Source organism: Nitratidesulfovibrio sp. SRB-5, assembly GCF_019931275.1.
Taxonomy (GTDB): domain Bacteria; phylum Desulfobacterota; class Desulfovibrionia; order Desulfovibrionales; family Desulfovibrionaceae; genus Cupidesulfovibrio.
Window position 1 is genome coordinate 1680326 of the sequence record NZ_JAIOTY010000001.1, and the last position, 113860, is coordinate 1794185.

Annotated in this window: 99 protein-coding genes, 1 tRNA gene and 1 other RNA gene (2 of these 101 cut by a window edge); 25 read left to right on the top strand and 76 right to left on the bottom strand. The window is 66.1% G+C overall.

Annotated elements, in window-relative coordinates; all coding sequences use genetic code 11:
- Positions 1-312 carry the 3' portion of a pseudouridine synthase gene (locus K6142_RS06860; protein WP_190243446.1) on the top strand. Its footprint begins 444 nt before the window's first position, so the window shows 312 of its 756 coding nt (coding positions 445-756); its start codon lies beyond the left edge, outside the window; it ends in the stop codon at positions 310-312.
- A gap of 302 nt (positions 313-614) precedes the next feature.
- Here the strand turns inward: K6142_RS06860 and lolA are convergent, their stop codons facing one another.
- From lolA to K6142_RS06880, 4 genes are all read right to left on the bottom strand, one after another.
- Complete coding sequence (lolA, locus tag K6142_RS06865) at positions 615-1316, bottom strand: outer membrane lipoprotein chaperone LolA (RefSeq protein ID WP_190243406.1); 702 nt, start codon at positions 1314-1316, stop codon at positions 615-617.
- A gap of 320 nt (positions 1317-1636) precedes the next feature.
- Entirely contained in the window at positions 1637-4381 is a 2745-nt protein-coding gene (locus tag K6142_RS06870) for a DNA translocase FtsK (RefSeq protein ID WP_411722699.1), read from the bottom strand.
- A 104-nt stretch (positions 4382-4485) separates the two neighbouring features.
- The gene (gene efp, locus K6142_RS06875) at positions 4486-5043 is read right to left on the bottom strand and encodes an elongation factor P (protein WP_190243405.1); all 558 of its coding nucleotides are present in this window, start codon (positions 5041-5043) and stop codon (positions 4486-4488) included.
- Between the two features lie 37 nt (positions 5044-5080).
- Entirely contained in the window at positions 5081-5560 is a 480-nt protein-coding gene (locus K6142_RS06880; protein WP_190243404.1) for a type II 3-dehydroquinate dehydratase, read from the bottom strand.
- 268 nt (positions 5561-5828) lie between these two features.
- Here K6142_RS06880 and yihA point away from each other — a divergent pair, with 268 nt between their 5' ends.
- Positions 5829-6593: a ribosome biogenesis GTP-binding protein YihA/YsxC gene (yihA, locus tag K6142_RS06885; protein ID WP_190243403.1), complete on the top strand. Its 765-nt coding sequence runs from the start codon at positions 5829-5831 to the stop codon at positions 6591-6593.
- Positions 6594-6792: 199 nt separating this feature from the next.
- Here yihA and K6142_RS06890 read toward each other — a convergent pair whose 3' ends face one another.
- Genes K6142_RS06890 through K6142_RS06900 form a run of 3 tightly spaced genes read right to left on the bottom strand, consistent with a single transcriptional unit; the run spans position 6793 to position 9315 of the window.
- The gene (locus tag K6142_RS06890; RefSeq protein ID WP_190243402.1) at positions 6793-7878 is read right to left on the bottom strand and encodes an LptF/LptG family permease; all 1086 of its coding nucleotides are present in this window, start codon (positions 7876-7878) and stop codon (positions 6793-6795) included.
- The gene (gene lptF, locus K6142_RS06895) at positions 7875-9038 is read right to left on the bottom strand and encodes an LPS export ABC transporter permease LptF (RefSeq protein ID WP_263284318.1); all 1164 of its coding nucleotides are present in this window, start codon (positions 9036-9038) and stop codon (positions 7875-7877) included. The genes K6142_RS06890 and lptF overlap by 4 nt, the downstream gene beginning before the upstream one ends.
- A gap of 28 nt (positions 9039-9066) precedes the next feature.
- Positions 9067-9315 carry a hypothetical protein gene (locus K6142_RS06900; protein WP_223290188.1) on the bottom strand — a complete coding sequence of 83 codons (249 nt, stop codon included), beginning with the start codon at positions 9313-9315 and terminating at the stop codon, positions 9067-9069.
- 225 nt (positions 9316-9540) lie between these two features.
- Between K6142_RS06900 and K6142_RS06905 the strand changes: the two genes are divergently transcribed.
- The 4 genes from K6142_RS06905 to K6142_RS06920 all read left to right on the top strand — a co-directional run bounded on the left by K6142_RS06905 (position 9541) and on the right by K6142_RS06920 (position 12887).
- On the top strand, positions 9541-10338 hold the full coding sequence (locus K6142_RS06905; RefSeq protein WP_190243401.1) for an undecaprenyl-diphosphate phosphatase: 798 nt from the start codon (positions 9541-9543) through the stop codon (positions 10336-10338).
- Positions 10339-10487: 149 nt separating this feature from the next.
- Positions 10488-10564: transfer RNA gene (locus tag K6142_RS06910), tRNA-Met, on the top strand.
- 316 nt (positions 10565-10880) lie between these two features.
- Positions 10881-12158: an Nramp family divalent metal transporter gene (locus K6142_RS06915; protein WP_223290187.1), complete on the top strand. Its 1278-nt coding sequence runs from the start codon at positions 10881-10883 to the stop codon at positions 12156-12158.
- A gap of 213 nt (positions 12159-12371) precedes the next feature.
- Positions 12372-12887, top strand: coding sequence for a hypothetical protein (locus tag K6142_RS06920; RefSeq protein ID WP_190243400.1), 516 nt, complete (start codon positions 12372-12374; stop codon positions 12885-12887).
- A gap of 478 nt (positions 12888-13365) precedes the next feature.
- On the opposite strand, the gene K6142_RS06925 is transcribed toward K6142_RS06920, so the two are convergent.
- From K6142_RS06925 to greA, 3 genes are all read right to left on the bottom strand, one after another.
- Positions 13366-14877 (bottom strand): L-lactate permease, encoded by a 1512-nt coding sequence (locus tag K6142_RS06925; RefSeq protein WP_190243442.1) that lies wholly within the window; start codon positions 14875-14877, stop codon positions 13366-13368.
- A 401-nt stretch (positions 14878-15278) separates the two neighbouring features.
- On the bottom strand, positions 15279-15962 hold the full coding sequence (gene phoU, locus K6142_RS06930; RefSeq protein ID WP_190243399.1) for a phosphate signaling complex protein PhoU: 684 nt from the start codon (positions 15960-15962) through the stop codon (positions 15279-15281).
- A 271-nt stretch (positions 15963-16233) separates the two neighbouring features.
- Positions 16234-16716, bottom strand: a complete 483-nt coding sequence (greA, locus tag K6142_RS06935) for a transcription elongation factor GreA (RefSeq protein WP_190243398.1) — start codon at positions 16714-16716, stop codon at positions 16234-16236.
- Between the two features lie 422 nt (positions 16717-17138).
- Here greA and K6142_RS06940 point away from each other — a divergent pair, with 422 nt between their 5' ends.
- On the top strand, positions 17139-17333 hold the full coding sequence (locus K6142_RS06940) for a hypothetical protein (protein ID WP_012611535.1): 195 nt from the start codon (positions 17139-17141) through the stop codon (positions 17331-17333).
- Between the two features lie 121 nt (positions 17334-17454).
- On the opposite strand, the gene K6142_RS06945 is transcribed toward K6142_RS06940, so the two are convergent.
- Positions 17455-17802, bottom strand: a complete 348-nt coding sequence (locus tag K6142_RS06945) for a hypothetical protein (protein ID WP_223380780.1) — start codon at positions 17800-17802, stop codon at positions 17455-17457.
- Between the two features lie 381 nt (positions 17803-18183).
- On the opposite strand from K6142_RS06945, the gene K6142_RS06950 reads away from it, so the two are divergent.
- Together K6142_RS06950 and ssrA are read left to right on the top strand one after the other, a co-directional pair.
- Positions 18184-18807, top strand: a complete 624-nt coding sequence (locus K6142_RS06950) for a hypothetical protein (protein WP_190243397.1) — start codon at positions 18184-18186, stop codon at positions 18805-18807.
- A 430-nt stretch (positions 18808-19237) separates the two neighbouring features.
- Positions 19238-19590: a transfer-messenger RNA gene (ssrA, locus tag K6142_RS06955) on the top strand.
- Between the two features lie 202 nt (positions 19591-19792).
- On the opposite strand, the gene K6142_RS06960 is transcribed toward ssrA, so the two are convergent.
- On the bottom strand, positions 19793-20572 hold the full coding sequence (locus tag K6142_RS06960; protein WP_190243396.1) for a substrate-binding periplasmic protein: 780 nt from the start codon (positions 20570-20572) through the stop codon (positions 19793-19795).
- Positions 20573-21316: 744 nt separating this feature from the next.
- Here K6142_RS06960 and K6142_RS06965 point away from each other — a divergent pair.
- Together K6142_RS06965 and blaOXA are read left to right on the top strand one after the other, a co-directional pair.
- The gene (locus K6142_RS06965) at positions 21317-22072 is read left to right on the top strand and encodes a substrate-binding periplasmic protein (RefSeq protein ID WP_223290185.1); all 756 of its coding nucleotides are present in this window, start codon (positions 21317-21319) and stop codon (positions 22070-22072) included.
- A gap of 234 nt (positions 22073-22306) precedes the next feature.
- A complete protein-coding gene (gene blaOXA / locus K6142_RS06970) occupies positions 22307-23152 on the top strand; it encodes a class D beta-lactamase (RefSeq protein WP_190243394.1) in 846 nt (281 codons plus the stop codon).
- Between the two features lie 265 nt (positions 23153-23417).
- Here blaOXA and K6142_RS06975 read toward each other — a convergent pair whose 3' ends face one another.
- From K6142_RS06975 to K6142_RS07010, 8 genes are all read right to left on the bottom strand, one after another.
- A complete protein-coding gene (locus tag K6142_RS06975; RefSeq protein ID WP_190243393.1) occupies positions 23418-24842 on the bottom strand; it encodes a hypothetical protein in 1425 nt (474 codons plus the stop codon).
- Positions 24843-25153: 311 nt separating this feature from the next.
- Positions 25154-25810, bottom strand: coding sequence for a carbonic anhydrase (locus K6142_RS06980; RefSeq protein ID WP_190243392.1), 657 nt, complete (start codon positions 25808-25810; stop codon positions 25154-25156).
- A 222-nt stretch (positions 25811-26032) separates the two neighbouring features.
- Positions 26033-28321 (bottom strand): hybrid sensor histidine kinase/response regulator, encoded by a 2289-nt coding sequence (locus K6142_RS06985; RefSeq protein ID WP_190243391.1) that lies wholly within the window; start codon positions 28319-28321, stop codon positions 26033-26035.
- A gap of 358 nt (positions 28322-28679) precedes the next feature.
- Positions 28680-30131, bottom strand: coding sequence for a cation diffusion facilitator family transporter (locus K6142_RS06990; RefSeq protein ID WP_190243390.1), 1452 nt, complete (start codon positions 30129-30131; stop codon positions 28680-28682).
- Between the two features lie 305 nt (positions 30132-30436).
- Positions 30437-30805 (bottom strand): DUF1653 domain-containing protein, encoded by a 369-nt coding sequence (locus K6142_RS06995; RefSeq protein ID WP_190243389.1) that lies wholly within the window; start codon positions 30803-30805, stop codon positions 30437-30439.
- A gap of 139 nt (positions 30806-30944) precedes the next feature.
- Positions 30945-31601 (bottom strand): lactate utilization protein C, encoded by a 657-nt coding sequence (locus K6142_RS07000; RefSeq protein ID WP_190243388.1) that lies wholly within the window; start codon positions 31599-31601, stop codon positions 30945-30947.
- Positions 31594-33021: a LutB/LldF family L-lactate oxidation iron-sulfur protein gene (locus K6142_RS07005; protein ID WP_190243387.1), complete on the bottom strand. Its 1428-nt coding sequence runs from the start codon at positions 33019-33021 to the stop codon at positions 31594-31596. The genes K6142_RS07000 and K6142_RS07005 overlap by 8 nt, the downstream gene beginning before the upstream one ends.
- Positions 33014-33775 carry a (Fe-S)-binding protein gene (locus tag K6142_RS07010; protein ID WP_190243386.1) on the bottom strand — a complete coding sequence of 254 codons (762 nt, stop codon included), beginning with the start codon at positions 33773-33775 and terminating at the stop codon, positions 33014-33016. The genes K6142_RS07005 and K6142_RS07010 overlap by 8 nt, the downstream gene beginning before the upstream one ends.
- A 426-nt stretch (positions 33776-34201) precedes the next feature.
- On the opposite strand from K6142_RS07010, the gene K6142_RS07015 reads away from it, so the two are divergent.
- Together K6142_RS07015 and K6142_RS07020 are read left to right on the top strand one after the other, a co-directional pair.
- Positions 34202-35005, top strand: a complete 804-nt coding sequence (locus tag K6142_RS07015; RefSeq protein WP_190243385.1) for an SDR family NAD(P)-dependent oxidoreductase — start codon at positions 34202-34204, stop codon at positions 35003-35005.
- Between the two features lie 160 nt (positions 35006-35165).
- On the top strand, positions 35166-35768 hold the full coding sequence (locus K6142_RS07020) for a MarC family protein (RefSeq protein ID WP_190243384.1): 603 nt from the start codon (positions 35166-35168) through the stop codon (positions 35766-35768).
- Between the two features lie 392 nt (positions 35769-36160).
- Here the strand turns inward: K6142_RS07020 and K6142_RS07025 are convergent, their stop codons facing one another.
- The 13 genes from K6142_RS07025 to K6142_RS07085 all read right to left on the bottom strand — a co-directional run bounded on the left by K6142_RS07025 (position 36161) and on the right by K6142_RS07085 (position 47085).
- Complete coding sequence (locus tag K6142_RS07025) at positions 36161-36901, bottom strand: outer membrane protein assembly factor BamD (protein WP_190243383.1); 741 nt, start codon at positions 36899-36901, stop codon at positions 36161-36163.
- Positions 36894-37817 (bottom strand): NAD(P)/FAD-dependent oxidoreductase, encoded by a 924-nt coding sequence (locus K6142_RS07030; protein WP_012611552.1) that lies wholly within the window; start codon positions 37815-37817, stop codon positions 36894-36896. Before K6142_RS07030 ends, K6142_RS07025 begins: the two co-directional genes overlap by 8 nt.
- 1 nt (position 37818) lies before the next feature.
- Positions 37819-38142 carry a thioredoxin gene (gene trxA, locus K6142_RS07035; RefSeq protein ID WP_007521809.1) on the bottom strand — a complete coding sequence of 108 codons (324 nt, stop codon included), beginning with the start codon at positions 38140-38142 and terminating at the stop codon, positions 37819-37821.
- A 233-nt stretch (positions 38143-38375) separates the two neighbouring features.
- Positions 38376-39638, bottom strand: coding sequence for a tRNA (adenosine(37)-N6)-threonylcarbamoyltransferase complex transferase subunit TsaD (gene tsaD, locus K6142_RS07040; RefSeq protein ID WP_190243382.1), 1263 nt, complete (start codon positions 39636-39638; stop codon positions 38376-38378).
- Positions 39639-39845: 207 nt separating this feature from the next.
- Complete coding sequence (gene fbp / locus K6142_RS07045) at positions 39846-40859, bottom strand: class 1 fructose-bisphosphatase (RefSeq protein WP_012611554.1); 1014 nt, start codon at positions 40857-40859, stop codon at positions 39846-39848.
- 151 nt (positions 40860-41010) lie between these two features.
- The gene (locus K6142_RS07050; protein ID WP_012611555.1) at positions 41011-41976 is read right to left on the bottom strand and encodes a hypothetical protein; all 966 of its coding nucleotides are present in this window, start codon (positions 41974-41976) and stop codon (positions 41011-41013) included.
- 141 nt (positions 41977-42117) lie between these two features.
- Entirely contained in the window at positions 42118-43083 is a 966-nt protein-coding gene (locus tag K6142_RS07055; RefSeq protein ID WP_190243381.1) for a tetratricopeptide repeat protein, read from the bottom strand.
- Positions 43067-43396 (bottom strand): FtsB family cell division protein, encoded by a 330-nt coding sequence (locus K6142_RS07060; protein WP_190243440.1) that lies wholly within the window; start codon positions 43394-43396, stop codon positions 43067-43069. The genes K6142_RS07055 and K6142_RS07060 overlap by 17 nt, the downstream gene beginning before the upstream one ends.
- Before the next feature lie 5 nt (positions 43397-43401).
- Positions 43402-43674, bottom strand: a complete 273-nt coding sequence (locus K6142_RS07065; protein WP_012611558.1) for a hypothetical protein — start codon at positions 43672-43674, stop codon at positions 43402-43404.
- Between the two features lie 35 nt (positions 43675-43709).
- Positions 43710-44267 (bottom strand): CDP-diacylglycerol--glycerol-3-phosphate 3-phosphatidyltransferase, encoded by a 558-nt coding sequence (gene pgsA / locus K6142_RS07070; protein ID WP_041727818.1) that lies wholly within the window; start codon positions 44265-44267, stop codon positions 43710-43712.
- Between the two features lie 223 nt (positions 44268-44490).
- Complete coding sequence (locus tag K6142_RS07075; protein WP_007521820.1) at positions 44491-45387, bottom strand: Mrp/NBP35 family ATP-binding protein; 897 nt, start codon at positions 45385-45387, stop codon at positions 44491-44493.
- 245 nt (positions 45388-45632) lie between these two features.
- Positions 45633-46220 carry a YqaA family protein gene (locus K6142_RS07080; protein WP_012611560.1) on the bottom strand — a complete coding sequence of 196 codons (588 nt, stop codon included), beginning with the start codon at positions 46218-46220 and terminating at the stop codon, positions 45633-45635.
- A gap of 217 nt (positions 46221-46437) precedes the next feature.
- A complete protein-coding gene (locus K6142_RS07085; protein ID WP_190243380.1) occupies positions 46438-47085 on the bottom strand; it encodes a protein-L-isoaspartate(D-aspartate) O-methyltransferase in 648 nt (215 codons plus the stop codon).
- A 552-nt stretch (positions 47086-47637) separates the two neighbouring features.
- On the opposite strand from K6142_RS07085, the gene K6142_RS07090 reads away from it, so the two are divergent.
- Together K6142_RS07090 and K6142_RS07095 are read left to right on the top strand one after the other, a co-directional pair.
- Positions 47638-48066, top strand: coding sequence for a CBS domain-containing protein (locus K6142_RS07090; protein WP_012611562.1), 429 nt, complete (start codon positions 47638-47640; stop codon positions 48064-48066).
- A gap of 75 nt (positions 48067-48141) precedes the next feature.
- Positions 48142-49452: a M23 family metallopeptidase gene (locus K6142_RS07095; protein ID WP_190243379.1), complete on the top strand. Its 1311-nt coding sequence runs from the start codon at positions 48142-48144 to the stop codon at positions 49450-49452.
- A gap of 282 nt (positions 49453-49734) precedes the next feature.
- Here the strand turns inward: K6142_RS07095 and K6142_RS07100 are convergent, their stop codons facing one another.
- The 4 genes from K6142_RS07100 to K6142_RS07115 all read right to left on the bottom strand — a co-directional run bounded on the left by K6142_RS07100 (position 49735) and on the right by K6142_RS07115 (position 59110).
- Positions 49735-50127 carry a DUF488 domain-containing protein gene (locus tag K6142_RS07100; RefSeq protein WP_190243378.1) on the bottom strand — a complete coding sequence of 131 codons (393 nt, stop codon included), beginning with the start codon at positions 50125-50127 and terminating at the stop codon, positions 49735-49737.
- A gap of 251 nt (positions 50128-50378) precedes the next feature.
- Entirely contained in the window at positions 50379-53957 is a 3579-nt protein-coding gene (locus K6142_RS07105; protein WP_190243377.1) for a PEP/pyruvate-binding domain-containing protein, read from the bottom strand.
- 268 nt (positions 53958-54225) lie between these two features.
- The gene (locus tag K6142_RS07110; protein ID WP_190243376.1) at positions 54226-57930 is read right to left on the bottom strand and encodes a pyruvate carboxylase; all 3705 of its coding nucleotides are present in this window, start codon (positions 57928-57930) and stop codon (positions 54226-54228) included.
- Between the two features lie 85 nt (positions 57931-58015).
- The gene (locus tag K6142_RS07115) at positions 58016-59110 is read right to left on the bottom strand and encodes a biotin--[acetyl-CoA-carboxylase] ligase (RefSeq protein WP_223290184.1); all 1095 of its coding nucleotides are present in this window, start codon (positions 59108-59110) and stop codon (positions 58016-58018) included.
- 172 nt (positions 59111-59282) lie between these two features.
- Between K6142_RS07115 and K6142_RS07120 the strand changes: the two genes are divergently transcribed.
- On the top strand, positions 59283-60698 hold the full coding sequence (locus tag K6142_RS07120) for an HD domain-containing protein (protein WP_190243374.1): 1416 nt from the start codon (positions 59283-59285) through the stop codon (positions 60696-60698).
- Between the two features lie 242 nt (positions 60699-60940).
- On the opposite strand, the gene K6142_RS07125 is transcribed toward K6142_RS07120, so the two are convergent.
- From K6142_RS07125 to K6142_RS07190, 14 genes are all read right to left on the bottom strand, one after another.
- A complete protein-coding gene (locus K6142_RS07125) occupies positions 60941-61861 on the bottom strand; it encodes a manganese-dependent inorganic pyrophosphatase (protein WP_190243373.1) in 921 nt (306 codons plus the stop codon).
- A 153-nt stretch (positions 61862-62014) separates the two neighbouring features.
- Positions 62015-62560, bottom strand: coding sequence for a hypothetical protein (locus tag K6142_RS07130; RefSeq protein ID WP_223290183.1), 546 nt, complete (start codon positions 62558-62560; stop codon positions 62015-62017).
- A 154-nt stretch (positions 62561-62714) separates the two neighbouring features.
- On the bottom strand, positions 62715-63179 hold the full coding sequence (locus K6142_RS07135; RefSeq protein ID WP_190243371.1) for a PTS sugar transporter subunit IIB: 465 nt from the start codon (positions 63177-63179) through the stop codon (positions 62715-62717).
- A 4-nt stretch (positions 63180-63183) separates the two neighbouring features.
- On the bottom strand, positions 63184-63702 hold the full coding sequence (locus K6142_RS07140) for a PTS sugar transporter subunit IIA (RefSeq protein WP_223290182.1): 519 nt from the start codon (positions 63700-63702) through the stop codon (positions 63184-63186).
- Between the two features lie 248 nt (positions 63703-63950).
- Positions 63951-64832 (bottom strand): RNase adapter RapZ, encoded by an 882-nt coding sequence (gene rapZ / locus K6142_RS07145; RefSeq protein WP_190243439.1) that lies wholly within the window; start codon positions 64830-64832, stop codon positions 63951-63953.
- Between the two features lie 388 nt (positions 64833-65220).
- Positions 65221-65670: a PTS sugar transporter subunit IIA gene (locus K6142_RS07150; RefSeq protein WP_190243370.1), complete on the bottom strand. Its 450-nt coding sequence runs from the start codon at positions 65668-65670 to the stop codon at positions 65221-65223.
- Between the two features lie 9 nt (positions 65671-65679).
- The gene (hpf, locus tag K6142_RS07155; RefSeq protein WP_012611575.1) at positions 65680-66225 is read right to left on the bottom strand and encodes a ribosome hibernation-promoting factor, HPF/YfiA family; all 546 of its coding nucleotides are present in this window, start codon (positions 66223-66225) and stop codon (positions 65680-65682) included.
- Positions 66226-66346: 121 nt separating this feature from the next.
- Positions 66347-67783: an RNA polymerase factor sigma-54 gene (gene rpoN, locus K6142_RS07160; protein WP_190243369.1), complete on the bottom strand. Its 1437-nt coding sequence runs from the start codon at positions 67781-67783 to the stop codon at positions 66347-66349.
- A gap of 395 nt (positions 67784-68178) precedes the next feature.
- Positions 68179-68904 (bottom strand): LPS export ABC transporter ATP-binding protein, encoded by a 726-nt coding sequence (gene lptB / locus K6142_RS07165; protein WP_012611577.1) that lies wholly within the window; start codon positions 68902-68904, stop codon positions 68179-68181.
- Positions 68901-69593 carry an LptA/OstA family protein gene (locus K6142_RS07170; RefSeq protein WP_190243368.1) on the bottom strand — a complete coding sequence of 231 codons (693 nt, stop codon included), beginning with the start codon at positions 69591-69593 and terminating at the stop codon, positions 68901-68903. The genes lptB and K6142_RS07170 overlap by 4 nt, the downstream gene beginning before the upstream one ends.
- Positions 69590-70399, bottom strand: a complete 810-nt coding sequence (lptC, locus tag K6142_RS07175) for an LPS export ABC transporter periplasmic protein LptC (protein ID WP_190243367.1) — start codon at positions 70397-70399, stop codon at positions 69590-69592. The genes K6142_RS07170 and lptC overlap by 4 nt, the downstream gene beginning before the upstream one ends.
- Positions 70396-70923: a KdsC family phosphatase gene (locus K6142_RS07180; protein WP_190243366.1), complete on the bottom strand. Its 528-nt coding sequence runs from the start codon at positions 70921-70923 to the stop codon at positions 70396-70398. Before K6142_RS07180 ends, lptC begins: the two co-directional genes overlap by 4 nt.
- Positions 70913-71725 (bottom strand): 3-deoxy-8-phosphooctulonate synthase, encoded by an 813-nt coding sequence (kdsA, locus tag K6142_RS07185; RefSeq protein WP_190243438.1) that lies wholly within the window; start codon positions 71723-71725, stop codon positions 70913-70915. Before kdsA ends, K6142_RS07180 begins: the two co-directional genes overlap by 11 nt.
- Before the next feature lie 616 nt (positions 71726-72341).
- On the bottom strand, positions 72342-73994 hold the full coding sequence (locus K6142_RS07190) for a CTP synthase (RefSeq protein ID WP_190243365.1): 1653 nt from the start codon (positions 73992-73994) through the stop codon (positions 72342-72344).
- A gap of 517 nt (positions 73995-74511) precedes the next feature.
- On the opposite strand from K6142_RS07190, the gene K6142_RS07195 reads away from it, so the two are divergent.
- From K6142_RS07195 to K6142_RS07205, 3 genes are all read left to right on the top strand, one after another.
- The gene (locus tag K6142_RS07195; protein ID WP_190243364.1) at positions 74512-75321 is read left to right on the top strand and encodes a phosphoribosylformylglycinamidine synthase subunit PurQ; all 810 of its coding nucleotides are present in this window, start codon (positions 74512-74514) and stop codon (positions 75319-75321) included.
- Between the two features lie 350 nt (positions 75322-75671).
- On the top strand, positions 75672-76070 hold the full coding sequence (locus K6142_RS07200; protein WP_190243363.1) for a hypothetical protein: 399 nt from the start codon (positions 75672-75674) through the stop codon (positions 76068-76070).
- A 241-nt stretch (positions 76071-76311) separates the two neighbouring features.
- Positions 76312-76749, top strand: coding sequence for a hypothetical protein (locus tag K6142_RS07205; RefSeq protein WP_190243362.1), 438 nt, complete (start codon positions 76312-76314; stop codon positions 76747-76749).
- A 90-nt stretch (positions 76750-76839) separates the two neighbouring features.
- Here K6142_RS07205 and K6142_RS07210 read toward each other — a convergent pair whose 3' ends face one another.
- The 4 genes from K6142_RS07210 to K6142_RS07225 all read right to left on the bottom strand — a co-directional run bounded on the left by K6142_RS07210 (position 76840) and on the right by K6142_RS07225 (position 80266).
- Entirely contained in the window at positions 76840-77118 is a 279-nt protein-coding gene (locus K6142_RS07210; RefSeq protein WP_012611587.1) for a hypothetical protein, read from the bottom strand.
- The gene (gene gpmI, locus K6142_RS07215) at positions 77119-78750 is read right to left on the bottom strand and encodes a 2,3-bisphosphoglycerate-independent phosphoglycerate mutase (RefSeq protein ID WP_190243437.1); all 1632 of its coding nucleotides are present in this window, start codon (positions 78748-78750) and stop codon (positions 77119-77121) included. It abuts the gene before it with no gap.
- A 47-nt stretch (positions 78751-78797) separates the two neighbouring features.
- Positions 78798-79385 (bottom strand): ribosome silencing factor, encoded by a 588-nt coding sequence (gene rsfS / locus K6142_RS16545; protein ID WP_263284240.1) that lies wholly within the window; start codon positions 79383-79385, stop codon positions 78798-78800.
- Positions 79386-79612: 227 nt separating this feature from the next.
- Positions 79613-80266, bottom strand: a complete 654-nt coding sequence (locus tag K6142_RS07225; RefSeq protein WP_190246009.1) for a nitroreductase family protein — start codon at positions 80264-80266, stop codon at positions 79613-79615.
- Between the two features lie 466 nt (positions 80267-80732).
- Here K6142_RS07225 and K6142_RS07230 point away from each other — a divergent pair, with 466 nt between their 5' ends.
- Complete coding sequence (locus K6142_RS07230; RefSeq protein ID WP_012611591.1) at positions 80733-82037, top strand: phenylacetate--CoA ligase family protein; 1305 nt, start codon at positions 80733-80735, stop codon at positions 82035-82037.
- 96 nt (positions 82038-82133) lie between these two features.
- Here K6142_RS07230 and K6142_RS07235 read toward each other — a convergent pair whose 3' ends face one another.
- From K6142_RS07235 to K6142_RS07245, 3 genes are all read right to left on the bottom strand, one after another.
- The gene (locus K6142_RS07235; protein ID WP_190246008.1) at positions 82134-82580 is read right to left on the bottom strand and encodes a hypothetical protein; all 447 of its coding nucleotides are present in this window, start codon (positions 82578-82580) and stop codon (positions 82134-82136) included.
- 552 nt (positions 82581-83132) lie between these two features.
- A complete protein-coding gene (locus tag K6142_RS07240) occupies positions 83133-83639 on the bottom strand; it encodes a 4Fe-4S dicluster domain-containing protein (RefSeq protein WP_012611594.1) in 507 nt (168 codons plus the stop codon).
- Positions 83640-83645: 6 nt separating this feature from the next.
- The gene (locus tag K6142_RS07245; protein ID WP_012611595.1) at positions 83646-84737 is read right to left on the bottom strand and encodes an FAD-dependent oxidoreductase; all 1092 of its coding nucleotides are present in this window, start codon (positions 84735-84737) and stop codon (positions 83646-83648) included.
- Between the two features lie 299 nt (positions 84738-85036).
- On the opposite strand from K6142_RS07245, the gene K6142_RS07250 reads away from it, so the two are divergent.
- Together K6142_RS07250 and K6142_RS07255 are read left to right on the top strand one after the other, a co-directional pair.
- Entirely contained in the window at positions 85037-85468 is a 432-nt protein-coding gene (locus K6142_RS07250; RefSeq protein WP_012611596.1) for an ACT domain-containing protein, read from the top strand.
- Positions 85469-85758: 290 nt separating this feature from the next.
- Positions 85759-87738 carry a molybdopterin-dependent oxidoreductase gene (locus tag K6142_RS07255; RefSeq protein ID WP_190245996.1) on the top strand — a complete coding sequence of 660 codons (1980 nt, stop codon included), beginning with the start codon at positions 85759-85761 and terminating at the stop codon, positions 87736-87738.
- A 232-nt stretch (positions 87739-87970) separates the two neighbouring features.
- Here the strand turns inward: K6142_RS07255 and K6142_RS07260 are convergent, their stop codons facing one another.
- The 6 genes from K6142_RS07260 to uvrB all read right to left on the bottom strand — a co-directional run bounded on the left by K6142_RS07260 (position 87971) and on the right by uvrB (position 97408).
- Positions 87971-89641, bottom strand: coding sequence for an NAD+ synthase (locus K6142_RS07260; RefSeq protein ID WP_190245995.1), 1671 nt, complete (start codon positions 89639-89641; stop codon positions 87971-87973).
- A 278-nt stretch (positions 89642-89919) separates the two neighbouring features.
- Complete coding sequence (gene dapB, locus K6142_RS07265) at positions 89920-90699, bottom strand: 4-hydroxy-tetrahydrodipicolinate reductase (protein WP_223380781.1); 780 nt, start codon at positions 90697-90699, stop codon at positions 89920-89922.
- Positions 90700-90780: 81 nt separating this feature from the next.
- Positions 90781-93231, bottom strand: a complete 2451-nt coding sequence (gene ligA, locus K6142_RS07270; RefSeq protein ID WP_190244362.1) for an NAD-dependent DNA ligase LigA — start codon at positions 93229-93231, stop codon at positions 90781-90783.
- Positions 93228-94088 (bottom strand): hypothetical protein, encoded by an 861-nt coding sequence (locus tag K6142_RS07275; protein ID WP_190244363.1) that lies wholly within the window; start codon positions 94086-94088, stop codon positions 93228-93230. Before K6142_RS07275 ends, ligA begins: the two co-directional genes overlap by 4 nt.
- Positions 94085-95125 carry a potassium channel family protein gene (locus tag K6142_RS07280; protein WP_190244364.1) on the bottom strand — a complete coding sequence of 347 codons (1041 nt, stop codon included), beginning with the start codon at positions 95123-95125 and terminating at the stop codon, positions 94085-94087. The genes K6142_RS07275 and K6142_RS07280 overlap by 4 nt, the downstream gene beginning before the upstream one ends.
- A gap of 240 nt (positions 95126-95365) precedes the next feature.
- Positions 95366-97408 carry an excinuclease ABC subunit UvrB gene (gene uvrB, locus K6142_RS07285; RefSeq protein ID WP_190244365.1) on the bottom strand — a complete coding sequence of 681 codons (2043 nt, stop codon included), beginning with the start codon at positions 97406-97408 and terminating at the stop codon, positions 95366-95368.
- 320 nt (positions 97409-97728) lie between these two features.
- Between uvrB and K6142_RS07290 the strand changes: the two genes are divergently transcribed.
- The gene (locus K6142_RS07290) at positions 97729-98250 is read left to right on the top strand and encodes a hypothetical protein (RefSeq protein WP_190244366.1); all 522 of its coding nucleotides are present in this window, start codon (positions 97729-97731) and stop codon (positions 98248-98250) included.
- A gap of 222 nt (positions 98251-98472) precedes the next feature.
- On the opposite strand, the gene aat is transcribed toward K6142_RS07290, so the two are convergent.
- The 4 genes from aat to K6142_RS07310 form a co-directional block, all read right to left on the bottom strand.
- Positions 98473-99282, bottom strand: coding sequence for a leucyl/phenylalanyl-tRNA--protein transferase (gene aat / locus K6142_RS07295; protein ID WP_411722700.1), 810 nt, complete (start codon positions 99280-99282; stop codon positions 98473-98475).
- 20 nt (positions 99283-99302) lie between these two features.
- Positions 99303-101750, bottom strand: coding sequence for an ATP-dependent Clp protease ATP-binding subunit ClpA (clpA, locus tag K6142_RS07300; RefSeq protein ID WP_190244368.1), 2448 nt, complete (start codon positions 101748-101750; stop codon positions 99303-99305).
- Between the two features lies 1 nt (position 101751).
- Positions 101752-102054 carry an ATP-dependent Clp protease adaptor ClpS gene (locus tag K6142_RS07305; protein ID WP_190244369.1) on the bottom strand — a complete coding sequence of 101 codons (303 nt, stop codon included), beginning with the start codon at positions 102052-102054 and terminating at the stop codon, positions 101752-101754.
- Between the two features lie 490 nt (positions 102055-102544).
- Positions 102545-103222, bottom strand: coding sequence for a class IV adenylate cyclase (locus K6142_RS07310; RefSeq protein ID WP_190244370.1), 678 nt, complete (start codon positions 103220-103222; stop codon positions 102545-102547).
- A 122-nt stretch (positions 103223-103344) separates the two neighbouring features.
- Here K6142_RS07310 and crcB point away from each other — a divergent pair, with 122 nt between their 5' ends.
- Positions 103345-103719 (top strand): fluoride efflux transporter CrcB, encoded by a 375-nt coding sequence (gene crcB, locus K6142_RS07315; RefSeq protein WP_190244371.1) that lies wholly within the window; start codon positions 103345-103347, stop codon positions 103717-103719.
- A gap of 110 nt (positions 103720-103829) precedes the next feature.
- Positions 103830-104225, top strand: a complete 396-nt coding sequence (locus tag K6142_RS07320; RefSeq protein ID WP_190244372.1) for a DUF190 domain-containing protein — start codon at positions 103830-103832, stop codon at positions 104223-104225.
- 62 nt (positions 104226-104287) lie between these two features.
- Here the strand turns inward: K6142_RS07320 and K6142_RS07325 are convergent, their stop codons facing one another.
- From K6142_RS07325 to K6142_RS07360, 8 genes are all read right to left on the bottom strand, one after another.
- Complete coding sequence (locus K6142_RS07325) at positions 104288-104824, bottom strand: GNAT family N-acetyltransferase (protein ID WP_190244373.1); 537 nt, start codon at positions 104822-104824, stop codon at positions 104288-104290.
- 159 nt (positions 104825-104983) lie between these two features.
- Entirely contained in the window at positions 104984-105661 is a 678-nt protein-coding gene (locus K6142_RS07330; RefSeq protein WP_190244374.1) for an NAD(P)/FAD-dependent oxidoreductase, read from the bottom strand.
- Between the two features lie 120 nt (positions 105662-105781).
- Positions 105782-106852, bottom strand: coding sequence for a chemotaxis response regulator protein-glutamate methylesterase (locus K6142_RS07335; RefSeq protein WP_190244375.1), 1071 nt, complete (start codon positions 106850-106852; stop codon positions 105782-105784).
- The gene (locus K6142_RS07340) at positions 106849-107739 is read right to left on the bottom strand and encodes a CheR family methyltransferase (protein WP_190244376.1); all 891 of its coding nucleotides are present in this window, start codon (positions 107737-107739) and stop codon (positions 106849-106851) included. The genes K6142_RS07335 and K6142_RS07340 overlap by 4 nt, the downstream gene beginning before the upstream one ends.
- A complete protein-coding gene (locus tag K6142_RS07345; protein ID WP_190244377.1) occupies positions 107736-109910 on the bottom strand; it encodes a chemotaxis protein CheA in 2175 nt (724 codons plus the stop codon). The genes K6142_RS07340 and K6142_RS07345 overlap by 4 nt, the downstream gene beginning before the upstream one ends.
- A 648-nt stretch (positions 109911-110558) precedes the next feature.
- Positions 110559-110921 (bottom strand): response regulator, encoded by a 363-nt coding sequence (locus K6142_RS07350; RefSeq protein WP_012611617.1) that lies wholly within the window; start codon positions 110919-110921, stop codon positions 110559-110561.
- Between the two features lie 203 nt (positions 110922-111124).
- Positions 111125-112951, bottom strand: a complete 1827-nt coding sequence (locus K6142_RS07355) for a methyl-accepting chemotaxis protein (RefSeq protein ID WP_190244378.1) — start codon at positions 112949-112951, stop codon at positions 111125-111127.
- Positions 112952-113323: 372 nt separating this feature from the next.
- Positions 113324-113860: the 3' portion of a methyl-accepting chemotaxis protein gene (locus K6142_RS07360; protein ID WP_190244379.1), read on the bottom strand. 1569 nt of this gene lie beyond the right edge of the window; only the last 537 of its 2106 coding nucleotides appear in the window; its start codon lies off the right edge, out of view; it ends in the stop codon at positions 113324-113326.

Consider the following 113860-nt stretch of genomic DNA (forward strand, 5'->3'; position numbering starts at 1 on the left):
GGCCACGTGACCGAATCCACCCTGGCCCCCATGCGCCAGGGCATGACCCTGGCCGAGGGCGAAAAGCTTGCGCCCGTGGAAGTGCGCCTGTTGCAGTCGGACCGCCAGGCCAGCCTTTTCGAGATGACCCTGCACCAGGGCGTGAACCGGCAGATTCGCCGGATGTGCCGCGACCTGGGGCTGACGGTGCTGCTGCTGCGGCGTGTACGGCAGGGGCCGCTGGAACTGGGCGAATTGCCCAAGGGCGCGGCCCGCCGCCTGACCCCGCACGAGGTGGCAGCCCTGCGCCGCGCCGCCGGTCTGGAAGGCTGACGTACACCGCGCGGGCACTACCCGCGTCAAAAGCCGCCTTGCTTCAGGTCAGGGGCCGAAGGGTATACCCCCTTTGGCAATGAGGGCTTTTTCCCTGCTCTTGCCGTACACGGCATACGTCAGGACCGGGTGTGTCCGCCCTATCGGCTACATGCAAACAACGCCTCTCGCACAGCCGCGAGAGGCGTTGTTGTTTTCTTGCAACTTCAAGTTGAACTTGAAGTGAAGTGATTGGCATGCCCTTCAGGGCGCGAGAGCTTGTGGCAGTTGCCATGTCTGACGCTGCCCGCAGCCAGCCCCCCCTAGTTGAACAGCTGCTTCTCGGGCGAGCCCTGTCTGGTGCGGTCTTCCACGTCCACGCCCTTTGGCGGGGCGAAACGGAAGGCGCTGTCCTGAACCCCGGCGTCGGTGGCCAGGCTGTTCAGGGTGATGTCGTTCTCGTTGCCGTAGAAGTCGATGATCTTGGCCCGGCGGATCAGGTTGGTGTTCGGGTCCACCCACAGGAAGGCCTCGGTCAGCTGCGGCGTCGGCTCCTTGGGATACATGTGCAGGCGGGCCATGCCGTTGTCGTCGGCCTCCTCGGCCACGTCGAAATCCTGCTCCAGCTTGGCCTGGCCGGTGATCACCTTGATGATGGACCGCGAGTCCTGCACCAGTTCCACCGGGTACTTGTAGGCCACCTCTTCGTCCGGCAGGTAGTTCCAGATTTCGTTGGCGGTCACCACCAGCAGCTCGGCGTGGGGAGCCTTGGTCTCCCAGCGCACCAGCAACGGCTTGCGGAATTGCAGGGTGCCCTGCCGGGTTTCCTTGGCACCGCTTTCGCGGTGCAGCAGCACCTGGGTGAAGTCCGCCTTGAGGGTGGTTGTGGCGTCGTAGCGCTGTTGCAGGCGGTTGGTCAGTTCACCGGCGGCACGGGCCGGGGCGGCGGACAGGGCCATGGCAGCGCACAGGGCGGCAAGGCCAAGCAGGCGGGAAAAGGCACGAAGGGAAAGGGGACGAATCACGGAATGCTCCTGTGGAGATTGCTGGCGGGATGGGCACGGGCCTGCCGTGCGGAGTGACAGGGGGGGACGACAGGGGCGGGCATTGGCCGAAGGCACATGATATGTCTCAACGGTGCCCCATTCCGCCTGATTTTGCCCGTCCGGTCCTCTCTGGTCGGGCTTGGCCGGATTTGGCCGGATTTGGACGGCCATGCTCGAACTCGGTCGGACCCGGGCCGTGCTGGGGCTGCGCTAGCAGGACTGGGCCAGCGCGTCAACTCGTGCGGCGGGTGCGGGGCGGCGGCGAAACACCACCCCACCCCGCGCCCTGCCCGCAATTGCTATCTGATGACCATGCGCGGCTTGCTGCCGTCGGATGGGCCGATGATGCCGTCGTGTTCCATTTGCTCCACGTAGCGCGCCGCCCGGTTGAACCCGATGCGGAAGCGCCGCTGGATCTGCGAGATGGAGGCCTTGCCCTGTCCGATGACGAATTCCACGGCCTCGGCGTACATGGGGTCGTCGGAAAGGTCGCCCCCGCCGTTGCCGTTGGCGCCGTCACCCGTGCCGTCGTTACCCCAGTCGGCAAAGTCCACCGTGTAGTTGGGGGCCTGCTGGCGCTTCCAGAACTCCACCACGGAGGCCACGTCGTCGTCGCCCACGAAGGCGCCGTGCAGCCGCTGCAACTTGCCGCCGCTGGGCTTGAAGAGCATGTCCCCCTTGCCCAGCAGGTGTTCGGCGCCCACGGTGTCGAGAATGGTGCGCGAATCGTGCTTGGAGGTGACCTGGAACGAGATGCGGCACGGGAAGTTGGCCTTGATGAGGCCGGTGACCACGTCCACGCTGGGGCGCTGGGTGGCCAGGATCATGTGGATGCCCGCCGCGCGCGCCAGTTGGGCCAGGCGCACGATGCTGGTTTCCACTTCCTTGGCGGCGGTCAGCATGAGGTCGGCCAGTTCGTCGATGACGATGACCAGGTACGGCATGCGTTCCAGATCCGCCAGTTCCGCCGGCAGGTTCGCGCCAAGGTCGGCCAGCTTCTGGTTGTACCCGGCGATGTTGCGCACGGCCAGGCGCGCCATGGCCTGATAGCGGCGGTCCATCTCCTGCACGGCCCAGTCCAGGGCGTTCTTGGCCAGGGCCATTTCCGTTACCACGGGGTGCACCAGATGCGGCAGGTCGGCGTACACGGCAAGCTCGATGCGCTTGGGGTCCACCAGCAGCATCTGCACGTCTTCCGGGCGTGCCTTGTACAGGAAGCTGAGCAGGATGGAGTTCAGGCACACGCTCTTGCCCGCGCCGGTGGCGCCCGCCACCAGCAGGTGGGGCATGCGGGCCAGGTCCGCCACGGTGGCGTTGCCCGCGATGTCCTTGCCGATGGCCATGGTGAGCATGGACGGGGCGGAACGGAAGGTCTCCGAGCCCAGCAGTTCCTTGAAGCACACGTTTTCGCGCGCCTCGTTGGGAATCTCGATGCCCACGGTGTCCGTGCCGGGGATGGGGGCCTGGATGCGCACGGCAATGGCCTTCAGCGCCAGCGCCAGGTCGTCGCTGAGGTTGGCGATGCGGCTCACCTTCACACCGGGGGCCGGGCGCACCTCGAACATGGTGACCACCGGGCCGGGGGTGATGCGGGTCAGTTCGCCCTGCACGCCGAAGTCGGCCAGGCAGGTGATGACGCTCTGCCCCTTGGCCTCCAGTATCTGGCGGGCGGGCTTGGTGTCGCCGCCCGCCACGGAGTGCAGCAGGTCCAGGCCGGGCAGCTTGCTGCGCGCCTTGCGGGGGCGCGCGGGTTTGGCGGGCGCGGTCCCCTGCCCTTCACGGGCCGGGTCGTCGCCGAAGGCGCCTTCCAGCCAGGTGGGGCCAGCCTCGCCCGCCGCGTAGTCCACGAGGTCGTCGGCAAGGCCGTCGGGCAGCCCGTGGGGGGCATCGCCCGCAAGGTCGTCCTCCAGCCCCATGGCTCCGGGGCCGAATTCGTTCCCGGCAAAGGGGTCGCCGACGCTGGCGGCTGCGTTGCCGCCGTCACGTCCGGTACGCACCGTGGCGCGACCGTTCGCACGGCCATTCGTCTGGGCGGCATCGTGCACGGCGTGGGCATAGGCGTCGTCGTCCTCCGGGTCCTGGGGCACGTAAGGCGCGGGCACGGGCGTGGGCCCGTCGTCGCCGGGGCGGTACGGACGGGGTGTGCCCTGCACGCCGCGCCCGGCGGGCAGCGGCGCGGGGGTGACGTCCACCACCTGGCCCTGTTTGGGCCCGCGCTTGCGGTTCCACAGGAACTGGAACACGCCCAGGCCCGGCAGCTTCAGCCAGCGCGAAGCGCGCGCGGTGCTGGCTGCGGGGTCTGCGGGATTGGGCAGGCGCTCGTCGCCCCCCACGATCACCGGGCGGGCCGCGGCGGATTCCACCGCGTTGCGCGGCGCGGAAATTTCCAGCTTCGGGGCGGGCTTTGCCCTGGGCGTCAACCCTTCACGCAATCCTTCAAGGATGCGGCGGCCCATGGCCGACCAGGACAGCGCCAGCACCAGCTGGGCCGAGATCAGGAACAGGAACAGCCACACCAGCGCCGAGCCGCGCGGGCTGAAATAGCGTGCCGCGAAGTTGTGCAGGATGACGCCAAAGAAGCCGCCTCCGCCCACGTCGCCGATGGACAGGTTCCATCCCGCGCCCATGGTGGCCACGCAGGCGCCCAGCAGGATCAGCCCCAGCCAGCGCCACCACGGCACGTCGAAGGGAATGACCACGTAGCGCGCGCCGATGCCCATGAACCCGAAAGGCCACAGGAAGGCGGAAAAACCGAAGAGATCCACCAGGATGCCGCCGATGTACGAGCCGAACAGCCCCGCGCTGTTGCGCACCTGCGTGGCATTGCTGACCACGTGGTTCAGGCTGGGGTCGCGGGCGTCGAAGGTGGCAAGGCTGAGCAGCAGCAGCAGCCCCCAGAAGATGAGGAAGAGCCCGAAAAGTTCGCGGGCCAGTTTGTTGCCGTCCGTGGCGGCACCCTCCTGATGTCGCGGCCTGATTGTCGCGGAATGCGTATTGGCGCGGGGCGGCCCGCAAGAAAAGGGATATGACCGTATCGGCCATATCCCTTACCGTACTCGTGGGTTTCCGTCCACACGGCCCCGCCGCACCGGACTGGCGACCATGGCCGCCACCCGCCTCGGGCTGGGGGGCCGTGCGCGAAATCGGGCTATTCGCGGCCCAGGTAGTCGCGGGTGCGGGTATCGACCTTCACGCGGTCGCCGATGTTCACGAAGATGGGCACGCCGATGACGATGCCGGTTTCCAGCGTGGCGGGCTTGGTCACGTTGCTCACGGTGTCGCCCTTGGCGCCGGGCTCGGTGTCGGTCACTTCCAGCACCAGGGACACGGGCAGGTCGATGTCCAGCGGCTTGCCGTTGTACAGCAGCACGCGCACCTGCTGGGCCTCCTTGAGGAAGCCGGCCTTGCCGTCGGTGGTATCTTCCGCGATGTGCAGCTGTTCGTAGGTGGTAAGGTCCATGAACACGAGGTCATCGCCTTCACGGTACAGGTACTGCATTTCGCGGGTTTCCATGTCGGGTCGGCCCACCTTTTCGCCGGAGCGGAAGGTGTTGTCCATCATGCGGTCGTTCAGCAGGTTGCGCAGCTTGGTGCGCACCATGGCACCGCCCTTGCCGGGCTTGAAATGCTGGAACTCGACGATTTCGAAGGGCGTGCCGTCGATTTCGATCTTGAGACCCTTCCTGAAATCGGTGGTTGAATACATGAAGCCTCCGGAGTGATGTTCGTGGGGATATGCGGAACTACACCGTTGTGACGGCGGGCTGCCGGGCATCCAGATGCAGCACCAGCGCCTGCACGGCGAGCGCGTAGCTGGTAATGCCGAAGCCCGCCACCACGCCGATGACGTGGCGGCCGATGTAGCTCTTCTGGCGCAGCGGTTCGGACCGCGCCAGCACGTTGCTGAGGTGCACCTCGACGCAGGGCAGCCCGATCCAGGCCAGGCAGTCGGCCAGGGCAAGGCTGGTGTGGGTGTAGGCGCCCGCGTTCAGCACCACGCCGTCCACGCCGTCGCGCCGGGCCTGTTCCAGCCGGTCGATGAGCGCGCCTTCGCCGTTGGACTGGAAAAACTCCAGTTCCACACCGCTGGCGCCAGCGCCCAGGACCTGACCGACCAGGCCGGGCACGGCATCCATGCCCACGCTGCCGTAAATGTCGGGCTGGCGCACGCCCAGAGCGCCCAGATTGGGGCCGTTCAGCACCAGTATGCGGTAGCGGGCCATGCGGCGTCCTTTGTGCGGTTGGCGGCGCGGGGCCGGTTGTTGGGAGCGTGGCCGGTTGCGGCGGAACGGGGATGGGCCGGACTGGACACCATGCGCCCGCATCGGGTAACAGGATATTTTTTCCCAACGGCGTCCTGTTGTCAACAATGAAGCCGCGCCGGACTTCATGCCCGGCGGCCGTTTTCGTTCCGCCCAACAGGCAGCCCGTCATGCCGCCCCATCGGGCCTACCCCCAGCCATACGGCGCTCTGCGCCACCGGATACGATCATGCAACCAGTGCTTGAACTTGAAGCCACCGTCTACACCCTGGAACAGATGCGCGCCTTCGACGCGCCGCAGATAGCCCTTGCCGGGCGCTCCAACGTGGGCAAATCCTCGCTCGTCAACGCCCTGGCCCGCCGCAAGGCGCTGGCCAAGATCAGCGCCACCCCCGGCAAGACGCGTTCCATCAACTATTACCGCGTGAAGCCCGACGGCTTCTACGTGGTGGACCTGCCCGGCTACGGCTACGCCAAGTGCAGCAAGGAAGAACGCCAGAAGTGGGCGGAACTCATCGAGCGCTACCTGAGCACCTGCCCTACCCTGAAGGCCCTGACCGTGCTGCTGGACAGCCGTCTGGACCCGCAGCAGCTGGACCTGGACCTGACCTCGTTCGCCCGCAAGAGCGGCATCACCCTGCTGCCTGTGCTGACCAAGGCCGACAAATGCTCCCAGCGCGAGCGCGCCGAGCGCCAGCGCCAGTGGCGCGACATCCTGGGGGGCATTGCCCCGCTGGTGGTGTCCGCCAAGACGGGCATGGGCGTTGACAACCTGTGGGCATCGCTGCGCAAGGTGGTCACCGTGGGTGAGGTGCGGGGTTCCGCCCTGCTGGATCCCTTTGGCAGTGCCAAGCGCGACGTGCCGCTGGCGGACGCCGTGCCCCGGGATGGCTCGAAGGGTGGCCCCAAGGCTGATTCCCGGGGTACCCCTGACGCAACTTCGGAAGGTCCGGCCCCGAGCCCTGATTCCGAACCCGGCGCAAACGGAGCATAAGCCGCCGATCGGCGCTGGCTGCCCTGCCGTGCCGCACCCGCTCTGCACCCGGTCCGCACCCGGTCTGCACCCGATACGGGCCTGTTCCGGGCCTGTTCCGTTCAGGCCTGACCGTCCGCATCCCTCTTTGAAAGAAACGTCGCCCCGGCATGCCATGCATGCCGGGGCGACGTTCGTTGATGCGTTTTTCCGAACCGGATCAATCTGCCTTGAAGCGCGGCTTCAGCACCCATGCCAGCCGGAGCAGGGCCACGGCCAGAATCAGCGCGTTGGAGCCCCACGCGGCCAGCGGGGGCGAGACAATGCCCTTCTGGCCCAGCGTGCCGCCCACGGTGAACATGGTGTAGAACAGAAAGGTGATGATCAGCGACAGGCCGATGCCCAGGTAGATGTTGTCGCGCCAGGTCACGATGGCGGCGGCCACGGTCGCCATGACCACCAGCGAGGCGGCGTAGGCCAGCTTCATGTGCCAGGCGGTGCGCACGCCTTCGACGTTGGAGCCGGAAGCCGACAGCCGGTCGATGGCGTCGCCCAGCTGCCACAGGGGCAGGCGCGAGGGGTCGGCATTGCGCGCGGTGATCAGGAAGGCCTGCACGTCCTGCCGCAGCGGCAGGGTCAGGCTGTCGTGGCGGGTGCTGAGGTACCCGGATGGATCGAATTCGGTCACGCCGCGCAGTTCCCACTGCCGCTGCCCCGCCGTGAACGTTGCGGCGCGCACCACGCGCAGGATGGACAGCCCGTCGTCGGAAAGTTCGTAGGCGGCAAGGCCGCGCCCCGTGCCCTGTGCGGGCACCACCTCGGCCAGGCTGACCACGTAGGCCCCGTCGGTGAACCACACGTTGCGCAGCGTGGCCGTGGCCTCGGTCTTGCCGCGCACGTCCTCGTTCCAGATGCGCGCGGCCTCCACCTCGCCGGAAACGCCCAGCACCTGAGAAAAACCCAGTTGCAGCCCGCCCCACACCAGGCCGCACAGCACCAGGACACGGGCAATCCGCCCCATGGAGATGCCCCCGGCCTGCAGGGCGATGAGTTCGCGCCCGCGCGACATCAGGCAGAGCTGGGACAAGGTGGCCAGCAGGAACACGGCGGGCAGGATCTGCGAGATGATCAGCGGCGTCTTGGCCACGAAGTACCAGGCCGCCACTTTGAAGCTTACCCCGGCTTCAAGAAAGTCGTCCAGCCGGTCGAACAGGTCGGACAGGATGTACAGGCCGGTGCCGATGGCCAGGGTGGGCAGGATCAGCATCAGATTGTTGCGGAACAGGTAGCGGGCCAGCAGGCTCATGCTGCCTCCTTGCGGCGCAGCCGGGCCAGGCGACTGTGCGAGAACAGCCCGGACAGGGACGGGGCGCGCTCGCGCGCGGCCAGCCGCAACCCCCACAGCCCAGCGCCCAGAAAGAGCACGTTGGGCGTCCACAGGCCCACTTCCGGCGCAATGGTGCCCGCTTCGCCGGTGGTCAGCCCGAACGAGAGCAGGCTGTAGTAGACCAGGAACATCAGCAGGGCCAGCACCACGCCGAACTGGCGGTGCAGCCCCTCGAAGGCGCAGGCCAGCGGCATGGCGAACAGCCCCAGCACCAGGCAGGCCGCGGGAAACACCCAGCGCTTGTGCACTTCAACGGCCACCTTGCGCAGCAGCTTGTCGTCCACGTTGCCCTTGCCGTCGTCCAGCGGCAGCGCGCGCAGCTGTTCCCAGGAAAGCTCCTTGGGCTTGACCCTGCCGAGGTCCAGCCCCTTGAACATCAACCCCAGGTCGATGCGCACCACGTACTCCCCAAAGCCCAGCACGGAAACCTGCTGCCCTTCGGTCTTGTACAGGCGGCCATTTTGCAGGCGGAACAGCAGTTCGCCGCGCGCCTCGTCCGTGGCGATGGCCCCGGTGGGGGCCAGGATGGTCAGGGTGGAGTCCTCGCGCGAGCGGTCTTCGACGATGACCTGCGACAGCCTGTTGTCCGCGGGGTCCACCTGTCGGGCGAACAGGGTCAGCCCCGGAATGTCCTTGTTGAACACCCCGGGCTGCACCACCACGCGGGCGCGGCTGTTGGCGATGTCCATGACCGTGGCGCGAAAGTTGGCCATGCCCCAGGCCAGCCCCTGCAACGAAATGCCCAGGGTCAGCAGGGTGCACAGCACGCAGAACAGCAACGGCGCGGCCAGCATCTGGTACAGGCTGACGCCGCCCGCCTTGAGGGCGACGAGTTCGCGGTCGGTGCTCATGCGCAGAAAGGTCAGGAACACGCTGAGCATGCACGCCACCGGCACCACCAGCAGCATGAAGAACGGGGTCAGGTAGACGAACAGCAGCACCGCGTCGGCAAGGCCGAGGTCCAGCCCCAGAAAGAGTTCGCGCAGTTGCAGGCCCCGGCCTATGAGAACCAGGGTGAGCAGCGAGCCCAGGCAGAGCAGGAACAGGTGCAGCAGTTCGCCGAACAGCTGGCGCTGCAGCAGGGTATTGAGACGGAGGGGCAGAGGGCTATTCCTGTGGTTGGTCGGTGTGGCAGCCGCGGAACAGGTCGAGCAGCATTTCGGTTTCCATGGGGCCGAGGTTGAACCGGGCGCCCGCCTCGTCCATGAGATCGGCCAGGGGGCGGGACGGTTGCTCGGCCCGGTGTTCCGCCACCCAGGCGGCGGCGCGCTTCACCAGTTCGCTATGCGGAATGACGGTGGTCATGCTCCCCCCCATTGCGGGCTTGCGGAACGACGTGGTTGCGATGGCGGCCATGGCCGCTGCCCGAAGGCTTGCGGCCATTCGCGCGGCGTGGAATCTACATCAACCACGACGGGGTTGCAACTCGGGGCCCCATGCGGTATCCCCGCGCAATCCGGCGTATGGGCCTTGCGCGATCCTGCGTGACCACACTGGTCACGTCCTGCCGTTCCCCGGCCCACGCGCGGCCGCCTTCTCCCTCCACCCCAGCCGCACGGCCGCCAAGGCCGAATACCATCCATGCACGACATCTTCTCCGCCGTCCTGCTCGGCATCGTCGAAGGGTTGACAGAATTCCTGCCCGTGTCTTCAACCGGGCACCTGATCATCACGGGCGACCTGCTGGGCTTTACCGGACCCAAGGCGGCCACCTTCGAGGTGGTCATCCAGCTCGGGGCCATACTGGCCGTGGTGGTGCTGTACTGGGACCGCTTCTGGGGCCTGCTGCGGCCAAAGCCGCACGTGCGCTTTGCCGGGATGCGCGGCATCGTGATGCTGGGCATCACCTCGCTGCCCGCCAGCCTGCTGGGTCTGGCGACGCATCATTACATCAAGGAAAACCTGTTCAGCCCGGCCACGGTGGCCCTGGCACTGGGCGTGGGCGCCGTGGCCATGCTGCTGGTGGAACGGCGCACGCATCGCCCCGTGTACATGGGCCTGGACGACATGACCCCCACGCTGGCGCTGGGCATCGGGCTGTTCCAGTGCCTGGCCCTGTGGCCTGGCTTTTCGCGCTCTGCCGCCACCATCATGGGCGGCATGCTGCTGGGCGCGCGGCGCGGCCTGGCCGCCGAATATTCGTTCATCGCGGCGGTGCCCATCATGTTCGCGGCAACGGGCTATGATCTGCTGAAGAGCCATGCCCTGTTCACCATGGCCGACCTGCCCTTCTTCGCCACCGGTTTCGTTGTGTCGTTCCTGTCCGCGTGGGTTGCCGTGAAGGTGTTCATCGGCCTCATGGGCCGGGTGACCCTGGTGCCCTTTGCCTGGTACCGGCTGGCCGTGGCCCCGCTGGTGTTCTGGTTCATGGTCAACTGACGCCGCGTGATGCGGACGCGACGCCGTGCCGGGCGTGGGTTGCGCGGACTTTTTCAAAAAGCCGCCAAAAAACGCTTGCCAAGGCACCCCGTGTCCGGTAGAGAAACCATCCGTCGCAACGGGAACGAGCCCCGAGCGGCATTGGACTTGGCAAGGTAGCTCAGTTGGTTAGAGCATGCGGTTCATACCCGCAGTGTCGGGGGTTCAAATCCCTCCCTTGCTACCAAGAACACGAAAGGCCCTGTGAGAGCAGGGCCTTTTTCGTTGTTTCCGCCACCCTCCTGTCTCGCCCTTTCCAGCCCAGTCTCCTTAGGTCCCGTTCGGTCTCGCCCTGCCCTGTTCCTGTCCCGTTCGGTCTCGTCTGGCCCCGGCTCCGCCTCGGCGTTGCTGCTGGCCTGTCCGGCGCATGCATGGAGTGTCCTGATGACGCACCATGCGCGCCGTGCTAGTCTGTTCCGCATCGGCAGCCACCTTCCCCCATGCCAGAAGGCACCATGCAGACCTCACCTCCTTCCCGCAACGACGCACCCGGCGGACACTCCATGGGACGCCTGACGGCCCGCCTGAAGGACATCCTGTCCACCTCGGAGTGCCGCTCGTGCGCGTCCGCCCGCGAATTCCTGCGTTACGTGGGGCCGGGGCTGCTGGTCACCGTGGGGTTCATCGACCCCGGCAACTGGGCCTCCAACGTCAGCGCCGGGGCGCAGTTCGGCTATTCGCTGCTGTGGATGGTCACGCTGTCCACGGTCATGCTCATCCTGCTCCAGCACAACGCCGCGCACCTGGGGATAGCCACCGGGTTGTGCCTGTCCGAGGCGGCAACCATCCATCTGCCGCGCTCCGTTTCCGTCTTCGTTCTGGGGTCTGCCGTGGCGGCATCCGTGGCCACGGCCCTGGCGGAACTGCTGGGGGCGGCCATCGCCCTGCGCATGCTGTTCGGCCTGCCCCTGGGGGTGGGCACGCTGCTGACCATGGCCGTGGTCTGCGTGCTGCTGCTGACCAACTCCTATACCCGCATCGAACGCTGGATCGTGGGGTTCGTGTCGCTCATCGGCATCTCGTTCCTGTACGAGCTGACCTTGGTGCCGGTGGACTGGCGCGCCGCCGCGCACGGCTGGGTGACGCCGGGCATTCCCCCCGGCGCCCTGGTGGTGGTCATGAGCGTGCTGGGCGCCGTGGTCATGCCGCACAACCTGTTCCTGCATTCAGAGGTCATCCAGAGCCGCCAGTGGAACCTCGAGGACGCCGTGGTCATCAAGCGCCAGCTGCGCTACGAGTACCTGGATACGCTGTTCTCCATGCTGGTGGGCTTTGCCATCAACAGCGGCATGATCCTGCTGGCGGCGGCCGCATTCTACAGCCGCGGCCTGCAGGTGGACGAACTGGAACAGGCCTGCGCCCTGCTCTCGCCGCTGCTGGGCGGGGCGGCGTCCACGGTGTTCGCGCTGGCGCTGCTGTTCGCCGGGCTTTCGTCCAGCGTCACGGCGGGCATGGCCGGGGGCAGCATCTATGCCGGCATGTTCGGCGAACCCTACGCCATCAAGGACAAGCACACCCGGTGGGGTGTTGGCATCACCCTGGGAGCGGCGGCCCTGATAATCACCGCCATAGAAGACCCCCTGAAGGGACTGGTGTACTCGCAGGTGGCCCTTTCCATGCAGCTTCCGTTCACGGTGCTGCTGCAACTGTATCTTACGTCCAGCCGCCGGGTGATGGGCCAGTACGCAAACCCGCCGTCCACGAGGGCCATGCTGTGCGGCATTGCGTTCATTGTAATGGCGCTCAACGCCCTCTTGCTGCGGGAACTGTTTTTCGGTTAGAGCTACGCGTTGCCGATGGCATGGTTGCCAGCGGTTCCGATTGCCCCGGTTCATGCCGGTACACGCCGGTTCATGCCGGTCCCTCCGGTTCTCCTCGGTTCACCCTTGTCCAGCGAAGGCCAGACCTTGTCCCACGAAACTTCTCGCACGGGCCGCATGCCCGGCGGTCCCGCAGGCTCCGCCACTCCCGAAGACCAGCTTCCCGGACACCCCATGCACAAGTGGATACGTCTTGCCTTCGAACTGCTGCCGTTGCAGGTTTTTGCCATCACCTCGCGGCTGGCGGGCGACGATCCCGAGCAGGCATTGCTGCCTTACGGCCTTGGGGCGCTGTGCGCCGCGCTGTGCATGGCCGTGCTGATGTGGCGGCGCATCCTGCTCGACCGGCTGCTGCTGGGGGTGAACGTTTCCATCATGCTCGGCGGGCTTGGCCTGTACACCCGCACGCCGGGGCTTGCGCACATGCTGGCCGACCTGCGCGCGGCGGGCGTGTTCGTGATCATCCTGCTCACGGCGGGGGTTACCTACCTGGCTCGCCCCAGCGCCCTGCTGGACATGCCGCGCGGCAACGTGGAGCCGTGGGACCGCTACATGCTGTACGCCACCTTTGCCGCCTTTGTGCTGGCCTTCATCACCCGCTCGCAGCCGCTGATTTCCGGCATGCTGCTGGCGGCGCTGTTCATCGTGCGCGGCAGCCTGCAACAGGCTGCCCACAACGCGCGCCAGTAAGCCCCGCCTCCGCGCCCGCAAGCTTCCCGAGCCCCAATCCGGCCGTCTCTCATGGAGGCGGCCGTTTTCATGTGTGCCCCGCGCCGGTGCTTCATCTTCCCTTTCCGTGCGGCGTCCACGGCTCACGCTGGCGGGGCGCACCTGCCCGACCACGGGCTGAAGCGGCTGCGAGATGCGGCATGCAGTCCGGATGGGCGTCGGGCATCTTGTTCCGCCCCGCCCCATTCAGCCCCATTCTGTCCCGTTGGGCCCGGTAGAACCCCGTTGAACCGTGATCCGTCGGCCCTGTTCCCTTCGACCGTTGGCCGTTTTTCGTTCCCTCAGCCTTCCCTGTGGTCCGCCAGATTCCATGGCGTGATACCGCCTGTGCGCGGCACGGGGACGATGTTCCATTCATCCCCCATCGGCCCGGCAACGGAAAAGGGGGAGCGCCCGAAGACGCTCCCCCTTGCAAGGCGGGGCTGATTGCGTGCCGTTTTTACAGCAGGTGCAGGTACGGAATGGCCACGTAGACTAGGGTGCCCAGCACCAGCACGTAGCCCACGCACACGGCCAGGGTGCGGTTCATGATGCGCCCCTCGTAGCCGGTAAGGCCGGTGGCGGCAGTGGCCACGGCGATGGACTGGGGCGAGATCATCTTGCCCGCGGTGGCCCCGGCGGCAGAGGCGGAAACGATCCACGTGCTGTCGATGCTGATGCGGTTGGCCACTTCCATCTGCAACTGCCCGAAGAGCACGTTGGACGATGTATCGCTGCCGGTGACGAAGGTGCCCAGCGCGCCCAGCAGCGGCGAGATGAACGGGAAGTAGCTGCTGGTGGAATCGGCCACGGCGATGGCGATGGTGTTGATCATGCCGCTGGTGGACATGACCTTGGCCAGCGCCACGATGGAGACCACGGTGACGCCCGAGTACACCAGCTTCTTGGCGGTGCTGCCGAGCACGCCGGTGATTTCGCGCACCTTCACGCCCTGGATCATGCCGCCGATGTAGGTGGCGATGATGATCAGCGCGCCGGGGGTGGCGATCCACTTGAAGGTGAAGGGATTGTCGCCGTAGATGCGCACGGTGGTCTTCACCGAGCCCAGGGCGTCACGGATGGCCGGGAACAGGTTGCTGCACAGGATGATGAAAGCGAAAACCAGTATGTACGGCAGCCAGGCCTTCACCTTTTCCGCGGCGGGAATGGGATCGACCTGCGCGGCGGTGTCGCGGTGGAACAGGCGCGCCCAGACGATGGTGGCGATCATGCTGCACACGCTGCCGATAAGGCACGGCAGTTCGGCGCCCATGTACTTTGCGGTGTACAGTTGCGGAAACGCGAAGGCCAGGCCGGAAATCAGGGTGGCCCAGAACACGCCCTTGATCCCCTTGAACCCGGCGGTAAGGATGACCAGCAGGTAGGTTATCAGGATGATGAACACGAACAGTTGCAAGGCGGTGTAGTAGCTGATGGTTTCCACCGGCAGGCCGGTGACGCCCGCCATGGTCACGATGGGAATGCCGATGGCCCCGAAGGCCGTGGGCACGGTGTTGGCCACTAGGCAGATCACCGCGGCGAACATGGGCTGAAAGCCCATGGCGGCAAGGATGCTGGCGGGAATGGCCACGGCGGTGCCGTATCCGGCCACGCCTTCGAGAAAGCCGCCGAAGCCCCAGGCCACGATGAGCACCAGCAGACGCTTGTCGGTGGTGATGGACGAGAGCATGCGGGTGATCACGTCCATGCTGCCGGTGTGGCGGGCAAGGTTGTAGGTGAACACGGCGGCGATGATCACGATCATGATGGGCCACAGGGCCATGGCCGCCCCTTCGAGCGCGGCGGAAAGGGCCATGAAGGCGGGCATCTTCCACCAGCCGAACACGGCAAGGGCCAGCGTGCAGACCAGCGTGAGCGCACAGGTGCGATAGGCAGGCAGCTTGAGCACGACAAGCGAGAAGATCAGCCAGACGATGGGGGCGAGCGCTGCCGCCAGTTGCAGATAATCCATGGACGCCATTGTGGGATGCACCTCCGAAGTGAGCGTTCACATCATTCGGCATATCCTCACGCCATGCCGAATGTATTGGTTGGTCAAGCAATGAGCGGGGAGGTAGCATTTCGACCTGACAGCGTCAAGATTCGGGGCAGGTATTTTCCATGAAGCTGCGGCGCGTTCACGGGGTATGGTGGCACGCCTGTGATGTCATGTGCTTACGATACAAATGGTGGCTCACGCATTTCATGCAACATGCAGTCAGTCATGATGGTCATGTGCGTTGCGTTGCGGAGGCGACAGGGTGAAAAAAGAGCGGCTTCGGGATATGTGCATCCGAAGCCGCTCTGTATTGACTGTTGCGCGATGTTTTTTTGATGCAGATTGCGCGTTTTGCGCAATGCATCACGAGTGCACTATGCCTGATCTTCGTCCTCGAAATGGCTGTGCTTGGCGTTGACGCCGCGTACGGCGAAAAACACGCTCTCCCCGATGTTGGTGGACAGGTCGCCAATGCGTTCCAGCCTGCGACAGATGATCAGGAACGACAACGCCGCCTCGATCCTGTCGGGGTTGGACTTCATGTACTGCACTACCTTGAGGGTAATCTGGCGCAAGCCGCAGTCCACGCCTTCGTCCAGTTCCGCCAGCCTGCGGCCCCGGTCGGCATCCATGTCCACCACGCACTGCACCGCCTGGTGGACCATGTTGCGCACCAGCGGCACGAAAGCCTTGAAGTCCTCGTCGAAGGGCAACGGAGGCAGGGCCACCAGGGGCATGGTGCGTTCTGCGATGTTGGCGGCTTCGTCGGCCATGCGCTCGATGTCGTTGGCGATGCGCATGGTGGCCAGCACCGTGCGCAGATCCTGTGCCAGCGGCCCTTCGCGGGCCAGAAGGCGCATGCCCATCTCGTCGATGCAGGTTTCCATCTCGTTGATGGCGTGGTCGTGCGAGGCGACGGTCCAGGCCTTGGCTTCGTCGCGCTGGCAGTAGGCTTCGATGCAACTGTCGATGGCCTGCTCCACCGTGGCGAGCATGGCCAGCAGCTTGTGGCGCAGGGCGTCTAGTCGGTCGGTGGTCAGGTTGCGGGCGGGGGCCATGGCGCACTCCTTCCGTTGGGGGGCCGCATGCCGGACGCGGCCCCGCATGTGCTTTCTTTCACGTGGATCATGCCATCTTTCACGCCGGTGCGAAACCCCCTGCGCGTGGCCTTTTGCAGGCAACGCTGATGCGTGCGGCCCGCATGGGGCTGGTCCGCACCGCTACGGGAACAGCTACGAGCGCCGCAACAGGCCCCGGCCAGCACCGCCCCAACGAAAGCGCCCCGGCGGGTGGGCCGGGGCGCGGGAATGGCGTATGGCGGGCTCGGCGCTAGCGACGCGCGCCCTCGAAGGCGATGGAGATGATCTCGTAGCTGATGCGGCCGCGCGGGGCATCCACAACGATCTCGTCGCCCTCCTCCTTGCCCAGCAGCGCGCGCGCCACCGGCGAAAGGACGGAAATGGAGCCCTGGGCGTAATCGGCCTCGTCCGGACCGAGCAGCGTGTAGCGCTTGGCTTCGCCGCTGTCGAGATCCTCGATTTCCACGGTGGCGCCGAACATCACCTTGTCGCCGGACAGGCTGTCCAGATTGATGACGTTGAACTGGGCCATGCGCGATTCGATGTACGAAATACGGGCTTCGAGCATGCCCTGCCGTTCGCGCGCGGCGTCGTACCCGGCGTTTTCTTTCAGATCGCCTTCTTCGCGGGCTTCCTTGATGGCCTGGATGATCGCCGGGCGTTCCGACTTCAGGCGTTCCAGTTCCTTCATCAGTCGATCGTAGCCTTCGGTGGAGATGGGGATGCTGCTCATGCTCGTTCCTTGAGATATCTGGGCATGGTCTGTTGCCGGGCAAAAAGAAAGTGTCCCGCCGACGGGGCAAACCCCGCGCAGCGGCACAGTTCGGCACCGTCATCCGACGGCACGGTGGGCAATATAGGGCAGCCGGGCGCGCCGGTCAAGGTGCCAAGAGGCGGCAACCGGTTCGGTGACAGGCGGCGACAGGCGGCGACAGGTCACAGGAGCCGCGGGTGACCATGGAGGGCGGATGGGGCCGGGTAACGCGGGATTGTTCGGGGGCACACTGCGCCGCGCAGGCACGCCACCGGCGGCGGAGGCGATAGGGAGGCCCGGGTTGACCGTGCGCGAAACCTGCGGCATCGTCAGAATGGACATCACCCCCAACGCGCACGGCGCGCGCCGCCCACTGGCCGCGCCGCACCCCGGAGGCCTCCATGCCCGAATACACCGCCACCCTGATAATTCGCGGCGAAGGTTGCGACTACGATCCCGAGGAACACGTGGCCCGCATCCCCTGCGAGAACTGCGGGCACATCAACGAAGTGGAAGTCTGGACGGACGATGCCGGGGCGGCGGACTTTTCCGGCTTTGCCTGCGAGAATTGCGGGCATTGGAATGGCCCCGGCTAGGGGACTGGTCCGCGGGCAGATGGTGCCGGTGGCAGGCGGGCCATGCTATGGCCCCGCCCTGCCCCGCGCTCCACGGTTGTTCGGGGCGCTTCCCGTCCTTTCTTCCCGTTCGCCACTGCCGTCAGGGCATGGTCACCTCGCGGTTGTACTCGCGCACGGCCTTGTCGATCTTGCCCTGAATGTGCTCGATGTCCGCGCGGGCGCGGCGCACGTAGGCATCCACGCAGGCCCGGTAGGCGCCCATCTTCTGGCGGTACATGTCCCATTCCCAGGCCTTGTCCCCGGCAAAGGGGCGCATGGGCGAGGTGCATTGCGCGTCGGGGTATTCGCCCCCCGGCAACTGCGTGGTTTCTGCCCGTGCGGATGCGGGCTGCGCGACTGAAAGTGCGGCGCACAGGGCCAGGCACGTCAGGACCAGACATATTGGGGCGAGATACCTTCGGGCCAGGCACATTGGGGCGAGACGCACCGGGGCCGCCGCAAACCGGCGGTGTGCAATGTGTTGATCGCCGGGGGCGGTGGTGGTGCGAACGGCGTCTGCAACGCCGCAAGACAACCCGGCCCGACCGTCCGTCATGTCGTTCGTCGTCAACTCATTGTGCAGCATGGCGCCCTCCTGCCGTACCTCGTATGCCATGAGGCCGGACTTTCCCGTAGATTCCGGCAAAAGGCCCGCCCCTGTCAACGCGTCAGGGTGCCTGACTCTGGCCCAGCGGCGGTCTGATACCCTCAGCGCCCTGCCCTGTCCGGCCCCCTGACGCCACCCCCGCTGCCTCTTTCCGCTGGCACCGATCTTGCTCATTCCTGTCCCAGGCACGGGAAGGGAAATTTCTGCACGACGGAGGCGGGCGTGGCCATAGACGGCATTTTCAACAATCTCGGCAGCATGATGGTCGTCCACCGTTCCACGGGGCAGGACGCCGATGCAGGACGCTCCGCGTCCGGGTCCGAGCAGGCGCAGACGGCAGACGGCAACCTTGCCCGCCTGACCGACAGCGCCAGCCTTTCCGCGTTGAATCCCAAACTGCGCTCCACGCTGGAAGATATTTCCGAGCGCGGCGGCAACGTGCTGGAAACGCTGGAACAGAACGTGGCGAACCTGCAAGAGGGATTTCTGGATACCCTTTCTGACCGGTTGGACGCCGCCGGGGTGTCGCTGGACGAAAAACTGACCCTGACCCAGGATGACGAGGGGGCGCTTTCCGTGCTGGGCGACCATCCGGACAAGGCGCGCATAGAACAGACCCTGTCCGATGCGCCGGAGCTTTCCTCCGCCTTTGGCGAGCTGGCCTCGCAGTCGGAACTGATCCGCGATATCCGCAGTCTGCGCCGGGTGGTCACCACGCGCGTTGGCGCGGCCGCCTACGACGCCGTGGCCGCGGCGACGACCGATACCGCCGAGACGGCATCTTCCGCCTACCGGGTCAGCCTGAAGGGGGCCATGTCGCACTTCTACTTCGGCAGAAATACCTAGCGCCCTGCCCTGCGGGCTGCCCGGCTGCGAGCCTGCAAGAGTAGCCAGGCTGTCCCGTGCCGCCTGCCACCGCGCCCCGGTCGTAAGGGTGGCACAAGCACGCCGCCCTGCCCGCGTACATTGGAGCAAGGGAACTTCATTTCCTTCCCACCTTCGCCCGCATCATCTGGAAAACATGTCCGCCCGGCCCCGGCACCATGCCCGGATCGGGCGTTGTGCGTTGTGGCCCGCGCGGCGCGCATCCCTTGCCACCGGGGGCAAAAACCCGTATAGGCCCTGTTCCGGTCGGGCCGGAGGGCGCGCAACCGCCACAAGCGCTTGCCCGCCACCTTGCCTTTGCCGGAGACGGCATTATAGTATGTGAAGCGGGATGGTGGCCCGCATTGCATCGCGGCAGCGCAAGCCGTTCGCCGGACACCGCCGTACATACGGGGGCGCCCTGGTTTCGACGGGGATGTGGAAGCCGGAATTGCAGGCCGAGGCGCCGCTGGCCTCGTAAAAAGCGGCACCAAAAGTAATTGCCAACAATTACGAATACGCACTGGCTGCCTAATTAGTGGCCACGCCAAACCGATCGACGCCTGATACGTCGGCGAGGTGTAACTTCATCAGGCTGGCATCCAAGGGCGCTCGCCGCTGCGGGTGTAAGAACTACAGGTGAGCTGGTCTAGGGCCGCCCGGTCGGGGGCCAAGCCCGTGACGACAATTGTTCCCGACATAAGCCTGTAGACGTTTCGCGTGGAATGTTCTCGGACGCGGGTTCGATTCCCGCCGCCTCCACCAATTTCTGGGCCGACCTGCCGCAAGGCGGGTCGGCCCGATCTTTTTTGGGTAATGCGGGGGGCAAGGTTGCTGGCCCTCTATCCGGCCTTGATGGCGCATGCCGCGCGGCATGGCGAAACTGGCTTCGCGGGGCGCGCTGGGGGCATGCCGCGCGGTCGCGGATTCTTCCCGAATGTGATCCGGCGTCCTGCCATGCAGGGAATCATGGCAGGCCATACATGCTGTAGATCTTTTGGAAAGTTCCATCTTCCTTCATGGTGCGCAGGACGGATTCCAATCGCGAGATAAATTCGCGATTCTTGGCATATCGACCGGCTCGCGACAGGACCAGATGCAATCCCCTCGGTTCGATGACAGGAATTTCCAACGGAATGATTTTGTTCGAAAGTCCTGCGTTTTTGAGTTGAATGAGTGTCGCATCGCGATTGCTGACCATGCAGTCCAGGCGACCGGTCACCATCTTCTGGATATTCAGTGAGGCATTATCGACTTCTTCAATGTTGATCTTTCCACTTGTGACAGCTTCCAAAAACTCCTTGTTCAGCCTGTATCCTCGCGTTACGCCGACCCTTTTTCCGTAAAGGCTTGCAGGGGACGAATATTCGAATTCCTCACCGCTGCGAACAAACACCACATAGGTGCTATGGTGTAGTGGAGGGCTTATGTATACGACAAACGATTCACGCTCTTTTATGTGAAAAAACGCAGAACCTCCATCGCATGCTCCACTTTCGAGTGATTTGTACATGCGAAGCCACGGGACAAAATCTATCTTGACATCAATGCCCATTCTCCTGGCAGCTTCGGTTATGATGTCATAGTCAATTCCCTTTTTTTCTCCGTTCTCGATGAAACCGTAAGGAGGAGCATTTTGTTCAGACATCACATAAAATTCTTCGCTGCATAATGCCGCTTCGCTCATGAATAATATCAAAATCAATGGCAAAAATATTTTCATACGCAACAAGACGATGCAACGCATGGAGGTATGTTCTCCTTGTTGGCTATTCAACTGAAGCAATATTTATACGCACTGATCAAAATATATCTATTATAAGAAAAAACGTGCAACGCCACGGGCCTGTTTGCGCCATGTCCAGTCTGGACCTGGCTGCTCCCTTTATCTTTGCCGGTTTTTTCCTTTGAAGGCCAAACCAGGTACTCGAACAGATACGTGGCGTGGATGCGTGGCACGGTTGCAACATATCCGGCATTTTCTTGGCATTCAGGATATTGCGGGAGAGCAACCGGTACACGGGCTTTCGCAACTTCCACCAATTTGCGGGAAAATCTGTCGAAAAGACATATCTCCCCGATTTTTTTGGGTGATAACGCAGTAGGTTGCGTGTGCCTGTCGGTCAAAGTCTTTCCGCCCTCGCGCGAAAGTGCACGCCCTCTCCCCTCTGGCCTGTTGACGAAAATTCAGGATAGAATAGACACTCGACGAAACGACTTCGGAATCATACGCCCACAGTGGGACAAGCCCCCGTGCGGCTACGGGTATGGGCAGTGGGCGGCGCAAAGCCGTGCCGCGTTCCGCCATGCCCCGTCATGTTTAGTCATGTTCCGGAAGTCATACGCCCGACTGCACAAGCCACGGCTCCATGAGCGCGCGCTGACGATCAGGTCGAGGATTCATGGTTCACAGAGGCGCCGGATGGCTTTTGCACCGATGAAGAGACTGCGGGCAATATTGCGCGGCGTGGCACGGGAAATGTCGCGGGTGATGCCGTGCGCGCTTCTGGTGTGCGTTGCCGCATCCGGGGCCAGTGCCGGTCAGGCTGCCCCAGCTGTTTCCGCTCCGGCCAGTTCCGCGCAGTCCGCCTCTGCCCCGTCCGCCCTCACCCTGGCCACCACCATATCTCCGCCGCTCAGCGAGCCCGGTCAAAACGGCATGCTGGACCAGATCATCAAGGCGGCCTTCGCGCGCATCGGAGCGGACGTAGCCTTGCAGCAACTGCCCAGCGAACGCGGGCTGGTCATGGCCGACAACGGGCAGGTGGACGGCGACGGCAACCGCATCAGCGGATTGCAGGCCAGCTACCCCAACCTGCTCCAGGTGCCCGAAAGCAACATGACCTACGAGTTCACGGCCTTCGCCCTGCGGCCGGACGTGAACGTGCGCGACTGGGACGACCTGCGCCACTACACCGTCGGGTACATCATCGGCTGGAAGATTTACGACGAGAACGTGCGCGCCAGCAGCACGGTAAAGGTCGCCACGCCGGAAAACCTGTTTGCGCTGCTGCGGGCCGGGCGCGTGGACGTGGTGCTCTACTATCGCCTGGGCGGCATGTACTACGCCCGCAAGCTGGGCCTGACCAACCTGCGCGTGCTGGAGCCGCCCCTGGCCAAGCGCGAAATGTACATGTACCTCAACATCCGCCATGCCGATCTGGTTCCCCGACTGACAGAGGCGTTGCGCGGCATGAAGAAGGACGGCAGCTACGAGCGCATCGTGGCCCCGTTCCTGAATCGTTGACGCGCGGCACGCAGGCACGGCTTGCCGTTGCGGCGCTTGCCTCCTGTCCCCTTCTGCTTCACTCTGTCCCTGTCTCCTTCCCCTGCCCTGTTGCCGACGGGCCGGCGTGCTCCTTGGCCGTGCATCCCATTGAAACAGTGGCGCATCCGGCGTAACGCAGGGCTGAACAAAAGGTCGCCGCCGTCGGAATCGTTCCGCTGCCGCACCTTTCCATGATGATGCCAAAGGTGACGCATGCGGATGCAACGTGTTTCTCCCCTGACGGTACTTGCCCTGCTGCTTGCCCTGTGCACGGCCCTGCCCGCTCCTGCCCGCGCCGCCACCAGCTTTCTTGCGCGCGAGGGCGACGAGGTGCTGGCCGCAGAGGGCGACCTGTCCACCCGCCGCTCGCCCTGCTCCACCTTCAAGATCGCCATCAGCCTCATGGGCTACGACGCGGGCATCCTGGTCGACGCAACGCACCCGGTGCGCCCCTACGACGAAAGCCTGAACGTGGCCTACGACATGTGGAAGCAGCCGCACGACCCCGCCATGTGGATGCGCAACAGCTGCGTGTGGTATTCGCAGGCCACCACGCGCGAACTGGGCATGGAGCGCTTCAGGGCCTACGTGGACCGCTTCGGCTACGGCAACCGCGATATCTCGGGGCGGCGCGGCCCGCTGGATGCCATCGCCCCGGACGACGGCCTGACCCGCTCGTGGCTGTCCGGCAGCCTGTCCATCTCGCCCGAGGAAGAGGTGGACTTCATCGGCAGGCTGGTGCGTTCCGAACTGCCGGTGTCGGCGCATGCGCAGGAAATGACCCGGCGCATCCTGTTCGTGCAGGACATGCAGGGCGGCTGGAAGCTGTACGGCAAGACCGGCAGCGGGGTACGCCAGCTGCCCGACGGCACGCGCGTCGAAGACCGGCAGATCGGCTGGTTCGTGGGCTGGGCGCAGCATGGGGATGGCCGTATCGTGCTGTTCGCCCACCTGTTGGAGGACGAGGACGACAACCCGGCCCCGGCTGGGCGCAGATCGCGCGATGCGGCCATCGTCAAGGTGCAGCGGTTGCTGGGCGTTGCCCCCGGCGAGTGGTAACGGCTGGCGCCTTTGCGTGGAGGCCGGACCGCCGAACCCGGTTTGCCGCCCCGGATCAGTCCCCCAGGATTTGCCGAGTCTGGCCTGCTGTTCCCGCCCTGGCCGTCGCGGTCCGGTAGCCGGGCGGAAACAGGCCCGCTGGAATCAAGAAGCCGGGTGGCGTTGTGTAACGCCACCCGGCTTTCGGTTGCTTGGCAAGGACGGGAACGGGAAGCGCTGGATGGCTCCCCATGCAGTACGCGTGTCGTCGCCCTGCCCCGTTCCGTTATTCTGCGGGCTTCTTGCGCACGCGGGGCTTTTTGGGCGACGCGGCAGGCGGGGGATTCAGCAGGTCAAGTGAAGCCGGGTGGGAAGCAGGCTGGGACACCGGCTGGCCGGAAGGTTCGTGCAGGCCCGGTTCGCCGGGCTCTTCATCGAAGATGGCATTGGGCATGGTGTCGGGCGCGCTGCCGGGCGTATGGACGGACAGGCTGGAGGTCTCTTCGGCGGATACGTCGGAGGCTTCATGAAGGACCGCGCTGGCGGGGGCGTCGTGCACGTCCACCACGTCCACCACGTAGGCCACCCGCACGTCAGCGGCTGCGGTGACGCCTGCCGCAGAATCCGCTGGCGGCACAACCTCGGCATCGTGCGTCACGGCTGTGGCCTGCCCGGCTGATGCGCCCGGACCTTCAGGACCGCCCGCATCGCCCGTATTGTTCGGATCGTTCGGATAGCTCGTATCGCTCGGCCCGTCCGGCGCGGGCGGCAGCACCCTGGTGGCCTGCACCCCGCCGGAAGGCGATACGTCGATGGTGCCCGGCAGGGCGCGGGGCATCATGCCGTCACCCTGCGCCGGGAGTTGGGCCAGCGTGCTCCGCTGGTCCACGATGATCATGCCGGTGCGTTCCAGCACCTCGCGCCGGTAGGCGTATTCTTCCTGCATGCGGCGCACCTTGTAGGCAAACAGCATCCGCCCCAGGTAGCCCACGCACCACGCGGCCAGCACGCCGCCGCCCACCCACAGCACCAGATGTTCGGTGGATTCGCCGAGCCGGATGACGAAGCCCAGCACCTTGTCGAAATAGTAGATGACCGTGGCCAGCAGGGTTACGCCCAGCAACAGCAGGAAGGTGGGCACGCCGTTCACGGCGGCCAGCATCTTTTGCAGCCACGGCGGCAACTGGCGCAACTGCGCTTCGGTCAGCACCGGGTCGCCCTTGATCAGGCGGGTGTAACCCAGCGCGATGACCTGCAACACCAGCAGCACCACCACCGGCGCGGCGGCCACCGAAACCAGGTAGCCGCCCCACGGAAAGCGGAAGCGCACCGTGCCGTCGGGCATGCTCTGCACGTTGGCCACACCCTGCCAGATGGCCACGATGGCCACCAGAAACTCCACCAGCACGATGCCGATGACGATGTAGGCCAGGACGTACTTGCGCTCCTGGTCGCCCAGCAGGTCGCCCAGGCCGCCGAAACGGCCCCGGTCGTGGACGGACTGGTCTGCTGCCTGGCTGGATGCCTGTTCCGCGGACTGGCCGGAACCGGCATCGGAACCGGCATCGGAACCGGGGCCGGATGCAGCGCCGCCCGATGTGCCGGTCGCGTCGGCAGATGCATCGCCCGGCGTACCACCAGACGCGCGGGCCGTCTGTTGGGCGTCATCCGGTTCGCTTTTGGCACCGGAGAAGAATTTGGAGAAGAACATGCAGGATATCCGTGCGACGGCAGTGCCGTGTTGTCATCGTGCCTGGGTGCCCGGAGACGGGAAAAAACGCCCCCGGCGTGCGCATGGCGCGTGCTGGGGGCGCCTTCCGCCGGTCGCGCCGCCGTCTGGCGGGCGCGGGGCGTCAGGAGCGCCTTTGCTCCGTCTGCCACCATACGATGCTCGGCGGCTTTTCTCAAGATGTTCGAAGGAGGGAATACGCCGTGTGGCACACGGCGAGCTGACCGTGCATGGCAGCGGATGCTTGCCGCACGGAGGGCAGCACCAGGCGGATTGCTACGCGGCCCGTGCCGTCAGATGCATTCGCGCACCATGGGTTGGAAGGTCTTCGTGGCTGCGTCCCAGCCCAGCAGTTCCCCTTTTTCCAGGTCGAAGAACCAGCCGTGCAGTGAAAGTTCGCCCCGCTCCACCCGTTCGCGCAGCCAGGGGAAGGTCATCAGGTTTTCCAGCGAAACCAGAATGGATTCCTGTTCGCAGGCGCGGTGCAGCTCCTGCTCCGAGCAATGCGGGCAGCATTGCTGCACCCGTTCCTGCGCGGGCGCGGCAATGCTGACCCAGCGCGACAGGAATTCCGTATCGTCCCGGTCCCCCGCCGCGCCGGAAAGCAGCGCCTTGATGCCGCCGCACCGGGCATGGCCCAGGATGATGATGTCTTCCACCTTCAGGCTGCGCACGGCAAACTCCAGCGCGGCGCTGACCCCGTGCTGGGTGGTGGTGCGGGCCTCGTACGGGGGCACCAGGTTGGCCACGTTGCGCACCACGAACAGGTCGCCAGGGTTGCAGTCCAGCAGCAGGGCCGGGTCCACGCGCGAATCGCTGCACGCGATGACCAGCGCCTTGGGAGACTGCTCTTCCACCAGGTTTTCGAACAGGTTGTGGTCGCGGCAGAACCAGCTTTTCTGAAAACGCCGGAAACCAGCGATGAAGCGGCCAAGATCGGGTGCGGGCATGAAAGGCTCCGGAACTGCCGTGCGGGACGGGATGCGGTATAGGGGAATACGGATGCGGACCGCGCAAACGTACGGACCCCGGCGCAGGCGAAGGCCGCAGTTGCCGGGTAACCGGGGATTGTACGTTTTTTTGCCCGCCGCGCAACCCGGATGCGAGTAACCGCTCGCGTTTTCATGCGCCACGCTGTCCTTTCCGGACATGGTACGTGCGGGCGGTGTGAGTCAGGCCAGCTTGCGCGGCTCCACGGCACCGGCGATGGCGGCGGCGAGTTCGGCGGACATGACCGGCTTCGACACGTATCCGTCCATGCCTTGGGCCAGAAACTTTTCCCTGTCGCCCGCCATGGCATAGGCGGTCATGGCGATGACCGGAATCCGCGCATTCAGCACCCCGGAAGCGCCGTCGCGTATCCGCCGCGTGGCTTCCACGCCGTCCATCACGTCCATCTGCACGTCCATGAGCACGCAGTCGAAGCGCTTGGCGCGCAGGGCATCCAGCGCCTGGGCGCCGTTGGCCGTGGTTGTCACCTCATGCCCCATCTGTTCCAGCAGCCGCCGGGCGCACAGGCGGCTCACCTCGTCGTCCTCGGCCAGCAGGATGCGCAGTCCTCCGTGGACCGTACCGACGGGGGTATCCTGCTGCGGCGCGATGTGCGTCGTCTGATCGGTCAGTCTGAAGGGCATGGTCATGCAAACGGTGGTTCCCTCTCCCACCAGGCTGTCGAATTGCAGGGTGCCACCCATGGCGAGCACAAGATTGCGCACGATGGCCAGGCCAAGGCCCGCCCCCTGATGGGACCGGGTGTAACTTTCCTCCACCTGCGCAAAGGGCCGGACGATGTGGTCCAGCTTGTCGTCCGGAATGCCGATGCCGGTATCGGTGACGATGAACAGCAGCCGTACTTCGCCGCTGGGCATGGGGGGCAACGGAAAGACCTCAAGGCGGACCTCGCCCTTTTCGGTGAACTTCATGGCGTTGCCCACGAGATTGAACAGTATTTGCCGCAAATGAACCTCGTCCCCCACGAGTACCGGCGGAATTTCCGGCGCGCATGCGAGAATGAGGGGAACCCGCTTGCTCTGGTGCATGGGGGAAAACGTTTCCGCCAGGGCCGCGAAGGTACTGGTCAGGGTGAAGGGCCTGCTTTGGATGCGCATGCCCCCAGCCTCTATGCGCGACAGATCCAGCAGATCGCCCAGCAGGTCCGTCAGGCGACGCCCGGAACGCTGGGCAAGATCCAGGTATGCATCCCTTTCGTTGGCATCCTCGTTACCCTTGATGAGTTGCAACATGCCCAGCAGGCCATTGAGAGGGGTGCGCAGTTCATGGCTCATGTTCGCCAGAAACAGGCTTTTGGCATGGTTCGCGATTTCCGATTGGCTTCTGGCCTCGCGCAGTTCGGCCTCGGTGCGGACGCGCTCCACCCTGTCCCGTTCCAGCGCCTGGGCCATTTCATTGAACGAGCGAGCCAGGATGTCGATTTCGGTAACCCCTCGCTCCGGCTCGACGCGCGTGTCCAGATCACCAGCGCCTATGCGCGTCGCCGCGGCGGCAAGCTCTTCCAGCCTGCGGCCCACGTTGCGTCCGCCGAGAAACCAGCCGCTGCCCAGCGTAAGCACCACCATCAGCAGCAGGATGCCCAGGTCGCGCCACAGTATTTCCAGTGCCCGGGCGTGGATTGTTGCCTTGGGAGTCCCCGCGAACATGTACATGTAGGGCGGGGCATCCGGAGCGGTGCGGATTTTCCGAAAGGCCACCATGCGCAGCACCCCGTCCGATCCCATGTCTTCCACAAGGCCTTCCTCGCCGTCGGCCCGTGCGGCGGTGAACACGGAGCCGTGTATGGGGCGGCCGATGGGCAGTTCGCCGGTTTCGGGAAAGCGGAACAGGCGCACCCCTTGATGGTCGCTGACGCCGAAGAAGGAATCCTGCGGAAAGCGCATTTCGGCGAACTGGTCGCCATAGCTGCTCAGAAGGACGCTGGCCAGCAATACCGCGCTGATTTTGCCGTCCGGCCCGATCACCGGGCAACCGAAGGGAAGGACGGGAACGCCCAGGCTGACCCCGAGCTGATACTCGCCCACGACGAAGCCCCTTGTCTTCAGCGCATCCCGGAAATGCTTCACGTTGGCAAAGTTGAGCCCGCTCGATGTCCCGCCGGTGGCCATGATGTTGCCATCAAGATCAACAAGGTGCAGGGCGGAATAGCGCTGCTGATTGATCCTGAGCACATTCACGAAGATGCGCGTGCAGGTCGCTATGTCGGCGCGCTGTACATCGGGCACGCGGGACAGGTTTTCCATGAGCAGGCGGGTGGCCGTGGTGGCCCGCGCCTGGGTTTCGGCGGCGGAGCGGACAAAGCCTTGCAATCCTTGTGTGGCATCTTCGATGGCCGTGTTTCTGGCCTGCAACCCGAGAGCCACGATAAGGACCAGTGTGGGCAGCGCGGACATGAGGATCAACAGCGCAAGTTTCTTGCGAATGGACCCTTTCAGCGGATGAAACGGCATGTGCGCCTCGTGGGGGACTGTCCCGCGTGGGGACAGGAATACCGCGAAGCTACTGTGGCCTGAAGACTTGATGAAGTATAACTTGGGGTTTCTCCGTTTGGAGAAGGGGACGGGACACGGACGCATGACGTCAGGAAGGATGCCAACCACAACCGCATGCCCGCCCCCGGAGATGCGCAGCAATGCGCGTGCGCCGGGGGCGGGCGACGGTTTGGCCAGTCATGAAAGGCATGGAGGTCATGAACGGGTAGGCCGGAACGACACCGGTGGATTCACCGTGTGCCCGGACAGGCGCGGGCTCGGGGGAGGCAGGCAACGGTGCCGTCGGAAAAATGGGCCGCCCTGCGCTGCCGTGTCCCTATTCCCCCACCGGCTCCATGTGCACCACCACCCGGTGCAGTTCGGGCAGGCTGGCGCGCAGACGCGCCTCCAGGGCGGCGGACACCCGGTGCGCCTCGGTGACCGGGGTTTCTGGGGCCATCCGGCAGTGAAAGCTGAGGGAGATGTCCTCGCCCTGTCTGCGGACGTGCATGTGGTGGCAGTCGCACACGCCGGGCTCCATGTCGGCGGCGGCCTGCACGGCAGCCTGGATGCGCGGCGATTCCATCAGGCGTGACGGCGCGGTTGGAGAGGCGCCCAGCGTGTCCTGTGCGGGTTCGATGTGCGTGGCCACGTGCAGCGGCCCCAGTTCGGCACGCAGCGATTCTTCAAAGGCGGTGACGCGAGCATGCGCGTCGGCTAGTGGCATGCGCCCTTCAAGTTCCACATGAAGTTCCACCATCAGGTCGTGCGGGGCGTCGACTTCTGCTTGCGTTTCAATGACTTCCACTGCGTGTACCGGTAGTGCATGGGCGGCGGCCACGCAACGGATGCGATCCAGCACGCCCCGCTCCCCGGCCTGTTGCGGCTCGAAATGGATGGTCACGTCCGCGCCGGGGGCCACCTCGTGCACGGCTGCCTCCGCCTGCCGGGTGATCTCGTGGGCCGCGTCCAGTGACAACCCTGCCGCCACGATGATGGTCATGTCCACGAAGGCGTGCGGCCCGCTTTCGCGCAGGCGGATGCGTTCCACCCGCACCACGCCGGGCTGGGCGTTCACTGTGGCCTCTATGCGCCCGGCAAGGCCCGCGTCGCCGCCGTCCAGCAGGGCATCCACGGCGCGGCGGCCAAGCCCCAGACTGACGTGCACCACGATGACGCACACCGCAAGGGCTGCCACGGCGTCGGCGCGTTCCAGCACGGGGCGCAGGGCCGAGCCTTCCGGCAACAGATCCGCCCCCAGCAGGGCCAGCAGGCCCACGATGACCACGGCGGATGACCAGATGTCGGTGGAGAAGTGCAGCGCGTCGGCCTCCAGGGCCTGGCTGTTGTATTTCTTGGCCACGCGGCGCAGCATGCGCGAGCGGGAGATGTCCACCACGATGGACACGCCCATTACCCCAAGGCCCCATACCGACGGCACCACGATTTCCGGCTCCACGAACAGCCGGTGCATGGCCTCCCACACGATCCATCCGCAAGTGACCAGCAACAGCAGCGTTTCCACCAGGGCGGAAAGGTTTTCGACCTTGCCGTGCCCATAGGGATGGCGCGCGTCGGGCGGGCGGGAGGAGATGCGCACCGCGAACCACGTGACGGCGGCGGCCACCAGGTCCAGGCCGCTGTGGGCCGCTTCCGACAGGATGCCCAGGCTGTTGGTGGACAGGCCCACCACCAGCTTGAGCGCGGTCAGCAGCACGGCGGCCAGCACCGAGGACAACGCGGCGGCATTCTTTTCGCGCAGGGCGGTTTCGTAATCGTGGGGTTGCATGACGCCTCCGGGCTGTCCTGTCCTGAATATCCTGTGAGTTCCTGCAAGATTCCGCGGGGTGCGGAGCGGATGCGCACCGCCGGGGCAGGCAAAAGGTGCACGTGCCGCTTCACCCGCCGGGGCCGCTACGGCTCGCGGGCCGCCAGGGCACGGGCCGGAGAACTGGCGCTCGGCATGTTAGCACGGGCAGTTCGGCGTGACCAGCGAAGAGCGCATCCTGCCGTCATTGATGATGAACATCGACTTCAGGCAGGCGGTTGCGCGCAAAGATGAGCGCGCCGGAAAGGCGCGGTTGGAAAAGCCGACTACTGGGACGGCAAGCGCAGCTCGGCAATAACATGGGCGCGGGCGTCGTCGGGCAGGTCGGCGTGGGCAACCGGGGTGAACCGGCGCACGCGCTGGCCGTCGGCGCTGTCCTTCCAGCCGTGGAATTCGTCGTACGGGCGGGTGAACAGCGCATGGCCGGACGGGTACAGGGTGCGGTACACCACCACCCTGCCCTCGGTGGCCGTGTCCAGCGCCTCGCCCACCACCTGATAATACCGCCCCTTGAAGTGCCGGAAGAAGGCGTGCCCGGGAAGGATGGCTTCCGACACGCCGGGTTGGTCCGGGGCTTGGCCGGTCTTGTCGAGCCCGCTCCCGCCATGTCCGTTGACGCTCTCATTCCGTGGCATGGTTCCCCCTTGGTTTGCAGGTTTGCCGCACCATGCGCGACGCGCCGGAAAAAGGGAATCCCCCTTTCCGGCGCGCGGTTGTCAGCGGTTGGCGAGTTCAGCCCCGCGCCAAACGGGTATTCGCCCGGCGGCGCGGCGCCTATTCCAGCACCAGCACGATCAGTTCCTTGGGCCCGTGCACCCCGAACGCCAGGGTCATCTCGATGTCCGCCGTCTTGGACGGACCGGAGATGAGCAGTGCGTTGGTGGGCATGTTTTCGGCCCAGCGCATTTCGCGCATGGCCTCGGCAAGGGTGCTGTAGATGGTGTCGGCCTTCAGCAGCGCCACATGCACCGTGGGCACCAGCGAAAGCAGGCGCGGTTCCTGCGGCGTGGGCCAGACGATGAGCGTGCCGTTTTCGGCAATGCCGCCCAGGGTCGAGGTGATGCCCACGTCGATGCCGAACAGCTCGTCGCGGAAGGCCTCCACGTTTTCGCCGTAGGGCACCAGCCTGGGCATTCCCTTGCCCTTGATCTTGGAACGCAGGGTGCCGCCAAACCACGCATCGTGGCCGTACGTCAGGGTCGTGGCCTCGCGGGCCTTCAGCAGTTCCGCCAGCTTCGCGGGCCATTCCGCCTCGGGCAGCACGTGCACTTCCGAGCGCACGGTTTCCATGCGCTTTTTCAGCAGTTCGATGCGCTGGGCCTTGTCCAGCATGGGAGCCTGCCAGGTGCCGCCCTGGGGCACGTAGGGCGAAACGGTGGTGCGCGCCGCGTGCAGGCGCGCGAAGATGCGGTCGCGGGCGGTGCTACTCATGGCGGATCCCCTCTTCCTTGGCGAGTTGGTGCAGGCTCTTGGGCGCAAAGCGCGGCGCGGTGCGCACGCTGGTCCACGCCTTCAGCGGGCCGACGTTGGGCAGCTTGTCGCCGAACCTGCCCAGCATGGACACCACGAACCTGTTCAGCGCCGGGATGCGGTAGGTCAGTTCCCAGCCCTTCCAGACCAGGGTTTCCAGCAGGTTCTTCTTGGCGCCGTGCCCCTTGACCACGCCGTCGCCCTTCTCGTCGTACGCTTCCGTACGCATGCGCCGGATGATGCCCGGAATGGGGATGCGCACCGGGCACACCTCTTCGCAGGCATTGCACAGGCTGGACGCGGTGGCCAGCACGCCCTTGTCGGCCAGTCCGTCGATCTGCGGGGTGAGTATCTTGCCGATGGGGCCGGGGTACACCGAACCGTAGGCGTGCCCGCCGATGCGGATGTACACCGGGCAGTGGTTCAGGCAGGTGCCGCAGCGGATGCATTGCAGGGTGCGGCGCAACTGGGCGTCGGCCAGCATTTTCGAGCGGCCGTTGTCCAGGATGACCAGGTGGATTTCCTTGGGGCCGTCGCGCTCGCCGTCCTTGCGGGGGCTGGTGATGCAGTTGACGTAGGTGGTGACCAGCTGGCCCGTGGCCGATGCCGTCAGCAGGCGCAGCAGCGGAGGCAGGTCGGACAGCGATTCCACCACCTTCTCAAGGCCCATGACGGCCACGTGCACCGGTGGCACCGTGGTGCACATGCGCCCGTTGCCTTCGTTCTCCACCAGCACCAGGGTGCCCGTTTCCGCCACGGCGAAGTTGACGCCCGAAAGGCCCACGTGACCGGTGCGGAACTTTTCGCGCAGGGTCTTGCGGGCGATGGCGTTCAGTTCCTCCACCACGTCGGTGTAGGGAATGCCTTGCAGGTTGTCGGCGAAGATGCGTCCCACCTGCTGGCGGTTCTTGTGCACGGCGGGCACGATGATGTGCGAGGGCGGCTCGTGGTTCAGCTGGATGATGAACTCGCCAAGGTCCGTTTCCAGCGCCTCTATGCCGTGGGTTTCCAGGAAGTGGTTCAGGTGCATTTCTTCCGAGACCATGGACTTGCCCTTCACCAGCTTGGTGGCGTCGTGGCTGCGCATGATGCCCAGGATGATCTCGTTGGCTTCAGCGGTGGTTTCGGCCCAGTGCACGATGATGCCGTTTTCCGTACACTTGCGTTCCAGCCGTTCCAGCAGTTCCGGCAGCTTGGCCAGGGCCTTGCGCTTGGCGGCTTCCGCGTCGTCGCGCATGCGTTCGCGCTCTGCCGCGTCGGGCAGCACGGCCACGCGCTTTTTCATCAGACCGGTAAGGGCCGACTTGAAGTTGGCGCGCAACTGGCGGTCGGCAAGGGCCTCGGTGACGTTGGCCGTAAAGTCGAGGTGCTGGCTACCCATTGATGCGCTCCCATATGAATTCGGCAAGGTGGCGGGGCGCCACGGGCACGCCCTTGTGCTCCATGGCCCCGCCGATGTTCATCAGACAGCCGCAGTCGCCGGAAAGGATGGCCGAGGCGCCGGTGGCGCGGATGTCCTCGATCTTGTCCGCCACCATGGCGGCGGAGATTTCCGGCTGCTTGATGGAGAAGGTGCCGCCAAAGCCGCAGCATTCGTATTCGCGTTCTATCTCCACCAGTTCCACGTTGGACAGCTGGCCGATGAGCGCCTTGGCGGCAGCCGTGGCCCCCATTTCGCGCATGGCGTGGCACGAGGAATGCCAGGTTACCTTCACCGGCTTGCCCTTGTCCTCGTAGCGCACGTGCAGGGCGTTGTGCAGAAAGTCGCCCAGTTCGAAGACCCGTTCGGAAAACTTGCGCACGTCGAAGTATTCCGGGTCGTTGGCGAACATTTCCGGGTAATGGTGGCGCATCATGCCCGCGCACGAGCCAGAGGGCACCACGATGGGCCAGTCTGCCCTGGAGAACGCCTTGATCTGCGCCCTGGCAACGGCCTTGGCTTCTTCAAGAAAGCCGGAATTGTACGCGGGCTGGCCGCAGCACGACTGTTCCTGCGGAAAGACCACTTCCACCCCGGCGCGGCGCAGCAGGTGGATGCCTGCCATGCCCGCCTGCGGGAACGACATGTCCACGAGGCAGGTGCCGAAGTAATAGACGGTTTTCACGTCGCGGGGATAGGTGAAGGTATGGGCCATGTGTGCCTTCCTGTGTTGCGGTTGGACGTGCGCCACGCGCGGCGGGATGGTCCGGTGCGGCAGGGAAATGGTCTGTCTTGGCCGGGGGCGCGACAAGGCCGGAAGCGCACCGGCTTCGGGGGCTGCCGCACCGGAATGCGGCAGTGTTTGTGACAAGCCTAGCACGGGGGCGCGTTCCATGTCGATACGCAGGTGCTGCGCATGCAACCTCGATTTTGCGTCTGCCCGCTGAGTATCTACCGCCGTTTGTGCGTGCGAACGGCTTGCCTGCCGGACGCACCGGGGCTAGTATGCGCCTCCGTGCCGCCGCCCGACCTTGCACATGCCACTACGGGGCCAACTCCGGTCCGGTGCGGGCATGGCTGCCCCGTCCCGGACCATCCGGGCCTGCGGCCTTCACAGGAACTTTCAGCACAGGATGCCACCATGACCGCCACAGTTGCCACCACCCGCGCCATTTCCGCCCCATCTGCCTCACGCGGGGGCATCGTCTGCATCACCGGGGCCACCGCCGGGTTCGGCGCGGCCACTGCCCGCCGCTTCGCCGCCGAAGGCTGGCGCATCATCGCCACCGGGCGTCGCCATGACCGGCTGGATGCGCTGGTCACGGAACTGGGCGACGGCAACTGCCTGCCGCTGTGCTTCGACGTGCGCGACGGCGATGCGGTGCAGGCCGCATTTGGGAACCTGCCCGAGGCGTGGCGCGCCGTGGACGTGCTGGTGAACAACGCGGGCCTGGCACTGGGGCTGGAACCCGCCCACCGTTGCAGCATGGACGACTGGATGAACATGGTGGACACCAACATCAAGGGGCTGCTGCACGTCACCCGCGCCCTGCTGCCTGGCATGGTGGAGCGGGGGCGCGGCCACGTGGTCAACATGGGGTCCATCACCGGCTCCTATGCCTACCCCGGGGCCAACGTGTATGGTGGCACCAAGGCCTTCGTGATGCAGTTTTCGCGCGGCCTGCGGGCAGACCTGCACGGCACGGGCGTGCGGGTGACCAACATCGAGCCGGGGCTTGCGGAAAGCGAGTTTTCCGTGGTGCGCTTTGGCGGTGATGCCGACCGCGCCGCCAAACTGTACGAAGGCGCATCCGCCCTGCGCCCGGAAGACATTGCCGACACCATCGCTTGGGCCGTGTCCTGTCCTGCGCACGTCAACGTGAACCGCATCGAGGTCATGCCCACCAGCCAGTCCTTCGGCGCGCTGCCCGTGCACCGCGCCTGACATCGTCCGAAACTCCGGGCGATCGCCCGGAGGTCTTTTTCCTTCCCGGCGAACCGCCCGGTGCTGTACAATCCGCCTGCCCTGCCCCGCCAGCCGTGTCCCATACGGTCGGGCGGGGCACCCGGGCATGCACACCCTGCCACCCCATCGGAGCGGCACCATGAGCGCCATCGCCAACCTGTTCGTGACCACCTTCGTCAAGATGTTCTTTTTGCTGACGCCGTTTTTCGTGCTGACCATGTTCCTGACCATGACCAGGGACATGGCGCCCCAGGCGCAGCGCAGGCTGGCCGTGCGCGTGGGCGTGGCCGTGTACGCCGTGTGCATGTGCCTGTACTTTTTCGGCGAATACATCTTCGACCTGTTCGGCATTACCCTGGACGCCTTTCGCATCGGTTCCGGCTCGCTGCTGTTCCTTTCCGCCGTGGCCCTGGTGCGCGACCCCTCGCCCTCGCGCGTGCAGGAGGTAAACGGCGACATCAGCGTGGTGCCGCTGGCCATTCCCATCACCGTGGGGCCCGCCACCATCGGTGCGCTGATGGTCATGGGCGCCACGGTGCGCGCCCCGCTGGAACGCGTCATAGCCAGCCTGGGCCTGCTGGCCGCCGTGGTGTGCGTGGGGGGAATCCTGTACATCGGACCGGCCATCGAAAAGCTGCTGGGCCGCACCGGCATTTCCATCCTGAGCAAGATCACCGGGCTGATCCTGGCGGCCCTGTCCGCGCAGATCGTGTTCACCGGGGTGCGCGGATTCCTTAACTGACAACGGGGGCGGCTGCCCGCCCGTCAGTTGGTTTTCCGCCCCCGCACTGTCCGTTCCTCATCCGTCTCCACCGGCAGGCCATCCTGCCCGCCAGTCCCTTTTCGAGACCAAATGTTCCCGGCCACCCGTTCACCTGACGGGTGGCCGGTTCTGTTCGTCACAGGCACTCTCCGATCTCTGCGGCGGGCGAACGGGCGCGGAATGGATGCAGAGGCTGGGGGCGCCCTGCACGGCGGGACAACCTGAACTTTTCGGGCCGCACGGGGTCAGGGGCCAGCGGCGCGGTAATCTGATGAAAATCCCGCACGCGGCATCCACCGGACAAACGAAAGGGCGGCCTCCCTCGCGGGGGGCCGCCCTTGTGCGTCATGCTGTGTCCGGTACCGTTGCGCCTACAGCCACTTGAACCAGCGCTTCCACGAGCCTTCGCGCTGTTCATGCACCTGCTGCGACTGCTGCTGGCGGTACTTGAGGTAGGCGACCTTGCCCTTTTCTTCGGCATGGCTGCGCAGGTCTTCGATTTCCGGGAAGTTCTCCACCACGTACACGTAGCGGCGCCAGGCGGCGCCGTAGCGTTCGGCGCGCCAGAAGAAGTCGCCGATGTACAGTTCGCGCTCGGCAAGGAGGCGGCGGCATTCGGCGATGTGCTGCTTGGCCTTCTCGGCATATTCGGTGCCGGGGTAGCTTTCGCGCAGGCGCTGGTAGTACTGGATGGCTTCCGTCAGGCCCGTGGTGGGCCGGTCGATGGACAGGAAGGCCTTCTGGCGCGACTGCCCCACCTGGTACAGCACGTAGGGAATGGCCTCGTGCCGGGGGTGCAGGGTTTCGAATTCCTTGTAGGCTTCGCCCGCCAGCAGGTAGTCCTCGTCCAGGAAGTGCGCGTCGGCAAGCGAGAGCTCGGCCTCGATGGTATACGGGCTGAACGGGAACTGTTCCTTCAGCTTGCTGAAGGATTCCGCAGCTTCGCCGTAGCGCTTCTCGCGCATGGAGTCGTTGCCGGCCTCGAAGAGTTCCTGCGCGGTTTCTTCCGGCGGAGGCAGGTAGAAGTAGTCGATGATGCCGCAGCCCGAAAGCAGCAACACCAGCAGCACAGGGGGCAAAACGGCCAGGAGACGGGAGAGGGCGTTACGCATCGAGCTGTTCCAGATAGGTGAAGGCTGCGGTTGCGGCAGTGGCCCCGTCACCGACGGCGGTGGTCACCTGGCGGCAGGCCTTCGACCGGATATCCCCGGCGGCGAAGACACCCGGCAGGCTGGTGCGCATCTCGGTATCGGTGATGATGAAGCCCTGCGGGTCCTTGTCGATGCCGTCGGGCAGAAAGTCGCCCACGGGTTCGAAACCGATGAAAATGAACAGCCCGTCCAGCGGCAGGAAGCGTTCTTCGCCCGTCTTCACATCGGCCAGGGTGATGCCGGTCAGGCCGGTATCGCCGTGCAGCTTGCGAACGACGGAGGAAAACTCGATGTCGATGTTGGGCGCGGACTGCACCTTTTCCTGGTAGCACTTGCAACCGCGAAACTCGTCGCGGCGGTGAATCAGGTGCAGGTTGGCCACCAGCTTGGCAAGGTACAGCGATTCTTCAAGGGCGGAGTTGCCGCCGCCCACCACGCCTACCTTCTGGCCGCGAAAGAAGTTGCCGTCGCACAGGGCGCAGTACGAGATGCCCTTTCCGATCAGGCGGTCTTCGTCCGGCAGCCCCAGCTTCTTGTAGCGGGCGCCGGAGCAGACCACCACGGTCTTGCCGACGATCCATTCGTCGCCCACGCGCACCCGGTTGGCGCCGGGGGCGGGTTCGAACGCGGTCACGGCGTCGTTGTACTTGTCGTGGGGGTAGCGTTCAAGGTGGGCGGCGAACAGGTCCGCCAGTTCCCAACCCTGGATGCCCTTTGGAAAGCCGGGGTAGTTCTCTATCTCGGCGGTCATGAGCACCTGGCCGCCGGGAGACAGCTTTTCGACAAAGGCGACGCTCACGCCGGAACGCAAAAGATAGAGGGCGGCCGTCATGCCGGCCGGCCCTCCTCCAATGACGATGGCGTCGTATGTCTTCATGTTAGCCAAGGGCCTTCTGCGCGATCATGTCCTTGATGCTGCTCTTGGACACGGCGCCGGTGATCTGTTCGACCACTTCGCCGCCCTTGAACAGGATCAGGGTGGGGATGGCGCGGATGCCGTACTTGGAGGGGGTGGCGGGGTTCTCGTCCACGTTCATCTTGGCGATGAGCACCTTGCCGTCGTATTCGGCGGCCAGCTCGTCGATGACGGGGCCCATCGCGCGACACGGACCGCACCAGGGAGCCCAGAAGTCGATCAGCACGGGAATGGAGGATTTGAGGACGTTGGCTTCGAAGTTGGCGTCGGTGATCTGAACGGCCATGGTGCACTCCTTTTGGTCGTATATGCGATGCGGCGACCGCATCCGAGACGGTATGTGCCCGGTCTCGTTACGGACTGGGCCCCGGAAACGGCATGGGCAGAAGCGTCGTGCGGGGGCTGCGCGGCGGACCGCGCATGGCGATGCCCCGGCAGGTGACCCGCCTCCTGCCAACCTATGAAGAAATAGTAGGGCGCTGCTGGCGTGTCAAGCACGACGGCGCCGGCAGCCTGCTTCTACACACTGCGGAACATGGTGAAATCATCGGGAATCGAGCGCCCGCGCGGGATGGCTTCCAACGCAAGGTCGTGCCCCAGTCCAAGGGATGCCAGCTGCCAGCCCGCATGGGCCACCATGATGCCGTTGTCGGTGCACAGGGCGGGCGACGGCAACAGCAGCGGCAGGCCTGCGCGCCGGGAAAGATCGCCGAGGGCCTCGCGCACATAAGAATTGGCAGCCACGCCACCGGCAGCAACAAGCGCCCTGACCGGGGTGCGTGGTTCGTCGGGTGACGCCCTGCCCTGCACCATATCCGTGGCGAGGGATGCCTCCCCATGCGTCGCGGCCTGACCGGCATCCACTGCTACCACCCCGCTCTTTTTGCGCTTCTTTCTGGCCGGTGCGGCGGGCGTGCCGGGCAGCGAACCGTTTTCACGCACCAGCGCCCTTTCCAGCTTGATGCGCAGGGTGTCGGCCACGGCGTGGTTGAACGAGGCGCACATGTCGCAGAGGCCGGATACATCGGGCAGGGCCTGATCCGCCTCACCCTCGCCTCCCCCCACATCGACCGAGCCGGTTGCCACGGCGCGCGCGGCGGCGGCCAAGGCGGGGTTTGCCTGGATCACCAGCCCGGCTGCGGTCTTCAGGCCGCTGAAGCTGAAATCGAGGTTGTCGTTATCCACGTAGGGCCGGGGAAACATGGTGGGGTTCACCCTGCCCTTGCGGCCCAGTTCATCAATGGTGCGTCCGCCGGGATAGGCCAGGCCGAGCTGCTTGGCCACCTTGTCGAAGGCCTCGCCCGCCGCGTCGTCCAGGGTGCGCCCCAGCAGCGGCATGTGGCGCGGAGATTCCATGCGGTAGATGTGGGTATGCCCGCCGGACACCAGAAGGCCCAGCGCGGGGTACGCCATCTCTGCGGCAATGCCCGCCGCCAGCAGGTGGGCATGCAGGTGGTTGACCCCCACCAGCCGTGCGCCGGTGGCCAGGGCAAGCCCCTTGGCAAAGCCCATGCCCACCAGCAGGCTGCCCAGCAGACCCGGCCCGCGCGCCACGGCCACCACGTCGATGTCGGCGGCGGTCACGCCCGCCCGGCGCAGCACTTCGTCGCACAGGGCGCCGATGAGCCGGTAATGCTCGCGCGAGGCCAGTTCCGGCACCACCCCGCCGAACAGGGCGTGCACGTCGGCCTGCGAGGACATGACGTCGGCAATGACCACGCCGTCGCGCACAAGCGCCAGCGCAGTTTCATCGCACGAGGTTTCTATGCCGAGACAGAGCATGGAATTGTCAGCCTGATAGTTACGGAGGGCATTGTTCCGCACAACCCTATGAAAACGTTTTGGGGAGGTGGGAGGGGGCTTGGGGGAGGGAGGGACCCTTTTTGGCGCTCTGCGGTCGCCATCCGTAAGGCTCACGCTGCGCGTTCGCCCAACGGCTGCCGCAAAAGGGGTTCCTCCCTCCCCCAATATTTGCGTCGTCGCCCCACCCTACTTCGCGTGGCGGGTGTAGATGTCGGTCACGGCCTGCACATCGCGGCGCGAGCCGATGAACAGGGGCACGCGTTCGTGCAGCACCTGGGGCTTGATGTCCAGGATGCGGCCCGTGCCGTCGGTGGCAAGGCCACCGGCCTGCTCGGCCAGAAAGGCCAGGGGCGAGGCTTCGCATTGCAGGCGCAGCTTGCCCTGGGGCTTTTGCGGGTCGCGCTGGTCCATGGGGTACATGAAGATGCCGCCGTACAGCAGGGTGCGGTGGAAATCCGCCACCAGCGACCCAACGTAGCGCAGGGAATAGGGCTTGCCGCGCTCGTTGTCGGTGCCCTTGAAGTAGCCGACGGCCTCGCGGGTGGCCTCGTCCCAGTAGTGCCAGTAGGATTCGTTGACGGAGTATATCTTGCCCCGCTCCGGGATGCGGATGTCGGGGTGCGAAAGCAGGAATTCGCCCACGGTGGGGTCCAGGGTGAAGCCGTGCACGCCCTGGCCGGTGGAATACACCAGCATGGTGGAGGGGCCGTACAGGATGTAGCCCGCGGCCACCTGCTCGGTGCCTGACTGCAACACGTCTTCCATGGTGGCGTCGTCGCCGGAGGGCGACTTGCGGCGCAGGATGGAAAAAATGGTGCCGACGTTGATGTTCACGTCGATGTTGGACGAGCCGTCCAGCGGGTCGAAGATGAGGATGTAGTCGCCACGGGTGAGCTTTTCGGACACGCGGATGACGTCGGCGTTCTCTTCGGAACCCATGGCGCACAGCGCGCCGGAACGCTCCATGCGATAGATGAGCACTCGGTTGGCGAATTCGTCCAGCTTCTGCACGTTCTCGCCCTGCACGTTGACCTCGCCCGTGCCGCCCAGAACATCCAGCAGGCCCGCCTTGTTCACGCTGCGGGCGATGATCTTGGCGGACAGGATGAGGTCGTTCAGCAGGGTGGTGAACTGGCCGGTGGCGGCGGGCGAACGCTTCTGGTGCAGCAGCAGGTGCTCGGTAACGGTGACCTCTGGCATGGAGTGCTCCTGGCGAAACCGTGCCGGTGCGGCGCGGTGTGGAAGTACCGGGCGCTGCCCGGCGGATGGGGGAAAGGCCAGAAACGGCACGCGCCGGGGCGCACCGCCCGCCATACGGCGGAAACGGGCACGCCCCGGCGCGACGCGAACCTTATCGGAGGGCTTCTTCCTTGACCTTCTGATCGTCCGACGCCTGCGGCGCGGGCTTGGTCAGGATGCTGCCCTCGGATTCGTCAAGTTCGGGATAGGCGGGCTGGATTTCGGTCACGGGCTCGTTGGGAGTGTTGGCCGAACCCAGCGCGGCGGCCTGCTTGAGGATGGCGAGTTGTTCCGGCTTTTCCGGAAAGCTGCCCGCCTCGGGCACGGCAAACACCAGCGGCAGGTTGCCGAGGTAGCGCGACACCCAGTAGAATTCGCCGTTGGCGTTGGAAACGGAACCGTACACGTCCTTGGAGACCGCGTTGGCCCAGTCGGTGGAGGCGATGGGGGTGGCCTGCGCGTCGAAGCGGCCGGGCCACATGACCTGGCCGGGCGCGGCGATCATCAGGTCCGCCGGGCGCGACGAATATGGCAGCAGCGCGCGGATGTCGAAATGGGCGATGACCAGCCCCCGGAAGTCGGTGCCGGAGTACACGGGCACGCCCACGTACACCTCGGGCCCCATGGGGGTCTCCTGCACGTAGCTGCGCAGGGCGCGCATGTTCTGCTTGGCGTCTTCCTTCAGCAGCGGCGTGAAATCCAGCGGCTTCATGGGCGCTTCGGGCTGTTGGGCCATGACGTGGCCCTCGTTGTCCACGGCTGCCAGCCCGCTGATCCACGGAAAACGCTGGAACATCTGCTTGGCCCAGGCCGTGTCCGGCTTGCGGTCGCTGTTTTCCAGGGCCCGCTCCAGGGCGCGCAACTGGATGTCGATACCGGCAAAGCCTTCCGCAAGGCGGGCTTCGGCGGGCGCCACCTCGCCCTTGTCCTCAAGGTCGAGCTTGGCGGGGGTGTTCAGATATTCGCGGTAGTACCGGCGGGTGTCTTTCCAGTACCCTTTGGCCTCGTGCTTGCACCCCGTCGCCAGCAGCACGCCCAGCGCGAGCAGCAGACAGGCGGCCTTGTTGACTCGCTGCACTCTCTTTCTCCTGAATGGATCGTTGCGATCTGCGGCAGGCCGACTGGCGCGGGGCTTCCCCCGTCCCCCTTCGTCACGAAGGACGCGCACGGCTGCCGCGCGGTATCCCCGCGCGTGGGTTCGATACGAATTTCGGGCCCGTTACCCCTGGGCGCGCGCCTCCAGGCGCTCGGCCAGTGATTCGAGCATGTGGATGAGCTTGTGTTTGCCCTGGAGGGGCTGCCCCTCGTCGGCCGCCTGCTGCCGCTGGCTTCCCTCCCCCACGGACTTGAGGCGGTTGGTGAGTTCCTGGATCACGCCGGAGATGTCGGCGCGCTCTTCGTCGCTGCCCGAAGCGGCCAGCAGTTCCTCGTAGATGTCGAGGGCACCGCGCAGGTCGCCCTGCTCGGCCAGCACCTGCGCCATGGAGCGGGTGCGCAGCGAAAAATGTTCTTCTTCCTCGTCCTGTGCGTCCAGGGCATCGGGCGCGGCAACCACACCGGATGCGCCCGATGCGGCGGGCGCGGCGGACGGGGCGGACGCGGCGAAGGTGCGCTCTTTCCCGGCGGGGGCCACGCTGGCGTCGTCGTGCTCGTCCGACATGTCAGGCATATCGGGCGTATACGGCGTCTCGGGCACAGCGGAAGGCGCGGCAAGGGAGGCTGCGGGCGTCGCGGGGCGCGGGGCGGGCACGGGGTCCGTGCCGTTGCCGCCCAGCATGGCGCGCAAGCCGTGCTCGATGACGGATGTCCACGACAGCGCACCCTGGGTGCCGGAACGGAACGAGGCCGCCAGAAAGGCCAGGGCCAGCGCGGTGTCGCGGCCCTTGTCCCCGGCGGCCAGGCAGGCGCTCCAGGCATCCCAGAAGCCGGGATACGCGCCCAGCAGGCGGGCCAGCTTGCCCACTTCGCCGTCGCGCAGGTCGTCCCTGTGGCTTGAATGCAGGAGTTCTATGAGGAAAAGGCGGGCTTCGATGAATTCGGGATGGCGGTCAAGCCCCTGGCGCAGGGTGGCTATGGCGTCATCGGGTTGGCCGTTTTCTGCCAGCAGGCGGGCGAGCGGAAAAAAGACCTTCGAACTCGGTTCGAGTTCAAGTACCTCTTGATACCACTCAATTTTTGCCTTCATCAGATCCGGCTCCCGGTGTGGCCGCTTCCGCCTGCGTCTCGGGGAAGATGTAGAGGATTTCGTTGTCCTTCACGAAGTTCAACCGCTTGCGGATCATCTTTTCGACATATTTCCCGTCCGCCTGCAAGAGCCGTATTTCGCGGCTGAGGGCCAGGTTGCGGGTGTCGAGGTCCTTCAGGCGGGCCTCCATGGCGGTGGACTGCTGCTTCAGCGTCTTGTACGCCACCATGCCCTGGTCGCTCCAGACAAGGCGATACAGCAGGACAACGTTAAGGGCCAGAGAAAGGCCGATGAGCAGGCGACGCCAGAACATCTCGGTCACTGCAACAGCCGACGCTGCTCGCCGCGGCGGCGCATGGCGGAAACCGGCCCTTTCAGTTCTTCCAGAAAATTCGCGGTGGCGCGCTCTATGCGGCGCACGTCGTCCTCGTCCAGCAGAACAGCGTCAAGCCGTTCCATGAACGACTTGAGCACGGTGAACTCCTGCATCAGTTCGCCCCCAAGCTCAAGCCGTTCCAGGTCCGGCTCAAGCTCAAGGATGGTCTGCAGGCAGTTCTTCAACCTGCTGTGCAGTCCCTCGTGATCCTGCATGAATGCGTCTCCGGCCATGCGCCCGCCTGTGCGGGCTAGGCCCGTCCGGCGCCTTCCTTGAGCCAGTTTCCGTAAAATGTATACAGGTAGTTGAAGCCTGAAAATACCGTGAGAAACAACGCGATGTAAAGCATAAACTGCCCTGCCGGGTTGGGGTCCAGCCCGAACCACGGGAAGTGCAGCATCAGCGGCACCAGCGCGAACATCTGCATGACGGTCTTCATCTTGCCGAACTTGTCCGCGGCGATGACCAGCCCCTCGTCGGCGGCCACGGCGCGCAGGCCGGTGACCATCAGCTCGCGCGCGATGATCACGATGGCGATCCAGCCGGCGATCCAGCCCAGTTCAACCAGCATGATCAGCACGGAACCGATGAGAATCTTGTCGGCCAGCGGGTCCAGGAACTTGCCGAAACTGGTCACCATGTTCGACCGGCGGGCGATGTGCCCGTCGATGACGTCGGTGATGGAGGCCAGCGCGAACAGCACCACGGCCGCCAGGCAGGTGATGCGTCCGGGGAACATCAGCAGCACGACGATGGCGGGCACGATGAAGATGCGCGCCAGCGTGATGCGGTTGGCAAGGTTGAACATACGCTGGAGGGGGCTTTGTTGCTGCGTCATGTGGGTGTTCCTAGCACACTTCGTCGCGCTGGCAAAGGGAGGATGACCACCCTGCCGCGCCATGGACCCAAATGGCCCCGCAGACGTTCCGGCTGGCCCGGTGGCTGCCTTGGCGGGGTGGCATCGGGGCCGGGGCGCGCGACTTCGCACGCACCGGCCCGGTCACGCATGTCGGTCTGGCGTCAGCTGGCCATCAGGCGTGGGTGCTGGCCACGGCCTCCAGGCTGTTCTCCGACGCGGCGGCGATGTTGTCGGCCAGTTCCAGAAAGCCCTGCTTGGCGCGCGAATCCTCTTCCAGCATCACCACGGGCACGCCCCGGTCGGCGGCCACCACGGTGGCCGGGTCCAGCGGCACGGCGCCCAGGAAGGTCAGGCCGTACTTCTCCGCCAGTTCGCGTCCGCCGCCCTTCTTGAACAGCGAAATTTCGCCGCCGCAGTGCGGACAGTACAGGCCGCTCATGTTCTCGACCACGCCCAGCACGTTGGCCTGGGCGTACTGCAGGAAGTTGATGGCCTTGCGCACGTCGGCCAGCGAGATTTCCTGCGGGGTGGTCACCACCACGCACAGGGCGTCGGGGATGGTCTTCAGCACGGTCATGTGCTCGTCGCCGGTGCCGGGGGGGGAATCGATGAGCAGAAAGTCCAGGTCGCCCCAGTTCACGTCGGAAACGAACTGGCGGATGGCCGCCGTCTTCTTGGGGCCGCGCCACAGCACCGCCGTGTCGCGGTCCTTGAGCAGCGAATCCATGGAGATGACGAACAGGTTGTCGTTGTACTTCGCCGGGTTCAGCAGGCCGCCGCGCTCGTCGGCCTCTATGCCCGCGCGCAGGCCCAGCAGGTTGGGCACGCTGGGGCCGTGGATGTCCACGTCCAGGATGCCCACCTTGTAGCCGCGCGCGGCCAGGGCCGCCGCCGTGTTCACGGTGACGGAGCTTTTGCCCACCCCGCCCTTGCCGCTCATGATGAAGAGCTTGTATCTGATCCGCCCCAGCGTGGAGGAGATGATCTCGTCCTGAATGGCCATGCCGGCGCTGGGCTTGCCCGTTTCGGCCTTGTTCTTTGCCGAGGGGCAGGTGCTGCACGAGGACATATGGATGCTCCTTGTCTGTGGCCGCCTGGCCGGTGGCGCGGCGGACCATGGAATTGCAATGCGGCGGGGCTTGCCCGCCCCGGTAAGGTAATGAATCGCGCCGCCCCGTCAAGCAAAAGGACCCGCTGGCTCCGAAGGACGCGAAGGTCGAGAAGGACGCGCGGGTCGCGGACGACAGCGCGCGGGTAACTGCACTCCGCGCCGGGCGTCAGCGCGAAACAGGGGTGCGAAACGTTGCGCGGGCGTCAGTTCAGGAACTTGATCGCCACGAAGCCCAGCACGCCAAGCACCAGCGTGACCAGCAACACGAGGTCGAACCGGCGCTCCAGAAAATAGCGCACCCGTTCGCCGTACAGGTAGATGAGCCCGGCGATGACGAAAAAGCGCAGCCCCCGGCTGGCCACCGACGCCAGCAGGAAGGTGATGAAATCGATGCGGAAGGCTCCGGCGGTGAGGGTGCACAGCTTGTACGGCACCGGGGTAAGCCCGGCCACGGCAACCGCCCAGGCGCTGTAGGCGTCATACCAGTCCTTCACCGCGTGGTACTGCTCCTGCAACCCGTAAAAGCGCACGATGGGCATGCCGGCCACGTCCATGAAGAACATGCCCACGAAATAGCCCGCAACGCCGCCCGCCACCGATGCGGCCAGACAGATGGCCGCCAGGCGCAATGCCCGTTCGCGCGCGGCCAGGGCCATGGGAATCAGCAGCAGGTCCGGCGGCAACGGAAAGAAAACCGATTCGGTGAACGAGACCAGCACCAGCATGCGCACGGCACCGCGCGATGCGGCGGCGGCCCACAAGCGGTCGAGAAGGCGGGAGAACAGGCGCATGGGTCGGGGCTTCCTTTGCAGTGGCCGGACAATGGCCGGGAGAATCGGGGTGATGCCGGAAGAATCGGGGCGATATGCAGCCGCGCCATGGGCGGCTGTTGGCGGTGCCTGCGTCTGGCCCGTTGCTGGCAGGCGCCGCGCGCGGACCGTACCCGGCGCAGGCGGCAATGCCCACCCTGCCCCGCGCCAACCGGCAGCGGCCAGTCCGCGCCGCTGGCTAGCCGCGCCAGCCGTGGGTGCCCACCAGATCCACGAAGGCCACGCCGCCCTTGCTTTCGCGCACCACGCGTCCGCCCTGCTTGCGCACCACCACCAGTTCCTGCATCCGCTTGCTGGACCCCACGGGAATGACCATGATGCCCGGGTCCGCCAGTTGCTCGATGAGCGGCAGCGGCACTTCCGGCCCGCCCGCCGTGACCAGGATGCGGTCGTAGGGGGCGGCTTCGGGCCAGCCCAGGGTGCCGTCGTCCAGCTTCAGCCGCACCTTGCGGTACTTCAGCGTGCGCAGCAGGTCGCGCGCGGCGGCGTGCAGTTCGCGGATGCGTTCCACCGTGTACACGTCCAGGCCCATTTCCGCCAGCACGGCGGCCTGGTAGCCGGAGCCGGTGCCTATTTCCAGCGCGCGCAGGCCCGGTTGCGGCTCTATGATCTGCGACATGAGCGCCACGATGAACGGCTGCGAAATGGTCTGTCCATGCCCTATGGGCAGGGGGTGGTCCTCGTAGGCCTGTGCGCGCAGGGCTTCCTGCACGAACAGGTGACGCGGCACGGAACGCATGGCCGCAAGTACGGCCGGATCGGTGATGCCGCGCGTCTCGAGCTGCTGTTTCACCATGCGCTCACGGTTGCGCTTCATGTCGAGCATGCGCGGTCCTCTCTGAAATGGGTGCCCCGCCGGGTCTGGTCGTTGCGTTGCCGTGGCGTCATGCGTGACCGTGTGCGGCCGTGTGGCCGGGCGCATCGTGCGCACGGCATGGGGCGCCGGTCCGGTCAGCAGGCCCGGCGGAGGCCCGGCGCTGGAATGACCGGAGGGCCGTCCAGTGGCCCGAACAGGGGCCTGAACAGGGGGCCCGATCGGTGACCTTGCCAGGGGCCGGGCGGCGGCGCGGCAGGAACCGCGACAAAAAGGCCGGTGTGCGTGCGAATGGCGAAACGGCGTGCAAACGGGGGGGACGGGCGTTGCGAGTCGCCTCGTCCATACGGCCCCGGCATGGTTTGGAAAACAGATTTTGCCCTCGGCGTCAATCATGGGGGCGGCAAGGCCGGGGCCGCTCCGCTCTCCTCCTGCATCTCCCGGCGTCCCGCGTCTGCCGTGCCGCCCGCCCTGCTACTGCCGGTATCGCCCGCGCCGCCCCGGCTTGCTTGACTTATGCGCCGAGTGTGCGACACTTGGCGAAACACGCTTGCGGGGGAAACCATGCTCTACGTCGGCGATCTCATGTCCACCGGGCTCTTCACCCTGAAGAAGACCGATTCGCTCCGGGCGGCCCGCTCGCTGATGCAGCTGGCCCGCATCCGGCACATTCCCATCGTGGATGCCAAGGGCGACTTCCAGGGGTTGCTGACCCACCGCGACATCCTGTCCGCCACCATCTCGCGCTTCGCCGACGTGGACGAGGCCGTGCAGAACGAGATCGACGCGGGCATTCCGGTGGGCGAAATCATGCGGACCGACGTGGTGCGCGTGCACCCCGACACCCTGCTGCGCGATGCCGCCGAACTGCTGTTGCACCACAAGTACGGGTGCCTGCCCGTGACCGAGGGCGACAGGCTGGTGGGCATCGTGACCGAGGCGGACTTCCTGAAGCTGACCATCAGCCTGCTGGATGCCGTCGAACATCCCTAGGCAGGCCACCTGAACGGTTTGGACACAAGCCGCCCGGCTTTCAGGGCGGCTTTTCACTTGAAAGGATCAGGAGACATGACAGCAGCTAAGAATCTTTCCATCGTGATCGTCTTCGCGGCCCTGCTGGGGCTGCTCGGCATCGGCGGCTTCATGCTCTTCCAGGACATGGAAGGGCCGGAAGTCATCCTTACCCCGGACACGGGGCGCGCCTCGCCGCATCAGGACCTTACCCTGACCCTGCGCGACAAGAAGTCGGGCGTCCGGTCCGTCACCGTCACGGTGAAAAAGAATTCGCACTCGCTGGTCGTACTCGACAGCGCCTTCACCGAAGGTCGCCGCGAACAACGCGTGACCTTCAACCTGAAGGATGCGGGCCTGAAGGACGGAGCCTTCGACCTTGAAGTGCGCGCCACCGACACCTCGCTGGCCGGGTTCGGCAAGGGCAACACCACCACCAGGGTCTATCCCCTGCGCCTGGACACCCAGCCCCCGCGCGTTTCGGTAAAGAGCATGCCCCCCTACGTGCGGCGCGGCGGCACCGGCTCCATCCTCTATTCGGTCAACGAAGAGGTGGAACGCACCGGCGTGAAAGTGGGCGACCTGTACTTTGCGGGGTTCAAGCAGCCCAGCGGCGACTACCTGTGCTTCTTCGCCTTTCCGCACTTTCTCACCGTGGCCCAGTACGCCCCGGAAATCACCGCCGTGGACCTTTCCGGCAACGCCATGGCCAGCCGCCTGGTCATCCGCCCGCTGGACCGGGTGTTCCGGCATGACAACATCAACATTTCCGAAAACTTCCTGGCCAGCAAGATGCCCGAATTCGAACAGGACGTACCCGGCGATCTGAGCCCGCTGGAGCGCTTCCTGAAGGTGAACAACGAGTTGCGGGTGTCCAACGAGCAGAAACTGCTGGAAATCGGCAAGGATACCGCCCCCGCCATGCTCTGGCACGGGGCCTTCCTGCAACTGCCCAACTCGGCCACCAGGGCCGGGTTTGCCGACAACCGCAGCTACCTGCACAACGGCCAGAAGGTGGACAACCAGACCCACCTCGGCCTGGACTTCGCCTCGCTGGCCATGGCCGAGGTGCCCGCCTCCAACAGCGGGCGCGTGGTCTTTGCCGGAACTCTCGGCATTTATGGCAACCTCGTCGTCGTCGACCACGGCCTTGGTCTGCAAACCCTGTACTCGCACCTTAGCGAGATTTCGGCCAACGTGGGCCAGCAGGTGAAGAAGGGCGACATCATCGGCAAGACCGGCACCACCGGCATGGCAGGCGGCGACCACCTGCACTTCGGGGTGACCATCGGCGGGGTGCAGGTGCAGCCGCTGGAATGGCTGGACCCGCACTGGATCGAGGACAACGTGACGGCACGCCTGAAGTAGTGCCCGCCCTGCCCGGCCACGAGACCGGGCGGGAAGGAAATGCGAATGAACGCGGGGAGCCCATGGGCTCCCCGCGTTTCTTTGGTTTTCAGCATATTGCGAAGGATTCTCGGGAAGGCGTGTTTGCGCACGGCATGGCAGGAATCAACACCCTTCATCTGCCACTTTAAAGGAGGACAGGTGAGGAACTGGCAGAGAGGATGCCGTTCTGCCACTGGCGAACGACCGTTGGCGAACAGCCGTCACCACGTGCCGGAAAGCGCCGACATGTCCTGCCCCGCCCTACACGGCGCCCCGCAGCGTATCCAGGAAGGCCTTCAGGGCCACCGCGTTGTTTCGGGTTTCGTCCCGTGCCGCGAATAGCAGCGTGACCCGGCCCTGCTCTGCCGCAAGCCTGCGCAGCAGGGCAAGGTCCGGGTGTGCGGAGGCGCGCAGTTCCGCATGGTAGCGCGCTTGGAATTCCTGCCAGCGCTCGGGATCATGCCCGAACCAGCGGCGCAGATCGTCGGACGGAGCCACGCCGCGCAGCCAGTGGTCGATGCGGGCGTTGTCGCGCGCAAGTCCGCGCGGCCACAGCCGGTCCACCAGTACCCGCAGCCCGTCATTGGACCCTGCCGGGTCTGCGCCCTCCGCCGCTGCCGTCTCGTACACGCGCCGCACGTACACCTCAGCCATGGTCGCCTCCTTGCCCGACTTCCGCCCCGGGCCGTCTCCCCACAAATGCGACGCGAAACGGCCTGTGGCAAGACCGGGCGACGGCGTGCGTCCGAAGTTACGCTGTATCCTCTGGAGTCGCGTTGTCTTTCCGTCTGCCCCGTGCCCTCTGCCCGGCACGCAACGAAAAACGGGCGGCCCGAAGACCGCCCGTTCGTACATGCTTCAACGTGATTCCGGCACGCGCGTGGTGCGCAGGCCGTCTGCCACGTCTACCACTTCTTGGCGCGCTGGGCCTCCAGGGCTTTGGCCTGTTCCTCGAAGTTGGCGAAACCGGCCTGGTGCAGGGCGTCGGACACGGTGCCCGCCCAGTCCCAGGTGGCGTAGATGACCGGCTTGTGGAAGGTGGCCCGGAACTGTTCCAACTCGGAGCGGTAGAACTTTTCCTTGGGCGTTTCCAGGCTTTCACGCAGCAGTTCGTGCAGGCGGCGCAGTTCGCCTTCGTACCAGTCCATCAGGTCTTCGGCCTGGGTGTACTTCTTGAGGATGTGGCCGTAGCCCTTTTCCTCCAGCAGCGCGCGAAGGTTGGCCAGATGCTGGTTGCGCAGCCAGTTGCCCAGTTCCGAGGTGGGGATGTTTTCGGACTCCACCTCTGCCATGTCCAGCTTGGTCTGGTAGTAGGTGTCGGGCACCACCGAAGCGGACACGATGCCCGCGATGGCCACCAGGCCGCGCAGTATCTTGCTGTTGGACACGCCCTGGCCGCAGAAGCCCACCTTGCGGGCGCACTTCTGGCCGGTGAAGATGGTCACCAGGATGGCCCAGACCACGGCGGGGTCTTCCTCGTCGTAGATGTGGCCAAGACGCGCGTTGTCGCGGTCGGTGGCCAGCACCATCTGGGTCATGTCGTTGGAACCGATGGAGAAGCCGTCGAATTCCTCGATGAACTGCTTGGCCAGCACGGCGTTGGACGGGATTTCCGACATCTGGATCATCTTCAGCCCGTCGACGCCGCTCTTCAGCTTGTGCACCTGTTCCAGATAGCGGCGCATGGAGCGCGCTTCTTCCAGGGTGCGCACGAAGGGCAACATGAGTTGCAGGTTGCACCCGCCGTACACGCCGCGCGCCAGCTTGAAGGCCTCGATTTCCCAGTCGTGCAGGTTGCGCGACACCCCGCGGAAGCCCAGCATGGGGTTGTCTTCCATCTGCTCGAACAGGTTGCCGCCCAGCAGGTTGCGGTACTCGTTCGACTTGAAGTCGGTGGTGCGGTAGACGATGTCCTTGCCGTAGAAGGCCATGGCGAACAGGGCCAAGCCCTGCGACAGGGTCTGGACGTAGTGCTCCTTGCCGGTGCGGAACCCGCGCGAGCGGATCAGGGCGCGGATCTTGTCCGGCACGGCGCGCATGTCGTCCATTTCCTTCTGCAGGCCGCTGCGCAGCCCCACCTCGTGGCGCAGGCGGGCGATCTTGGCCAGCGCGTCCTGCACGGCGGGGATGTCTTCGATGCGTTCCACCTGGGCGCGGATGTTGGCTTCGATCTCGGCGCGGCGCTTCACCGTGTCCGGGTCGATGCCGTTGAGCATGGCCAGCTGGTCGTCATAGCCCATGACCACGCGCACGTGGTCTTCAAGGTCGATGGACGTCTTCAGGATGTCGATGCGGCGGGTGGCCAGTTCCACGTGCTCGTCCAGCTTGTGGTCCAGCTCGCGCATCTTGCGGTGCATGACCAGCACCTGTTCGGTGCCGCGCAGGTTCTCGCGCGAGGCCAGGGCCTCGATTTCAGCCGACAGGCCGGTGATGTGGCCCACGTACTCGCGCAGCTTCATGTCGATGGCGATGAGCCCGGCAGACAGCTGCTCGCGCAGGATCTTGGACAGGCGGGAATCCAGTTCGCGCAGCTTGGCGTGCACGGCGTGTTCCAGTTCGCCGCTGTCGAAGGCTTCCAGCGCCTGCGGATGCACGCCGATGTTGCCCAGCATGAATTCCGCGCGCAGCAGGCCCACCTCGAAGTCTTCCACCTCGCGCAGGCGCGAGAGGAACATGGCCTGGCCCACGTCGGCCAGGATCAGGCCCACCTTGGTCTTGGTGGGGGGCAGCTTGGACAGGTCCATCTCGCCGCCCACTTCGCGCAGGGGCAGCATGCCCCGGTACACCCGGCCCCGGGTACCGTCCACGGTCACTTCCTGGCCGTCCAGGGCGCGCAGGATTTCCAGGCGCTGGATGCCGATGACGGCGGGGATGCCCAGTTCGCGCGAGGTGATGGCGGCGTGGCTGGTGTCGCCGCCCACGTCGGCAAGGATGGCGGCGGCCACGCGCATGCCGGGCACCATGTCGGGGTCGGTGCGGTCGGCGGCGAGGATGTCGCCCTTGTTGATCTTGTTCAGTTCCAGTGCGGACCGCAGGAACTTCACCCTGCCCTGCCCGGCCCCGCGCGACGCGCCGTTGCCTTCCAGCAGCACCTCGGCCTGGGTGGCCGCCTTCGGGTCCACCTCGCGGCGGCGCATGAAGATGGTGTGCGGGTGCTTTTCCAGCTCTTCGTTCCAGCGGGTTTCGGGACGGGCCTGCACGAACCACAGCCGGTCGGCCGAGTCGATGCAGAATTCGGTGTCCATGATCATGTCGCCGTAGGCGCGGCTGATGGCGCGCACGCCCTTGGCCACCTGTTCGGCCTGGGCCAGCGAAAGCGACCAGCGGTACGCCTCGATTTCGGGCACGGAAACCTTCTTGGTGCCGCCCTTCTCGTCGTAGACGATCTTCTTGTCCTTGCAGCCCATCTGGCGGATGACCACCTCGGGCCCGTCGTCACGCTGGAAGACGTAGAACTTGTCGGGGGTGACCATGCCGCCCACCACGGCCTCGCCCAGGCCGTAGCTGGCGTCCATGCCCACCAGGTCCTTGCGGGCGGTGCCCCGGCAGCCGGTGGCGGTGTCCGCGCTGAAGGCGGTGCCCGAAATGACCGGGTTGATCATGCGCATGATGCACACCGAGAGCGAGGTGTTCTCGATGGCCCATTCCTGCTTGGCCTTGATGGCGATGGATTCGTCGCCGGTGGCTTCGGCGCGGGCCTGCGCGTCCAGGATCGCCTCGCGGCGGTAGGTCATGGAGCGCAGGTTGTAGGCCGACGCGCAGTCCCAGTGGTAGGCGGCGGACACGCGGCTTTCGCCCACGATGTTCAGGTAGGTGTCCTGCAACCCGGCGAAGGCCTTCTTGCGCGAGTCTTCACCGGCGGCAGAGGAACGCACGGCCACGGGCACGTCTTCGGCGCCCGCTTCCTTGCAGATGGAGCGATAGGCCTCGCGCACGCATTCGTCCACGGCCTTGGGCAGCTCCACGCACAAAATGCCCGCCTGCACCAGCACCGAGCGCTTGCGCAGCTGGTCGATGCCTTCCGGCGAGGTGGCGAAGCCTTCCACCACGTTGTTGACGAAGGTGCGCAGCTTGATCTGGGTTTCACCGGGCTTGGCCGAAGCCTGGGCGCGGATTTCCTTGGCCAGGTTGCGAACGAACTTCTGCAGGAACTCCGAATCCTTGTTGATCTCGGGGTCGTTCCAGTCGATGCGGTTGTATTCCTTGTCCACGGTGGCGCGGACGAGCGATGCGTTGACCCTGGTTTCGTCGAGCAGCATGTGGAATGCCTGCGACGATATGGCGCGGAACTCGGGTGCGCGGATTCCTTCCACCTGGCTGATGATGGCGGTGTTGTAGTTCTTGCCGCCGACCAGCAGCTCGGCATCGTCGCCTATGCGCACGATGTCGGCGCCGGTCAGCACCAGCTTCTTGGTGAGTTCGGAAATCTCGGCGCCAGCCTTGGCGGCCTTGGCCGCAGGCTTTTCAACCGGAGTTTTGCCCATTCGTGAATCCTCCTGTGGGGGATAGAAACGCTTGCCTGAAGGTCCGATACCCGAAAACGACGGTCTTGTCCCACGCGCATGGGGCGCGCCGGGGTCAACCCGTGGGTATCATGCAGGGGGCTGGCATGGGGTGCCGGTCTCCTTATGGGGGGTTCTCGCATCGTCGCCCGCGGCCCGTGCGAGCCGGGCCGGGCGGTGCCTGGTACAGCCGAAGGATGTATCCGCGCGCGGCCCGCAGTGATGGCGGGGCCGCGCGCGGGATGTCTGCTTACGGGTTCAGCGGTTCGCCGCAGTAGGGGCAGAAGTCGATGCCTTCCATGGTGATGGGCCGCGAGCACGCCGCGTTGGGGCAGGTGCGCGGGATGGGCCCAAGCTCCACGATCAGCTCGCCCTCGCGGACGGGCATCATCTGCTTGCTTTCGCGGTAGTCGGCGGTCTTCAGCACGCGCTTGACCATGCCGGAAACCGGGGCCAGCACCGCCTTTTCCTGCTTCATGATGGAGATGTTGAACAACTCCTCGCCCTGCTTCACCACGTCGCCGGGGTGCACGTACATCACCCACAGGTCGCCGTTGCTGGGCGCCGCCACGTGCATGGGGTTGGACGGGTCGGCCTTTTCCGAGCCCTTGCCGTCCGCCACGGCGGCCTTGGCCACCTGCACCTCGCAGCTCATGAATTCGGAATCAAGCACGTAGCGCACCACGCTCATTCCCGCCTCGTTGGGACGAGAGATGCTGAGCAGCGCCAGATGGTGCGGCTTGCCGTTGGAATCGACGAAGTTCAGGTCCTCGCCGGGGGCCACGCCCTCGAACCACACGTCCAGCGGCAGGTTGTTGGGGTTGCCGAAGCGGGCCCGCAACTGGATGGTCTTGATGGCGTCGCCGGGGTGGTTCAGGTACAGGACGAACTCTTCTTCCGTGGGCTTGCGGCGCATGATCTCGACATAGCCGCGCTCTTCCGCCGCCAGGTCCACGTCGGCCAACGAATCGAGGGGCGATGCCTCGGTGCGCGAGGCGATGGCCTTCTTCCATTCGTTGCCGAAGGCGCTTTCGTACACCCAGTCCGCCGGAAAGCCGAGGGGCAGCTTGCCGAAGCGGCCCAGCAGCAGGTTGCGGAAGGCGTCGTTGCAGTCCTGGTAGATGGACAGGCGCGCCTTGCGCATTTCCGCCGTCAGGTCGGCCTCGTCATGCCGGGCCACGTGGTCCAGCACTTCCAGCAGGTAGCGCACTTCTTCTTCGCCGCCGCGCTTGTAGGCGTTGGTCACTGCCAGGAAGGCGGTGTTCCAGGTCACCTGCGAGCCGGGCGTCACGTCGTGGTAGCGCACGATCTTGCGGGTGCCCGCCAGGAACTTGAGCATGTACGGCAGCAGGTGGATGTACCCCTGCTTCATGGCCCCTTCCTGCGACGACGAGGTGGCCCCGCCGGGCATGGCGTGCTCGACCACGTCGTGGTCGATGCCCTGGAAGTACGGCGCGCAGTAACGGTCGTAGTACGGCATGATCTGCTTGAGCACGAAGTTGCAGTCGCGGATCATGTTCTTGTTCAGGTTGGTCTTCAGGCCCAGTTCGTCCTCTATGTAGGCGGCAGTGGCCAGCACGTCGCCCTGCCCGTACGAACGCACCGAGGCGCCAAGGGCCACGTCCACGATGTGCGCGCCCGCCTTGGCGGCGGCACCCACGGACGGCACGAACAGGCCGTCGGTGTAGTGGCGGTGGTAGTGCAGCACCAGCGAGGGCCAGCGCTTGCGCAGGGCCGTGACCAGGGCGGTCATGAACCGGGGCGGGCACATGCCCGCCATGTCCTTGAGGCCCAGGATGATCATCCTGGAGGCCTGCTCGGGGCCTACCCCGGCGGTGCTGCCCACCATGCGCAGCACTTCCTCGGTGACGCCGAGGTAGTGGTCCACGTCGAAGCCCTTGGCCCACGACAGCGACAGCGCCGGTTCGAAGACCACGTCGGTGCGGTTCAGCGCAACTTCCGCGAAGGGCCGCATGTTCTCGATGTGGTTCAGGAAGTCGAAGCAGCGGATGATGTGGTGGGTATCGCACACCATTTCGCCGGTCATGCGCATGAGGTTCTTGGGCTGCGGCTTGTACCCCAGCACGTTGGTGGAGCGGATGAGAATCTGCTTCAGCGTCTTGGGCGCGAAGCGGTTCCATTCCTTCGCTTCCGAGAAGGGGTAGGTCATGTTGGCCAGAAGCGCCACGTGGAAGTGGGCGCCGCCGCCGTTCTCGATGGAGAAGAACCCGCAGTTGTCCAGGTACGGGCCGATCAGCTCGTCTTCCGCCAGGCGGAAGCGGTTGCCGCTGTTCGACTGGGTCATGTCGCGGGGGGTGGTGTCGGTGAAGTGCACGTGGCCCGCGTCGCGCAGGTAGTCCAGCAGCGCGGTGCGGTCGCCGGTGGGATACGGCGAGGGCGCGCGGCGCACGGTGCCGGGAATGTGCGGCAGCACCGGCTCGAAGCGGGGCATGCGCGGGGTTTCGCGGGTGCGGTATTCACCCAGCTGCACGTAGGGGTTGTAGCCCTTGGCCGAAACCTCGGCCACCAGCCGGGCCAGGCGCTCCGCCTCTGGGGCAAGGTCGGAGTAGCACATCAGTTCCGGGGTGTTGGCGATGAAGTTGGTATCCAGATCGCCCGCGCGGAACTTGGGGTGCTTCAGCACCTGCTTGTAGAACGGTACGGTGGTCTTGATGCCGCCGATGACGTACTCGCCAAGGCAGCGCTCCATGATGCCGAGCACCTTTTCCCAGCCCTGCCCGTAGGCGATGAGCAGGGAGCCCGCCGAGTCGTAGTTGGACGGAAACTCGTAGCCCGCGCACATGTTCGAGTCCAGGCGCACGCCGGGGCCGCCGGGCGACACGTAGCGGCTGACCAGGCCCGAGTTGGGGGCGAAATGGTTCTGCGGGTCTTCGCAGTTGATGCGCACCTGCATGGCCACGTGCTGCGGCGTGGTGTTTTCCTCGGTGAAGCGCAGCCTGGCCCCGAAGGCCACGGCGATCTGCTCTTCCACCAGGTCGATGCCGTAGCGGCATTCGGTGATGCCGTGCTCCACCTGAAGGCGGGTGTTCACCTCGATCAGGTACGGCGTGCCGTCGGCGGTGACCAGGAATTCCACGGTGCACAGCGAATGGTAGCCCACCTCGCGCACCAGCATGCGCGAGTATTCCTTCAGCCGTTCGCGCAGTTCGGGCGTGATGCCCGACCACGGCGACGGGGTGATCTCGATGAGCTTCTGGTGGTTGCGCTGCACGGTACAGTCGCGTTCGTCAAAGGCGAACACGTTGCCGTACATGTCGGCGATGACCTGGATTTCGATGTGGCGCACCGAGGGCAGGTACTTTTCGACGTACAGGCGCGGGTTGCCGAACGAGGCCTGGGCCATGGTGGACGCCTTCATGAAGGCGTCGGAAAGTTCTTCGGCCCGATGGATGGCGAAGATGCCCCGGCCGCCGCCCCCGCCTTCCGCCTTCAGCATGACCGGCAGGCCGATCTCGTCGATGATGGTGCGCGCGGTGGGAATGTCCACGGCCCCTTCGGAACCGGGAACAACGGGGATGTCCAGCTTCTTTGCCAGCTTGCGGACCTGCACCTTGTTGCCGAGCAGGTTCATGGCCTCTGCGGTGGACCCGATGAAGGTCAGCCCGGCGGCCTTGCATTTGGCGGGGAAGCGTTCGTCTTCGGAGGCGAAGCCCCATCCGGGATGGATGGCGACGATGCCGCGCTGTTTGGCCAGCGCGATGATGTGGTCGATGTCCAGATACGCTCTGGGGTCGGAACCCAGCAGCAGCAGTTCCTGCGCTGCGGAGGCGGCCGGAGAGGTCTTGTCGATGTCGGTGGCGGTCATCACGGCCACGGCATCGAAGCGTTCGCGGATGGAACGACAGATCCGGCGGGCCGGGATACCCCGGTTGGCCACCAGAATCGCCTTGCCCCTCACCTCTTCCAACACCTGCTCGAAGGTCTTGATGCCCATCTAATCCTCGGTATCCTGGCTGTCCGGCCCGCAACGGGCGACCGGAATTGACGTGCGCGCATGCGCGGGGCGCATGGAATACGGATCACGAAGGTATGGGCGTGATGCTGCCGGAGCGGAGTATGTGTTCCCTGCCCGAAATGACAATCCGCAGGCCCCCCTGCGGTTCGAGTCCAAGAATCCTGCCCGGACAGTCACCCACTTCGCCACCGTGAACCACAACCCCACGGCCTACCCAGGCAAGATGCTTTTCCGCGCACGATACGAAATCGGCCCCACCGGCGCGTAGAACTTGCGCTTCATAGCAGAAACGTGAATCTTCCACAAGATGGCGCCACAGCGTCAACGGCGTGGCGGAAATGCCAAGGCCGGCAAGGCTTGCGGCGGGCACCGCCCAACCCTGGCGCAGGGCCTGGGGCGGCGGCGCCGACACCACGTTGATGCCTATGCCCGCCAGCACCACCCCGCGCTTTTCCTCTATCAGCATGCCGCCCACCTTGGCATCGCCCAGCAACAGGTCGTTGGGCCACTTGAGCCGCACGGGCACGCCCAGCGCGTTGAAGGCCTCCGCGAACAGGCAGCCAAGGGCGATGGCCGCCGTTTCGGTGGCGAACACCCCGGCGGCGGGCAGCCGCAAGGCCGCGTAGATGTTGCCCGGCGGCGATTCCCACGGGCGGCGCAGCTGTCCGCGCCCGGCCCGTTGCGATACGGCCAGCACCGTGCCCCATTCCGGCAGGGCTCCGGCGGCGGCAAGGGCGTGGGCCACGTCCAGGCTGGAGGTGCACGGCCCGCACACGATCACCGGCGGTGCGACCGGGCCGGAAGCGGAAGCCGGGGAAGGTGCGGAGGGCTCCGGTGATGCGGCCCCGCCGGGCAGCGTCGCCAGCATGGGCACGCCGCCGAGGCGCGTCGGGGCGAAACAGGAAGGCGCGGCAAGATCGTCGCCCCAGCCGGGCAGGCCGCACAGGACTTCCGGCGGCAGCGGGTCGGCCATCCACCGGGCAGCATCTTCAGCGGGCTGGTCGGAGAATGATTGACCGGATGCCGCGCCGGATGAAGGGATGGCAGACGGCTGCGGCAGCCCTTCGTGCAACAGATGTACAACAGGGGTGCGCCACTCCGCCCGGTTGGCGGCAGCCTGCGAGGCGGCGTTGCTGCGGTGGGCCGTGCTGCCGGACATGGCACCTCTGGGCATGGCTTCTTTGGGCATGGCTTCTTTGGACATGACACCTTTGGGCATGGCTTCCCCGGGCATGGCTTTTCCGGGCATGCCGGGAATTTTCCACGGGGGGTGGGGCATTGCGAACCCGGACGCATTTCCGTCCGGGCTGAAATCGGCTAGGCTCATCCCCATGAAGACGTACCTCGTGGGCGGAGCCGTGCGCGACCTGCTGCTGGGCAGGCCGATACACGACCATGACGTGGCCTTTGAAGGTGATGCGGCGTGTTTTGTACGGCAGAACCCCGGTGCCCGCAAGGTTGGCCGCGACGTTGACGTGTACCTGCTGGACGGCGTGGAGCATATGCCCTTGCGCGGCACGCTGGATGAAGACCTGGCCGCCCGCGACTTCACCATCAATGCCCTGGCGCTGGGCGAAGCGGGCATGCTGCATGCCCATCCGCTGGCGCTGCGCGACCTTGCGGACCGCGTGCTGCGCCCGGCATCGCCCACGGCGCTGGCCGACAGCCCGGTGCGGGCCTTTCGTGCCGCGCGCTTTGCCGCGCAGTTTCCCGATTTTTCGGTGCATCCGCAAACGCTGGAACAGATGCGCGCCGTGGCGCAAGGCGGTGCGCTGGCCGACCTGCCCGCCGAGCAGGTGTGCCGCGAAACCCTGAAGGCCCTGGCCGCCCCCTGCCCCGGCCGCTACCTGAAGGTGCTGCACGCGGGCGGCTGCCTGCCGCCATGGCTCGCCGAACTGGCCGGGGCCCATGAAGTGCCCGCCGGACCCGCGCGTTACCACAGCGGGTCTGTGCTGGCTCACGTGGCGCGGGTCATGGACATGGCCGCCGCGCTGGCCGGGTATGCGTCCGGCGCCGGAGATGGCGGGCCAGCGCCCACAGGCTCCACCATGACAGATAGCACGGGCGCGCATGCCCGCCCCGCGCAGCAGCCCCCGCCTGAACTGGTGACCTGGATGGCCCTGTGCCATGACCTCGGCAAGGTGACCACGGCCACGGACGTGCTGCCCCACCACTACGGACACGAGGATCGCGGCGCGCCGCTGGCGCGTGCACTTGGCTTGCGGCTATGCATGCCCACCCGGTTCATCGAGGCGGGCGAAGCGGCGGCCCGGCTGCACATGCGCCTGGCCCGACATGCGGAACTGCGCCCCGGCACGCGGGTGGACCTGTTGCTGGCATTGCACACACGCGGGCTGCTGCCCGCCATGCGATTGCTGGTGCTGGCCGACGGCACCGGCAAGGGCATGGGGACCGGCCCGGACTGCGCGTTGCGACAGCCGGAAGGTACCGCTCCTGCCCTCGCCTTCTCACCGGACGCCGATACGGCTGCCGCTGGGGGCTGGCCTGCCGCTGCCGCCCCCGCTGACCCGCTGGCCCCGTATGATCCGCCCCACATCCCCGCAGCCTGCCTGACCCGGCTGGAAACATTGCGCCAGCGCACCGAGGCCGAGCTTGCCGTGCTGCTTGCCGTCAAGCTGCCGCCGGAGCTTTGCAACAAGGGGGCAGCCTCCGGCGCACACCTGCGTGAACTGCGCAGCATGGCCCTTGCCCGGCTGGATGAACATGCCGGCACGGCGACCGACTGAACGGGCGGGCCGTTCTGCCTGGCCAAGTCGCGCCGTCCGGACAGATTGGACCGTCCGGACAGGTTGGACCGTGCGGGCAGGCATTGCCGACCGGGTGGTCTGATCCGTTCTGGCGTCCGGGCACGCAGTGGGCTGTCGCCGTGCCCTCCCTTCTCCCCCTCCCAGAAAATGCAAAAGGCCCGGCGACATATGCCGCCGGGCCCCGTATGCGTCAGTCTGCGTCGGTTGGATGACCGCTTCGACTAGCCCTTGAAGGCCTTTTCGAAGTTGGGCACAACCTGCTTCTTGCGGCTCATCACGCCGTCGAGCCACACGGACTTGCCTTCGGCCTTCACGCCGAACGCCTTTTCGACCACGGCGGCGTCGTCCGAAACGATCAGCATTTCGGAACCTTCCTTCATGATGTCGGTCAGCAGCAGGAACACCGAGTGACGGCCTTCGCCCTTCACCTTGGTGATTTCTTCGTACAGGCCGGCCTTCACGGGCTCGAGGATGGACAGGTCCACCACTTCCAGCTGGCCGATGCCGACCTTCTTGCCGCCCATGTCGAAGTCCTTGTAGTCGCGGAAGACCAGGTCCTTCATGGACGCGCCTTCAACGGCGGACTTCACCTTGAACATTTCCATGCCCAGGGCCATCACGTCGGCCACGCCCGCGATCTTGGCAAGGGCTTCGACAGCCTTCTTGTCTTCGGGGGTGCAGGTGACGGACTTGAACATGACGGTGTCGGACAGGATGGCGCACAGCAGGCCGCCGGCGATGGCCTTGGGCACTTCGATGCCGTAGAAGTCGTACATCGCCTTGATGACGGTACAGGAGCAGCCCACCGGCCACACCCACATTTCCAGCGGGTTGGAGGTGGTCACGTCGCCCAGCTTGTGGTGGTCGACCACGCCCAGGATTTCGGCGTCGGACAGGTCGGCGGGCAGCTGCGCGCGCTCGGTGGTGTCAACCAGGATGAGCTTCTGGCCAGCCACGGAGGTCACCACTTCGGGGGCCTTCAGGCCGAACTTGCCGAGAACGAATTCGGTTTCGGGGGTGCAGGCACCCTGAGCGACGGCCTTGGCTTCAATGCCGCGCTTGGTCATCAGGTCGGCAACGCCGATGGCGGCGATGATGGAGTCGGTATCGGGGTTCATGTGACCAAGAACAAGAGCTGCCATGTCGGTTTTCCTCCGTTGCATGTGGCATTGGGGTTTGGTGCTGCGAGTAGCTCGCATGCTGCTGCGAAATTGTTTGTGCCAAATAGCACAAACATTCCCGGCTGCCAAGTACCCCCACCCCCGGCACGGTCAATTTCCGGTGACGAATTCGAATCAGATGAATGAAGCCGCCGACGCCGCCAGCAAGGCCAGCGCGAAGGCCACGTAGGCCCGGCGCAGGCGCAGCGCCAGCATGCCGCCCATGGCGCCCACGAACCACACGTGGCCCCAGGCAATGCCGGGCACGGCGGGAAGATGCCCGATATAGTTGGACATCAACTCGATAGTTCCCACAAGCACAAGCAGGCACACGCAAAACAGGCCCAGGTTCAGGGCAAACAGTTCGCCCAGCGAGCGCACCATGATGCGCCACAAGGGCGAATCGCCCTTGCCGGGGTGTTCCGCCACCCTGCCCCAGTGCAGCAGGTCGGTGTACTGCTGGTTGCGCCAGCGGCGGTGCAGGTATTCCACGTGCGCGCCGGCAAGGGCGGCGGGCAGCGTGAGCAATACGGGAATGGCCAGCTGCCCGGCGGATTCCAGGCCGAAGTGCCCGGCAACGCTCAGGGCCAGCAACAGGGAAATGATGGAATTGGGGGGAATGTAGGTGCCGGCGGGAAACAGGTCGAGCCAGAACAGCTCAAGAAAGATGGCGATGTGCATGGAAAGCCCCCACTCGCCGGTCATGACGGCCCACAGAAAGCCGATGGCGAGCGGGCGTTCCAGAAAGCCCAGGTTCAGCGAAAAGCGCAGCAGCGAAAAAACGGCAAAAAAAAAGCGATGGGCAGCGCCAGGGTGAGCACGGGCAGAAAATCCGTCATGACCATCCCTTTATCTGCACCGGTTCGTTGGGCACGCAGCGAAAGTCCAGGGCCACGGAATGGCGGTTGAAGAAGCGCAGACAGGCTTCGTCATCGTCGGAAACGGAAACATGCGCGCACAGCTGTTTCTTGCCGGGGGTGTAGTGCAGGTTGCCGATGTTCAGGGTGCTCATGCCCACGCCTGCGTCGAAGGCGCGGCGGGCGTCGGCGCACGTGGCGAAGAGCACGAGCGTGTCGTGCCCGTCGTCGGTGCGCCCGGTACAGTACTGGGCCAGGGCGTCCACCCGCAGGAAGTGCACCTCCACCCGACCGGGAATGGCCAGCGAGACGATCTGCTGTTGCAGGTCGTCCGCCGCCAGTGCGTCGTTGGCCACCAGCAGGCGTCGCGCGCCGGTATAGGGCAGCCACGCCTCGATGATCTGGCCGTGCACCAGACGGTTGTCTATGCGGAACCAGAGCATGGCCCTACCCGTTCTTGACCCGGCTGCGCAGCAGTTCGCCCGCCGCGACGATGCCCTTGGTGCCAGCGTCGCGCGCATCGCGTGAAAGGGCGGCCAAGTCGCCGTCGCGCCCGCCGAACACCTTGAGCAGCATGGGCAGGTTTACGCCGGTCAGCACTTCCACGTTGCCCTTGCCCAGCAGGGCCAGGCTGAGGTTGGTGGGGGTGCCGCCGAACATGTCGGTAAGGATCATCACCCCGCGCCCGGTATCCAGGCGCTTCACCGCCTCGTTCAGGCGCTTTACCGTTTCGTCCACTTCCAGCGAGACGTCCACGCTGATGGAGGCGCAGTCCTGCACCGGGCCAAGAATGAATTCGGCGGCACGCAGCAATGCCGCGCCGTAGTCGGCGTGGGTCACCAGAATGACGCCGATGCGCGATTCCGGGGCGGCCTGGCCGTCGTCGGGCTTGCTGCCGTTGCCCTTCGCAACGTTTCCTTGCCCCTTGCGGGACTGCCCTGCCTGATGCTGTTCTGTGGTGGACATGCTGGTGCGTCCAGGCCGTGCCTGGTGTGGTTGAAGCAAGGTGCGGGGGACGGCATGCCGTCCGGTGAAATTCCGGTTCGCCGCGCCACGGTGCCCCGTGACAATGCCGCATGGATGGCTGCAAGAATCGGATGCCGTCCGTCCTCGTCGTGCTTTGCCGGTTACGGCGGCCCTGCCGGTCACTGGCAGCGGCTGTCGGTCGCAAGCGGTGGCGACAGGCCACCGACGATGAAGGCGTATCCGTTCGTTCAGCCCAGTTCCATGTGGCGGTGCTCTATCGATACGGCATAATCAGATTTTTTCAAGGCGCGAAGCAGGGCCTCTGCCACCGAGACCGAGCGGTGCCGCCCGCCGGTACAGCCAATGGCGATGGTCAGGCGGTAGCGCCCTTCCGTCTCGTACTGAGGCAGAAGAAAATGCAAAAATTTCAGAAGGTTCGTCAGAAAGGTATCGCCATGGCCCGCTTCCAGCACGTACTTGGCCACCGGCTCGTCCAGGCCGGACAATGGGCGCAGGTCGGGCACGAAATAGGGGTTGGGCAGAAAACGCAGGTCGAAGACCAGATCCGCGTCGGCGGGCACGCCGTACTTGAACCCGAAGGTGACGATGTTGATGCGCAACGAGCGAATGCGCCCCTGGATGGAGCTCCACTTCTTCTGGATGACCCGGCGCAGGTCGTGGATGGAATAGCTGGAGGTGTCCACCACGAGGTCGGCGGTTTCGCGCACCGGCGCAAGGCGCAGGCGCTCCTGCTCCAGGGCCTGTTCCAGCCCCATGCCCTCGCTTTCCAGCGGGTGCGGGCGGCGGGTGGTGGCGTAGCGCCGGTTGAGCACGGCGGGGTTGGCCTCTATGAACACCACCGCGGGGCGCACGCCCATGCCCTGCAACCGCTCCAGGGACTTTTCCAGATTGCGCACGAAATTGCTTTCGCGCAGATCCATGCCCAGCACCAGGCCCTGGTAGTGGGACAGCGCCTCGCGATTCAGGATGGTGACCATCTGCGGGGCAAGGCTGGCGGGCAGGCCGTCCACGGTAAAGTAGCGCAGGTCTTCCAGCACGTTGAGAACCGTGCTTTTGCCCGCGCCGGACAACCCGGTGACGATGATGACGGGAAAGTCGGCGGCGGCCACCGGGCTGCCCGCATCGGCGCCCCTGCCGAGCGGCGCGTGGGCCGTGCCTTCGGGGGCATGGCCCGGGACGGGTGCCGGACCGGATCCCGGGGATGCCGGGGTTGCCCCGGATGTGCCCGGCGCACCGGGCGAATCCGCCGGGGCGAATGCTGTGTCGGGCGGCGTGGCCTTGCTTGGCATGGCTGGTTCCTCTGGCGGCGCTGCGCCGAATGCCGTTGCAGGACGCGTCAGGTGCTGCGCGTGGCGGCTACATGTAGAGGACGCGCGTTACGGCGTGACGACAGCCCACGGCGCCATCCACGGCCTGCCCGCAACGTCATTCATGGCATGCCCCCCGGACAGGCCGTGACGACCGCGGTGACCACAACGGGCACGACGGGCACTGGTCTCAGGTGGTTCGCATGATCGCCCGGAAGGCCTCGCCGTCCTGCGCCTCGATCATGGCGCGGCGAAACTGCGGATCCTTCAGCAGGCGCGAGATGTGGGCCAGAATGCGCAGGTGCATGCCCGCCACCTGTTCCGGGGCCAGCACCAGGAAAAAAAGGTGGCAGGGCTTCATGTCCAGCGCATCGAAGTCGATGCCCGGCACGCTGCGGCCCACGATCACCACGATGTCGCTGATGTTGGCCAGCTTGCCGTGGGGAATGGCCACGCCGTCGCCTATGCCGGTGGTGCCCAGCGATTCGCGGTCGTGCAGCACGCCCAGCGCAACGGCGGCATCCACTTCGGGATGCCGCCGTACCACGGCCTGCACGAGTTCCGCCAGCACCTCTTTCTTGGTGCCGGCGGAGAGCTCGGGCAGGATCAGATCATCGTGAAGATACTCCGAAAGCCTCATGTATGGCGCCTAGACGACCGGATCGATAAGACCGAAATCGCCGTTGCGACGCCGGTAGATGATGTTGACGCGTTCCACCTCGGCGTTCAGGAACACCAGGAACTCGTTGTCGCCCTGGTCGAGCTGCATGGCAGCTTCGTCCACGTGCATGGGCTTGGGGGCGAAGTGGTCGGTGCCGGTGATGGTCCGTTCCTCGCCTTCGCCCACGGTGCCGAAGGTAAACACGTCGATGCCCTTGCCCAGCTTGTCGGACTGCACGGAACGGCGGCGGTCCTTCAGCTTTTCGACCTGCTTGCGCAGCTGCGATTCCAGCTTTTCAAGCACCAGGTCGATGGTGGCGTACATGTCTTCGGACTGTTCGACGGCGGAGAAGGTAAAACCGTCGCCGGCCATCTGCACTTCCGCCTTGTGGCGGAACTTGTCGACGGAAAGGTTCACCTGCATTTCCAGGGCGGACTTGCCGACGAACCGGCCAAGCTTTTCAAGACGGCGGCGGGCGTACTTCTTCAGGTGGTCGGAGGGTTCGAAGTTCTTGAAGGTGAAGGCGATGTTCATACGCTCCTCCTGTGGTGAGAGGGGGAATGCGGCGCGCGGCCCGCACGCTGGGTGCTGCTGCCGGGTGCGCCGCCGGAGACGGATGCCGCCCTGCGCCGGTTGCGGCACGGGGCTCTTGCCGTCAGAACAGTTCCTTCCGCTTGGAAGAGGAGGGAATGTCCATGGCAGTACGATACTTCGCAACGGTCCTGCGGGCAATATTGACTTTGAGCTGATCCTTCAAAATTTCACCGATGCGCTCGTCGCTCAGCGGCTCGCGCGGGTCTTCGTCGGCAATCAGCTTCTTGATCAGCGCCTTGACGCTCTCGGAACCCACCTGGCTGCCGTCGTCCAGTTCCAGCGCGCTGTTGAAGAAGAACTTCAACTCCATGATGCCGTGCGGCGTGGCCACGTACTTGCTGGTGGTGATGCGGCTGACGGTGGATTCGTGCATGCCGATGTCGTCGGCGATGTCCTTCAGGATGAGCGGCTTCAGGCGCGAAACGCCGTCCTCGAAAAAGCCGCGCTGGTACTTCACGATGGATTCCACAACCTTGTACAGCGTGCGCTGGCGCTGGTACAGGCTCTTGATGAGCCAGGAGGCGGAACGCATCTTTTCCTGGAAATATTCGCGCTCGCCCGCAGACGCGGCCGCCGCGGCGGACCGCTCGTACATGGTGCTCAGTTGCAGGTGCGGCAGGCCGTCCTCGTTGAGCATGATGATGAAGTCGTTGTCGTACTTGTAGACGTACACGTCGGGGCTGACGAACTGCGGATCGCCGCCGCCGTAGCTGGCGCCGGGCATGGGGTCCAGGGTCTGGATGAGGTCCAGGTACTCCTTCAGGTCCTCCATGGTCAGGCGGAACTTGCGCAGCAGCGGCTTGTAGCGGCGCTTCTCCAGGTCTTCCAGGTGGTCGCGCACAAGCTCCACCAGCACCTTGTCGCGCGTGTAGCCCAGCATCTCTATCTGCACCAGCAGGCATTCCTGCGCGGTGCGCGCGGCCACCCCCACGGGGTCGAAGCGCTGCACGGCGTGCAGCACGGGGTCCACCTCGCCGGGGGTAGCGCCCGCCATTTCGGCGATGTCGTCCACCGTTGCGTGCAGGTAGCCAGACGAGGCGATGTTGCCGATGATCACCTCGCCGATGTCCTTCTGGCGCTCGGTCAGCGAGGACAGGCGCAACTGCCACATCAGGTGCCCTTCCAGCGAGGGCTTGGCGGCGTAGCGCGCCTCGAACGAGGTCATTTCCTCCGGCAGTTCCGATTCGCGCACCGTGGATTGGCGGCTGGTGCTGGCGAAGTCGCCGAGGTAATCTTCCCAGTCGGCATCGCGGGCGATCTCGCGGTCATAGGCGACATCTGCGGCGGCCTCGGCGGCTGCGTCGCGCGGATCGGCCACCTCTGCCTGGGGCCCCTCGTCCTGGGCTTCTTCCAGAAACGGGTTTTCCAGCATTTCCTGCTGCACCGTCTCGACAAGCTCCAGCCGCGAAAGCTGCAACAGCCGGATGGCCTGTTGCAGTTGCGGCGTCATCACCAATTGCTGGGTGAGCTTGAGCTGTTGCCTGAGTTCCAATGCCATGCGTGGGCAACCCCTATGACTCCGCGCCGAGGCCGAAGGCCTGGCCCGGTAATCCTGCATTCTTGCGTTGAGGCCGAAGAACATGACGACGCGATACGAGGCGCGACGACAAGCAAGAAACGGCCCACTGTGGAAATGTGTTCCCTTCCCCAAGAGGTTAGGCAAACCATGCCACAGAGGCAAGAAGTATGCAACCGCTGGCGCCCATGCGTCGCGATACTCCCGGACGCCTTACGCCCCCCTGCCCACGGCCCCGAAAAGGGGCGGTGGCAACAACGGACACGGCGCCCCCCGCAATGCGGAAGGCGCCGTGAACATGAAAGCCGAGCCGCCGGACATGGCGCATATGGCGCACATGGCGGGGCGCCCCGGACGGGCAGACACGATGTCCCGGACTACAGCGAAAAGCCCTCGCCCAGATACACGTCGCGCGCGCGAGGGTTTTCCACGATGTGCTCGGGGGTGCCTTCCAGAATCACCTCGCCCTGGTGCACCAGGTAGGCCCGGTCGCAGATGTGCAGGGTTTCTCGCACGTTGTGGTCGGAGATAAGCACCCCGATGCCCCGGTTGCGCAGGCCGGTGATGAGTTGCTGGATGTCGTCCACGGCCAGCGGGTCGATGCCCGCGAAGGGTTCGTCCAGCAGGATGAACTTGGGATCGCGGATCATGGACCGGGCAATCTCCAGCCGCCTCCGCTCGCCGCCGGAAAGATGCATGGCCACGGAATTGGCCAGGTGGGTGATGCCGAAGTCCTCCAGCAGCATGTCGCCCCGTTCCTTCTGCTGCGCCTTGGAAAGCCCGGTGTGCTCGAGAATCATCTGAAGATTCTGGCGCACGGTAAGGCGGCGAAAGATCGAGCTTTCCTGCGGCAGGTAGCTCAGCCCCACCCTCGCCCGTTCATGCAGGGGCCAGTCGGCGATGTCGCGGCCATCCAGTTCTACCCTGCCTGAAGTCGGCTTGATGATGCCGATGAGCATGTAGAATGTGGTGGTCTTGCCCGCGCCGTTGGGGCCCAGCAGACCCACGGTTTCGCCCTGGGTCACCGTCAGCGACACGCCGCGCACCACCTCGCGCTGGCCGAACTGCTTGTGCAGGTCTTCTCCGCGCAGCACCGAGCTCACTGGGCAGCCCCCCCGGTGGCGGCATCGCCCTTGGCGTCCTTGGTGTCCTTGGTGTCCTTGGGAGCGGACTTGGCATCCTTGTCGCCAAGGGGGTTCACGTCGCCGGACGAGGTGAACACCGCCTGAACCCGCTTGGTGGAGGTGCCGCGCACTTCACTGCGGTTTTCGCGGGTGTAGAAGGTGATGACGTCGCCCCTGATGCTGTTCTCGCCCTCGTGCAGCACGGGGTTGCCTTCCATGACCAGCACGGCGTTATCCACGGTGTAGGTGGCTTTTTCGCATTCGCCGGTGCGGTTTTCGCGCTTCATGCGCACCTTGCGTTCGGCCACCATGCGGTCGATCTCGCCCGCGTCCATGCCGGACATCCCCGCAGCACCGGATTGGCCAGCCGCTCCGGACGCATCCGCCCCCTGCCCCGCCCCGCCCTTGCCGGGCTTGGCCGCCTTCTTGCGCAGGTGCAGGGTAATCTTTTCGGCCCACATCTCGAAGTCGGGGCGCTGGACGTACACGTCACCCTCGAAGATAACCACCTGGCCCTTGGCGTCGTACTGCATGCGGTCGGACTTGACGGCGGTGGGCACGTCGCGGCGCACTTCCGTGGCCGACTTGGCGTCCGCCGCCATGGCGGGTGCGGAAAAGGTCAACAGCAGCGCCACGCACAGCGCGGAGCGGATGCCGGTATGTCTCATTGCCTGATCTCCTGCTTGGTTGACTTGGAAGCGCCCGCGCCCTGCTGCGCGGCCTTGGCCGTCGGGGCCTTCTGGCCTGATGCCTTCTGGCCCGATGCCTTCTGGTCGGGTGCTTTCTTTTCGGGCGACTTTTTGGCCGGGGCTTTCTGCACGGCCTTCTTCTGGGCATCGGCGCTCTGCGGGGCCGCCTTCGGGACCGCCACATTGCCCGGCACGGGCTGGCCGCCACCGTCGCCCGCACGGGGGGTAAGCAGCATGCTCACGCCTCCGCTGCCGCGCAACACGTCGCTGGTCATGTCCCATTCCAGCCGGGTGGCGTTGCCCGCAAGGCTCTGCCCCTCTATGCGCGCCCCTTCCGGAAAATACATGGTCCGGCTGGTGCCGTTGTACACCATCAGCCGGGCGAACAGATCGTGGCTGTCGTGGGTGGCGTGCACGTCGTCCCACATGCGCATCATCTGCGCCTGTTGCTGCACTTCGCCCTTCTTGGCCAGAATGCGCACCTGCCTGCCGCCGTCCATCTGGTAGACGATGTCGGGGCTATCCACGTCGATGATGTTGTTGCTCTGGCGCAACTGGGCCCAGGTGGCCTTCAGCCGCCACAGTTCGATGCCCTTTTCGCCCTGCACCAGTTCAATGCCCTTCATGGCCACGCCCACGGCCTCTTCCAGCGTGGCGGAATCTGTGGCGCCGCCCGCAATGGCCGTTTCCAGCGCCTTGCGCACCCCGGCCTGCCAGCGCCATGCGGCGGCACCGCCGACAACCAGCGCCACCAGCAGCAGAACCAACAGCGTACGGCGTCTCATGCCTGCTCCGGCCAGCTTTCCAGCATGCGATCCAGCAGCCCCTGTTCGACCAGCAGAAAGCGGATGGCCTCGCGCACGGCGCCGTGCCCGCCGTTGGCGGTGGTCACGTAGCGGGCCAGGGCCTTTACCTCGGGCTGGGCATTGGCCACGGCCATGGGCAGGCCCACCAGCTTCAGCGGGCCGAAGTCCACCCAGTCGTCGCCAAGATAGGCCACCTGCGACCATTCAAGGTTGTGCTTGCGGCGAATGGAGTCGATGCACTCCGACTTGTGCAGGAAGCCCGCGTGGTAGTCTTGGATGCCCAGGCTGCGGATGCGCGCTTCCACCGCGCCGGAGGTCAGGCCGGTGATCACCGCCACGGTGATGCCCGCGGCCTGCGCCAGCTTGATGCCCAGGCCGTCCTGCACGTTGAAGCGCTTGGTCACCCGGCCTTCGTCATCGTAGTACAGGCCGCCGTCGGTCATCACGCCGTCCACGTCCAGCACCAGCAGCGAGATGGAGCGGGCCAGGTCTTCAGCTTGCATACGGCAGGCTCCAGAGGGCGGCAAAGTCGCGCAGCAGCGGGGCCAGCCTGTCCAGCGGCCAGCTGTTGGGGCCGTCGCACAGGGCATGGTCCGGGTCGGGGTGGGTTTCCAGGAACACCCCGTCCACCCCGGCGGCCACGGCCGCGCGGGACAGCATGGGCACGAAGCGGCGGTCGCCGCCGGACGAGGTGCCCTTGCCGCCGGGCAGTTGCACGGAGTGGGTGGCGTCGAACACCACCGGCACGCCGTAGCCCTGCATGATGGGCAGCGAGCGGAAATCCACGACGAGATTGTTGTAGCCGAAGCTGGCCCCGCGCTCCGTCAAAAGGATGCGCTGGTTGCCGGTGGAGCGCAGCTTGTCCAGCGCGGGGGCCATGTCCCACGGGGCCACGAACTGCCCCTTCTTGACGTTGACCACCCTGCCCGTCTGCGCGGCGGCCAGCAGCAGGCTGGTCTGGCGGCACAGGAAGGCGGGAATCTGGAGCACGTCGGCCACTTCGGCCACGGGCTTAGCCTGATCCGGCTGGTGGATGTCGGTGACCACGGGCAGGCCGGTTTCCTGCTTGATGCGGGCCAGCCATTCCATGCCGCGCGCAAGGCCGGGGCCGCGAAAGCCGTCCAGCGAGGTGCGGTTGGCCTTGTCCCACGAACTCTTGAACACGGCGAACAGCCCGGCGGCCTCGGTCGCCTCACGCACGGCGTGGGCGGTATCCAGAGCCAGTTCCAGGCTTTCAAGGGCGCAGGGCCCGGCGAAAATGAACCGGCGCGCCCGCAGGCGCTCGTACAGGGCGTCCGGCGTCATGCCGCCAGCCGAAGCCGGGGCGGCCGGTGATTCGGGGGCCGGGGAGGTGCTGGGTGATTCGGGATGCATGGTTCTCCGTGGCGGATGAGGGCGCGGCGGACCGGCCTGCCTGACCGGATACGGCGGATGTGGCCGCATGGGGTGAGCGCGGGCGGTGCGCTTCGGAAATATGCCGGGCAACTGCTGGGCGGGCGGGCCGGAAACGTCGTGCTCCCCTGCCCCGCCGGACGCTTCTACCATCAGTCGGCACCTTTCGCCACATCGGGTTGGCGATGCTCCCCTGATGGTTGTGACGGTTGATACCGGATTGATGGTGGTTGGTGACCGCTGGATGCCGGTTGGCGCCAGTTGGTGCCGGCTGGTGCCAATTGATGCCAGTTGCTGGTGGTCGCGACGGGCGGTCCATGGTTCGCCATGGGCCGACGATTAACAATGTGACGGAATCGCGCCGCGTCAAGGGGAAGAGAGAGGAAGAGAACGCGCGACAGGCGCGGTGCAGGGGCATCACGCGGCGTGCCCGCCTTCGCCCCTCCCACAGACAGGCAACGCGCCTTCCACCGGGGAAGGCGCGTTGCATCATATCCGTGCGAGTGGGGGGGCGCGTGCCGGTGGCGCGCTACTTGCCCTTCTTGCCGCCCATGGCTTCCTTCTTGGCCGCCTTGATGAATTCGCGGAACAAGGGATGCGGGCGCATGGGGTTGGACTTGAACTCGGGGTGGAACTGGCAGCCCAGGAACCACGGATGGTCGGGCAGTTCCACGATTTCCACCAGTTCGCCGTCGGGCGAAAGGCCGCTGAACACCAGGCCCTTTTCGGCCATGGCCTCGAAGTAGGCCTTGTTGAATTCGAAGCGGTGACGGTGGCGTTCGTCCACGCGCTCGGCGCCGTAGGCGTCCCACGCCCTGGTGCCGGGCACCACCACGCAGGGGTAGGCGCCAAGGCGCAGCGTGCCGCCCTTGTCGCTGGAAGCGTCGCGGCGTTCCACGGCACCCTTGCGGAAGTCGTACCACTCGGTCATCAGGTAGATGACCTTGTTGTCGGTAAGCTCGTTGAATTCTTCGGAGTTGGCGTCGGCCAGGCCCAGCACGTTGCGGGCATATTCAATGACCGCGCACTGCATGCCAAGGCAGATGCCGAAGAAGGGAATCCTGTGCTCGCGCGCGTGGCGGATGGAGCGGATCTTGCCTTCCACGCCGCGATGCCCGAAGCCGCCCGGCACCAGGATGCCGTCGCACCCGGCCAGCTTTTCGGCCACGTTGGCCTCGGTGATCTCCTCGGAGTTCACGTAGCGCAGGTTCACCTTGACCTTGTTGGCCACGCCGCCGTGGATCAGCGCCTCGTGCAGGCTCTTGTACGCTTCCTTGAGGTCCACGTACTTGCCCACGATGCCGATGGTCACCTGCCCTTCCGGGTGCGAGCAGGTGTGGATCAGCGTCTCCCACGACTCCAGGTTGGCGTTCTTGGCGGGCAGGCGCAGCATGATGGCGATCTTCTGGTCGAAGCCTTCCTCGTAGAAGCGCAGCGGCACCTCGTAAATGTTGTCCACGTCCACCGACGAGAACACGGCGTCCTGGTCCACGTCGCAGAACAGGGCGATCTTGCGCTTGAGCTCGGCGCTGATGGCCTTTTCGCAACGGCACAGGATGATGTCGGGCTGGATGCCGATGGAGCGCAGTTCCTTGACGCTGTGCTGGGTGGGCTTTGTCTTGTGTTCGCCCGCGGCCTTCAGGTAGGGCACCAGCGTCAGGTGGACGTACAGGCAGTGGTCCTTGCCGAGGTCGCCGCGCAGCTGGCGGATGGCTTCCAGGAAGGGCAGGCCCTCGATGTCGCCCACGGTGCCGCCGATTTCGATCAGCGCCACGTCGGGCTCGTCCTCGGCAAGGCCGAGGATGGCGTTCTTGATCTCGTCGGTCACGTGCGGGATGACCTGCACGGTGCCGCCCAGGTAGTCGCCCCGGCGTTCCTTGGTGATGACGCGGTTGTAGATGGACCCCGAGGTGTAGTTGTTCTTCTGCGACAGCGACTCGCCGAGGTACCGCTCGTAATGCCCGAGGTCGAGGTCGGTTTCCGCGCCGTCATCGGTGACGTACACTTCGCCGTGCTGGAACGGATTCATCGTGCCGGGGTCGACGTTGATGTAGGGGTCGAGCTTCTGGATGGTTACCTTGAGCCCACGGGCCTTCAGCAGCGCTCCGATGGAGGCGGCGGCCAGCCCCTTGCCGAGCGAGGACAGCACGCCCCCGGTGATGAATATGAACTTGGTCTTCATGAAACTCCTGCCTGAGTGACTGGTTGCTCTCGCTCGCGGCGCGCAGGTCTTGCCGCACGCCCGTTACAGCGCTCGCCCTTCGGTTGACGCGATACGCAAAAAAACGCCATCAGGACCTTATGCCACATTTTCGGCATGAAGGTCAGCCGTTGACGTGATGTACCACTGGAACGTAATATCGACGGTCCCGGCTATCCCCAGCGCACGGCAGCATTGCCGAAGCGCCTGAAACAGCGGGCGCAGGACAGCGGAAACGGTTCGGGCACGGCCCCCGTTTCCGCGGTGTCGTTCAGGCGTCCGAAAACTTTTCCGGCCACTTTCGCGGAAACGTCCTTGACGGGCAGGCCCCATCCGGGCATGCGTCCCCACAGGTCTCAAGGACATGGGGCATGCCCCGACATGTTTCGGGACATGTCCGGCGACAACCGGACGGCGCAGCGCTGACGAGTAGCTAGTCGAGGCACATCCCCCTGTCAAGACTGTCAGGACAGACAAGAAACCCATCGAGGAGCAGCGCATGGCGCAGGTGAACACGCTGGTCATCACCGGCTACGGCACGAACTCGCACGAGGAATCGGCCCACGCGGCCCGCCTTGCCGGCGCAGACCGGGCCGATGTGGCGCATTTCGCCGACATCGTGGCCCGCAGGATCAGGATCGAGGACTACAATTTCATCGTCTTTCCCGGCGGCTTTCTGGACGGGGACGACCTGGGCGCGGCCCATGCCGCCGCACAGCGCTGGCTGCACCTTTCCGACGCCGACGGGCAGGCCCTGCTGGACCGCCTGAAGGAATTCGTGGCCCGGGGCGGCCTGGCCATCGGCATCTGCAACGGCTTTCAGCTGCTGGTAAAGCTGGGCCTGTTGCCCGCGCTGGACGGCAAGTACTTCGAGCGGCAGGTGTCGCTGGGCCACAACGATTCGGCCCGCTACGAAGACCGCTGGGTGACCCTGAAGGTGAACCCCCAGAGCCCCTGCGTGTTCACCAGGGGCATCGACACCTTGTACGTGCCCGTGCGCCACGGCGAAGGCAAGCTGGTGCCGCTGGACGACGAGGTGATGCGCCGCCTGGTGGCCGAAAACCTGGTCACCCTGCAATACGCCCACCCGGAAACCGGCGAGGTTACCATGGAATACCCGTGGAACCCCAACGGTTCGCCGCTGGGCATCGCCGGGCTGACCGACCCGTCCGGTCGCATCCTGGGCCTGATGCCCCACCCCGAAGCCTTCAACCACCCCACCAACCATCCGGGCTGGACGCGGGGCGAGCCTGCAACGCTGGGCACCGTGCTGTTCGAAAACGCGGTACGCCACCTGCGCGGCCAATAGTTCGAAACGGTCGCGGGGCGAGCCTGCAACGCTGGGCACCGTGCTGTTCGAAAACGCGGTACGCCACCTGCGCGGCCAATAGACCGAAACAGCCCGCAGGCACCGCCAGATATCCGCATGCAACGCGGGAAGGGAATGCACGCATCCCCTTCCCGCGCTTTTCTTGTGCCCGCCGGGCACCTTTTCAAGCCGGGACCGGGGCGATATAGGCAGATAGACGGGGCGGGGTGAGGGCTCGGCGCAATCCGGCCCGTACCGGTTCCGGCAGGTTCCCCGGTCCCCTTTGATTCGCTATTTCCAATTGGTCCGTCAGCCCGACAGACCCGACAATTCCAAAGGAGGCGCACGCCATGATTCGCTGCCATGCCTGCGGCGCCGACGCCTCCACCGGCTGGGTGCTCGGCTTCGTGCCTTCGCCTGACAGCCTGAAGATGGGCCTGTGCCGCCAGCACGACACCCCGGACAACCGCAAGCTGGTCAAGACGGCATGGCGCGCCCTGATGGAGCGTGAGATACGCGCCATGAACGAGCTTTCCGGCCACAAGGCGGGCGCGGTGCTGCGCTGGCGGCTGGACATCGCGTTCATCGACGGGGGTACGCTGACCCACGACTGCCTTGAATGCATCGCCACCCCGCAGGGCACCTTGCAGGTGCTGCTGCCGGACGGCGTCCTGCGCTTCTACCCCCTGCCCCAGATTCGCCGCTACGACCTGCGCCCCGTGCCCGCTCCGGCTGCGGACAAGGCGTAGTCCCGCGCGGGCACTCGGTCCATCCCGACCCCCCGCACCGATTCGCCATCGCCGGACCGTTCAACCGGGCCCCGCCCCACCGTTCAACAGTGGGCAGGTGATTCCTTACCGTTCCCCATTGCTCGCTCTGCCCCCCTGCCATTCCGTGCCCGAGTTGACAGGCCCGCCCCGCGGATGCATATGCAAGCGCTTGCAAACGCTGGCCCGTGCGGCCACCGCAACCGACAACCACGGAGACGCCATGTACGCCGACGCCGCCACCGAAGCCGCCGTGAATGCCTTCATTGCCCAATGGACCGCCGGAGAAGACGGCGCGGGCGTGCTGCCCGTGTTCGTGGCCCTGTGCGAGCACCTGCACACCCATGATGGCGCGGTGGCGGAATTCGTCAGCCGCCCCGGCGTCAGCCATTCGTTGCGCGGCACCTTTCCCGGCTGGGCCGCCCGCCCGCTGGCCGTGCTGGTGGACGTGATCGACGACGACCCCGCCGCGCGCTGGCTGTCGGTGTGCTTTCACGACGATTCCCTGACCGACCCGGAAGAGCGCGGCGACTGGATTCCCACCGGCCTCAACGGCAACGACGCCCGCTGCTTCAACCTGGAAGACGGCGACGAAGAGTTCATGCACTACGTGAAGGAACGCATTTCCGAAGCCTTCGCCCACTGCCGCGCCAACGCGTAACTCGCCACCTCGCCAGGCTTTTTGCAAAACGAACGTCCCCCGCTCGCAGCCGCGAACGGGGGACGTTTTCTTTCATGCGCAGGGTCGACGTTACGCGAAGTCGGGGTCGATGGCCGCCCTGCCATTGTCCAGCATAACCTTCAGAAAGCGCACGGTGCGCTCGTCCACCGGCACGATGGGAAAGTGCTGCATGCACGAGTCGCACTGGGCCATGGAGGGTTGGGTGGGGCTGATCAGCGGCACCTGGCGGCGGCAGTGCGGACAGGGGTAGAAGAAGATCACTTCCAGCCCGTCGGGGCGCACCGGATTGAGGGGCTTGCGGCTCTTGCCTTCCTGCCCGTTGTTCCCGTTCCTGTTGTCACCGGCCATCTATGCAGCCTCCGTGTCGCCGTCGTTCTCAAGCAGGGATGCGCCGGTCATCAGTTCCGGCGTGTCCACGCCCCACAGGCCGAGGATGGTGGGGGCGATGTCCCCCAGCCTGCCATCGCCGCGCAGGCGCAGCGCGCGCATGCCGTCGGGTTGCGACGCATCGCGCTCCGCCACCACGCAGTGCACCCGGTTGGTGGTGTGCGCGGTCTGCGGGTTGCCCGTGGAATCCAGCAGCTCTTCCGCGTTGCCATGGTCGGCGGTGACGATGAGCCGCCCGCCCGCACCCAGCACCGCTTCCGCGATGCGGCCCACGCAGGCGTCGACGGTTTCCACGGCGGCAATGGCCGCCGGGATGATGCCTGTATGGCCCACCATGTCGCAGTTGGCCAGGTTGCACACCACCAGCTGGTAACCGCCCTGCCGCCATTCCTCCAGCAGCAGGTCGGTGACCTCCACCGCGCTCATGGCGGGCTTGAGGTCGTAGGTGGCCACGTCGCGCGGGGAGGCCACAAGGCGGCGTTCCTCGCCGGGGAAGGGCTCTTCGCGGCCACAGTTCAGGAAGTAGGTGACGTGAGCGTACTTTTCCGTTTCCGCGATGCGCAACTGGCGCAGTCCCATGGACGACACCACCTCGCCGAGGGTCATGGCCAGGTTGTCCTTGCCGAAGGCCACGGGCACGTCGAAGCTGGCGTCGTAGCCGGTCATGGTCACGAAGCCGGAAAGCGCGGGGCGCCTGCCGCCGTCCGCCTCGCGGTCGAAGCCGTCGAAGGCGGGGTCGATGAAAGCGCGGGTCAGCTGGCGGGCGCGGTCCGCCCGGAAATTGAAGAAGAACACGCCGTCGCCGTCGGCCACCCGGCCCACGGGCGCGCCGCCTTCCGCCACCACGCGGGGGGTGACGAATTCGTCGGTCTCGCCCGCAGCATAGGCCGCGCGCACGACATCGGCCAGCGAGCCGCCCGGCAGCGAGGCCGCCTCGACCAACGCGCCCTTGCCGCCTGTCGGGCCAGACGGACCAGACGGGCTGGTAAGGGCCGTCCAGGCCAGCGCGTTGCGCTCGTAGCGCTTGTCGCGGTCCATGGCGTAGTAGCGCCCGGTCAGGGTGGCGATGCGCCCCCAGCCCGCGTCACGCAGGATGGCTTCAAGGTCGGCCACGTAGCCCGCGCCGCTGGTGGGCGAGGTGTCGCGCCCGTCCAGAAAGGCATGCACCAGCACGGGCACGTTGCGGGCCTTGGCCGCCTCCACAAGGGGCCGCAGGTGGCGGATGTGGCTGTGCACCCCGCCGTCGGAAAGCAGGCCCATCAGGTGCAGCCGCCCGCCGGACGCAACAAGTGCTTCCAGCAGGCCGCACAGCGCGGGATTGCCGGCAAGTTCGCCGGTTTCCACGGCCATGTCGATGCGGGTCAGATCCTGATAGACCACCCGGCCCGCCCCGATGTTCATGTGGCCCACTTCGGAGTTGCCCATGAACCCGGCGGGCAGGCCCACGTCTCGCCCGGAGCAGGCCAGCGTGGTGCGCGAGGGCAGCGCCGTGAGCCGGTCGAGGTTGGGGGTGCGCGCCAGCGACACCGCGTTGCCCAGTCCGGCGGGGGCAATGCCCCAGCCGTCCAGGATCAGCAGCACCGTGGGTGTCAGCCCCTGCCCCTGTTTTGAGCCCTGTTGCCCTTCCCGCCCCGGCGTGCTCACTGGTCGTCCCCTTCCGGGGCCTTGGGCGCGGCGGGCTTGCGGGTGCGCGCGCGGGGCTTGGGTTCCTCGGCGTCCGCATCGGCGGACGAGGTGGCCGCGCGCTTGGCGGTAACGGCGGCGGCGCGGGCGCCAGCCACCTTGCCCGCCATGCGGCGCACGCCGCTGTGGGTGCCCGCCGAGGTGGTGGCTGCCTCCACCGGCGGGGCCAGCTCGCGCCCGTCATGCAGCACCGGCGCGTCGGACCACAGGCTTTCCAGGCGGAACATTTCACGCACCGGGGTCTGGAAGACGTTGATGATCACGTCGTTGCAGTCGAGCAGGATCCACTGCCCGGCCTGATAGCCTTCCATGCGCAGGAATTCGATCTTTTCGTCGTCGCACATGCCCAGCACGTGGTCGGCCAGGCCCTGCGCGTGGCGCACGGAACCGGCGGTGACGATGATGATGGATTCGGCAAAGGCGTTCATGCCCGCAAGGTCCAGGGCCAGCACGTCGCGGCCCTTCTTTTCTTCCAGCCAGCCCACGAAGGTGGCTACCTTCTCGGCGGTGGGGATGTCCTTGAACTTCTTTTCGATGGGTTTCATGCGGTGTCCTGTGGTCCGGCCAACGCGCGGCGCGGCCCGTGTGTTCGTATGCATGCGGCGGAAGGTCCGCCGATGGCGTCATGTGAATGAGACGTACGTGAATGCGTTGTACATAAATGCAATGTACATGGATGCAATGGCCGTGAATGCGCTGTCCGGCGGCATCCGCCGTTCGGCCTGCCCTGCCCCGGATTGCCTGCGGCAGGCGGAGCGGATGGCCGACGGTGTTACCCCTTGTCCTGTGCGTTGCCACCGTGGACCGGCAGCAGCACGGATTCCAAAGGCCGCTTGGGCACGCGGTGGGTGCCGTCCGCGTCGCGGTGATAGCGGATGTCGCCATCCGCGCCCACGGTGTCCAGCACGCGGGTTTCGGCGGGCACGCCCAGCGCCAGCACAAGCACAAGGTCCAGTTCGGCATGGGGGGGCGTATCCATGCCAAGGGCCGCGCGCACGCCGTCGCGGTCGAACGCGCCGATCATGCAGCAGCCAAGGCCCAGCGCCTGCGCACCCAACTGGATGGTCTGGGCCGCGATGCCAAGGTCGATTTCCGGCGTGGGCGCCCCCTTCCTGTCGCACAGCACGGCGATGTACGCCGCCGGGCGCTCGCCGGAAACCGGCCCCCCCCAGTCCTTCAGGTAGGCGGCCCAGCGCAGGTGCGGAAACACGGCACCATTGCGCGCCCCATCGGCGCACACGGCATAGCGCAGGGGCTGGCGGTTGGCCCCGCTGGGGCACACCCGCGCCGTGTCCACCAGCGCGTGCAGCGTGGACAGGGGCACGGCCACGTCCTCACGAAAGCGGCGGCAGGTGCGCGCGGCGCGTACGCACTGGGCAAAGGCGGCAAATTCGGGGGACTGGACGAAAGAATGCGGCACGGTCATGGTGCGAATTTCCTGCGGAATGGCGTGGCTGGCTGTGCAGCGTGAACGGGCCAAACGAGCCCGATGGATCACCCGTTCACTGTCCAAACATTCCATATACCGCATTCCCCAACGCTCCGCAAATGCGCGCACGCGGCGCCTGCCGGTAAACCGGGACGAAAGGCGGGCCGGGCACCCGCCCCGGAACATGCCCGGCAAGCCGAAACAGGCAGCCCGGCCTTGCAGCGATTTGCCCCGTCCGGGCGGTGCCCCGCCGCCTCGTCGTTTCCCATCCCGTTCTCTACCCTCATGCTCGTGCATCCGCATGTCACCGGCCCGCGACACGCAAGCCTCGCACCAGCCCGGCATCCTTGACCGCATCGGGCAGTTGGGGCACAAGTTGGCCTTGCCCGACATGTGTCGCACGGGCCGCCCGCGCCAGCGCGCCGCGCGGCACCGCCTGCGGTGAACCCGAGAGGAGAGCCCCATGATTTTCGACGTCGACCGCGAGACGCTCCCGCGGGAGGAGCTGGAAGCGCTGCAACTGCGCAGGTTGAAGAATCTCTGCGAGCGCGTCTACGCCAACGTGCCTCACTACCGCCGCCGGTTCGAAGAGGCGGGGGTGACCCCGGCGGACATCAAGCGGCTATCCGACGTCACCCTGCTGCCCTTCACCGAAAAGCAGGACCTGCGCAACAACTATCCCTTCGGGCTGTTTGCCGTGCCCAAGGACACCATAGTGCGGCTGCATGCCTCCAGCGGCACCACCGGCAAGGCCACCGTGGTTGGCTACACCAAGCGTGACCTGGACAACTGGGCCGAGCTGATGGCCCGCAGCCTGGCCGCCGCCGGGGTAACCCGCCGCGACCTCATCCACAACGCCTACGGGTACGGCTTGTTCACCGGGGGCCTTGGCGCGCACTACGGGGCGGAACGCCTGGGCGCCACGGTCATTCCCGTGTCCGGCGGGGCCACCAAGCGCCAGGTGCTGCTGCTGCGCGACTTCGGCGCCACGGTCATCTGCTGTACCCCTTCGTACAGCCTGTACCTGCACGAGGCGGCGGAAGAAGCGGGCATCGACCTGCGCGAACTGCCCTTGCGCATCGGGGTGTTCGGCGCGGAGCCGTGGTCCGAGGAAATGCGCGCCGAAATCGAGACCAAGCTCGGCATCGACGCCCTGAACATCTACGGCCTGTCCGAAATCATGGGCCCCGGCGTCTCCATGGAATGCGTGGAAGCCAAGTGCGGCATGCACATCTACGAAGACCATTTCCTGCCGGAAATCATCGACCCGGTGAGCGGAGAAGCCCTGCCCCCCGGCGCCACCGGCGAACTGGTCATCACCACCCTGACCAAGGAAGGCATTCCGCTGGTGCGCTACCGCACCCGCGACATCACCTCGCTGGACTACACCCCCTGCGCCTGCGGCCGCACCCACGTGCGCATGCGCCGCGTGACGGGCCGCAGCGACGACATGCTGATCATCCGCGGGGTGAACGTGTTCCCCTCGCAGATCGAGTCCATCCTGATGGAAACCGAGGGGCTGGCCCCGCACTACCAGTTGCTGGTCACCCGCGAAGGGAACCTGGACAACATGGAGGTGCAGGTGGAGGTTTCCGAGGAATTCTTCTCGGACGAGATCAAGAACCTGCAACGCCGCGAAGCCCGGTTGCAGAAGACCATCAAGGAATTCCTGGGCGTCACCGCCAAGGTGCGACTGGTGGAGCCGCGCTCCATCCAGCGTTCCGAGGGCAAGGCCAAGCGCGTCATCGACATGCGCGAAAAGTCGTAGACGCGGCACGCAAGATTACGAATGCGAAAAGGGGGCTTCGGCCCCCTTCTTCTTTGCGCGACAATAGCTGCGTCCGGTATAATCTCACAATGTCGGTCAGTCTTCGCCCTGGGCTTCTTTCTGCTCGTGCAAGCGCTTGTTTCGTCTGTACGTCATGGTTTCCGTCATGCCCCCCCAGATACCTGCCGCGCCAACTGCGAAAAAAACGGCTGCGGGTCCCCAGTCACCCTTCCTGACATACGCGATGACCAGACACAGCCCCGCAAGCCCCATCAGGAAATGCGACAATATGTAGTTCCGCTGCACCGGCAGCGGAATCCACGGGTCAAGTGCATACAGATCAAGGTGCAGACTGCGTTCCCCGTCTTTCATGTATTGCGGAGGCATGTATTCCGCGATTTTTCGCGATGCCGCTCCCCCAATGAACGCGGCTGCCAGAAACAGCAGGATGAACCCCCAGAACATAAAAAAATTCAGGGTGTCGTGAAGGTCCAGAATGCCGTTTCCGAGAAAATGCCAGCCGGTGTGAATTGATATTCCCACCTTGCCTCCTCACGTCCGCAGGCTTCGCAAATAGCGGACAAGACTGACTATTGTAAAATAGGTCATTAGGGACGCAAAAAACAATGCAAATACCATCGCATTGAAATTGCCTTCGATATAAAATTGCAAGACCATAAGAAATTGCGAAAACGCAATAATTGCAAGGCCTGCAACATACTGCCTTCTGAGCGACAGAGGAACCCTTGCGTCAAAGGCTATGGAATGAACGTACATTCTGTACGATCCGTCATCCAGAGACGCAGGACATATTTCACGTATTTTTCGCACTGTTGCTGTATCGAAAAATCCCCCTATAACAAATATGATTGCACTCAGCATGTAGAATACGGAGTCCAACGAATCATACGACATCCGGATGTCTCCTTGCGGCGTATGTCTGGGTGGCGGCACAGGCATGCATAACGCCCCCGCGCCAACGAACGGCAATGCCTTGTTCCATACAGGAGAACTCAAGGCCTGCAAACGGCAACGGCGGGGCAACCTTGCTTCAAGGTCGCCCCGCCGTTGGATTTTTGCGTTTTTTCGTGCCAGCTACTTCTTGGGCCGGATGTGCGCAAGCACACGGTCGCGGGCCTCGCGCGAAGCTTCCGTTTCCAGTTCGTCCAGTTCGTCGCGGTCGGCAAAACGGATGGCTCCGCAGGGGCACATTTCCGCGCAAGCGGGGCCAAGGCCCACGGCGCGTCGCCCGGCGCACAGGTCGCACTTGCGCACGGCCACGCCCCGGTCGGTGGCGAAAAAGGCGGCATAGGGACACGCAATGACGCAGTTGCGCGTCTCGCAGCCCCGGCAGAGCATGGGTTGCAGCACCACCGCCCCGTCACGGTCGCGCATCAGCGCGCCCCGGTTGCACACCTTCATGCAGTGGGCGTGTTCGCAGTGCTGACAGTAGATGGGAATCATCTGGCCGTCGCCCGTGCGGGCCATGGCGATGCGCGGCGTGTCGTACAGAAAGCCGCACACGGCCTCGCATGTTTCGCAGCCGATGCACTTGCTGTAGTCGATATGCAGGGTCTTACCCCTGCCGTGGCATTCCGACATGGCGCGCTACCTCTGCTCGCTGGGGGCGCCGGGGCGCGTTATGACGTCGGCGTCGTAATTGTATTCATTTTCGCGGTGCTGGGCCTTCAGGTCCAGCCAGTTGGTCAGCGAACGCGCGGCGCGTAGGCCGCTGTACACCGCCTTGCCGATCTTGCTGGGGCCTGTCAGCACGTCACCCGCCACAAAGACGTTCTCTATGCTGGTCATGTGCAGCCAGCGCACTTCGCCCTTGCGCACGTTTTCCAGCCCCAGTTCCTTCTGGAACGGCGGGGTGGGAATTTCGCCGATGGAGGTGACGATGACGTCGGCGGGCAGCACTTCGGTCTCGCCGGTATTGGCGTCGGACATCTCCATGGCCGCCACGTGCTGGCCGGTTTCATCGGCCACGATGCGCAGCGGGGTGCGCCGTTCCAGCCATTCGCAGCCCACGTCGATGAGCCGGTCCACCTCGTAGCTGCCCGCAGGGGCTTCCTTCTTGGTGCGCCGGTACACCATGACCACGCGCTTTGCCCCAAGTGCTTTGGCGCTGTGGGCCACGTCCATGGCCGAATGCCCGGCGCCCACCACCACCACGGTGCGCCCTTCCACCGGCGGCACGGAAACGTTGCTGGTGGCGTACTTCACCGCGCGGATGGGGAACAGGAACTCCAGGCCGGAATAGACGCCCTTCAGCTGCTCGCCGGGTATGCCCAGCTTGCGCGACTTCCACGCGCCGCTGCAGATGATCACCGCGTCATGTTCTTCCACCAGTTCGCCAAGGCCCCGGATGTCGCACGAGAAATGGTCGCCCTCTTCCTCGTGCAGGGGGGCGCTGCAACATATCTTGGTCTTGTTGTGGAAGTTGACCCCGAACTTGCGCGACAGGATGAACACCCCGCGCTGGATGCGGTCCGCCGGGATGCGGTGGCCCGGAATGCCGAACAGCATCAGGCCGCCGGGCTTGGGCAGCTTGTCGTAGACCTCTACCTGATAGCCCAGGCAGCCCAGGTACCCGGCGGCGGCAAGGCCCGAAGGCCCGGCCCCGATGATGGCGACACGCCGCCCGTTGGGCGGTGCGGGTTCTTCCCGCATGAAGGCGAAATTCATGGCGTTGGACATCGATGCTCCACGGTGCTTGCCGTGCGCCGGGCCGCGAAGTGCGGCGCGCGCAGCGTGCGTGTTCAATATAGCCATGGGGGCTGCTTCCGCAAGCGGTCGAGAAAGGCCACCCGCGCCGGGGCCCGGGTGCGAGCGGCAATGCCGCGCCACCGTCCCGCATCCGCATGCGCGCGCCGTCCATCCGGCACCGGCCAGTCCGCACCCGGCTTGTCAACAGCCCGCCGGGGATGCTATCCACCTTCAATGACTGCAACGGCAGGGCGAACCGGCCTGCTTCACCCCGCAAAAGGATTGTCGCCATGAAAGTGGAACAGATTTCCGTATTTCTCGAAAACAAGGCCGGGCGTCTGGCCGAGGTAACCCACACCCTGGCCGAGGCGGGCATCAACATCCGCGCCCTGTCGCTGGCCGACACCTCGGACTTCGGCATCCTGCGCCTGATCGTGCACGACCACGAAAAGGCCAAGGCCGCGCTGAAGGAAAAGGGGTTCACCGTGGGCCGCACCTCGGTGGTGGCCGTGGAAGTGCCCGACCATCCCGGCGGTCTCGACAGCATTCTGCAACTGCTGAGCACCCGTGGCGTCAACGTGGAATACATGTACGCCTTCGTGCAGCAGAACGGCACCAACGCGGTGCTCATCTTCCGCTTCGACCGCACCGACCAGGCCATCGAAGTGCTGAACGAGGCGGGCATCCCCGTCATTCCCGGCGACAAGCTGTACCAGAACTAGGGCTGCCACGGTTCCCTTTCCCTGACCGGATGGGGCCGGGTCCGGTTGCTGCCGGTCCCGGCCCTTTTTGCATGGTGTTCCGGCGTTGCCCGGACAAATGACACGGCCCGCGCCCCCCTGCCGTGACGCCGGTCACGGAATGCCTGCTGGCGCGGTGTACGGTGGCGCGCACGGGTTGTTCGCCGCTTCCGCCGCACCGCACGGGCACCCTTTCGATGCACGGATCGCCGGTCACCCGTTACCGCCGGACGCCCTTTCCTTTCGTCAACCCGCGCCCCACGGAGTTTCGCATGCAACGCCTTTCCGCCTGTTCCCTCGACTGTCACGGGGCCTGTTCGCTGGTGGTGCACCTGCCGGACGAAGAAGCATCCGTGCATGACGACCCCGCCGGGGGCGTGCGTGTTTCCGGCAACCCCGACCATCCGTTCACGCGCGGGGTGGTCTGCGTCAAGGGACGGGCACTGGCCGCCCGCCGCCTGAGCCCCGACCGCATTACCACGCCGCTGGTGCGCGGCGCGGACGGCGCGCTGCACCCGGCCACCTGGGACGAGGCGCTGGCCCTGTGCGCGTCGAAGCTGGACGCCCTGCGTGACACGCCGGAATCCATCTTGCACCTGCGCGGCTTCGGCTACCGGGGCGCGCTGGCGGAAGCCAGCAATTATCTCTTCAACAGCCTGGGCGCGGCCCGCAAGCGCGGATCCTTGTGCGACGGCGCGGGCGATGCCGCCTGCGAGGCCGACTTCGGCGCGCCGGACCACAATGACAGCGACGATCTGGCCAACGCCGCCGCCATCGTCAACTGGGGCAAGGACCTGGCCCGGTCCTCGCTGCATCTGGGGCTGATGGTGCGCGACGCCCGCAGGCGCGGCGTGCCGGTGCTGACCATCTCTCCCGGCGGCGACGACAACGACGCTTTCACCGATGCCCGCATCCGCATCCGCCCCGGCGGTGACCGCTTTCTGGCTGCTGCGGCCATCCGCCGCCTGCTGGCCGAGGATGCCGTGCCCCGGACCATCAGCGAACGCACGCGCGGTTTCGAACACTTCCGGACCATGCTGCTGGCAACCAGCGAAGCGGACCTGCTGGCCGCCTGCGACGCCACCGCCGAAGACCTGGACACCTTGTGCCGGTGGATGCGCCGCGAGGCAGGCAACGGCGGCCCCACGGCCAGCCTGCTGGGCTGGGGGCTGCAACGCTACCTGCGCGGCGGCGAGAGTGTGCGCTTCATCAACGCGCTGGTCATGCTGTCCGGCAACATGGGCGTTTCCGGCGGCGGCGCGTACTACGGCATTTCCTCGGGCCGCAGCCTCGACCTTTCGTGGAGCAAAAAGGCGGGCACGCCCGCCCGCACCTTCCTGCTGTCGCACCTGGCGCAGGAACTGGCACAGGCCGACCCGCCGGTGCGCTTCCTGTGGGTGGACGCCTTCAACCCGGTGAACCAGTCGCCCGACGCACCGGCCCTGGCCCGCGCCGTGGAGGCCATCGACTTCACCGTGGTGGTGGAGGCCTTCCTGACCGACACCGCCAGCCGGGCCGACGTGGTGCTGCCCTGCGCGCTGGTGCTGGAGCGCGAGGAAATCTTCGGCTCCGCCTACCACAACTACATCGCCTATGCCGCGCCCGCCTGCCCCATGCCCGGCGCCGTGCGCCACGACTTCGACATCGCGCGCGGGGTGGCCGAACAACTGGCGCGGCCCATCCCCTTCCCGGACCGGGAGGACGTGCTGCGGCAGGCCCTGCGCTCGCCCCACATTGAAGCATCGCTTGAAGAATTGAGGGCCACCGGTTGGACAAAAGCCAAGCGTAGTTCCGTGGCGTGGGAAGGCCTGCGTTTTGCCCATCCCGACGGGCTGTACCACCTGCCAGAGGCCCTGCATCTGGATGGCGCAGCCGCAGCCGTACAGGATGGCGCATCGCCGGGCGACTATCCCTTGCACCTGCTGACCCTGCTGGCCCCGGACTACGTGAACTCGCAGGTGGGCTTGCCCGGTCGCCAGCCCGACGCCGCCCCCATCACCGTGCAGGTGGCGCCGGAATGTCCCGCCCTGTCCGCACTGGACCTGGACCGCCCCGTGTTCATCGTCTCGCCGCATGGCCGCATGCCCGTACAGGTGCAGACCCGGCCCGGCATCCACCCCCGCACCGTCATCATGCCGCGCGGCGGCTGGCTGGCCCATGGTCGCTCGCCCAATGCGCTCATCGCCCCGCTGTCCACAGACATGGGCGACGGGGCTGCGTATTATGAGCAGCGGGTGCGGCTGGAGAATTAAGGCCTGTTGGCGCTATGGTCCTTTTGCCATCTGCCTGCGTCAGAATGTTTTTTATTCCGGTCGAATACCACCAGAGTATACTCCCTCCATAAAAAAACCATTCTTCCTTGGCAGAGAACAAAAAACCTCATAGCGCTAGCAGGCCGTCAAAAGGCAGCCAAACCGTTTGACACTACTCTTGTGAAACATTTTTTGGGGAGGCGATAGGGGGTCTCCCCTTCCCCCGGTTCTCCTAGAGCAACACCAACCGGCTTGCCACGGGCATGCGCCAGCCGGTGCCGAAGGCGCGGTCGGTAACCTTCAGGCCGGGGGCGGCCTGCCGCCGCTTGAATTCGGAAATGCGCACCAGCCGCAGCACGTTGTCCACCACGGCGGGGTCGAAGCCTTCGGCCACCACGGCGTTGCGGTCCATGTGATGCACCACGCAGCATTCCAGAATGGCGTCCAGCACGTCGTACGGGGGCAGGCTGTCGGTGTCCTTCTGATCGGGCCGCAGTTCGGCGGAGGGGGCCTTGTCCAGGATGGCCGTGGGAATCAGGTCGTACCCCGCCTGGGCGTTGCGCCAGCGGCACACCCGGTACACCAGGGTCTTGGGCACGTCGGCAATGACCGCAAGGCCCCCGGCCATGTCGCCGTAGATGGTGCAGTAGCCCACGGCCAGTTCGGACTTGTTGCCGGTAGTCAGCAGCACCGCGCCCGACTTGTTGGACACGGCCATGAGCAGGTTGCCCCGGATGCGCGACTGGATGTTTTCCTCTGTCACGTCGCGCGCCGTGCGGCCCAACGCGCCGAACACCGGGGCCAGCGCCGCGTCGAAGCCCTCCATCATCGGGCCGATGGGCACCGTGTGCACCGCATCCACGGACAGGCCCAGATTGCGGGCCACGGCCAGCGCGTCGGTCACGCTGCCTTCGCTGGAATGGGGCGAGGGCATCAACAGCACCCGCAGGTTTTCCGGCCCCAGCGCATCTGCCGCGACAGTCGCCACCAGCGCTGAATCCACCCCGCCGGAAAGGCCCAGCACCGCGCCCGTGAACCCGCACTTGCGGGCGTAGTCGCGCGTGCCCATGACCAGCGCCTGCCACACCTGCGCCTCCGGCTCCGCAGGGTCCGGGCAGATGGAGCCCGTACCCGCCGCAACATCCACCAGCACCGTGTCTTCCTCGAACGGGCGCCCGCGCGCGATGAGATGCCCCACCGCGTCAAAGGCCACGCTCTTGCCCGCGAACAGCAAATCGTCGTTGCCGCCCACCTGGTTGGCGTACAGCACCGGCACCCGGTAACGCGAGGCAACGCGCGACAGCATGCGTTCGCGCACCGCCTGCTTGCCCAGCGTGAACGGCGAGGCCGACAGGTTGATGATGGCGTCCACCCCCGCCAGCCCAAGGTCCGCCACCGGGTCGGTCTCGTACTGGCGGTGTTCCTGCCAGAAGGTCTTGTCGTTCCAGATGTCCTCGCACACGGTGACTCCCAGCCGCCAGCCCGCCACCGTCACCGCGCCGCAGTTCACCCCCGGCTCGAAGTACCGGCGCTCGTCGAACACGTCGTACGTGGGCAGCAGCACCTTGCGCGTGGCCACCGTTACCGTGCCCTCGTGCAGCAGCACCGCCGCGTTGTGCAGCCGGTTGCCCACCGGCGTGGGGTTGGGCACCGGAGCGCCCACCAGCACCGGCGGCGCATCCTTCAGCCGCTGCGCCAGCGCCTCAAGCGCCTTGCGGCAGCCCGGCACGAAGTCGCTTCGCAGCAGCAGATCGCGTGGCGGGTACCCGCAGATGGCCAGCTCCGGCGTGACGCACAGCCCCGCACCCCGCGCCGCCGCATCACGGACCGCCGCCTCGATGCGCGCCGCATTGCCCGCCACGTCGCCCACCACCATGTTCAACTGCAACAACGCGATGTTCATTGATGTTCTCCGGAATGACAGCGGCTGGGATGGACCTCGGGGAGAGGGGAGAAAACTTCTGGAAAAGTTTTCTCCCCTCTCCCCGAACCCCTCTCCCCTCTTTCAAAACGTTTTCATTGGGGTGCATACTGGCAAGGCGCAGCCGGTGCCAACTACGATCCCAGCGTACCCACTCCCAGCCACCAAATAAAAAGTTTTGAGGAGGGATGGGGGTGCGGGGGAAGGGAGGAACTTTTTCAAAAGTTCCTCCCTTCCCCCGCGTATTCTTCAATCACAGCCTACAGCATGTCCAGCATGGAATACAGGGTGCCGGGCTGCTGCTGAGGCAGCCACTTTGCGGCGCGCAGAGCGCCCTGGGCGAAGTTTTCGCGCGAATGGGCCTGGTGGGTGATTTCGATGCGTTCTCCGGGGCCCATGGCGTAGATGGTATGCACGCCCACCACGTCGCCGCCGCGAATGGTCTGAATGCCGATTTCGTCCTTGGGCCGCTCGCCGATGATGCCTTCGCGGTGGTAGTTGGCCACATCCGGCAGGTTCCAGCCGCGCGCCTCGGCCAGGCATTCGGCAAGGCGCAGGGCGGTGCCGCTGGGCGAATCCTTCTTGCGGTTGTGGTGCAGTTCCACCATTTCCAGGTCGTACTGCTCGCCCAGTTGCTGCACCAGTTGCGGCAGGATCTTGAGCAGCACGTTGACGCCGATGCTCATGTTGGGCGCCCAGAAGATGCGCGCGGTCCTGGCCAGGTCGGCCAGTTCCGCCTTCTGTTCTACGGTAAGGCCCGTGGTGCCGATGACGTGCGACACCCCGGCCTTGGCGGCGGCGCGGGCGTTGGCCATGCTGGCCTCGGGCGAGGTGAAGTCCACCACCACGCCGCCGGGCACCATGGCGAACACCGCATCCGGGTCGCTGCCCGAAGGGCATTTCCACACGTCGAGCGAGGCCAGGCGTTCGGGACGTTCGACGACGGCGGCCAGCGTAAGGGCCGGGTCTTCCTGCGCCATGCGGCAGATGGTGGACCCCATGCGGCCACCGGCGCCCGTGACGATGATCGAAGTGCTCATGCTCGCTCCTTATGCGTTATGCGCGCCGCCGAAACCGGATGCAGCCCGGCGTGCGCGGCGTCTGATCGGAAATGGCGGAAATCACAGCAGCGAATGCTGGTCCTTCTTGCGGGGCATGGCCGGTGCGTCGGCGCTGTCAGTCCTGCCGGTCCTGTCGGTGATGTCGGCCCGGCCGGGGCCGCCCGACATCACGGGAGCCACGCCGGAAGCCACGCCTGATGCCGCGTCGGCAGAGATCGCGGCGGGCGCATCGGCGAGAACTTCAGGGGCGGTGGGAACATCCGCCGAAACTTCGGGGGCTTCGCCCTCGTTGCCGGGCGCTCCATCACCATCCCCCGGCACATCCCCGCCCCTGCCTTCCAGCAGGTCCAGAAATTCCTGTTCCCGCAGTACCCGTATGCCGAGTTTTGTGGCCTTGTCGAGCTTGGAACCGGGCTTGTCACCCACCACCAGCAGGTCCAGCTTCTTGCTGACGCTGCCAAGGATGTTGGCCCCGGCGGCCACGGCGCGGCGCTCCGCGTCGGAGCGGGTGAGCGTGGTCAGCGAGCCGGTGAACAGCACGCCCAGCCCGGCCAGCGGACCGCTGCCTTCGCCCGGCGCTCCTGCCGCGTCCGCTTCCGAGCGCACGGGGCGCACCGGCCACAGTCCCACGTCCCGCAGGCGTTCCAGCAGGGCCCGGTTGCCCTCGTTGGCGAAGAAGGCGCGGATGGATGCGGCCACCTCCGGCCCGATGTCCGGCAGTTGTTGCAATGTTTCGGCTTGTGCCGCGCCCAGCGCGTCGAGGTCGGCGAAGTGCGCGGCCAGGGTACGCGCGGTCTGTTCGCCCACGTGGCGGATGCCCAGCGCGCAGATGAGCCGGTTCAGGGTGGCCCCGGTGCGTGCCGTGTCAAAGGCGGCGATGAAGTTTTCCGCCAGTTTCGGCCCCATGCGCTCGAAGGCCAGCAGGGTCTGCTTGTCCAGCCCGAACAGGTCCGCCGGGCTGGTCACCTTGCCCCGGTCCACCAGCAGTTCCACCCATCTGCGGCCCACGCCCTGAATATCCAGCCCGGCCTTGGACACGAAGTGGATAATGGACTGGCGCACCACGGCGGGGCACCCCACGTTGACGCAGCGCCACGCGGCCTCGCCGGGTTCGCGCCGCACCGGGGTGTGGCAGACGGGGCACTCGGCGGGAAATTCGAACTCCGGCAGGCCGCTGGCGGGGCGCTGGTCCACCAGCGGGCGCACCACCTCCGGAATCACGTCGCCCGCGCGCTGCACCACCACCATGTCGCCCACGCGCAAGTCCTTGGCGCGGATTTCGTCCTCGTTGTGCAGGGTGGCGCGCGACACGGTAACCCCGCCCACGGCCACCGGGGCCAGTTCCGCCACCGGGGTCAGCACCCCCGTGCGGCCCACCTGAATGGCGATGTGCTCCAGCCGGGTGGTTGCCTGATGGGCGGGAAACTTCAGGGCGATGGCCCAGCGCGGGGCGCGGGCGGTGTAGCCCAGCGCGGCCTGCGCGGACAGGTCGTCCAGCTTGGCCACCACGCCGTCGATATCGAAGGGCAGTTCCGACCGGCGGCGGCCCAGGTCTTCGTAGTAGGCCATGACCTGCGCCGGGGTTTCGCAGCGGCGCGCATCGGGCGGGGTGCCAAAGCCGTAGTCCGCCAACGCGGCCATGACCTGTCCGTGGGTGGCCCAGCGAGCTTCCGGCCCTTGCGCGGCGGAAGCCGCGCCGTCGCTGGCCTCCGCAGGCCAGACCACCTGCCCCACCCCGTAGGCCAGAAAGCGCAGCGGACGCCCCGCCGTGACCGAGGCATCCAGTTGGCGCACCGAACCGGCGGCGGCGTTGCGCGGATTGGCGAACAGCTTTTCGCCCGCGCCACGCCGCGCCGCGTTGAGGGCATCGAATTCCGCGCGGGTGATGACCACCTCGCCGCGCACTTCCAGCCGGGCCGGGTGCGGCCCATCGCCGTGCAGGCGCAACGGCAGGTTGCGCACGGTGCGCATGGCGGTGGTGACGATTTCGCCCTTTTCGCCGTCGCCCCGCGTGAGCGCGGTGGTGAACACCCCGTTCTCGTAGATCACTTCCAGCGCCAGGCCGTCCATCTTGGGGTCGCACCAGAAGGCGGTGGGCGCGTCCGGCTCTGCCCGCAGCATGCGCTGGATGAACCCGTCCCACTCTTCCGCCGAAAAGGCGTTGTCCAGGCTGTACATGCGCAGGGTGTGGGCCTGCGTCTCCAGCGCCGCCACCACGGTGTCACCCACCCGGTGGGTGGGCGAATCGGGCGTGCGCAGGCTGGGCCATTCCGCCTCGATGTCCTGCAATTCGCGGAACAGGGCATCGTATTCGGCGTCGGAGATTTCCGCGTCGTCCAGCACGTAGTAGCGGTGGCTGTGGTAGTTCAACTGGTCGCGCAGGGCTTCCGCGCGGGCGGCCACATGGGCGGGCGCGGCGTCTTGCCCGGCATCCTGCCCGGCGTCCTGCTCGACGTTCGGCTCGGAAACGGGGGCGGGAGGCACAGGGGAAATATCGTCGGAAATGCTCACAGCGTGATCTCGTCGGTCCATTGGTGTTGCAGCAGGGCCACCTCGTCGCGCCATGCGGGGCCGAGGCGGCGGGTCATGTAGTCGTGTTCTGCGCGGGCGGCGGCATCCATGAAGCCGTCCACGGAGCGCGCCGTGGTGTGGTAGCGATGCCGGACCACCAGTTGATGGTCCACCACCACCGGCCAGCCCGCGCGGTGCGCCCGCAGGGACAGCCAGACGTCCACCCCGTAGCCGCGCGGGTTGGCGGCGCAGTCCGCGCCGCCAACCTCGCGGGCGCAATCAAGGTCGATGATCGGGGCGATGCCGTCCACCAGCGCCACCCGCCGGTACTGGAGGCGCGCGTCACGCACCATCTGCGGGTGGTAGGGGTTGCGGTCCACCGCCGGGGCGTACACCCCTACCTTGCTTTCCGGCCCGCCCAGCCCGCGCGCGGCCAATGCCGCGCCCATGCGGGCCATGCGCAGGGCCGCCCGCGCCACCAGTGGCGGGCGCGTCTCGAAGGAAATGTCGTTGTTCAGGAACCACAGGTGCGTGCAGCCCATGTCCCGCGCCGCGTCCATGCAGTACGCCAGCGCGCCGCCCCAGAACAGGTTGTCCGGCAGCCTGCGCCATGCGCCCATGGCCGGGCGCGGGGCCGCGTTGTCCAGCACCAGCACCCGTTCCGCGTGGTCCGGGTCGGCCCGGCGCAGGGTATCGGCCAGATTGGCGGCCAGTGCCGGATCGCCGTAGTGCAGGATGACCGTTGCGATGACGGGAGGCAACGCGGATGCAGGGGCAGGTACGGGCGCGAAGGTGGATACGGGCGCGGCGACCGGCGCCGTATCGGCACGACCGTCCTGCTCGCCGTTGCCCGTCACAGAATCTCCTGCAACTGCCGGAAATTCTCTGGCCTGCCCACGGTGACCAGGGTATCGCCGGGATTCAGTTCGTAGGTGGATTCCGGGTTGAACAGCATGCGCCCGTCGGGCTTCTTCACCCCGATGACGATGAGGTTGAACCGCTGCCGGATGCCCGACGCCATCAGCGTCTTGCCCGCCAGTTCCGAGGCGTCGCCCACGGTCAGTTCTTCCATCTGGATGTTCATGTCGGTCTTGGAGTGGGCCAGTTCCATGAACGTGGTCACCGTGGGCCGCAAAATGGACTGGGCCATGCGCAGCCCGCCCAGATGGTGCGGCAGGAACACCCGGTCCGCGCCCGCCAGTTGCAGCTTGCCGATGTGCGATGCATCGCCCGCGCGGGCGATGATGGCCATGTCCGGATTCAGCTGCCGCGCGCTCAGCACCACGTACACGTTGGCGGAATCCAGCGACAGCGCGGCAATGAGCGCCCGTGCATGCCCGATGTTGCAGGCGTTGAGCACGTCGTCGCTTGTGGCGTCGCCCGCCAGGTGCACGATGCCGTCGTTCTCCAGCCGTTCCACGGCCACCGGGTCGTTTTCCACCACCACGATGGGCACGCCTTCCTGCATCAGTTCGCGCGCCACCACCGAGCCGATGCGGCCATAACCGCAGATGACGCAGTGGCCGCGCAGCGAGGATATGGTCTTCAGCACCCTGCGCCTCCCGAGCACTTTGTAAAGCTTGCCATCCACCAGCAATTGCGAGAACGCGCCGAGGATGAAGGCGAAGTTGCCCACACCCGTCAGAATCAGCACCGTGGTCAGCACCCGCCCGGCGTTGGACAGGGGGTGCACTTCCTGGAAACCCACGGTGGAAAGGGTGATGACCACCATGTAGAAGCTGTCCCACAGGGACCAGCCTTCGATATGCGAGTAGGCCCATGTGGCCGTGGCAAACACCACCAGCATGGTGCACTGGCTGATGACCAGCGGGCCCCATGCGCCAAGGCGGGTGCGCAGCCGATGGTACCGGGTGATCAGCGGGTGTTGCCGCATGCGCCGTTGTCCTGTGTGACCGTTGTGGCCCGGAATGGGCTGGTCTTACGCACTATGCCCATGACCTGCGCCATGGCCCGCAATCGCGCATCATGGCCCCGCCGTCATGCCCGCCAGTAACCCCGCCGTCATGCCCGCCAGTAACCCCGCCGCCGGCCCCCAGCCTGTGCCGCTTGCCCCGCGACACGCCGAGCCCGGCATGCCGGTATCGGGCAGTCCGCAAAGTCCCGCTGCGGCACCCTACCCCGCGCCGCCCGCCCCCAGCAGATGCTCGCGCAGCAGCCGGATGCGGTCGCGCAGTTCCGCCGCCCGCTCGAATTCCAGCTCCTTGGCGGCCTCGCGCATGTCGCGCTCAAGCTGCTGGATCTGCCTGGCCAGTTCGTGCGGATCGCTGGACCACGGGGCAAAGGTTTCCGCCGCCTGCGCCGCGCCCTTGCGCCCCTTGCCCTTGCGGCCCTTGGCCTCGGCGGCTTCGGCGTAGATGGCGTCGAACGGGGTTTCCACCGCCTTGCGGATGGTGGCGGGCACTATGTGGTGCGCCTCGTTGTAGCCGGTCTGCCGTTCGCGCCGCCGCGCCGTCTCGTCCATGGCGGCCTGCATGGAGCGGGTCACCACGTCCGCGTACATCAGCACCCGGCCTTCGGCGTTGCGCGCGGCGCGGCCAAAGGTCTGGATGAGCGAACCCGCGGAGCGCAGAAAGCCCTCCTTGTCCGCATCAAGGATAGATACCAGAGAAACTTCCGGGATATCAAGACCTTCACGCAGCAGGTTGATGCCCACCAGCACGTCGAATTCCTTGCGGCGCAACGCCTGGATGATGGCCATGCGTTCCATGGTGTCGATGTCGGAATGCAGGTAGCGGGCGGCCACGCCCATCTCGTTGAAGTATTCTGTCAGGTCCTCGGCCATGCGTTTGGTCAGGGTGGTCACCAGCACCCGCTCGTCGCGCGCGGCGCGCAGGCGGCATTCGCCCAGCAGGTCGTCCACCTGTCCCTTTGTCGGCCGCACCTCCGTGATGGGGTCCACCAGGCCGGTGGGCCGGATGATCTGTTCCGCCACGATGCCCTGCGAGCGGTCCAGCTCCCACTTGCCCGGCGTGGCGGACACATAGATGGCCTGGTTCAGCCGGGCCAGGAATTCGTGGAATTCCAGCGGGCGGTTATCCAGCGCCGAGGGCAGGCGAAACCCGTAGTCCACAAGGGTGGACTTGCGCGAGCGGTCGCCCTTGTACATGGCCCCCACCTGCGAGACGGTAATGTGCGATTCGTCCACGAACAGCAGGAAGTCGTCGGGAAAGTAGTCCAGCAGGCACGAGGGCGGGTCGCCCGCCTTGCGGCCATCCAGATGGCGCGAATAGTTTTCCACCCCGTTGCAGTAGCCCATTTCCTCCATCATTTCGAGGTCGAGCATGGTGCGCTGTTCCAGCCGCTGCGCCTCCACCAGGCGGTTGCCGCCCTTCAGTTCGCGCAGGCGTTCGCCCAGTTCGTCGCGGATGTCGGAAATGGCGCGCACCAGGTTGTCGCGGTCGGACACGTAATGGCTGGCGGGGTAGATGACCGTCTTGCCCACGGATGCCAGCACCTGCCCGGTCAGCGGATCGATCTCGCTGATGGCGTCGATGTCGTCGCCGAAGAACTCGATGCGCAGCGCCCGTTCGTGATGGTAGGCGGGAATGATTTCCAGCACGTCGCCGCGCACCCGGAAGGTGCCGCGATGGAAGTCGTAGTCGTTGCGCTCGTACTGCACTTCCACCAGCCGGGTGATCAGCGCATCCATGGACAGCCGCTGCCCGGTCTCCACGGGGATGACCAGTTTGGCGTAGTATTCCGGCGAACCCAGGCCGTAAATGCACGACACCGAGGCCACGATGACCACGTCGCGCCGGGTGAGCAGCGCATGGGTGGCCGCGTGGCGCAGCTTGTCGATGTTGTCGTTGATGGACGAATCCTTCTCGATGTAGGTGTCCGATGACGGCACGTAGGCTTCAGGCTGGTAGTAGTCGTAATAGCTGACGAAATATTCCACCGCGTTCTCGGGGAACAGCTGGCGGAACTCGTTGTACAGCTGGGCGGCCAGGGTCTTGTTGGGGGCCAGCACCAGGGCGGGCCTGCCGCACCGGGCGATGACCTGGGCCATGGTGAAGGTCTTGCCGGAACCGGTGACGCCCAGCAGCACCTGGTCCGTCACGCCCGCCTCGATGTTGGAGACGATCTGGCCGATGGCTTCCGGCTGGTCGCCGCGCGGTTCGTAGTCGGTGCGCAGAATGAACGGGGATTGGGTCATGTATGCATCCGTGGCCCGCAGGGGCCGGTGGTGAGTCCTGAAACGTCGGGGCAGGCACGCCGCCTCGCAACGGCAGCAGAGGCTGCCCGGGGGCCATGCGGCCCATGGAAGCCCGAAGGAAGGGGGGACGAAGACGCGGTACGGCCTGCCGCCCCCTTCCATCCGTCGGAAAGATGGTCTAGAAAATCCGGAAGCGGCACGCCCCGTTGCCTGCACCCGCAGGTGCACTCCGGTGGCCGCCACGCCAAACCCGACGAAGCACGCGCCTCCGGTGGCCAGGTCCACGACCCCGGCATGCCGGAACCCCGCATGGAGCCCGCATGGAACTGACCGTCATTCCCGTGGAAGGCACGCCCCCGGTGGAGCGCATCCACGTCATATCCGTCACCATCCGCACCTTCAAGGGGCGGCGCAACGTACAGGCCCATCTTTTCCGGCTGCCCGACGGGGACGCAACGAGCCAGGGGCTGGACAGCCTGCGCGCGGTGCCCGGCCTGGTGGGGGCGCCGCTTGATCCGAGCGCGCCGGGCGCCGACGACCTGACCGGCCCGGAAGCGGAAACCGACGCCCTGCGCACGGTGCTGGAAGCCTTTACCGAGGCGGAACGCGACGCGGTGGTGGACTACCTATCGCAACGCTACGCAGACCGGCTGACCTGCATCATCGCCTGTCCGCTGCAACTGCCGGTGCCGCGCGGGGTGGTGCCCTTCTCCGCCCTGCCGGAAGGCAAGACCATGGGGGTCATCCGCTTCGACGAGGTGCCCCGTTATCCGCTGCCCTTTGCCATTCGCGGCTTCTACGACCTGGCCCAGCACGAACCGCTGGTGCACGAACAGGAATAACCCGCCGCGCCGCCGCACGCCACTTGGGTGCGCGGCACGGGACAGCGCGCCACAGGGCAGCGCGGCACCGGACAGCGGATGCACGCGGCAACCATGCCTGCCCTGGTGCAGCGCACGTCCGGGTCGGCTACCCGCAAGTGGGCCACGTGTTGACCGGCCACGTGCTGACCGGCACCATGCCCCGCCTACGACGGGCCGCGTGCCCGTTCCGTCCATCGTCCGTCACAAGGGTCTGAAACCGGCCGGGACACGCCAGTGCCTGGCCGGTCTTGCTTCCGCCCCAGGCTGTTGCGCGGCCATCCACGGGGCGTCCGGCCCCGGCGTCAAGGTCCGCATCGGCAAATCCGAAATTTCCGGGCAGCGCACCTCGCTGCCGTCGGCAAGGCGCAGTGCGCCGCGCACCCCGTCCGCCAGCCGGGCCAGAAATTCCGGGCGCGGCAGTTCGCGCGCGCCAAAGCGCACCATGTGCGGCGTGGTCTGCTGGCAGTCGATGAGCGTGCACCCCGCCTGGCGCAGCCATGTTGCCAGCCAGGTGAAGGCCACCTTGGAGGCTTCGGGCACTAGGTGGAACATGGATTCGCCGTAGAACACCCCGCCCAGGGCCACGCCGTACAGCCCGCCCACCAGCCTGCCGTCCTGCCACGCTTCCGCCGAATGGGCGATGCCCAGACGGTGCAGCCCCTCATAGGCGTTGATCATGGCGGGCACCAGCCAGGTGCCGCGCTGCCCCTGCCGGGGCGTGGCGGCACAGCGCCGGATAACCAGGGCAAAGGCCTTGTCGAAGGTGACCTCGAAGGCGTTCGAGCGGATGCACCGCGCCAGGCTGCGCGAGACGTGCAGTTCGTCCGGCAGCAGCGCGCAGCGCGGGTCGGGCGACCACCACAGGATGGGCGTGCCCCGGTCGTACCACGGGTAGATGCCACGCAGGTAGGCGGCCACCAGCCGGGCGGGCGAAAGATCGCCCCCCACGGCCAGCAGCCCTTCGGGCGGCGCGGCGACCGGATCGGGGAAGTCGGAACCGTCCCCGGCCATCCGCCCCAGCACCCGCACGTTCATTTATCGGTGGCGGCTTCGTCGCCGCCAAGCGGCTCGTAGCGGAACACCAGCCCCAGCCCGGCAATCCCCTGCTGATCGGCGGACGGCCCGGCCGTGGCTGAGACTGTCGGCGCGGCCTTGGCCACGTCGGCGGATACGGCTGGCAGCGCGCCATCCTTGGCCGCCTTGCCCTTCCCCTTGCGGGCGGGCCTGGCGGGCGCTGCCGCAGCCTCCGGCGCGGCCACGTCCACGATGGCGGTGCCGCCCTTGCGCAGCTTGCCGAACAGCACCTCGCGGGCCAGTTCGTCTTCCAGCGCGGTGCGGATCACCCGGCGCAGCGGACGCGCCCCGAAGGCAGGCTCGAAGCCCTTTTCGGCCAGCCGCGCGCGGGCCGCCGGGGTCAGTTCCAGGCGCACGCGGCGATCCTTCAGCCCGGCGCCCAGTTCCAGCACGAACTTGTCCACGATACGCTCCATGACCGGGGTGGTCAGCCCGGCAAAGGGGATCATGGCGTCCAGCCGGTTGCGGAATTCCGGGCTGAACATGTTCTCCACGGCCTTGCGGCCCTTGCCCGCCACGTCTTCCTGAGCGGTTGCTCCAAAACCGATGGACGGGGCGCTCATTTCGCGCACGCCCGCGTTGGAGGTCATGATGAGCACCACGTTGCGGAAGTCCGCCTTGCGCCCGGTGTTGTCGGTGAGCGTGGCGTAGTCCATGACCTGGAGCAGGATGTTGAAGATGTCCGGGTGGGCCTTTTCGATTTCGTCCAGCAGCAGCACGGTGTACGGCTGCTTGCGGATGGCCTCGGTCAGCAGGCCGCCCTGGTCGAAGCCCACGTAGCCGGGGGGCGCCCCGATGAGCCGCGACACGGAGTGCTTCTCCATGTACTCGCTCATGTCGTAGCGCAGGAAACCGATGCCCATGACTTCCGCCAGGCGGCGGGCCAGTTCGGTCTTGCCCACCCCCGTGGGACCGTAGAACAGGAAGCTGCCGGTGGGCCGGTCTTCGCGGCCCAGCCCCGCCCGCGCGCGCAGGATGGCCCGCGACAGGATGCCCACTGCCGCGTCCTGCCCGAAGACCACGTTGCGCAGGTCTTCATCAAGGGTGCGCAGGCGGTCACGGTCGCTGGACGACACCGTGCGCGACGGTATCTGGGCCATGCGCGCCACCACCTTTTCCACTTCCTTCACGCCGATGGCGGCATCGGATGCCGACGCCGCGCGGGCACCCCGCCGCAGCCGGGCCGCCGCGCCCGCCTCGTCCAGCACGTCGATGGCCTTGTCCGGCAGCAGCCGCTCGGTGATGAACCGGGCGGAAAGCTCTACCGCCGCGCGCAGGGCGGGCAGCGTGTAACGCACCTTGTGGTGGTCCTCGTAGTAGGGGCGCAACCCCTTCAGGATGTCCACGCATTCGTCCTGCGAAGGCTCCTGCACGTCGATCTTCTGGAACCGGCGCGACAGGGCGCGGTCCTTCTCGAAGTGGTTGCGGTACTCCTCGTACGTGGTGGACCCGATGCAGCGGATGCTGCCGTCGGCCAGCACGGGCTTCAGGATGTTGGAGGCATCCATGGAGCCGCCGCTGGTGGAGCCCGCGCCCACGATGGTGTGGATTTCGTCGATGAACAGGATGGCCCCCGGCACCTTGCCGAGGTCGGTGATGACGCCCTTCAGGCGCTGCTCGAAGTCGCCACGGTACTTGGTGCCCGCCAGCAGCGCGCCCATGTCCAGAGCAAAGATGCGCACGTCGCGGAATTCCTCGGGCACGTCGCCGCCCGCCACGCGCAGGGCCAGCCCTTCGGCGATGGCGGTCTTGCCCACGCCGGGGTCGCCCACGTACAGCGGGTTGTTCTTGCGCCGCCGGGCCAGCACCTGGATGGTCCGCTCCAGTTCCTTCACCCGCCCGATGAGCGGGTCGATGCGGCCATCGCGGGCGCGGGCGGTCAGGTCCACGGTGAACTTTTCCAGCGCGTCGATGCGGGGCGTGTCCGGCGCTCCGTCCTCGCTCTCGGCGTCGCCGCCGCCGTCCACGTCGCCACCCTGCGGCGCACCGTGCGAGATGTGCTGCAACACGTCCAGCCGGGTCACCCCCTGCGACTTCAGGAAGTAGGTGGCGTAGGCGTCGTCTTCTTCGAAAATGGCGGCCAGCACGTCGCCGATTTCCACGGCGCCCTTGCCCGCGGACTGCATGTGGCGGATGGCCCGCTGCAACACGCGCTGCACGCCCAGGGTCTGCACCACCTCGGTGGGGGTATCTGCGGGCAGCGGCTCCAGGTGGGTGGCGAAAAAGGTTTCCAGGCGCAGGCGCAGGGACTTCACGTCCACCCCCACGGCCTCAAGGATGTGCTTGCCCGCATCCTCGCCGGTGATGGCGTAGAGCAGATGCTCCAGCGTCAGGAACTCGTGATTGCGCGTCCGCACGTCGTTGACGGCGGCGGTAAGCGCTGCTTCAAGGCGTCTTCCGATCATGTCATACCTCTTCGAGGGTGCAGCGCAGTGGATAGCCTTCGCGCCGGGCGCGGGCATACACGAGGGCGACCTTGGTTTCGGCCACCTCTGCCGTGTACACGCCGCATTCACCGACGCCCTTCTCGTGGACGGCCAGCATGATGCGCGTCGCCTCGTCGGGCGTTCTGCGGAACACCTCGACCAGGATCGACACCACGAACTCCATGGTCGTGTAGTCGTCGTTGTGCAGCAGCACCCGGAACATCCGGGGCTCGCGCACCTCGTCCTCGATGAGGATCTCCGTGTCCCTGCCGCCATCGGGCATGTCCGATGGATTCGACGGGCCGCCGGGTTTTGAAGGGCCTGCCGGTTCCGAGGATCCCGAGGATCCCGAGGGCCCCGAGTATCCCGAGGGGCGGGCAGGTTTTGCAGGACCGGCCATGCACGCCGGAACGGCCGGGAAACGATGGGTGCGGGAATGGGTGCTCATGTGTGCTCGTTTCGCTGTTTCCGGGCGGTAACCGCTGACGGCGGCCCGGCATCCGCCCTCGTCATCCGGGTAATGCCGTCGAAGGCAACGCCGTCGGGGCAACGCCATCAAGGACAATGCCTCCGGAGGCGCGGGGACCGGGTGTGCGCCGGGCGCGGGTCACGCCTTTATACTAACATCGCGCCGCCCGCTGTCGAGGGGCTTGCGGTCGGCTGCGGCAAGGTCGCCGTGTCGAAGGATTCGTGACCATTTGCGGGCGGGCCTGCTCACGCCGGTTCTCGCCCGCTCTCGCCCGGTCACTCAGGTCGCTCCGGATACGTCCGGTTCACTCCGGGCCGGAAGGGCCTGCCCCGCCGTCGCCGTTGCCGAAGACCGCCCGGCGCGCGTCGGCCAGCCCAGCCGCGTCAAAGGTGAAATCCTCCGACGGGGGCAGCCCGCGCGCTGCGCGCCACTGGCGGTTCAGGTCGTGATACGTTGCGGTGGATGCGCGAGCCCTGTCAAGGCCAAGCCGGTCGGCCACGGCCAGAATGGCCTCGCGATCGCCCTCCAGTTCCACCACGGGACCGAAGGGCACGGTGTCGAGGCAGACATGCACCCCGTCCAGGTGCCACACCTCGCGCACCTTGTCGTAGCCGAAGGCCACGCCGTAGCCCAGGCCCGTCAGCACCTGGTGCATGGCGTCCGCGTCGGCCACCACGGTCTGCACTTCGTCCCACACCTTCACGTCATCAGGAATGGGAGCGGACCCGGCACCCCCCGCACCCCCGGTGTCCTCCGCGCGGGGCGGCCTTTTCATGGTCAGCACGGCGGCGCGCAGGTTCGGGCCGGTCTTGGTGCGCAGCCGTAGCAGCGTGTTCGCCGCGCGCAAATCGCGTCCCGGGGTGTCGTACACCCGGTTGCATTCAAGGTACGGCGCGCCATCCGCGGCCCCCAGCGCTTGCAAAGCGCTGCGAAGCGCGGCAAGGTCCGCTTCGGGGAACTTGATTTCTATTTCCAGTGCCATGTGAACTCCATGGACCGCGTCCCCGCCGTCCCGCATTCCCGCTGCCGTCATGACAGCCCGTGGAAGAAGGAGACGAGGCACGGCCAGGCGCCGCCCCGCGCGGCGCGAAAGAGGGCCTTTTCGTGCAGAAGATCGTCTTGCTGGGCCTTGCGGGCGCCCTGGGCAGTCTGGCCCGCTACGGCCTTGCCGGGCTGGTGCAGCGCGCCGCGCCCGGTTCGTTTCCGCTCGGAACGTTCATCGTCAACGTGCTCGGCTGCCTGGCCTTCGGCTTTGTCTGGGGGGTGTGCGAAAACCGCATATCCCTGCACCCCGACGTGCGCGTGGTGCTGCTGACCGGCTTCATGGGCGCGTTCACCACCTTTTCCACCTTCACCTTCGAAAGCCTGGGACTCATGGAGACCGGGCAGTGGCTGGCCTTTGCCCTGTACGCGGGCGGCCAGTTGCTGCTGGGCCTTGCCCTGCTGTGGCTGGGCCTCGGCACCGGACGACTGGTTTAGGACACCGGACGACAGGTTCAGGACACCAGCGGCTGGTGCAGGCCAACGGGCCGCCCCTGTCACCCATGCACGGAAACCGGCATCGCATCCGCGACCGGAAGGAGCACGCCATGCGCATCATATCCGGCGACGCCCTGCGTCTGCGCATCTACACCGGCGAGCGAGACACCCACAAGGGCCGCGCCCTGCACGACGTCATCCTGGAATGGGCCCGGCGCGAAGGGTTGGCGGGCGGCACGGTGTTCCGGGGCCTTGCGGGCTTTGGCGCCAACAGCGTCGTGCACACCGCGCGGGTGCTGCGCCTGTCCGAAGACCTGCCCATCGTGATCGAAATCATCGACGACGCGCCCAAGATAGAGGCATTCCTGCCCCGCGTCGAGGCGCTGCTGGCCGAAGGGCTGGTCACCGTGGATCCGGTGCGCGTGCTGCTGTACCGCCACGGCCCCGGCAAGGAAGCGCCGCAGGATGCCCACGCGCAACGCGACAGTGACGCGCAGGGCGTCTAGCCCTGCCGACCTCCCCCTTCCCTGCCCCCCGCGCAACGACACCCGGGTTCCGGTCCGCCCCTCTATCGCGGGCGTGCCGGTGGTGTTTCGCGCGCGTCCAGCGTCAGCTGCAAAAAGGCGAGATCAAGCCAGCGGCCAAACTTGCAGCCCACCTCGCGCAGCACCCCCACCTCGGTGAAGCCCATTTTTCGGTGCAGGGCCATGGATGCCTCGTTCCCCGCCTCCACGCCCGCGACCATCACATGCTTTCCCATGTCCCGCGCGCGTCCGATCAGGGCGTGCAGCAAGGCCGCGCCAATGCCGCGCCCACGGGTGTCCTTGTGCACGTACACCGAATGTTCCACGGTGTGCCGATACCCATCCCAGGCCCGCCAGTCGCCGAACGTGGCGTAGCCAAGCACCATGGGGCCTCCGTTCAGGCCTGCCTCCACGGCCACGAGCACAGGGTACCCCGCCGCCCTTCTGTCCGCCAGCCACGCGGCGCGCCCCGCCGCGTCCGTGGCCGATTCGTTCCAGATGGCCGTGGTGTTGCACACCGCGTCGTTGTAGATGGTCACGATGCCCTCAATGTCGCCTGATTCCGCATCACGTATCAACATCGCTGTCTCCCGCAGGGCTGGTCCATTTGGCTGACCGTGTGGCTGACCGTGTGGCTGACCGCACGGCGAACGTCCGGTCAGCCAACCTTATCCAACGCAAACCGGGCGGAGGAAATCCCCCGCCCGGCCAGATGATTGCGTAAAGCCGGATCGCCGCTACTACCCGGCGGCGGGCAGCAGCGCGGCGCGAATGGCCTCGATGCCGGTCTTGTCCACGTACTTGGACACCCGCAGGCGCTTGCCGGAATTTTCGCGGTACATGGCCATGAAACGCTGCACCAGATCAAGCGCCGCCTCGCGGGTCAGGTCTTCGGCCAGCACGTCGCCAATGCGCGGGTGCCCGCCGGAATTGCCGCCCACGATCACCGTCCAGCCGCGCTTGGTGCCCACCAGGCCCACGTCGCGCAGGTAGCTTTCGCCGCAACACATGGGGCAGCCGGACACGCCGAACTTGACCTTGGCCGGGAAGGGCTGTTCCGCCAGCGTCTGTTCGATCTCGATGCCGAGCCCCAGCGAATCCTGAAGCCCGAGCTTGCAGACCGCCGTGCCGGGGCAGGCCTGCACGTAGTGCACGCACAGTTCCACGGCGCGGCCCACGTCCATGCGCAGGTCTTCCCAGATGGGTTCCACCTGCTCCGCCGTCATGCCCACCAGGGCAAGGCGCTGGCCGGAGGTGATCTTGATGATGGGGATGGCGTACTTGCGCGCCACGCGGGAAATGGCGTCCAGGACGTCGGGCGACAGCATGCCGCAGGGGGTGCGGGGCACGATGGCGTAGGTCTGCTTGTCGCGCTGGAGAATGGCGCCTCTCGGTTCCGGCGTGCCGGTATCAGTCATGTCTGATGCTCCTTGGTCCGTATGCGTTGTCGTTGAGGAGAACATGGCGATCACCCGGGGCAATGCCCCGTGGCGATCGCCACATGTGTCACGGGTGTCGGCGTTGACGCACCACAGGGTTCAGCAGGCCCGGATGATGGCCGGGGCGATTTCTTCCAGCGAAACCACCTTGCGCACGCCGCCCAGCTTGATGGCCTCCTGCGGCATGCCGAAGACCACGCAGCTGGCTTCGTCCTGGGCAATGGTGTGCGCGCCAACGTCGAACAGTTCCTTCATGCCCGCCGCGCCGTCGTCGCCCATGCCGGTCATGATGGCGGCCACGGCGTTGCGCCCGGCGTACCGTGCCGCGGAACGGAACAGCACGTCCACCGAGGGCCGGTGCCTGCGCACCAGGGGGCCTTCGCGCACCTCGACATAGTAGCGCGAGCCGTTGCGCTTGAGCAGCATGTGCATGTTGCCGGGCGCTATGAGCACCTGGCCGCGCCGCATGGCGTCGTTGTCCTGCGCCTCCTTCACGGTTACCCGGCAGATGGCGTTGAGCCGGTTGGCGAAGGCTGCGGTGAAGTGTTCCGGCATGTGCTGCACGATGGCGATGGGCGGGCAATCGGCGGGCAGCGCCTCCAGCACCACGCGCAGGGCCTCCGTGCCGCCGGTGGAAGCGCCGATGACCACCATCTTTTCGGTCTGCTGCACCGTGGTGGTCAGCGGGGTGGCCGCGGGCAGCACCGCATCGGCGGAAAGCTTGGGCGGCACCCCGGCGGCCAGCGGGCTGAGCTTGCGCAGCCGGGCGCGGGCGGCGGCCTTCAGCGCGTCGCAAATGCGGATGCTGGATTCCTCCAGAAAGCGCTTGGTGCCCATGCGCGGCTTCTGGATGACCTCCACCGCGCCGTATTCCATGGCCTTGAAGGTGGCCTCGGCCCCCTGCTCGGTCACCGACGAGCAGATCACCACCGGAATGGGGTGCTGGGTCATGATCTTGCGCAGGAAGGTGATGCCGTCCATGCGCGGCATCTCCACGTCCAGCAGGATCACGTCCGGGGCCACCGTCTCCATGCGCTTGGCCGCCACGAAGGGGTCGGACGCGGTGCCTATGAGTTCCAGTTCCTCGTCGCTGGCGACGATGTCGGCCAGGGTCTGGCGGACCAGGGCCGAATCGTCCACCACCAGTACCTTGATGCGGCGGGGGGTCATCGCGTTCTCCGGTAGACGGTGGGAGCCACCTGTTCAAGGGGCAGCGCCATGCCGGTAAGACTTTCGGAGTGGCCGATGAACAGGTGCCCGCCGGGGCGCAGGCACTGGCAGAACCGGCTGAACAGCCCTTCCTGCGTGGGCTTGTCGAAATAGATGATCACGTTGCGGCAGAAAATGATGTCCATGGGCTCTGAAAAGCTGAAGGGATCCATGAAGTTCAGCCGTTCGAAGTGCACGGCGGAGCGCAGTTCCGGCCCGATGCGCACCAGGCGGCGCGAACGGTCGCGGCTGCGCAGCAGGTAGCGCTTGCGGAACTGGTCCGGCACGTTGTGCACCCGCTCTTCTTCATACACGGCGCGGACCGCCTGTTGCAGCGCCCGCGACGAAATGTCCGTGGCCAGGATGGAAAAGCTGAAACCTGCTGTGCGTTCCTGATAGTCGCGCAGCACCATGGCCAGGGTGTAGGGCTCCATGCCGATGGAACAACCCGCGCTCCATACCCGCAGGGGGCGCTGGGCGCGCAGGCGCACCGCCTCGCTCGTCCAGCCGGGCAGCAGCGTGGAGGTCAGGTAGTCGAAATGACGCGGTTCGCGGAAGAATTCCGTGGTGTTGGTGGTCACCACGTCGATGAAGTTGCGCAACTCCTCGTCAAAGCCCTTTTCCGTGAACAGGTAGTCCACGTACTGGTCGTAGCTGGCCATGCCCAGCACGCGCAGCCGCTTTTGCAGGCGCGCCTCCAGCATCACCCGTTTGGAGCCGGGCAGCTTGATGCCCACCTGTTCGTAGACGAAGCGGCTCATGCGGTCGAACAGCTTCTGCGACATGGGGCCGGGGCGGGCACAGCCCACTGGCAATAATGCCGGGCTGTCACTGCGGTTGGGACTCATGCGCCCCCCCCGTGCGACGCCGCGGGCACACGCTGCCCGCGCGGGGGCTGGTCCACCGCAAGCTGCACCAGTCCCGGCACGTCCAGGATCAGGGCCATGCTGCCGTCACCCTTGATGGTGGCGCCGGAAATGCCGGGCACGTCCTTGTAGATGCGGCCCAGGCTCTTGATGACCGTCTGGTGTTCGCCCACCACGCAGTCGACCACTAGGCCGAACCGGCTGCCCTGCGCATCGACCACCACCACCTGCTCGATGGCCGGAGCGGGACCGGAAGAGGCGAACAGCTCGCGCAGGCGGATGTAGGGCACGATCTCTCCGCGCAGGTTGATGATGCGCTGCCTGCCATCGGCGGAACTGGGGGTGGAGTGTTCCGCGCATTCCTCCACGTGGTTCAGCGGGATGACGTACGATTCGCCACCCACCAGCACCTGCAGGCCGTCGATGATGGCCAGGGTCAGCGGCAGGCGGATAGTCAGGGTGGTGCCCCTGCCCACCGCGCTGTCCAGTTCTATGCGGCCACGCAACGCCTCGATGGAGCGCTTCACCACGTCCATGCCCACGCCCCGGCCCGAAACGCTGGTGACCTTTTCCGCCGTGGAAAATCCGGGGGCGAAGATGAGCTCGATGGCCTCGCGCGCGGGCAGTTCCACATCCGGGGCAATGACGCCGCGCCTGCGGGCGATTTCCAGCACCCGGGCGGGGTCGATGCCCGCGCCGTCGTCGGCGATGGTGATCAGCACCTCGCCCCCGGCATGGGCCGCCGAAAGGGTTACCGTGCCGGTGCGCGGCTTGCCTGCGGCGGCGCGCACGTCGGGCGACTCCACGCCGTGGTCCAGGCTGTTGCGCAGGCAGTGCACCAGCGGGTCGCCCAGGCGCTCTATGACGGTCTTGTCCAGTTCCGTCTCGCCGCCCAGGGTCACCAGTTCCACGTCCTTGCCCAGTTCCGCCGAAAGGTCGCGCACCAGGCGGCGGAACTTGCTGAACGTGGTGCCGATGGGCAGCATGCGGATGCCGAGGGTGGTGTCGCGCAGTTCGTCGCTCAGCCGTTCCAGTTCTTCCACCAGCCCCAGCAAGCCGGGATCGCTGCGCAGATGCGCCGCCTGGGAAAGCTGGGCCTGCACGATGACCAGTTCGCCCACCAGATCCACCAGAAAATCCAGCTTGGATGCGGCAACCCGGATGCTGGCCCCTGAATCGTCGCGCGCGGTCGATTCCTTGTCGCGCGACTGGCGGATGGTGCGCACGGCCTGCTGTTCGGCCAGCGCGGCATCCACCCTTTCCGGGGGCACCACGCCCGCGTCGGTCAGCAGCCTGCCCAGGGGGCGCTGCTCGTCCAGCACACGATGCAGATCGTCGGAGCTGACGTCGCCGCGCTCGATCAGGATTTCGCCCAGCCGCTTGTAGGCGGCGTCGTCCACGATGCGCGCATCGTCCACCAGGCGGATGTCGACGTCCGCGTCGTCCTCCACGAACAGGAACACGTCGCGGATGGCGGCCTCGTTCGATTCGCTGGAAAGCAGCACGTCCCACCACACGTGGCACAGCTCGGGCTGCAACTCGTCCAGGCCGGGCACCTCGCTGAAGTGCGGAAACACCTGCGCGCCGCCCATGTCGCGCAGTTCGTCCAGCAGGGCCAAGGGGTTGGTGCCGCTGAAAAGAATCGAAGGCACGGGGCGAAAGCGCACCCGCCAGGTGCGGGCACAGGGGGGGCACGGCGCTTCCGTCTCTGCCGGGCATTCCCCGTCGGCAGTGCCGTCTGCCGGGGCATCGGCCGGGGGGGCGGCCACGGGCACCAGCGCCCGCAAAGAGGCGGTGATGGCGGCGGCGTGCGCCAGGTCCGGGGCATCGCCGGTAACGGCGCAGTTCAACAGTTGGGCGATGTGGTCGCGCGAGGCCAGGGTCAGGTCCAGCAACTGGCGGGTGACGGGCACCTCGCCGTTGCGCACCCGGTCGAACACCGTTTCCACGTCATGGGTGAAGTGGGCGATGTCGTCGAAACCGAACATGGCCCCGGAGCCCTTGATGGTGTGCATGGCCCGGAACACTCGCGCCACCAGGTCGCGGTCATCGGGCTGCGCCTCCAGTTCCAGCAGGGCCGTTTCCAGCTCTGCCAGCAGGTCCTGCGCTTCTTCGATGAAGGCTGCCCTGTTTGCGTCTTCCTGCGATTGCATGTGGCACTTCCTTGTCCGCCCGCCTGACCACGCCGGGCTCACTGATTCAATCGATCCGCCGGTTCCGGGGCCACCTGCTCCGGGCACTCGCCCGCCCGTGTCCATCAGACTTTGGCACGCTTTGGCAGGCTTTGGCACGCTTCGGCAAACCCCGCAAGGTACGGCCGGGTTCGCGGACTTCGGCAGGGTTCGCGAAGTTCGGCCGGATTCGTGGAGTTCGGCAGGGGCCACGGGGTTCCCCGAGTGCCCGGAGCCGTCCGAGTCCGCCTGCACAGGTCTGAACCGGTTCGAGCCGGTGCGAACCGGGCCGGACGGGTCTGGACCAGTTCAGGCTGGCCCGGACTGGACCGCCCCCGGCTGAACCGAGAGGATCCCGGCTGAACCGAGAGTATCCGGGCTGAACCGGGCCAGGGCGGTCCGACAGGACGACCGCGAAGACCGGGCGAACGGCACGAACGGAGCAAACTGCACGAACCGCGCGAGCGGCTGACATGCCCCATCAGGGCAGGGGCAGGCAAGGTCCGGTCATGGTCCGGGCAGGAAAGCCCGTCCCCATGCCGGCCAGCGAGACGGGCTGGTCGTCCCCGGACCCGTCGTTCCGTCTGCCGTGCCGTTGCCCCGGTGCTCCGCCGATGCGAGGCGCCGGTCCTAGCCGAGCACCTTCTTGACCACGGCCAGCAGCTGCTCCGGCTGGAACGGCTTGACGATCCACCCCGTGGCCCCGGCGGCCTTGCCTTCCTGCTTGCGCGTGGCCTGCGATTCCGTGGTCAGCATGACGACGGGAATGAACTTGTACGCCGGGTTGGCGCGAATCTGCCGGATCAGTTCTATGCCGTCCATGTTGGGCATGTTCAGGTCGGTGATCACCATCTTGATGGGGCCGGAAAGCTTGCTCACCGCATCCTTGCCGTCCTTGGCCTCGATGACTTCATACCCAGCGTTGCGCAGGGTGAAGCCTACCATCTGCCGGATGCTCGCAGAATCGTCCACCGTCATGATGAGCTTGCTCATGATATCCCTCGTGCTCGAATGTTCGGAGTTGGCGGTTCAGCACCGGGCCTGGCCGACGGCGACATGCACTGGCCGGTTGGGGCCTGTCGGTCGTGTCAATGCACCCTGGGCACCTCGGGCACCCTGGGCACATCGGCGCAGTGGCGGCAATGGCCCGATGGGGCACCCGGCTGGCATGACGGAGGGGCCGCGACGCCGCATATTCAGAAAAGTTCCACGTTGTCGCCGTAGCCGTCGCCGCTTCCGTCAGCGGGCGCGGCAACGTCCTGCGCAGCATGGCCGCCGCCCAGCACGCGACCGTGCAGCACCCGTTCCTGCTCCATGGTATAGCGGTCGCGCATGGCGGCCAGACGGCGCGACGCCGCAGCCCGCGCCGAGGCGGGCACCCGTTCCCGCAGCGCTGCCGCCATCTCGCCCACCTCGTCGGCGGCACCGGAAAGCCCGGCCACCACCTGGGCGTCAAAATCCAGCCCCTTGACGGCGTGGTCCACCCGGTTGGCCAGTTCCGCGCAGGCCTGGCCAACCCTGGCGAACAGGCGGGCGGCCTCGCCGTTCACCTCGCGCAGGCCGTGGGTAAGCCCTTCCAGTTCGCCGGAAATCTCGGACACCCGCGAGGAATCGAGATAGGCCGTGGCGTAGGTCTTGAGCTGCCCGGCCACGCCGTCCACCTCGCGCAGCAGGGTGGCCAAGGCCGTGGTGCTTTCGCCCGCGTCCTGCGACAGCCGCTGGATGGACGAGGCCAGCACCCCCAGGGCCTTGCCCTTTTCGCCGGTATGGGCGGCCCGGATGCTGGCGTTGAGCGCGATGAGCTCGATCTCGTCGCCAACGTCTTCGATATCTTCAAGGAAAGCGCTCATCTGCGCAACCATTTCGGCCACCTCGACCATGACGTGCCCCATGCGCTCGCCCTGCTCCGCCAGGGACAGCATGCGCGTGGCGATTTCCGTCACGCTGCGCTCCATGTGGTCGAGCACGGCAGTGCCGCCGCAGTCTTCGCCCAGGCACGTCGCGTCGGAAAAGCCCCCGGTGCGCTGCCCCACGCCGCGCACGCTGGCGGCAATGGCCGTCAGTTCGCGCCGCAAGGTGGAAACGGCATCGGAAAAACTGACCCTGGCGTTTTCCAGCTGGGCCTGCTGCAGGGCGCAGATGTCTGCGGCCACGGCCAGTTCCACTGCCACGGCCTCGTCGGCTGCGGGGGCTTCCGGAGTGTTGGGGGAACTGGCGGAAGCATTGCCGAAGGCGCCTTCCAGGCTCGCACGCGCGTCGGTCAGGGCCTCCTCCACGTGTTCCACCTGCTGACGCACGATGTCGTGGAATTGCAGCGAACCTATGATGCGTCCCATGGAAGCGGAAATGTCCGCCGTATGTCCGCGCACGTCTTCCGAGGCCTTGCGGCTGCCCTCGGCCACTTCGTGCAGGGTATCCATGTTGTCGCGGATGGAGCCGAACACCGAATAGGCGCATTCGCGCTGCATCTCGTGCATCTCGCGGGTGCTGGCCTCCGCCTTTTCGGCCAGGTTGTCCAGCGTCTTGGCCTGCTGCATGATGCGGTCGGAATATTCGACGATCTTGTAGCCCAGCTTTTCCACGTCGTCGGCAAGGGTGCTGAAGCCGCGCCCGTCGGCCCCCAGGCGGGCGCTTTCGATGCGCGTGGAAATGCCCAGCATTTGCAAGGTGCGCACCACGCGGGCATAGTCGCGTATGGATTTGGAAAGTTCGTGCACTAGTTCGCGGGCGCGGGCCAGCATGGCGAGGTCCCTGGCGTCATCGTCCACGTGGCAGAGGGTCTGCATGGCGTCCAGTTCCACCACCAGCTCTTCCAGAATATGGCGCACGGTGTCGCCCGAGGCGATGTGGTTCAGCTGCTGGCTGTCCGCGGCGATGTCCTGCACCCGCATGGCCACGTCCTGCAATTCCGCGCCAAGGGCAAGAAAATCGTCTTCACGCCGCTGCACCAGCAGGGCCAGCCCGCTGCCCACACGTCCAAGCCGCTCCCGCACTTCGCGCGCCAGCGCCGTGTATTCCTGCATCTGCGTCCCGTCTCCAGTGGTTCTGCATCCCCGCGATGCCCAGACTGTAGCGGCATCATGCCAGCCGCGCCAGAGTATCTTGCCCAGAGTGTCTCAGTGTGTCTTGCCCATGGTGCCCGGCCCGAAGCATCCGGGCCATGCCACAGTCCCCCGCCCGCCCGACCGTACGGCCTTGTGGCGCCCGGCCCGGCCATCCCCTTCTGACGACAGTATCCGGCCAACCCGGCGCCAGCGTGCCGCCAGGGGTTTCGCCGTGCACACGGGCAAGGGCGCCAGTAAACGCATGGTATCGCACCCCCCATCGTGTTTAAAGTATAAAATGGGGGTGATCCCGCAAGAAAGCGCCCCGTTTCCGCCAGTGGCATTGCACGGTCAGTCCAGAAAGCGGATTTCCGCCCGTGCCACATGCTCGCCCTGCGGGGTCAGCCTGACGTCCACCTTCCGCTTCATGAAGTCGGCCGCGCCAAGGACGATTCCCTCGAAGTATTCGAACAGCGCACGGGAGGAACGATAGGTCATCACGAGAGTGTCACCCCTGTCTTCATAGGTGAATGCGGGAGGATTGATGCCCGGATAGTCCTTGGTGAGCTGCTTGTGCAGTGCATCCATGCCCAGGTACAATTCCTTCAGGTCATTGGTCTTGAAGTAGCGGCGATACATCCGGTAGAAGCCGTCCATGGTGTAACGGCCCAGCTTGCGGAACACGTCCCTGGACGAATCGCCCGTGATGCGCGAAAGCTCGTGGGCCATCTGCTTCAGCACCTGATCCGGATAGTTGGCGGTGGCCAGGAACACGGGGTTGCCCATGGCCTCCAGCATCTTGGCCACCACATCGCGCCCGTAGTTGCCCACGGCGAATTCCTGCATCAGCTTGGGCAGCACCCCGCGCATCTGCCCCTGCGACTTCCA

What these genes read in the sequence shown, in the direction of transcription:
- efp (WP_190243405.1), bottom strand. Translation starts at nt 5,043, where the DNA reads ATGTATTCAACCACCGATTTCAGGAAGGGTCTCAAGATCGAAATCGAC.
- K6142_RS06880 (WP_190243404.1), bottom strand. Translation starts at nt 5,560, where the DNA reads ATGGCCCGCTACCGCATACTGGTGCTGAACGGCCCCAATCTGGGCGCT.
- yihA (WP_190243403.1), top strand. Translation starts at nt 5,829, where the DNA reads ATGCAACCAGTGCTTGAACTTGAAGCCACCGTCTACACCCTGGAACAG.
- K6142_RS06890 (WP_190243402.1), bottom strand. Translation starts at nt 7,878, where the DNA reads ATGAGCCTGCTGGCCCGCTACCTGTTCCGCAACAATCTGATGCTGATC.
- K6142_RS06900 (WP_223290188.1), bottom strand. Translation starts at nt 9,315, where the DNA reads ATGGCCGCCATCGCAACCACGTCGTTCCGCAAGCCCGCAATGGGGGGG.
- K6142_RS06905 (WP_190243401.1), top strand. Translation starts at nt 9,541, where the DNA reads ATGCACGACATCTTCTCCGCCGTCCTGCTCGGCATCGTCGAAGGGTTG.
- K6142_RS06915 (WP_223290187.1), top strand. Translation starts at nt 10,881, where the DNA reads ATGGGACGCCTGACGGCCCGCCTGAAGGACATCCTGTCCACCTCGGAG.
- K6142_RS06920 (WP_190243400.1), top strand. Translation starts at nt 12,372, where the DNA reads ATGCACAAGTGGATACGTCTTGCCTTCGAACTGCTGCCGTTGCAGGTT.
- K6142_RS06925 (WP_190243442.1), bottom strand. Translation starts at nt 14,877, where the DNA reads ATGGATTATCTGCAACTGGCGGCAGCGCTCGCCCCCATCGTCTGGCTG.
- phoU (WP_190243399.1), bottom strand. Translation starts at nt 15,962, where the DNA reads ATGGCCCCCGCCCGCAACCTGACCACCGACCGACTAGACGCCCTGCGC.
- greA (WP_190243398.1), bottom strand. Translation starts at nt 16,716, where the DNA reads ATGAGCAGCATCCCCATCTCCACCGAAGGCTACGATCGACTGATGAAG.
- K6142_RS06940 (WP_012611535.1), top strand. Translation starts at nt 17,139, where the DNA reads ATGCCCGAATACACCGCCACCCTGATAATTCGCGGCGAAGGTTGCGAC.
- K6142_RS06960 (WP_190243396.1), bottom strand. Translation starts at nt 20,572, where the DNA reads ATGCGTTGCATCGTCTTGTTGCGTATGAAAATATTTTTGCCATTGATT.
- K6142_RS06965 (WP_223290185.1), top strand. Translation starts at nt 21,317, where the DNA reads ATGCCGTGCGCGCTTCTGGTGTGCGTTGCCGCATCCGGGGCCAGTGCC.
- blaOXA (WP_190243394.1), top strand. Translation starts at nt 22,307, where the DNA reads ATGCGGATGCAACGTGTTTCTCCCCTGACGGTACTTGCCCTGCTGCTT.
- K6142_RS06975 (WP_190243393.1), bottom strand. Translation starts at nt 24,842, where the DNA reads ATGTTCTTCTCCAAATTCTTCTCCGGTGCCAAAAGCGAACCGGATGAC.
- K6142_RS06980 (WP_190243392.1), bottom strand. Translation starts at nt 25,810, where the DNA reads ATGCCCGCACCCGATCTTGGCCGCTTCATCGCTGGTTTCCGGCGTTTT.
- K6142_RS06985 (WP_190243391.1), bottom strand. Translation starts at nt 28,321, where the DNA reads ATGCCGTTTCATCCGCTGAAAGGGTCCATTCGCAAGAAACTTGCGCTG.
- K6142_RS06990 (WP_190243390.1), bottom strand. Translation starts at nt 30,131, where the DNA reads ATGCAACCCCACGATTACGAAACCGCCCTGCGCGAAAAGAATGCCGCC.
- K6142_RS06995 (WP_190243389.1), bottom strand. Translation starts at nt 30,805, where the DNA reads ATGCCACGGAATGAGAGCGTCAACGGACATGGCGGGAGCGGGCTCGAC.
- K6142_RS07000 (WP_190243388.1), bottom strand. Translation starts at nt 31,601, where the DNA reads ATGAGTAGCACCGCCCGCGACCGCATCTTCGCGCGCCTGCACGCGGCG.
- K6142_RS07005 (WP_190243387.1), bottom strand. Translation starts at nt 33,021, where the DNA reads ATGGGTAGCCAGCACCTCGACTTTACGGCCAACGTCACCGAGGCCCTT.
- K6142_RS07010 (WP_190243386.1), bottom strand. Translation starts at nt 33,775, where the DNA reads ATGGCCCATACCTTCACCTATCCCCGCGACGTGAAAACCGTCTATTAC.
- K6142_RS07015 (WP_190243385.1), top strand. Translation starts at nt 34,202, where the DNA reads ATGACCGCCACAGTTGCCACCACCCGCGCCATTTCCGCCCCATCTGCC.
- K6142_RS07020 (WP_190243384.1), top strand. Translation starts at nt 35,166, where the DNA reads ATGAGCGCCATCGCCAACCTGTTCGTGACCACCTTCGTCAAGATGTTC.
- K6142_RS07025 (WP_190243383.1), bottom strand. Translation starts at nt 36,901, where the DNA reads ATGCGTAACGCCCTCTCCCGTCTCCTGGCCGTTTTGCCCCCTGTGCTG.
- K6142_RS07030 (WP_012611552.1), bottom strand. Translation starts at nt 37,817, where the DNA reads ATGAAGACATACGACGCCATCGTCATTGGAGGAGGGCCGGCCGGCATG.
- trxA (WP_007521809.1), bottom strand. Translation starts at nt 38,142, where the DNA reads ATGGCCGTTCAGATCACCGACGCCAACTTCGAAGCCAACGTCCTCAAA.
- tsaD (WP_190243382.1), bottom strand. Translation starts at nt 39,638, where the DNA reads ATGCTCTGTCTCGGCATAGAAACCTCGTGCGATGAAACTGCGCTGGCG.
- fbp (WP_012611554.1), bottom strand. Translation starts at nt 40,859, where the DNA reads ATGCCAGAGGTCACCGTTACCGAGCACCTGCTGCTGCACCAGAAGCGT.
- K6142_RS07055 (WP_190243381.1), bottom strand. Translation starts at nt 43,083, where the DNA reads ATGAAGGCAAAAATTGAGTGGTATCAAGAGGTACTTGAACTCGAACCG.
- K6142_RS07060 (WP_190243440.1), bottom strand. Translation starts at nt 43,396, where the DNA reads ATGTTCTGGCGTCGCCTGCTCATCGGCCTTTCTCTGGCCCTTAACGTT.
- K6142_RS07065 (WP_012611558.1), bottom strand. Translation starts at nt 43,674, where the DNA reads ATGCAGGATCACGAGGGACTGCACAGCAGGTTGAAGAACTGCCTGCAG.
- pgsA (WP_041727818.1), bottom strand. Translation starts at nt 44,267, where the DNA reads ATGTTCAACCTTGCCAACCGCATCACGCTGGCGCGCATCTTCATCGTG.
- K6142_RS07075 (WP_007521820.1), bottom strand. Translation starts at nt 45,387, where the DNA reads ATGTCCTCGTGCAGCACCTGCCCCTCGGCAAAGAACAAGGCCGAAACG.
- K6142_RS07080 (WP_012611560.1), bottom strand. Translation starts at nt 46,220, where the DNA reads ATGCGCCTGTTCTCCCGCCTTCTCGACCGCTTGTGGGCCGCCGCCGCA.
- K6142_RS07085 (WP_190243380.1), bottom strand. Translation starts at nt 47,085, where the DNA reads ATGCTCGACATGAAGCGCAACCGTGAGCGCATGGTGAAACAGCAGCTC.
- K6142_RS07090 (WP_012611562.1), top strand. Translation starts at nt 47,638, where the DNA reads ATGCTCTACGTCGGCGATCTCATGTCCACCGGGCTCTTCACCCTGAAG.
- K6142_RS07095 (WP_190243379.1), top strand. Translation starts at nt 48,142, where the DNA reads ATGACAGCAGCTAAGAATCTTTCCATCGTGATCGTCTTCGCGGCCCTG.
- K6142_RS07100 (WP_190243378.1), bottom strand. Translation starts at nt 50,127, where the DNA reads ATGGCTGAGGTGTACGTGCGGCGCGTGTACGAGACGGCAGCGGCGGAG.
- K6142_RS07105 (WP_190243377.1), bottom strand. Translation starts at nt 53,957, where the DNA reads ATGGGCAAAACTCCGGTTGAAAAGCCTGCGGCCAAGGCCGCCAAGGCT.
- K6142_RS07110 (WP_190243376.1), bottom strand. Translation starts at nt 57,930, where the DNA reads ATGGGCATCAAGACCTTCGAGCAGGTGTTGGAAGAGGTGAGGGGCAAG.
- K6142_RS07115 (WP_223290184.1), bottom strand. Translation starts at nt 59,110, where the DNA reads ATGTCCGGCAGCACGGCCCACCGCAGCAACGCCGCCTCGCAGGCTGCC.
- K6142_RS07120 (WP_190243374.1), top strand. Translation starts at nt 59,283, where the DNA reads ATGAAGACGTACCTCGTGGGCGGAGCCGTGCGCGACCTGCTGCTGGGC.
- K6142_RS07125 (WP_190243373.1), bottom strand. Translation starts at nt 61,861, where the DNA reads ATGGCAGCTCTTGTTCTTGGTCACATGAACCCCGATACCGACTCCATC.
- K6142_RS07130 (WP_223290183.1), bottom strand. Translation starts at nt 62,560, where the DNA reads ATGCACATCGCCATCTTTCTTGAGCTGTTCTGGCTCGACCTGTTTCCC.
- K6142_RS07135 (WP_190243371.1), bottom strand. Translation starts at nt 63,179, where the DNA reads ATGCTCTGGTTCCGCATAGACAACCGTCTGGTGCACGGCCAGATCATC.
- K6142_RS07140 (WP_223290182.1), bottom strand. Translation starts at nt 63,702, where the DNA reads ATGTCCACCACAGAACAGCATCAGGCAGGGCAGTCCCGCAAGGGGCAA.
- K6142_RS07150 (WP_190243370.1), bottom strand. Translation starts at nt 65,670, where the DNA reads ATGAGGCTTTCGGAGTATCTTCACGATGATCTGATCCTGCCCGAGCTC.
- hpf (WP_012611575.1), bottom strand. Translation starts at nt 66,225, where the DNA reads ATGAACATCGCCTTCACCTTCAAGAACTTCGAACCCTCCGACCACCTG.
- rpoN (WP_190243369.1), bottom strand. Translation starts at nt 67,783, where the DNA reads ATGGCATTGGAACTCAGGCAACAGCTCAAGCTCACCCAGCAATTGGTG.
- K6142_RS07170 (WP_190243368.1), bottom strand. Translation starts at nt 69,593, where the DNA reads ATGAGACATACCGGCATCCGCTCCGCGCTGTGCGTGGCGCTGCTGTTG.
- lptC (WP_190243367.1), bottom strand. Translation starts at nt 70,399, where the DNA reads ATGAGACGCCGTACGCTGTTGGTTCTGCTGCTGGTGGCGCTGGTTGTC.
- K6142_RS07180 (WP_190243366.1), bottom strand. Translation starts at nt 70,923, where the DNA reads ATGCAAGCTGAAGACCTGGCCCGCTCCATCTCGCTGCTGGTGCTGGAC.
- kdsA (WP_190243438.1), bottom strand. Translation starts at nt 71,725, where the DNA reads ATGACGCCGGACGCCCTGTACGAGCGCCTGCGGGCGCGCCGGTTCATT.
- K6142_RS07190 (WP_190243365.1), bottom strand. Translation starts at nt 73,994, where the DNA reads ATGAAGACCAAGTTCATATTCATCACCGGGGGCGTGCTGTCCTCGCTC.
- K6142_RS07195 (WP_190243364.1), top strand. Translation starts at nt 74,512, where the DNA reads ATGGCGCAGGTGAACACGCTGGTCATCACCGGCTACGGCACGAACTCG.
- K6142_RS07200 (WP_190243363.1), top strand. Translation starts at nt 75,672, where the DNA reads ATGATTCGCTGCCATGCCTGCGGCGCCGACGCCTCCACCGGCTGGGTG.
- K6142_RS07205 (WP_190243362.1), top strand. Translation starts at nt 76,312, where the DNA reads ATGTACGCCGACGCCGCCACCGAAGCCGCCGTGAATGCCTTCATTGCC.
- K6142_RS07210 (WP_012611587.1), bottom strand. Translation starts at nt 77,118, where the DNA reads ATGGCCGGTGACAACAGGAACGGGAACAACGGGCAGGAAGGCAAGAGC.
- rsfS (WP_263284240.1), bottom strand. Translation starts at nt 79,385, where the DNA reads ATGAAACCCATCGAAAAGAAGTTCAAGGACATCCCCACCGCCGAGAAG.
- K6142_RS07225 (WP_190246009.1), bottom strand. Translation starts at nt 80,266, where the DNA reads ATGACCGTGCCGCATTCTTTCGTCCAGTCCCCCGAATTTGCCGCCTTT.
- K6142_RS07230 (WP_012611591.1), top strand. Translation starts at nt 80,733, where the DNA reads ATGATTTTCGACGTCGACCGCGAGACGCTCCCGCGGGAGGAGCTGGAA.
- K6142_RS07240 (WP_012611594.1), bottom strand. Translation starts at nt 83,639, where the DNA reads ATGTCGGAATGCCACGGCAGGGGTAAGACCCTGCATATCGACTACAGC.
- K6142_RS07245 (WP_012611595.1), bottom strand. Translation starts at nt 84,737, where the DNA reads ATGTCCAACGCCATGAATTTCGCCTTCATGCGGGAAGAACCCGCACCG.
- K6142_RS07250 (WP_012611596.1), top strand. Translation starts at nt 85,037, where the DNA reads ATGAAAGTGGAACAGATTTCCGTATTTCTCGAAAACAAGGCCGGGCGT.
- K6142_RS07255 (WP_190245996.1), top strand. Translation starts at nt 85,759, where the DNA reads ATGCAACGCCTTTCCGCCTGTTCCCTCGACTGTCACGGGGCCTGTTCG.
- K6142_RS07260 (WP_190245995.1), bottom strand. Translation starts at nt 89,641, where the DNA reads ATGAACATCGCGTTGTTGCAGTTGAACATGGTGGTGGGCGACGTGGCG.
- dapB (WP_223380781.1), bottom strand. Translation starts at nt 90,699, where the DNA reads ATGAGCACTTCGATCATCGTCACGGGCGCCGGTGGCCGCATGGGGTCC.
- K6142_RS07280 (WP_190244364.1), bottom strand. Translation starts at nt 95,125, where the DNA reads ATGCGGCAACACCCGCTGATCACCCGGTACCATCGGCTGCGCACCCGC.
- uvrB (WP_190244365.1), bottom strand. Translation starts at nt 97,408, where the DNA reads ATGACCCAATCCCCGTTCATTCTGCGCACCGACTACGAACCGCGCGGC.
- K6142_RS07290 (WP_190244366.1), top strand. Translation starts at nt 97,729, where the DNA reads ATGGAACTGACCGTCATTCCCGTGGAAGGCACGCCCCCGGTGGAGCGC.
- aat (WP_411722700.1), bottom strand. Translation starts at nt 99,282, where the DNA reads ATGGCCGGGGACGGTTCCGACTTCCCCGATCCGGTCGCCGCGCCGCCC.
- clpA (WP_190244368.1), bottom strand. Translation starts at nt 101,750, where the DNA reads ATGATCGGAAGACGCCTTGAAGCAGCGCTTACCGCCGCCGTCAACGAC.
- K6142_RS07305 (WP_190244369.1), bottom strand. Translation starts at nt 102,054, where the DNA reads ATGCCCGATGGCGGCAGGGACACGGAGATCCTCATCGAGGACGAGGTG.
- K6142_RS07310 (WP_190244370.1), bottom strand. Translation starts at nt 103,222, where the DNA reads ATGGCACTGGAAATAGAAATCAAGTTCCCCGAAGCGGACCTTGCCGCG.
- K6142_RS07320 (WP_190244372.1), top strand. Translation starts at nt 103,830, where the DNA reads ATGCGCATCATATCCGGCGACGCCCTGCGTCTGCGCATCTACACCGGC.
- K6142_RS07325 (WP_190244373.1), bottom strand. Translation starts at nt 104,824, where the DNA reads ATGTTGATACGTGATGCGGAATCAGGCGACATTGAGGGCATCGTGACC.
- K6142_RS07330 (WP_190244374.1), bottom strand. Translation starts at nt 105,661, where the DNA reads ATGACTGATACCGGCACGCCGGAACCGAGAGGCGCCATTCTCCAGCGC.
- K6142_RS07335 (WP_190244375.1), bottom strand. Translation starts at nt 106,852, where the DNA reads ATGACCCCCCGCCGCATCAAGGTACTGGTGGTGGACGATTCGGCCCTG.
- K6142_RS07340 (WP_190244376.1), bottom strand. Translation starts at nt 107,739, where the DNA reads ATGAGTCCCAACCGCAGTGACAGCCCGGCATTATTGCCAGTGGGCTGT.
- K6142_RS07345 (WP_190244377.1), bottom strand. Translation starts at nt 109,910, where the DNA reads ATGCAATCGCAGGAAGACGCAAACAGGGCAGCCTTCATCGAAGAAGCG.
- K6142_RS07350 (WP_012611617.1), bottom strand. Translation starts at nt 110,921, where the DNA reads ATGAGCAAGCTCATCATGACGGTGGACGATTCTGCGAGCATCCGGCAG.
- K6142_RS07355 (WP_190244378.1), bottom strand. Translation starts at nt 112,951, where the DNA reads ATGCAGGAATACACGGCGCTGGCGCGCGAAGTGCGGGAGCGGCTTGGA.